Origin of the sequence: Mycobacterium sp. AZCC_0083 (assembly GCF_014202335.1) — a bacterium.
GTDB lineage: Bacteria > Actinomycetota > Actinomycetes > Mycobacteriales > Mycobacteriaceae > Mycobacterium.
On the sequence record NZ_JACHGP010000001.1, the window covers coordinates 47,804 to 162,716 of the forward strand.

109 protein-coding genes, 2 tRNA genes and 1 pseudogene (1 of these 112 only partly in view) are annotated in these 114,913 nt (G+C 67.3%); 45 read left to right on the forward strand and 67 right to left on the reverse strand.

Features of this window, described 5'->3' with window-relative positions:
* Positions 1-122: 122 nt before the first annotated feature.
* Complete coding sequence (locus tag HNP02_RS00225; protein WP_255506074.1) at positions 123-629, reverse strand: lipoprotein LpqH; 507 nt, start codon at positions 627-629, stop codon at positions 123-125.
* 215 nt (positions 630-844) lie between these two features.
* On the opposite strand from HNP02_RS00225, the gene HNP02_RS00230 reads away from it, so the two are divergent.
* Positions 845-1,114, forward strand: a complete 270-nt coding sequence (locus HNP02_RS00230; RefSeq protein ID WP_255506127.1) for a hypothetical protein — start codon at positions 845-847, stop codon at positions 1,112-1,114.
* Positions 1,115-1,117: 3 nt separating this feature from the next.
* Positions 1,118-2,284, forward strand: a complete 1,167-nt coding sequence (locus HNP02_RS00235) for a winged helix DNA-binding domain-containing protein (protein WP_184432817.1) — start codon at positions 1,118-1,120, stop codon at positions 2,282-2,284.
* A 1-nt stretch (position 2,285) separates the two neighbouring features.
* Here HNP02_RS00235 and uvrA read toward each other — a convergent pair whose 3' ends face one another.
* On the reverse strand, positions 2,286-5,180 hold the full coding sequence (gene uvrA, locus HNP02_RS00240) for an excinuclease ABC subunit UvrA (RefSeq protein WP_184432820.1): 2,895 nt from the start codon (positions 5,178-5,180) through the stop codon (positions 2,286-2,288).
* 110 nt (positions 5,181-5,290) lie between these two features.
* On the opposite strand from uvrA, the gene HNP02_RS00245 reads away from it, so the two are divergent.
* Positions 5,291-5,968, forward strand: coding sequence for an MBL fold metallo-hydrolase (locus HNP02_RS00245; protein WP_184432823.1), 678 nt, complete (start codon positions 5,291-5,293; stop codon positions 5,966-5,968).
* 13 nt (positions 5,969-5,981) lie between these two features.
* Here HNP02_RS00245 and HNP02_RS00250 read toward each other — a convergent pair whose 3' ends face one another.
* Positions 5,982-6,425, reverse strand: a complete 444-nt coding sequence (locus HNP02_RS00250) for a universal stress protein (protein WP_184432826.1) — start codon at positions 6,423-6,425, stop codon at positions 5,982-5,984.
* Between the two features lie 404 nt (positions 6,426-6,829).
* Between HNP02_RS00250 and HNP02_RS00255 the strand changes: the two genes are divergently transcribed.
* Positions 6,830-8,413 carry a glycosyltransferase family 39 protein gene (locus HNP02_RS00255; protein ID WP_184432829.1) on the forward strand — a complete coding sequence of 528 codons (1,584 nt, stop codon included), beginning with the start codon at positions 6,830-6,832 and terminating at the stop codon, positions 8,411-8,413.
* A 3-nt stretch (positions 8,414-8,416) separates the two neighbouring features.
* Here the strand turns inward: HNP02_RS00255 and HNP02_RS00260 are convergent, their stop codons facing one another.
* Positions 8,417-9,277 (reverse strand): acyl-CoA thioesterase domain-containing protein, encoded by an 861-nt coding sequence (locus HNP02_RS00260; protein WP_184432832.1) that lies wholly within the window; start codon positions 9,275-9,277, stop codon positions 8,417-8,419.
* Between the two features lie 60 nt (positions 9,278-9,337).
* Here HNP02_RS00260 and HNP02_RS00265 point away from each other — a divergent pair, with 60 nt between their 5' ends.
* Positions 9,338-9,832, forward strand: coding sequence for a hypothetical protein (locus tag HNP02_RS00265; protein ID WP_184432835.1), 495 nt, complete (start codon positions 9,338-9,340; stop codon positions 9,830-9,832).
* 4 nt (positions 9,833-9,836) lie between these two features.
* Here the strand turns inward: HNP02_RS00265 and HNP02_RS00270 are convergent, their stop codons facing one another.
* The gene (locus HNP02_RS00270; protein ID WP_184434780.1) at positions 9,837-10,874 is read right to left on the reverse strand and encodes a bifunctional 2-polyprenyl-6-hydroxyphenol methylase/3-demethylubiquinol 3-O-methyltransferase UbiG; all 1,038 of its coding nucleotides are present in this window, start codon (positions 10,872-10,874) and stop codon (positions 9,837-9,839) included.
* Between the two features lie 130 nt (positions 10,875-11,004).
* Here HNP02_RS00270 and HNP02_RS00275 point away from each other — a divergent pair, with 130 nt between their 5' ends.
* A complete protein-coding gene (locus HNP02_RS00275) occupies positions 11,005-11,904 on the forward strand; it encodes an LLM class flavin-dependent oxidoreductase (protein WP_184432838.1) in 900 nt (299 codons plus the stop codon).
* Between the two features lie 126 nt (positions 11,905-12,030).
* Here the strand turns inward: HNP02_RS00275 and HNP02_RS43530 are convergent, their stop codons facing one another.
* Positions 12,031-13,545, reverse strand: coding sequence for a PGRS repeat-containing protein (locus HNP02_RS43530; protein WP_184432842.1), 1,515 nt, complete (start codon positions 13,543-13,545; stop codon positions 12,031-12,033).
* A gap of 417 nt (positions 13,546-13,962) precedes the next feature.
* Here HNP02_RS43530 and HNP02_RS00285 point away from each other — a divergent pair, with 417 nt between their 5' ends.
* Together HNP02_RS00285 and HNP02_RS00290 are read left to right on the forward strand one after the other, a co-directional pair.
* Entirely contained in the window at positions 13,963-14,157 is a 195-nt protein-coding gene (locus tag HNP02_RS00285; RefSeq protein WP_184432844.1) for a DNA-directed RNA polymerase subunit alpha C-terminal domain-containing protein, read from the forward strand.
* A pseudogene (locus HNP02_RS00290) lies at positions 14,154-14,324 on the forward strand (recombinase family protein); the annotation flags it as partial. The gene HNP02_RS00285 and the pseudogene HNP02_RS00290, both read left to right, overlap by 4 nt.
* A gap of 42 nt (positions 14,325-14,366) precedes the next feature.
* Here HNP02_RS00290 and HNP02_RS00295 read toward each other — a convergent pair.
* Positions 14,367-14,440: transfer RNA gene (locus HNP02_RS00295), tRNA-Cys, on the reverse strand.
* Positions 14,441-14,500: 60 nt separating this feature from the next.
* Positions 14,501-15,241, reverse strand: coding sequence for a DUF899 family protein (locus HNP02_RS00300; protein ID WP_184432848.1), 741 nt, complete (start codon positions 15,239-15,241; stop codon positions 14,501-14,503).
* Positions 15,242-15,336: 95 nt separating this feature from the next.
* On the opposite strand from HNP02_RS00300, the gene HNP02_RS00305 reads away from it, so the two are divergent.
* On the forward strand, positions 15,337-16,071 hold the full coding sequence (locus HNP02_RS00305; protein ID WP_184432851.1) for an MgtC/SapB family protein: 735 nt from the start codon (positions 15,337-15,339) through the stop codon (positions 16,069-16,071).
* Here HNP02_RS00305 and HNP02_RS00310 read toward each other — a convergent pair whose 3' ends face one another.
* Both HNP02_RS00310 and uvrB read right to left on the reverse strand, forming a co-directional pair.
* Entirely contained in the window at positions 16,072-17,475 is a 1,404-nt protein-coding gene (locus tag HNP02_RS00310; protein ID WP_184432854.1) for an MFS transporter, read from the reverse strand.
* Positions 17,476-17,523: 48 nt separating this feature from the next.
* Entirely contained in the window at positions 17,524-19,686 is a 2,163-nt protein-coding gene (gene uvrB, locus HNP02_RS00315) for an excinuclease ABC subunit UvrB (protein WP_184432857.1), read from the reverse strand.
* Positions 19,687-19,783: 97 nt separating this feature from the next.
* On the opposite strand from uvrB, the gene HNP02_RS00320 reads away from it, so the two are divergent.
* Both HNP02_RS00320 and HNP02_RS00325 read left to right on the forward strand, forming a co-directional pair.
* Complete coding sequence (locus HNP02_RS00320) at positions 19,784-20,290, forward strand: DUF402 domain-containing protein (RefSeq protein ID WP_184434785.1); 507 nt, start codon at positions 19,784-19,786, stop codon at positions 20,288-20,290.
* An 11-nt stretch (positions 20,291-20,301) separates the two neighbouring features.
* A complete protein-coding gene (locus tag HNP02_RS00325; RefSeq protein WP_184432860.1) occupies positions 20,302-20,895 on the forward strand; it encodes a hypothetical protein in 594 nt (197 codons plus the stop codon).
* On the opposite strand, the gene coaE is transcribed toward HNP02_RS00325, so the two are convergent.
* Together coaE and rpsA are read right to left on the reverse strand one after the other, a co-directional pair.
* On the reverse strand, positions 20,892-22,070 hold the full coding sequence (coaE, locus tag HNP02_RS00330; RefSeq protein ID WP_184432863.1) for a dephospho-CoA kinase: 1,179 nt from the start codon (positions 22,068-22,070) through the stop codon (positions 20,892-20,894). The two genes, HNP02_RS00325 and coaE, sit on opposite strands and share 4 nt — an antisense overlap.
* An 82-nt stretch (positions 22,071-22,152) precedes the next feature.
* Positions 22,153-23,610 carry a 30S ribosomal protein S1 gene (gene rpsA / locus HNP02_RS00335; protein WP_184432866.1) on the reverse strand — a complete coding sequence of 486 codons (1,458 nt, stop codon included), beginning with the start codon at positions 23,608-23,610 and terminating at the stop codon, positions 22,153-22,155.
* 169 nt (positions 23,611-23,779) lie between these two features.
* Between rpsA and HNP02_RS00340 the strand changes: the two genes are divergently transcribed.
* Complete coding sequence (locus HNP02_RS00340) at positions 23,780-24,925, forward strand: PrsW family intramembrane metalloprotease (protein ID WP_309241343.1); 1,146 nt, start codon at positions 23,780-23,782, stop codon at positions 24,923-24,925.
* On the opposite strand, the gene HNP02_RS00345 is transcribed toward HNP02_RS00340, so the two are convergent.
* The 3 genes from HNP02_RS00345 to polA all read right to left on the reverse strand — a co-directional run bounded on the left by HNP02_RS00345 (position 24,922) and on the right by polA (position 28,652).
* Entirely contained in the window at positions 24,922-25,359 is a 438-nt protein-coding gene (locus tag HNP02_RS00345) for a hypothetical protein (protein ID WP_184435110.1), read from the reverse strand. The genes HNP02_RS00340 and HNP02_RS00345 overlap by 4 nt on opposite strands.
* Positions 25,356-25,928 carry a TetR/AcrR family transcriptional regulator gene (locus HNP02_RS00350; protein ID WP_184432869.1) on the reverse strand — a complete coding sequence of 191 codons (573 nt, stop codon included), beginning with the start codon at positions 25,926-25,928 and terminating at the stop codon, positions 25,356-25,358. Before HNP02_RS00350 ends, HNP02_RS00345 begins: the two co-directional genes overlap by 4 nt.
* Before the next feature lie 63 nt (positions 25,929-25,991).
* Complete coding sequence (polA, locus tag HNP02_RS00355; RefSeq protein WP_184434793.1) at positions 25,992-28,652, reverse strand: DNA polymerase I; 2,661 nt, start codon at positions 28,650-28,652, stop codon at positions 25,992-25,994.
* Between the two features lie 157 nt (positions 28,653-28,809).
* Here polA and HNP02_RS00360 point away from each other — a divergent pair, with 157 nt between their 5' ends.
* On the forward strand, positions 28,810-29,172 hold the full coding sequence (locus tag HNP02_RS00360) for a VOC family protein (protein ID WP_184432873.1): 363 nt from the start codon (positions 28,810-28,812) through the stop codon (positions 29,170-29,172).
* Positions 29,173-29,175: 3 nt separating this feature from the next.
* Here HNP02_RS00360 and HNP02_RS00365 read toward each other — a convergent pair whose 3' ends face one another.
* Positions 29,176-30,051, reverse strand: coding sequence for a LysR family transcriptional regulator (locus tag HNP02_RS00365; RefSeq protein ID WP_184434796.1), 876 nt, complete (start codon positions 30,049-30,051; stop codon positions 29,176-29,178).
* A 70-nt stretch (positions 30,052-30,121) separates the two neighbouring features.
* Here HNP02_RS00365 and HNP02_RS00370 point away from each other — a divergent pair, with 70 nt between their 5' ends.
* The 4 genes from HNP02_RS00370 to HNP02_RS00385 all read left to right on the forward strand — a co-directional run bounded on the left by HNP02_RS00370 (position 30,122) and on the right by HNP02_RS00385 (position 33,643).
* Positions 30,122-31,273 (forward strand): FAD-dependent monooxygenase, encoded by a 1,152-nt coding sequence (locus HNP02_RS00370; RefSeq protein WP_184432876.1) that lies wholly within the window; start codon positions 30,122-30,124, stop codon positions 31,271-31,273.
* Positions 31,270-31,944: an alpha/beta fold hydrolase gene (locus HNP02_RS00375; RefSeq protein ID WP_184432879.1), complete on the forward strand. Its 675-nt coding sequence runs from the start codon at positions 31,270-31,272 to the stop codon at positions 31,942-31,944. The genes HNP02_RS00370 and HNP02_RS00375 overlap by 4 nt, the downstream gene beginning before the upstream one ends.
* Before the next feature lie 62 nt (positions 31,945-32,006).
* Positions 32,007-32,447: an OB-fold domain-containing protein gene (locus HNP02_RS00380; RefSeq protein WP_184434813.1), complete on the forward strand. Its 441-nt coding sequence runs from the start codon at positions 32,007-32,009 to the stop codon at positions 32,445-32,447.
* Complete coding sequence (locus HNP02_RS00385; protein WP_184432882.1) at positions 32,444-33,643, forward strand: lipid-transfer protein; 1,200 nt, start codon at positions 32,444-32,446, stop codon at positions 33,641-33,643. The genes HNP02_RS00380 and HNP02_RS00385 overlap by 4 nt, the downstream gene beginning before the upstream one ends.
* Positions 33,644-33,817: 174 nt before the next feature.
* Here the strand turns inward: HNP02_RS00385 and HNP02_RS00390 are convergent, their stop codons facing one another.
* The 6 genes from HNP02_RS00390 to HNP02_RS00415 all read right to left on the reverse strand — a co-directional run bounded on the left by HNP02_RS00390 (position 33,818) and on the right by HNP02_RS00415 (position 39,756).
* On the reverse strand, positions 33,818-34,576 hold the full coding sequence (locus HNP02_RS00390; RefSeq protein WP_184432885.1) for an ABC transporter ATP-binding protein: 759 nt from the start codon (positions 34,574-34,576) through the stop codon (positions 33,818-33,820).
* On the reverse strand, positions 34,560-35,402 hold the full coding sequence (locus HNP02_RS00395) for an ABC transporter ATP-binding protein (RefSeq protein WP_221317024.1): 843 nt from the start codon (positions 35,400-35,402) through the stop codon (positions 34,560-34,562). The genes HNP02_RS00390 and HNP02_RS00395 overlap by 17 nt, the downstream gene beginning before the upstream one ends.
* Before the next feature lie 30 nt (positions 35,403-35,432).
* On the reverse strand, positions 35,433-36,641 hold the full coding sequence (locus HNP02_RS00400; RefSeq protein ID WP_184432891.1) for a branched-chain amino acid ABC transporter permease: 1,209 nt from the start codon (positions 36,639-36,641) through the stop codon (positions 35,433-35,435).
* Positions 36,638-37,675, reverse strand: coding sequence for a branched-chain amino acid ABC transporter permease (locus tag HNP02_RS00405; protein WP_184432896.1), 1,038 nt, complete (start codon positions 37,673-37,675; stop codon positions 36,638-36,640). The genes HNP02_RS00400 and HNP02_RS00405 overlap by 4 nt, the downstream gene beginning before the upstream one ends.
* 81 nt (positions 37,676-37,756) lie before the next feature.
* Positions 37,757-38,968 carry a branched-chain amino acid ABC transporter substrate-binding protein gene (locus tag HNP02_RS00410; protein ID WP_184432900.1) on the reverse strand — a complete coding sequence of 404 codons (1,212 nt, stop codon included), beginning with the start codon at positions 38,966-38,968 and terminating at the stop codon, positions 37,757-37,759.
* A gap of 176 nt (positions 38,969-39,144) precedes the next feature.
* Positions 39,145-39,756, reverse strand: a complete 612-nt coding sequence (locus tag HNP02_RS00415; RefSeq protein ID WP_184432907.1) for an ANTAR domain-containing response regulator — start codon at positions 39,754-39,756, stop codon at positions 39,145-39,147.
* 95 nt (positions 39,757-39,851) lie between these two features.
* On the opposite strand from HNP02_RS00415, the gene HNP02_RS00420 reads away from it, so the two are divergent.
* Positions 39,852-39,928, forward strand: a tRNA-Leu gene (locus HNP02_RS00420).
* A gap of 77 nt (positions 39,929-40,005) precedes the next feature.
* On the opposite strand, the gene HNP02_RS00425 is transcribed toward HNP02_RS00420, so the two are convergent.
* Positions 40,006-42,120: a cellulase family glycosylhydrolase gene (locus HNP02_RS00425; protein ID WP_184432913.1), complete on the reverse strand. Its 2,115-nt coding sequence runs from the start codon at positions 42,118-42,120 to the stop codon at positions 40,006-40,008.
* Positions 42,121-42,573: 453 nt separating this feature from the next.
* Here HNP02_RS00425 and HNP02_RS00430 point away from each other — a divergent pair, with 453 nt between their 5' ends.
* A complete protein-coding gene (locus tag HNP02_RS00430; RefSeq protein WP_375373628.1) occupies positions 42,574-43,884 on the forward strand; it encodes an adenylate/guanylate cyclase domain-containing protein in 1,311 nt (436 codons plus the stop codon).
* Here the strand turns inward: HNP02_RS00430 and HNP02_RS00435 are convergent.
* From HNP02_RS00435 to HNP02_RS00465, 7 genes are all read right to left on the reverse strand, one after another.
* Positions 43,881-44,372 (reverse strand): Dps family protein, encoded by a 492-nt coding sequence (locus tag HNP02_RS00435; RefSeq protein WP_184432918.1) that lies wholly within the window; start codon positions 44,370-44,372, stop codon positions 43,881-43,883. The two genes, HNP02_RS00430 and HNP02_RS00435, sit on opposite strands and share 4 nt — an antisense overlap.
* Positions 44,373-44,447: 75 nt before the next feature.
* Complete coding sequence (locus HNP02_RS00440; protein WP_184432923.1) at positions 44,448-46,295, reverse strand: DUF2339 domain-containing protein; 1,848 nt, start codon at positions 46,293-46,295, stop codon at positions 44,448-44,450.
* A 54-nt stretch (positions 46,296-46,349) separates the two neighbouring features.
* The gene (locus tag HNP02_RS00445) at positions 46,350-47,012 is read right to left on the reverse strand and encodes a response regulator transcription factor (RefSeq protein WP_255506079.1); all 663 of its coding nucleotides are present in this window, start codon (positions 47,010-47,012) and stop codon (positions 46,350-46,352) included.
* A complete protein-coding gene (macS, locus tag HNP02_RS00450; RefSeq protein WP_184434825.1) occupies positions 46,999-48,156 on the reverse strand; it encodes a MacS family sensor histidine kinase in 1,158 nt (385 codons plus the stop codon). The genes HNP02_RS00445 and macS overlap by 14 nt, the downstream gene beginning before the upstream one ends.
* 7 nt (positions 48,157-48,163) lie before the next feature.
* Entirely contained in the window at positions 48,164-48,925 is a 762-nt protein-coding gene (locus HNP02_RS00455) for an amino acid ABC transporter ATP-binding protein (protein ID WP_304610986.1), read from the reverse strand.
* Positions 48,922-49,839: an amino acid ABC transporter permease gene (locus tag HNP02_RS00460; protein WP_184432926.1), complete on the reverse strand. Its 918-nt coding sequence runs from the start codon at positions 49,837-49,839 to the stop codon at positions 48,922-48,924. Before HNP02_RS00460 ends, HNP02_RS00455 begins: the two co-directional genes overlap by 4 nt.
* Positions 49,840-49,845: 6 nt before the next feature.
* On the reverse strand, positions 49,846-50,730 hold the full coding sequence (locus HNP02_RS00465; RefSeq protein WP_184434831.1) for an ABC transporter substrate-binding protein: 885 nt from the start codon (positions 50,728-50,730) through the stop codon (positions 49,846-49,848).
* A 171-nt stretch (positions 50,731-50,901) separates the two neighbouring features.
* Here HNP02_RS00465 and HNP02_RS00470 point away from each other — a divergent pair, with 171 nt between their 5' ends.
* From HNP02_RS00470 to HNP02_RS00495, 6 genes are all read left to right on the forward strand, one after another.
* Positions 50,902-51,537 carry an HdeD family acid-resistance protein gene (locus tag HNP02_RS00470; protein WP_184432932.1) on the forward strand — a complete coding sequence of 212 codons (636 nt, stop codon included), beginning with the start codon at positions 50,902-50,904 and terminating at the stop codon, positions 51,535-51,537.
* Between the two features lie 89 nt (positions 51,538-51,626).
* Positions 51,627-53,090: a cytochrome ubiquinol oxidase subunit I gene (locus HNP02_RS00475; protein ID WP_184432937.1), complete on the forward strand. Its 1,464-nt coding sequence runs from the start codon at positions 51,627-51,629 to the stop codon at positions 53,088-53,090.
* Positions 53,091-53,101: 11 nt separating this feature from the next.
* The gene (gene cydB / locus HNP02_RS00480; protein WP_184432941.1) at positions 53,102-54,142 is read left to right on the forward strand and encodes a cytochrome d ubiquinol oxidase subunit II; all 1,041 of its coding nucleotides are present in this window, start codon (positions 53,102-53,104) and stop codon (positions 54,140-54,142) included.
* Between the two features lie 23 nt (positions 54,143-54,165).
* Positions 54,166-55,794 carry a thiol reductant ABC exporter subunit CydD gene (gene cydD / locus HNP02_RS00485; RefSeq protein WP_184434834.1) on the forward strand — a complete coding sequence of 543 codons (1,629 nt, stop codon included), beginning with the start codon at positions 54,166-54,168 and terminating at the stop codon, positions 55,792-55,794.
* The gene (locus HNP02_RS00490; protein WP_184432957.1) at positions 55,787-57,316 is read left to right on the forward strand and encodes an ATP-binding cassette domain-containing protein; all 1,530 of its coding nucleotides are present in this window, start codon (positions 55,787-55,789) and stop codon (positions 57,314-57,316) included. The genes cydD and HNP02_RS00490 overlap by 8 nt, the downstream gene beginning before the upstream one ends.
* A complete protein-coding gene (locus HNP02_RS00495; protein WP_184432961.1) occupies positions 57,313-57,783 on the forward strand; it encodes a DUF4190 domain-containing protein in 471 nt (156 codons plus the stop codon). The genes HNP02_RS00490 and HNP02_RS00495 overlap by 4 nt, the downstream gene beginning before the upstream one ends.
* 4 nt (positions 57,784-57,787) lie before the next feature.
* On the opposite strand, the gene HNP02_RS00500 is transcribed toward HNP02_RS00495, so the two are convergent.
* From HNP02_RS00500 to HNP02_RS00525, 6 genes are all read right to left on the reverse strand, one after another.
* Positions 57,788-58,696 carry an acyl-CoA thioesterase II gene (locus HNP02_RS00500; RefSeq protein ID WP_184432964.1) on the reverse strand — a complete coding sequence of 303 codons (909 nt, stop codon included), beginning with the start codon at positions 58,694-58,696 and terminating at the stop codon, positions 57,788-57,790.
* A gap of 10 nt (positions 58,697-58,706) precedes the next feature.
* Positions 58,707-60,125, reverse strand: a complete 1,419-nt coding sequence (gene pyk / locus HNP02_RS00505) for a pyruvate kinase (protein WP_184432966.1) — start codon at positions 60,123-60,125, stop codon at positions 58,707-58,709.
* Positions 60,126-60,163: 38 nt separating this feature from the next.
* Positions 60,164-61,666, reverse strand: coding sequence for a glutamate synthase subunit beta (locus tag HNP02_RS00510; protein ID WP_184432969.1), 1,503 nt, complete (start codon positions 61,664-61,666; stop codon positions 60,164-60,166).
* Positions 61,659-66,227 carry a glutamate synthase large subunit gene (gltB, locus tag HNP02_RS00515; protein WP_184432972.1) on the reverse strand — a complete coding sequence of 1,523 codons (4,569 nt, stop codon included), beginning with the start codon at positions 66,225-66,227 and terminating at the stop codon, positions 61,659-61,661. The genes HNP02_RS00510 and gltB overlap by 8 nt, the downstream gene beginning before the upstream one ends.
* 81 nt (positions 66,228-66,308) lie before the next feature.
* A complete protein-coding gene (locus HNP02_RS00520) occupies positions 66,309-66,722 on the reverse strand; it encodes a DUF2752 domain-containing protein (protein ID WP_184432974.1) in 414 nt (137 codons plus the stop codon).
* Entirely contained in the window at positions 66,712-67,137 is a 426-nt protein-coding gene (locus HNP02_RS00525; protein WP_184432977.1) for an NINE protein, read from the reverse strand. Before HNP02_RS00525 ends, HNP02_RS00520 begins: the two co-directional genes overlap by 11 nt.
* A gap of 334 nt (positions 67,138-67,471) precedes the next feature.
* Between HNP02_RS00525 and HNP02_RS00530 the strand changes: the two genes are divergently transcribed.
* On the forward strand, positions 67,472-67,894 hold the full coding sequence (locus HNP02_RS00530; protein ID WP_184432980.1) for an Ltp family lipoprotein: 423 nt from the start codon (positions 67,472-67,474) through the stop codon (positions 67,892-67,894).
* 178 nt (positions 67,895-68,072) lie between these two features.
* On the opposite strand, the gene lgt is transcribed toward HNP02_RS00530, so the two are convergent.
* The 6 genes from lgt to HNP02_RS00560 all read right to left on the reverse strand — a co-directional run bounded on the left by lgt (position 68,073) and on the right by HNP02_RS00560 (position 75,377).
* On the reverse strand, positions 68,073-70,286 hold the full coding sequence (gene lgt / locus HNP02_RS00535) for a prolipoprotein diacylglyceryl transferase (protein WP_184432983.1): 2,214 nt from the start codon (positions 70,284-70,286) through the stop codon (positions 68,073-68,075).
* Positions 70,283-71,077, reverse strand: a complete 795-nt coding sequence (trpA, locus tag HNP02_RS00540; RefSeq protein ID WP_184432986.1) for a tryptophan synthase subunit alpha — start codon at positions 71,075-71,077, stop codon at positions 70,283-70,285. The genes lgt and trpA overlap by 4 nt, the downstream gene beginning before the upstream one ends.
* On the reverse strand, positions 71,074-72,342 hold the full coding sequence (gene trpB, locus HNP02_RS00545; RefSeq protein WP_184432989.1) for a tryptophan synthase subunit beta: 1,269 nt from the start codon (positions 72,340-72,342) through the stop codon (positions 71,074-71,076). The genes trpA and trpB overlap by 4 nt, the downstream gene beginning before the upstream one ends.
* 4 nt (positions 72,343-72,346) lie before the next feature.
* Complete coding sequence (trpC, locus tag HNP02_RS00550; RefSeq protein WP_184432991.1) at positions 72,347-73,165, reverse strand: indole-3-glycerol phosphate synthase TrpC; 819 nt, start codon at positions 73,163-73,165, stop codon at positions 72,347-72,349.
* 92 nt (positions 73,166-73,257) lie between these two features.
* Positions 73,258-73,851 carry a TIGR02234 family membrane protein gene (locus HNP02_RS00555; protein ID WP_184432994.1) on the reverse strand — a complete coding sequence of 198 codons (594 nt, stop codon included), beginning with the start codon at positions 73,849-73,851 and terminating at the stop codon, positions 73,258-73,260.
* Positions 73,848-75,377, reverse strand: a complete 1,530-nt coding sequence (locus HNP02_RS00560; RefSeq protein ID WP_184432997.1) for an anthranilate synthase component I — start codon at positions 75,375-75,377, stop codon at positions 73,848-73,850. Before HNP02_RS00560 ends, HNP02_RS00555 begins: the two co-directional genes overlap by 4 nt.
* Positions 75,378-75,427: 50 nt before the next feature.
* Here HNP02_RS00560 and HNP02_RS00565 point away from each other — a divergent pair, with 50 nt between their 5' ends.
* The 3 genes from HNP02_RS00565 (at position 75,428) to HNP02_RS00575 (ending at position 77,187) form a co-directional block, all read left to right on the forward strand.
* Positions 75,428-75,892: a peroxiredoxin gene (locus HNP02_RS00565; protein WP_184433000.1), complete on the forward strand. Its 465-nt coding sequence runs from the start codon at positions 75,428-75,430 to the stop codon at positions 75,890-75,892.
* A gap of 8 nt (positions 75,893-75,900) precedes the next feature.
* Complete coding sequence (locus HNP02_RS00570; protein WP_184433003.1) at positions 75,901-76,698, forward strand: ABC transporter ATP-binding protein; 798 nt, start codon at positions 75,901-75,903, stop codon at positions 76,696-76,698.
* A 168-nt stretch (positions 76,699-76,866) separates the two neighbouring features.
* A complete protein-coding gene (locus tag HNP02_RS00575) occupies positions 76,867-77,187 on the forward strand; it encodes a hypothetical protein (RefSeq protein WP_184433006.1) in 321 nt (106 codons plus the stop codon).
* A gap of 18 nt (positions 77,188-77,205) precedes the next feature.
* Here HNP02_RS00575 and hisI read toward each other — a convergent pair whose 3' ends face one another.
* The 8 genes from hisI to hisD are packed head-to-tail and all read right to left on the reverse strand — an operon-like array spanning position 77,206 to position 83,603.
* Positions 77,206-77,553, reverse strand: a complete 348-nt coding sequence (hisI, locus tag HNP02_RS00580) for a phosphoribosyl-AMP cyclohydrolase (RefSeq protein WP_184433009.1) — start codon at positions 77,551-77,553, stop codon at positions 77,206-77,208.
* A gap of 28 nt (positions 77,554-77,581) precedes the next feature.
* The gene (gene hisF, locus HNP02_RS00585; protein WP_184433012.1) at positions 77,582-78,367 is read right to left on the reverse strand and encodes an imidazole glycerol phosphate synthase subunit HisF; all 786 of its coding nucleotides are present in this window, start codon (positions 78,365-78,367) and stop codon (positions 77,582-77,584) included.
* Positions 78,364-79,182, reverse strand: a complete 819-nt coding sequence (locus HNP02_RS00590) for an inositol monophosphatase (protein WP_184433016.1) — start codon at positions 79,180-79,182, stop codon at positions 78,364-78,366. The genes hisF and HNP02_RS00590 overlap by 4 nt, the downstream gene beginning before the upstream one ends.
* Positions 79,183-79,188: 6 nt before the next feature.
* A complete protein-coding gene (gene priA / locus HNP02_RS00595) occupies positions 79,189-79,932 on the reverse strand; it encodes a bifunctional 1-(5-phosphoribosyl)-5-((5-phosphoribosylamino)methylideneamino)imidazole-4-carboxamide isomerase/phosphoribosylanthranilate isomerase PriA (RefSeq protein ID WP_184433019.1) in 744 nt (247 codons plus the stop codon).
* Positions 79,932-80,552, reverse strand: coding sequence for an imidazole glycerol phosphate synthase subunit HisH (gene hisH, locus HNP02_RS00600; RefSeq protein ID WP_184433022.1), 621 nt, complete (start codon positions 80,550-80,552; stop codon positions 79,932-79,934). Before hisH ends, priA begins: the two co-directional genes overlap by 1 nt.
* Entirely contained in the window at positions 80,549-81,157 is a 609-nt protein-coding gene (gene hisB, locus HNP02_RS00605) for an imidazoleglycerol-phosphate dehydratase HisB (protein WP_375373624.1), read from the reverse strand. The genes hisH and hisB overlap by 4 nt, the downstream gene beginning before the upstream one ends.
* Entirely contained in the window at positions 81,154-82,293 is a 1,140-nt protein-coding gene (locus HNP02_RS00610) for a histidinol-phosphate transaminase (protein WP_375373625.1), read from the reverse strand. The genes hisB and HNP02_RS00610 overlap by 4 nt, the downstream gene beginning before the upstream one ends.
* The gene (gene hisD / locus HNP02_RS00615; protein WP_184434843.1) at positions 82,290-83,603 is read right to left on the reverse strand and encodes a histidinol dehydrogenase; all 1,314 of its coding nucleotides are present in this window, start codon (positions 83,601-83,603) and stop codon (positions 82,290-82,292) included. The genes HNP02_RS00610 and hisD overlap by 4 nt, the downstream gene beginning before the upstream one ends.
* A 96-nt stretch (positions 83,604-83,699) precedes the next feature.
* On the opposite strand from hisD, the gene HNP02_RS00620 reads away from it, so the two are divergent.
* Both HNP02_RS00620 and HNP02_RS00625 read left to right on the forward strand, forming a co-directional pair.
* On the forward strand, positions 83,700-84,125 hold the full coding sequence (locus HNP02_RS00620) for a nitroreductase family deazaflavin-dependent oxidoreductase (protein WP_184433037.1): 426 nt from the start codon (positions 83,700-83,702) through the stop codon (positions 84,123-84,125).
* Positions 84,126-84,173: 48 nt separating this feature from the next.
* Positions 84,174-84,809: a LysE family transporter gene (locus HNP02_RS00625; RefSeq protein WP_184433040.1), complete on the forward strand. Its 636-nt coding sequence runs from the start codon at positions 84,174-84,176 to the stop codon at positions 84,807-84,809.
* Here HNP02_RS00625 and HNP02_RS00630 read toward each other — a convergent pair.
* Together HNP02_RS00630 and HNP02_RS00635 are read right to left on the reverse strand one after the other, a co-directional pair.
* Entirely contained in the window at positions 84,806-84,958 is a 153-nt protein-coding gene (locus HNP02_RS00630; RefSeq protein ID WP_184435113.1) for a hypothetical protein, read from the reverse strand. The two genes, HNP02_RS00625 and HNP02_RS00630, sit on opposite strands and share 4 nt — an antisense overlap.
* Before the next feature lie 222 nt (positions 84,959-85,180).
* Positions 85,181-86,206 carry a zinc-binding dehydrogenase gene (locus HNP02_RS00635; RefSeq protein WP_184433043.1) on the reverse strand — a complete coding sequence of 342 codons (1,026 nt, stop codon included), beginning with the start codon at positions 86,204-86,206 and terminating at the stop codon, positions 85,181-85,183.
* Between the two features lie 65 nt (positions 86,207-86,271).
* On the opposite strand from HNP02_RS00635, the gene HNP02_RS00640 reads away from it, so the two are divergent.
* The gene (locus HNP02_RS00640) at positions 86,272-86,844 is read left to right on the forward strand and encodes a TetR/AcrR family transcriptional regulator (protein ID WP_184433046.1); all 573 of its coding nucleotides are present in this window, start codon (positions 86,272-86,274) and stop codon (positions 86,842-86,844) included.
* 5 nt (positions 86,845-86,849) lie between these two features.
* Here HNP02_RS00640 and HNP02_RS00645 read toward each other — a convergent pair whose 3' ends face one another.
* The 4 genes from HNP02_RS00645 to nadA all read right to left on the reverse strand — a co-directional run bounded on the left by HNP02_RS00645 (position 86,850) and on the right by nadA (position 90,970).
* The gene (locus tag HNP02_RS00645) at positions 86,850-87,365 is read right to left on the reverse strand and encodes a hypothetical protein (protein ID WP_184433049.1); all 516 of its coding nucleotides are present in this window, start codon (positions 87,363-87,365) and stop codon (positions 86,850-86,852) included.
* Positions 87,366-87,435: 70 nt separating this feature from the next.
* Positions 87,436-88,302: a carboxylating nicotinate-nucleotide diphosphorylase gene (gene nadC, locus HNP02_RS00650; RefSeq protein ID WP_184433051.1), complete on the reverse strand. Its 867-nt coding sequence runs from the start codon at positions 88,300-88,302 to the stop codon at positions 87,436-87,438.
* Positions 88,302-89,924 carry an L-aspartate oxidase gene (locus HNP02_RS00655; RefSeq protein ID WP_184433054.1) on the reverse strand — a complete coding sequence of 541 codons (1,623 nt, stop codon included), beginning with the start codon at positions 89,922-89,924 and terminating at the stop codon, positions 88,302-88,304. Before HNP02_RS00655 ends, nadC begins: the two co-directional genes overlap by 1 nt.
* Positions 89,921-90,970 carry a quinolinate synthase NadA gene (gene nadA / locus HNP02_RS00660; RefSeq protein WP_184433057.1) on the reverse strand — a complete coding sequence of 350 codons (1,050 nt, stop codon included), beginning with the start codon at positions 90,968-90,970 and terminating at the stop codon, positions 89,921-89,923. Before nadA ends, HNP02_RS00655 begins: the two co-directional genes overlap by 4 nt.
* A 48-nt stretch (positions 90,971-91,018) precedes the next feature.
* Between nadA and HNP02_RS00665 the strand changes: the two genes are divergently transcribed.
* Positions 91,019-91,711, forward strand: a complete 693-nt coding sequence (locus HNP02_RS00665) for an NUDIX domain-containing protein (RefSeq protein ID WP_184433060.1) — start codon at positions 91,019-91,021, stop codon at positions 91,709-91,711.
* A gap of 42 nt (positions 91,712-91,753) precedes the next feature.
* Entirely contained in the window at positions 91,754-93,106 is a 1,353-nt protein-coding gene (locus HNP02_RS00670; RefSeq protein WP_184433063.1) for a lipase family protein, read from the forward strand.
* Here the strand turns inward: HNP02_RS00670 and HNP02_RS00675 are convergent.
* Genes HNP02_RS00675 through bioB form a run of 3 tightly spaced genes read right to left on the reverse strand, consistent with a single transcriptional unit; the run spans position 93,042 to position 94,944 of the window.
* Entirely contained in the window at positions 93,042-93,749 is a 708-nt protein-coding gene (locus HNP02_RS00675) for a DUF2567 domain-containing protein (protein WP_255506083.1), read from the reverse strand. The two genes, HNP02_RS00670 and HNP02_RS00675, sit on opposite strands and share 65 nt — an antisense overlap.
* Positions 93,746-93,946, reverse strand: a complete 201-nt coding sequence (locus HNP02_RS00680; protein ID WP_184433066.1) for a hypothetical protein — start codon at positions 93,944-93,946, stop codon at positions 93,746-93,748. The genes HNP02_RS00675 and HNP02_RS00680 overlap by 4 nt, the downstream gene beginning before the upstream one ends.
* Positions 93,947-93,948: 2 nt before the next feature.
* Complete coding sequence (gene bioB, locus HNP02_RS00685) at positions 93,949-94,944, reverse strand: biotin synthase BioB (protein WP_184434849.1); 996 nt, start codon at positions 94,942-94,944, stop codon at positions 93,949-93,951.
* Between the two features lie 79 nt (positions 94,945-95,023).
* Between bioB and HNP02_RS00690 the strand changes: the two genes are divergently transcribed.
* Both HNP02_RS00690 and HNP02_RS00695 read left to right on the forward strand, forming a co-directional pair.
* A complete protein-coding gene (locus tag HNP02_RS00690; RefSeq protein ID WP_184433069.1) occupies positions 95,024-95,626 on the forward strand; it encodes a TetR family transcriptional regulator in 603 nt (200 codons plus the stop codon).
* Positions 95,627-95,691: 65 nt separating this feature from the next.
* Complete coding sequence (locus HNP02_RS00695) at positions 95,692-96,027, forward strand: MmcQ/YjbR family DNA-binding protein (RefSeq protein ID WP_184433072.1); 336 nt, start codon at positions 95,692-95,694, stop codon at positions 96,025-96,027.
* Here HNP02_RS00695 and HNP02_RS00700 read toward each other — a convergent pair.
* From HNP02_RS00700 to HNP02_RS00715, 4 genes are read right to left on the reverse strand one after another with little or no spacing between them, the layout of a single operon-like run.
* Complete coding sequence (locus HNP02_RS00700; protein ID WP_184433074.1) at positions 96,020-96,529, reverse strand: 2'-5' RNA ligase family protein; 510 nt, start codon at positions 96,527-96,529, stop codon at positions 96,020-96,022. The genes HNP02_RS00695 and HNP02_RS00700 overlap by 8 nt on opposite strands.
* A 1-nt stretch (position 96,530) precedes the next feature.
* Positions 96,531-97,211, reverse strand: coding sequence for a dethiobiotin synthase (gene bioD, locus HNP02_RS00705; RefSeq protein ID WP_184433076.1), 681 nt, complete (start codon positions 97,209-97,211; stop codon positions 96,531-96,533).
* A complete protein-coding gene (locus HNP02_RS00710) occupies positions 97,208-98,386 on the reverse strand; it encodes an 8-amino-7-oxononanoate synthase (protein WP_184433078.1) in 1,179 nt (392 codons plus the stop codon). Before HNP02_RS00710 ends, bioD begins: the two co-directional genes overlap by 4 nt.
* A 53-nt stretch (positions 98,387-98,439) precedes the next feature.
* The gene (locus HNP02_RS00715; protein WP_184433079.1) at positions 98,440-99,744 is read right to left on the reverse strand and encodes an adenosylmethionine--8-amino-7-oxononanoate transaminase; all 1,305 of its coding nucleotides are present in this window, start codon (positions 99,742-99,744) and stop codon (positions 98,440-98,442) included.
* A gap of 77 nt (positions 99,745-99,821) precedes the next feature.
* Here HNP02_RS00715 and HNP02_RS00720 point away from each other — a divergent pair, with 77 nt between their 5' ends.
* From HNP02_RS00720 to treZ, 4 genes are read left to right on the forward strand one after another with little or no spacing between them, the layout of a single operon-like run.
* Complete coding sequence (locus HNP02_RS00720; RefSeq protein ID WP_184433085.1) at positions 99,822-102,044, forward strand: acyltransferase family protein; 2,223 nt, start codon at positions 99,822-99,824, stop codon at positions 102,042-102,044.
* A 1-nt stretch (position 102,045) separates the two neighbouring features.
* A complete protein-coding gene (gene glgX / locus HNP02_RS00725) occupies positions 102,046-104,175 on the forward strand; it encodes a glycogen debranching protein GlgX (protein WP_184433090.1) in 2,130 nt (709 codons plus the stop codon).
* Positions 104,176-104,192: 17 nt separating this feature from the next.
* A complete protein-coding gene (treY, locus tag HNP02_RS00730) occupies positions 104,193-106,481 on the forward strand; it encodes a malto-oligosyltrehalose synthase (RefSeq protein ID WP_184434852.1) in 2,289 nt (762 codons plus the stop codon).
* The gene (treZ, locus tag HNP02_RS00735) at positions 106,474-108,240 is read left to right on the forward strand and encodes a malto-oligosyltrehalose trehalohydrolase (protein WP_184433111.1); all 1,767 of its coding nucleotides are present in this window, start codon (positions 106,474-106,476) and stop codon (positions 108,238-108,240) included. Before treY ends, treZ begins: the two co-directional genes overlap by 8 nt.
* A 12-nt stretch (positions 108,241-108,252) precedes the next feature.
* Here the strand turns inward: treZ and HNP02_RS00740 are convergent, their stop codons facing one another.
* Genes HNP02_RS00740 through HNP02_RS00750 form a run of 3 tightly spaced genes read right to left on the reverse strand, consistent with a single transcriptional unit; the run spans position 108,253 to position 110,935 of the window.
* Positions 108,253-109,167: a tetratricopeptide repeat protein gene (locus tag HNP02_RS00740; RefSeq protein ID WP_184433115.1), complete on the reverse strand. Its 915-nt coding sequence runs from the start codon at positions 109,165-109,167 to the stop codon at positions 108,253-108,255.
* Positions 109,168-109,171: 4 nt separating this feature from the next.
* Positions 109,172-110,455 (reverse strand): threonine ammonia-lyase IlvA, encoded by a 1,284-nt coding sequence (gene ilvA / locus HNP02_RS00745; RefSeq protein ID WP_184433118.1) that lies wholly within the window; start codon positions 110,453-110,455, stop codon positions 109,172-109,174.
* 42 nt (positions 110,456-110,497) lie between these two features.
* Entirely contained in the window at positions 110,498-110,935 is a 438-nt protein-coding gene (locus HNP02_RS00750) for a nitroreductase family deazaflavin-dependent oxidoreductase (RefSeq protein WP_184433121.1), read from the reverse strand.
* 90 nt (positions 110,936-111,025) lie between these two features.
* Between HNP02_RS00750 and HNP02_RS00755 the strand changes: the two genes are divergently transcribed.
* The gene (locus HNP02_RS00755) at positions 111,026-111,247 is read left to right on the forward strand and encodes a hypothetical protein (protein ID WP_184433124.1); all 222 of its coding nucleotides are present in this window, start codon (positions 111,026-111,028) and stop codon (positions 111,245-111,247) included.
* Here HNP02_RS00755 and HNP02_RS00760 read toward each other — a convergent pair.
* Entirely contained in the window at positions 111,244-111,636 is a 393-nt protein-coding gene (locus tag HNP02_RS00760; protein WP_309241346.1) for an SRPBCC family protein, read from the reverse strand. The genes HNP02_RS00755 and HNP02_RS00760 overlap by 4 nt on opposite strands.
* Positions 111,637-111,665: 29 nt before the next feature.
* On the opposite strand from HNP02_RS00760, the gene HNP02_RS00765 reads away from it, so the two are divergent.
* The 4 genes from HNP02_RS00765 to HNP02_RS00780 all read left to right on the forward strand — a co-directional run.
* Positions 111,666-112,409, forward strand: coding sequence for a hypothetical protein (locus HNP02_RS00765; RefSeq protein ID WP_255506084.1), 744 nt, complete (start codon positions 111,666-111,668; stop codon positions 112,407-112,409).
* A gap of 18 nt (positions 112,410-112,427) precedes the next feature.
* Complete coding sequence (locus HNP02_RS00770) at positions 112,428-113,213, forward strand: DUF6498-containing protein (protein ID WP_184433127.1); 786 nt, start codon at positions 112,428-112,430, stop codon at positions 113,211-113,213.
* A gap of 63 nt (positions 113,214-113,276) precedes the next feature.
* A complete protein-coding gene (locus tag HNP02_RS00775; RefSeq protein WP_184433130.1) occupies positions 113,277-114,110 on the forward strand; it encodes a class I SAM-dependent methyltransferase in 834 nt (277 codons plus the stop codon).
* A 239-nt stretch (positions 114,111-114,349) separates the two neighbouring features.
* On the forward strand, positions 114,350-114,913 hold the 5' end (the start) of the coding sequence (locus tag HNP02_RS00780; RefSeq protein WP_184433133.1) for an ABC transporter substrate-binding protein. 1,044 nt of this gene lie beyond the right edge of the window; only the first 564 of its 1,608 coding nucleotides appear in the window; its start codon is at positions 114,350-114,352; its stop codon lies off the right edge, out of view.

Below are 114,913 nucleotides of genomic sequence, written 5' to 3' on the forward strand. Positions count from 1 at the left end.
CGCCGCGGGGGGCCCCGCCCCCGCCCCCTCCGCTCCCCCCTCCGGTTCATACTAATCTGGCTCCCCCCCGCCGGGGGGGCCCCCCCCCCCCCCCCCCCCCCCCCCGCCCCGGGTCAGACCGGTCAGTTGCAAGTCACCTTGATCTCGAACTTCTTCGTGATCATCCCCGCCATCGGGTTCTTCATGTCGGCACCAGCCGCCTCACCCGTGATGGTGTAGGTGCTTCCGTCGACCTTGACGTCGGCGGATCCGGTGTTCATGCCACCCATCGACGAGACCGCCAGCGCGTTTCCGTCAACGGTCAGACCGAGCGACTCGACCTTGGGGGTCGCCTCGTCGGTCATCACGACGCCGAGTCCGCCGGTGGCGGATCCGCTCGCGACGTTGATCTTGCCTGCCTGCTTGACGCAGGTCACGGTGCTGGCGTCGAGGCCTGCCAGATCCTGGCCCTCCACCTTGACCTCGGTGTTGCCGCCCGTGCTCACCTGTGAGGTCCCGCCGCCACTTGCGGCCGGTTTGCTCGATGCCGCCGGGGTGGTGCCCTTGTCGTCGGAGCAGCCGACCAGTACGGCGGCGGCGGCAACGAGGCCGATCCCAGCAGCCAGAACCCGATTCCGTGAAGTTCCCATTGACATTTCCTTCGCTTCAACGCGTCGCCCCGATGGCGCCGTCGTGATACGAGTACAGACGGGCCGAATCGCTACCGATCCCAACTATTGAGCGGAGGTACGGTGAGCCTGTGTCCGATTCAACGCCCGACGACGGAGCGCCCGACGAGGTAGTCGGGGGCGACGACGTCGTCGACGTCGACGAAGTGCCGCCCGATCCGGCGCCCGTGGCTCCCCTGCCCGCCCCAGAGCCCGTGCCAGTGCCCCTGCCTCCCACGCAAACCCTCGATACCGGCTACACCGCGGCCGGTGTACCGACGTTCGACTCCGTGCGGGAGAAGATCGAGACCCGTTACGGCACCGCGATCGGTGCCACGGAACTCGCCGCCGAGACCCCGGAGGGCCGCACCGTCGAGGAGCAGTACGACGCCCGCCAGCGCGCGGCCGCCGAACGTCTCGAACAGATCCGCGCATCCATGCGCGACCCCGAGTCCGGCCAAACCTGAGCAGTGCGCTCCTTCACCGTCGACGAGCGGCGGGCCAGACTGGCGCGCCGCCACCTGCTGACCACCGAGCCCGGCGCCGGGTCCATCGCCGATGTCGCCTCCCAGCTGGTCGGCCTGCATGCCACCGACCCGACAACGCCCTACCTGTCGCTCTGGGCGCGAATGCCCGGCTTCGAGGTCGGTGATCTGGAAGCCGCGCTCTATCGGGACCGCTCGGTGCTCAAGCATCTCGCGATGCGGCGGACGCTGTGGGTGCTGACCGCAGGCGATCTCACCGCGGTGCAGGCCGCGGCCAGCGACCGCGTCGCCGCCAACGAGCGCAAACGCCTGATCGCCGACGTCCAGAAGTCCGGTATCGCCGACGACGGTGAGGAGTGGCTCGGCCGCGCGTCGAAGGCCGTCCTGGCCCACGTCCACGAGCACGGCCCCACCAGCGCCCGAGAACTGCGCACAGCCCTTCCGGAGCTGGCGGGCGACCACGATCCCGCACCCGGAAAGCGTTGGGGCGGAGCCACTCCCGTCGCGCCACGGGTCCTGACCGTGCTCGCGGTCGAAGGATTTCTCGTCCGCGGCCCCAACGATGGCACCTGGACCACGTCGCGCCCGCGGTGGGCCTCGGCGTCGGCCTGGCTGGGTGCGGCCGGGGATCCGACGGCGGCCGAAGCCGCTCGCGCGCTGGTGATCCGGGCGTGGCTGCATGCATTTGGGCCTGCCACGGTCAACGACGTGAAATGGTGGTTCGGCAACACCCTGACCTGGGCCAGGGACGGACTGCGCGACGTCGGCGCCGTCGAGGTGGATCTGCACGGCACGCCCGGCGTCGCACTGCCGGACGACCTCGAACCCGAACCCGACGTCGAGCCGTGGTGCGCGCTGCTCCCCTGCCTCGACGTCACCACGATGGGCTGGCAGGACCGCGACTGGTACCTCGGCGAGCACCGCGGCCAAGTGTTCGACACCAACGGCAACGCCGGACCGACCGGATGGTTCAACGGGCGCGTCGTCGGCGGGTGGCGTCAGGACGCCGACGGGCGCGTCGTCCTGCAACTGCTCGAGAACGTCGGCGCCAAGGCGTCGAAGGCATTGGCGCGCAAGGCCGACGAGCTGACCGACTGGCTGGGCGGCGTGCGGATCAACCCGCGCTTCCCGTCACCACTGTCGAAGGCCTAGATCAGGCGCTGACCTTGCGCCGCTTCCGCTTCGGTACGGGCGCGCCGAGCATCTCGGCGAGGAACTTCCCGGTGTAGCTGCTCGGGTCGTCGGCGACGTCTTCCGGCGTGCCTGCCGTGACGACCGTGCCACCACCGCCGCCGCCCTCCGGACCCATGTCGACGATCCAGTCGGACGTCTTGATCACGTCGAGGTTGTGCTCGATGACGATCACCGTGTTGCCCTTGTCCACCAGGCCGTTGATGACCTTGAGCAGCTTGCGGATGTCGTCGAAGTGCAGTCCCGTGGTCGGTTCGTCGAGGATGTAGACGGTGCGCCCGGTCGAGCGCTTCTGCAACTCCGAGGCCAGCTTGACGCGTTGCGCCTCGCCGCCGGAGAGCGTGGGCGCCGGCTGGCCGAGCCGCACGTAGCCGAGGCCGACCTCGACAAGGGTCTTGAGGTAGCGGTGGATCGACGTGATCGGCTCGAAGAACTCGGCTGCCTCCTCGATCGACAGGTCGAGCACCTCGGAGATGGTCTTGCCCTTGTAGTGCACTTCGAGGGTCTCCCGGTTGTACCGGGCGCCGTGACACACCTCGCAAGGCACGTAGACGTCGGGCAGGAAGTTCATCTCGATCTTGATGGTGCCGTCGCCGGAACAGGCTTCGCAGCGACCGCCCTTGACGTTGAACGAGAACCGCCCCGGCTGATAGCCCCGCACCTTGGCCTCGGTGGTGGCTGCGAACAACGTCCGGATCTTGTCGAACACCCCGGTGTAGGTGGCCGGATTGGAGCGCGGGGTGCGGCCGATCGGCGACTGGTCGACGCGGACCAACTTGTCCACCTGCTCGAGTCCGTTGATCCTGGTGTGCCTGCCCGGCACCTGGCGGGCGCCGTTGAGCTTGTTGGCCAGCACGGACGCCAGGATGTCGTTCACCAGCGTCGACTTGCCCGAACCCGAGACGCCCGTGACGGCGGTCAGGACGCCCAGCGGGAAGGCCACGTCGATCTCGCGCAGATTGTGCTCGCGGGCGCCGATGACGGTCAGCTGACGCTTGCGGTCGACGGGCCGCCTGATCGCAGGGACCTCGATGCTCTCCTTGCCGGAAAGGTAGGCGCCGGTGATGGATTCAGGATTGTTGAGCAGATCGGCGTAGGTGCCGCTGTGCACGATGCGGCCGCCGTGCTCACCGGCGGCCGGGCCGATGTCGACCACCCAATCGGCATGCGCGATGGTGTCGAGGTCGTGCTCGACGACGATGAGCGTATTGCCCAGGTCGCGGAGCCGGACCAAGGTCTCGATCAGCCTGCGGTTGTCGCGCTGATGCAGGCCGATCGACGGTTCGTCGAGCACGTACAACACGCCGACGAGACCCGACCCGATCTGGGTGGCGAGCCGAATGCGTTGCGCCTCACCGCCGGACAGCGTGCCTGCCGCCCTGGACAGGCTCAGGTAGTCGAGCCCGACGTCGAGCAGGAAGCCGAGCCGGGACTGCACCTCCTTGAGCACCTGACCGGCGATCGCCTGTTCGCGGTGGCCCAGGGTGAGCGCGTTGAGGAAGTCCGAGCAGTCGGCGATGGACAGCTCGCAGACCTGCGCGATGGACATGTCGCCGTATCTGCCTGCGGCCAGCGTGACGGCCAGGATCTCGGGCTTGAGCCGGGTGCCCTGGCAGACCGGGCACGGCACGTCGCGCATGAAGCCGTCGTAGCGTTCCTTCATCTGCTCGGACTCGGTCTGCTCCATTCGGCGCTGCAGGAACGCCATCACGCCCTCGAAGTCCGCGTAGTAGGACCGGGTACGGCCGTAGCGGTTCTTGTACTTGACGTGCACCTGCTCGTCGCAGCCCTCGAGGATCGACTTGCGGGCCTTGATCGGGAGCTTGCGCCACGGTGTGTCGACGTCGAAGCCCAACGCCTCGCCGAGGCCGGACAGCATGCGGGTGAAGTACTCGGCCGTGTGCCCCATCGCCCATGGCGCGATGGCGCCCTCGGCGAGCGTCAGGTCGGGGTCGGGCACGACCAGTTCGGGATCGACCTCCTTGCGGATGCCGAGGCCGGTGCACTCGGGGCACGCGCCGTAGGGCGAGTTGAACGAGAAGGATCGCGGCTCGAGGTCGTCCACCGCGAGTGCGTGGCCGTTGGGGCAGGCGAGCTTCTCGGAGAACCGCTGCTCACGATGTCCCGCACCCGCGACCTCGTCGACGAATTCGAGCACGACGATGCCGTCGGCCAGGCCGAGTGCCGTCTCCACCGAGTCGGTCAGGCGCTGCTTGGCGGTGGCCTTCACCGTAAGGCGGTCGACGACCACCTCGATGTCGTGCTTCTCCTGCTTCTTCAGCTTCGGCGGGTCGGTGAGCGGATGGACGACACCGTCCACCCGAACCCTGCTGTAGCCCTGCGAGTTCAGCTTGTCGAAGAGGTCGGCGAACTCGCCCTTGCGGGTCCGCACGACCGGAGCGAGCACCTGAAAACGGATGCCCTCGTCCATCGCGAGCACCTGATCGACGATCTGCTGCGGGGTCTGCTTGGCGATGCGCTCGCCGCAGACCGGGCAGTGCGCGGTGCCTGCCCGCGCGTAGAGCAGACGGAGGTAGTCGTAGACCTCGGTGATGGTGCCGACGGTGGAGCGGGGGTTGCGGTTGGTGGACTTCTGATCGATCGACACTGCGGGCGAAAGGCCCTCGATGAAGTCGACGTCGGGTTTGTCCATCTGGCCGAGGAACTGCCGGGCATAGGCCGACAGCGACTCCACGTAGCGGCGCTGCCCCTCGGCGAAGATGGTGTCGAATGCCAACGACGACTTGCCCGAGCCGGACAGGCCGGTGAAGACGATCAGCGCATCGCGCGGCAGATCAAGATCGATGCTCCTCAGATTGTGCTCGCGTGCACCCTTGATGATCAGGCGGTCTGCCAACTGATCCCTTTCCCGGTCCCATACGCTCTCCGACCCGCAGAAAGCCGTCCGTCGACCATGTTATGTCCACCCACCGACAAGTCCGAGCCGAGCCCGATACCGTGGCTGACATGACTACAGTCGCCGACGACTACACAGGCCACCTCGAACCAGGCGGCGCCGCACGCCGCACGCTGCCAGGAGCGTCGATCGTGAAGACATCCGTAGGCCCGATGAACAACAACGCCTACCTGATCACCTGTTCCCAAACCGGCGAGACCCTACTCATCGACGCGGCCAACGACGCGGCCGCCCTGCTCGACCTCATCGAGCGCAACGCGCCCAAACTGTCGCTGATCGTCACCAGCCACCAGCACCCCGATCATTGGCAGGCGCTGGCCGGGGTCGTCAAGGCCACCGGTGCACCGACCGCCGCGCACCGACTCGACGCCGAACCCCTTCCGGTCAAGCCGGATCGGATCCTCGCCAACGGCGACACCATTGAGATCGGCGAGCTGAGCTTCGACGTCATTCACCTGCAAGGGCATACCGAGGGATCCGTCGCTCTCGCTCTCAGCGGAGCTGCCGCGGGCGACGCGGTCCACCTGTTCACCGGCGACTGCCTGTTCACCGGCGGGGTCGGCAAGACCTGGAGGGACGGCGACTTCGAGCGGTTGTTGGGCGATGTGACCACCAAGGTGTTCGACGTCTTCCCGGATTCAACCGTGGTGTATCCCGGCCACGGCGACGACACCACGCTGGGTGCCGAGCGTCCGCATCTGCGCGAGTGGAGCGAGCGCGGCTGGTAGCCCCGCCCTTGCGTCAGGAGGTGTGGACGATCAGGACGTCGGTCTTGGAGCGACGCGCCACGTTTGCGGGCACCGAGCCGAGCAGGCGGCCGGCAATCGTGCTCAGGCCGACGTTTCCGACCACGAGCAGATCGGCATTGACCTCGCTGGCCAAGTCGACCAGGGCATCGACGGGAGCGCCGACGATGGCCTTCTCCTCGACGTCGCCTGCGCCTGCAGCCTTGGCACGATCCCTGGCCTCACGAAGGATCGCGTAGATCGGGGCATTGCCGGACATCTTGTAGCCCTCGTCCTTGAGGACGTCGGCCGCGCGCTGGTCCTCACTCTGAGGGAAGTACGCCGTCGCCACGATCACCTTGGCGCCCGACCCGGCGGCGATCGCGCCGGCCCGGTCGACCGCGCGCAGCGACGAATCCGAACCGTCCGTGCCTACCACCACGGTCTGATAGCCGCTCATGCATGCCCTCCCAGAGTCGTTTGCAACGCCATTCGAGACACTAACGTGTCACCCGCCGGACGGGGGGTCGATTCGTCGACACGCGTTCGCTCGGTTTGACCGGCCTCATGCCTTCTACCGGCAATGATGCTAGCCCGGCGGCCCACCAGCATCGCGACGTCGTGACGAAACCTACCCATGTCGCCAGGTGCCGACGGGGTCGCACCGCCGCAGCCGACGTGACCTGCGTCATGCCAACGGTTTACCCGCCTCGCGATCGCGTTCGAGGCTAGAGGGTTTCGCTCGCCTCGACGGCAAAGCCGCTGTCGGAGAACGAGTAGCGATGCCACAGCACGTCATCGACCAGCGCGTCCGCCGAGCGCTCGAGTTGCTGGACACCGTTCTTACCGGTATCAAACGGAGGGATGACAGTTCAGTCGGCTGATGACCCGACACAGGCAGCCGTGGAACTGTCCCTGAGACAGGACACCCTCGAAGGCCTTCAGCCGACCCGCAGGGCGACGGCAGGCGGGTTCGACCCCGTCGTGGTGGCGGTTTTCGCGATCGTGGTGAGTGCGGCGGGTGCGGCACGACCGTCGCTCTGGTTCGACGAGGCGGCAACGATCTCGGCAGGGACGCGCTCGATACCGGAGCTGTGGCGCATGCTTGGCAACGTCGACGCGGTGCACGGGCTGTACTACCTGTTCATGCACGGGTGGTTCACCGTCTTCCCCGCCACCGAGTTCTGGACGCGACTGCCCAGCTGCCTTGCGGTCGGCGTGGCTGCGGCCGGCGTCGTGGTGTTGGGGCGCCAGTTCTCCGGTCGCACCGTCGCGGTGGCTGCCGGCATCGTGTTCTCGATTCTGCCGAGGGTGACGTGGGCCGGCATCGAGGCCCGCCCCTACGCATTGGCGACGGCGTGCGCGGTCTGGCTGACCGTTCTTGCGGTCTCGAGCGCGCGGCGGGACCGAACCTGGACATGGGCGGGCTACGCGCTTGCGTTGATCGGCTCGACGGTGTTGAACGTCTTCGTCATCCTGATCGTGCTGCCTCACGCCGTTGCGGTGGCGAGAACTGCGCAGCGGCGCTCGACGGTCTACTGGTGGGCCGGCTGGTGTGCGGCGGCCATGGTCGCGTTGGCTCCGTTCGCGCTGTTCGGCCGCACCCAGATCGCCCAGGTCCGCTGGATTTCGGCGCTGTCGCCGGGAACGCTGCTGGAGATCGTCTACGAGCAGTACTTCGACCTGAGCGCCGCGTTCGCCCTTACCGCCTGCGTACTGCTGGTGTCGACCATCGCGCTGCGTCGGTTTACCTTGCTGGACAACGGAACCCGATGCCTCGCCGCGATCTGTGCCGCGTGGATGGTGCTGCCGACACTGGTGCTGGTGGTGTATTCGGCCGTCGCCGAGCCGATCTACCACCCGAGGTATCTGTGTTACACCTCCCCTGCCGCAGCACTGCTGTTGGCGGTCTGCATCACTGCGCTCTTCCGAAGCAGGGACCGGGTCACCGCGGTGATCGCCGTCCTGGCACTGGCCGCCACGCCCAACTATCTGTTCAAGCAGCGCGGCCCATATGCCAAGGAGGGCATGGACTTCAGCCAGATCGCGGATCTGATCACCGAACGGGCGGCGCCGGGCGACTGCCTCGTTCTGGACAACACCGTGACCTGGTTGCCCGGCCCGGTCCGGCCACTGACCGCGGCACGGCCTGGAGCATACGAGAAGCTGATCGATCCGGGTCGGGGCAAGCGCGCCGCGGACCGGAATCGACTGTGGGACGCGCACATTGCCATCTGGGCAGTGGCAGATCAGGTGCAGCGCTGCACGGTGCTGTGGACGGTCTCCGACCGCGACAAGACACTGCCCGACCACGAGGCGGCGCAGCCCCTCGATCCTGGTCCGCGGATGAGCCGAGCACCCGCGTACCAGGTGCCGCAGCGGCTCGGCTTCCACATCGTCGAGCGCTGGCAGTTCAGCTTCGCCCAGGTCACCCGATCGACGCGGTGACGCCTAGCCCGCCTGCGCGCGGCCGAAGTACAACTCCTGGGTGGCGATGCAGACCAGCTGGCCCGCGCGGTTGTGCATGGTGGCGCTCGCCAGTCCGCGGCCGTGGGCTCCGCTTGGCGACACCTGATCCGAGAGCACCCAGTCCGACAGGTCGACCGGCCGGTGAAACCACAGGGCATGGTCGATCAGCGCGTTGAAGGTCGTCACCGGCGTGGCCCGCCGCATGGCGATCGCCGTCTCCAGCATCGTGGTGCCCGTCAGATAAGTCAGCAGACAACTGTGCAACGCCCCGTCGTCGGGCACGGGTTCGGTTGGCCGCCACCACATCCGGATTCGCGGCGACGGCTCGGGCAGCTCAACGGCCAGCCGGGGCGGCGGGTCGACGTAGCACAGCTCGAACGGCTGCGGCCGGACCCAGTGGCCGTGAAGCTCGTCGGCGTATGCCGCGAGTTGGTCCTGCACGGGTGGCAACGACTCCGGTTGGGGCACATCGGCCATCGGCGTCTGGTGATCGAGGCCGTCGACGGGGGTGCTGAACGACGCCAGCGCCTCGAGCAGCACCTCGCCGTCCTGTCGGGCGGTGACCTGTCGGGTGGACAGCGTGCCGCCGTCGCGGGCCCGAGCGACGTGGAAGTCCACGGGACGCCGGGCGTCGCCTGCCCGCAGGTAGTACACGTGCACGCTGTGCGGTGTCCGCCCCGGCGCGGTGCGGCTCGCCGCCATCAGGGCCTGACCCGCGAGGTGGCCGCCGACGATGTGGTGCGCCGGGTTGTCCAGCTGGGTGGCCACGAAGCAGTCGTCGTCGATCTGGTCGACGTGCAACGTGGCGATGACGTCGGCCAGCGACGGCGATCCGGAAGTCACCCGGGCATCATGCCGCAGCGTTTTCGCACCCGGTGGTTAGGTCGTCTAAACTGGGCTGCCATGAGGTCCACGAAGGCAACGAAGGCAAGGGCGGTGGCTGCCGCGCTGACCGTCGCCGGCTTCTGGGCAGCCGGAGCCGCCCACGCCGATCCGGCTCCCGCGCCCGGACCCGCGCCTGGACCCGCAGCGAAGACCATGATCGACGCCAACGGCACGTTCAAGGTGGGCACCGACATCGCACCGGGCACCTACACCTCGGCCGGACCGGTCACGGATGCTGTCTGCTCCTGGAAGCGGTCCAACGGCGATGGCGTCGTCGACAACGCGATGACCAAGAAACCGCAGGTCGTGCAGATCGACCCGACCGACACCACCTTCACCACGAGGGATTGCCAACCGTGGCAGCTCACCGACTGCTCGCAGGGTTGTGAGCAGCCAACCACGTCTCCCGGCGCCCTCCTCGGTCAGCTCGGGACCTTCCTTGCGCCGCGTTTGGCTGGTCCTCCGCCCGCCGGCCCGCCACCGCCAAGTGCAGCGCCAAGCCCAAGCGGGTAGTCGGCTACCAGGTCGGTTTCTGGTACACCAGCCAGCGCATGTCGACGGGGCATTCCTCACGAGGCAGATCGAAGACGTCGAGGCCGCTGACCCAGTCGGCGTACCAGCTCGTCGGCGGCCACGCGCCCTGGGGCAGGTGAGCGTGCTCGTACTCGTAGACGGAATCGTCGGCGATCAGGCGTAGAGGCAATCCGGCTGCCGCAGCCGCCAGCTCATCTTGTGTGAAGATGCTCGTGTAGCACTGCTGTCCGAGTTCACGGGCCCCGGAATCGGGTAGATAGCCGGGGCGCGCCAGGAAGGCGTTGAACACCAAACGACCGCCTGCGGCCAGGCACTGGGTGGCGAGTTCGAAGATGCCGCGGAGCTGCTCGGAGTTCCGGAAGTCGGACACCACCTCGGAGAGCAGGATCAGCCGATAGTCGCGGCGCAGATCGTCGATGGTGGTGAAGACGTCACGCTGGATCACGCGCACGTCGAGCCCGTCGCGTTCGGCATCGGCGCGGATCATGTCGGCGAACTTCGGTGTCAGCTCCACCACGTCGACAGGGTGGCCGCGCCGGGCAAGGGCCAGGGCATTGCGCCCGGTTCCTCCGCCGATGTCGAGCACCCGATGCGTCGTGGGATCGGCTGCCTCGTTCGCCAACGCCCACACCCTGGCGTCTGGTTCGGTTCCGAACAGCGGTGGCTGACGCGAGCCGATCCAGTTCTCGTAGGCACCCTCGACCTTCAGCCATTCGGCTTTGACGTGGTAGTTGAGGACGGTGCCGATGGGAGCGTTGTACGAGAGGACGATGGTCGAACGCGGGGAGGCCGCGTACGCCTCGGCCAACTGGCCTTCCAGCACCGACCTGACATGAGCGAGCTGCTCGGTGGTGAAGCGTCGGCCCACGTCCGCAAAGATGTTCTCGCACATGGTCACGTACTCGTCGATCATGCCCGGCGCAGCGGGCAAGGTGATCTGCCCGGTGACCACCGATCGGCGATGCAACCGCCGGGTCAGGGATTCGCGCAACCGCGTCTGATCAACGGATCTGACGGGCATCGGTCCGGGTTCGGTCGTCACCCTGCAACGGTAGGCAACGTGGTGGCTCCTCGTGCAGGAACCCTCGTGCAAAGAACACCCTGCCCACGTGTTTTCGTCTCCTGCCAGGGTGCATCCCTACACTGGCGGCGTGCGATTCTCCGTATGGGCCTCTCACGCCCAGCCCTGGAACGATGTCCTCGAATTGACGCGGTACGCCGACGAGGACTTCTGGCACACCGCCTACATCGCCGACCACTTCATGGCGAACGGCGACGGTCCGCACGACGCGCTGGAGGGAACCGCGGCACTTGCCGCGTTGGCCGGCGCCACGTCCCGGATCCGGCTGGCCAACCTGGTCCTTTCGATGACCTACCGTCATCCCGCAGTACTGGCCAACTGGGCGTCCACCGTCGATCACGTCAGCGCGGGCCGGCTCACTCTGGGAATCGGCGCGGGCTGGCAGATCAACGAGCACGAGCAGTACGGCTTGGAGCTCGGGCCGCCGCGGGAGCGGGTCGACCGCTTCGCCGAGGGGCTCGCGGTGATCACGGGGCTGCTCAGCGCGCCGACGACGACCTTCGATGGGAAGTACTACCAGCTGACCGACGCCGTGTGCGAGCCGAAGCCCGTGCAGTCCCCCCTGCCGCTGTTGGTCGGCGCCTCCGGTCCACGGATGCTGCGGCTGGTGGCGCGCTACGCGCAGCAGTGGAATCACTGGTCGGCGCCTGTCGAATTCGGCAAGACGTCGGTCCTCCTCGATGCCGCATGCGAGAAGGAGGGGCGCGATCCTGCCACGGTGTGGCGTTCGACGCAGGCCGTCGTCATCGTCACCGATTCGCCCGAGGCCGAGTCGAAGGCGAAGTCGATTGCCGAGAGTTCGCCCCAGCCAACGGTGTACGGACCACCAGCGCGCATCGCCGAGGCCGCCGCGGTGTGGCGCGACGAGGGGGTGGACGAGGTCATCGTTCCTGACTTCGGCCTCGCCAAGGGCTCTGCGCGCCTCGACTCCTATCGCGCGCTGGCCGAGGCGTTCGCGCCCTTGACCTGAGCGGGATCGGTACGGCGCATTGTCGACCATGAAAGAGGTTCCCAGGCACCAGTTTTGAATCGTGACGGAAAGCAGAGGTCCCGGGAGCGTCGTTGTCGACGTTCCCGGGACCTCCGTTCGCAGCTGCTAGGGGGCGCCGCCGCCTGCGCCGCCGCTGCCTGCGGTACCGCCTCCGCCGCCGCTGGCGCCGGACGCTCCGCCGCCGGCGTCGCCTTTCTTGCCTGCATCGCCGGCCGTGCCCGCACCGCTGGTGCCGCCCTTACCGCCGGTGCCGCCGGTACCACCCTGGCCGCCGGCACCGTCGGCACCGCTCTTCTCCGGTGTCGGGCTGATGCCTCCGGTTCCGCCCGTGCCGCCGGTGCCACCCTTGCCCGCGTCACCGCCACTACCGCCTGCACCGACCGTGCCACTTCCCGAGCCGCCCGTACCCGCTGCGCCACCGTTACCGCCGCTGCCGCCAGGGCCGCCGGTTCCACCGAACGCACCGCTGCCGCCGGCACCACCGACCCCGTTGTCGACGTTGCTGCCGTCGCCATCGGAGTCATCGCCATCCTCGCTGCCCTGGCCACCCGCGCCGCCGCCGCCGCCATTGCCGCCGACCGCGCCGGTGCCGCCGGTGCCGCCCTTGCCGCCAGTTCCGCCGTTGCCGCCGGTGCCGCTGAGGAAGCCGCCGTTGCCGCCTGCACCGCCGTTGCCGCCTGCCGTACCGCCGTCACCGCCCACACCGGTAGCGCCGTTGCCGCCTAGGCCGCCGTCGTAGCCGTCGGCCGCGGGCACCTCGCTCAGGTCGTCTCCGCCCTGACCGCCGTTGCCGCCGTTGCCGCCTCCGGCAAGGGCATTGCCCCCGGCGCCCCCGTTGCTGGCACCGTCGATGTCCGTTCCCGCGAAGCCGGGTCCGCCGTCACCGGCGCTGCCGCCGCCGGGACCGCCGTTACCGCCGACACCACCGGGGACCGCGGAACTGGTGCCCTGCGCTCCTTGGCCGCCGTTTTGGAAGCCGGCGCCGTTGATCCCGTTGCCGGTGGTGGGATCGGTTCCTGCGGTGTCACCGGTGGTGGGGTTCTGGCCCGGATTGCCCGCACCACCAAGTCCGCCGTTGCCGCCGCTTCCGCCGTTGCCGATGAACGTCGCGCCGTTGCCGCCGCTACCACCATCACCGCCCGCATGGGTGGCATCACCATTGGCACCGGTGCCGCCACTGCCGCCATGTCCGATGAAGAAACCCGCGTTGCCGCCGTTGCCGCCGGCGGTCCCCGCCGTAGTGGGGCTGTAACCAGCGCCACCGCTACCAATCAGCAACCCACCGTTGCTGCCGTTGGGATTGAAGACCGTACCGTCAGCACCGTTGCCGATGAAGATGTTGAGGATCGGAATGCCACCGGCTAGATCAAGAAATGGATCCGCAGCATCGAACGCGGACCCGAAACTCGGTACGAGCGAAGCACTCTGGAGGCCAAGACCGATCACGAACGGCGCGCTCTCGGGCTCTGCATTGCAGCCACCGACCGGTGGGGCACCGACGGCACACCCAAATAACCCCCCCAACGGCGAGGCGTGCACCTCACCCGGATTGGCCAGCAACGCCGCGCCAGGCGCAGCCAGCACCATCCCCGCCCCACCGACAGCCGCCGCCGTCGCCAAGAAATGTGCCCCTCGTTTCTGCGCCTTACCTCGACAGATGCTGCGATTAGACATTTTTAGCCCCCTTCGGAATCGAGAATTTGTGTGTTCGCTGGCAAATATAATAAGTTTGCTTACAAGACACTGAGTTATTCTCGAATCCGTCCGACGACTTCTCGTGCAAGTGATTGCAGTCTTAGCCCGTGACGAGGGTGCTGGCCACGATGGACACCTACTGGCAGGCGTTCGCACCGGACATCGGCCCGGCATCGGGACAACCCGCCAGGTGGTGCGCCGAATGCCAGCCCATGAGGCGTGTGGTGAGCGTGACCGACCGGCTAATTGCAACCGAAGGGCGAACGAAGCGCGGTGCGGGCAAACCGCCGACACCCGTTGCAGTAAAACAGAATTCGATGAACTCGGGCGTACGATGGATGCATGAGTGAAGGTCAAGAGTTGCCCCCGATCCCAGCCGACTTCGAGCAGTTCACCCTCCGCACCGCCTGCGCGCTGGTCCGCGGGGGCTACCGCTGCCTCCGCGACGTGCAGGCGGCCAGTGACGCCGAACTCCTGGAGTTGCGAAACTTCGGGTATCGCAGCCTCGCCGAACTGCGGGCTGCGGGCCGCCGATGACCTCGACCACGTCGACCGCGGTCGGCCAGCTCCTCGGGTATGCCCGCGTCAGCACCGGCCACCAGTCGCTAGACCAACAGCCCGGCGCGCTGACCGGCGAAGGGATTGCAGCCGAACGCATTTACCGCGACAAACTCAGCGGCACGTCCACAGAGCGTCAATCGCCGCTGATTAGATCGACTGATTAACGATCCAATCAGAGGCGAAAGTGGAGCGAGTGACGGGAATCGAACCCGTGTAAACGGCTTTGCAGGCCGGTGCCTAGCCATTCAGCCACACCCGCGTTGCCCATGACATTGCCAGTGCGGCCCGCATCCGGCCAGGTTTTCACTCCACGTGATCGCTACTGCAGCGGAACTCCGGCGGCAACGCCGTCGCGTGGCCAGCCTTCCGGGGAGTCCTCCCAGCTCTCCTGCCTGCCGTACGGGGTGAGGTCCAGGAACGGATAGCCGACCGCGGAATGGTCCAGCCCGCGGGAGTACGCCGAGTAGGTGTGGAACACCTCGTCGTCGCGCCGCAGGAAGACACTGGCACCGGGCATGTCGCCCTTGAGGTCGTCGTCGGTCCAGCCGTCGGCACGTAGTTCGTCGAGTGCCTTGTAGTTGTATTCGACGGGGGCGCGGGCCGGATCGAGCGTGGCGTGGAAGTCGTAGGTGAAGTCGCCGTCGCGCGACGAGTACCACGGAAACGTCCAGCCGTGCTCGTCGCGGTACCGGGCAATGCTGGCGTATGGCGCGCGGGACACGCACGCCAACGTGACTCCCCTGGCGTTGAGCAGCGTCCGGTCCCCTTCGGTGAACGTCAGATCCGCGGCAGCGGTGCAACTGGGACACCCGCGGTCGCCGTCGTCGATCCACATGAAGTGGTGCACGTAGAGCTGCGGCCTGCCTTCGAACAGGTCGAGCAGCCGCACCTCACCGTCGGGGCCGTCGAACACGTAGTCCTTCACCTTCACCATCGGCAACCTGCGGCGCTCGGCGTTGACGGCGTCACGCAGATGGGTGACCTCGCGCTCGCGGGCCAGCAGTCTGCGGCGTTCGACCAGCCAGTCCTCACGGGTGGCGACGTCCGGGAATGCGGTCATGCGACTCTCCTCTCGAAAACTGTTCTCCCATGTGTTGACTCGCCGGACGCCGAACAGTCATCGCACGACGCGATATTCGCGATAACTTCTTACCCATGCATCAGTGGCTCGCCGATCCGGCGTTCTTCGGCGGCCCGGGTCAGGGCACCCGGCAGATCATCGAGTTGTTCATCGCCTTCGGGCTGACCGCGCTCATCGGGATCGAGCGCGAGATCCAGGGCAAGAGCGCAGGCCTGCGCACCCAGACCATCGTCGGCACGGCCTCGGCGTTGATCCTGTTGGTCAGCAAGTACGGGTTCGCCGACGTTTTGGTGCCGGGCCTGGTGATCGTCGACCCGTCCCGCGTCGCCGCCCAGATCGTCACGGGCATCGGCTTTCTCGGCGCAGGCATCATCATCTTCCGCCGCGGCTCGGTGCACGGCCTGACGACGGCGGCGTCGGTCTGGGAGTCGGCGGCGATCGGCATGGCCGCCGGGTCGGGACTGGTACTGCTCGCGTGCACGGTCACCGCGATGCACTTCCTCATCGTCCTTGGCTTCATGCCGATCGCCCGACGCCTGGCGTCCAGGCTGAGCGGTTCGGTCCGATTGCACGTCACCTACGCCGAGGGGCGCGGCGTGATGACCGCGCTGCTGCAGGCGTGCGAGCGTCGGCAGTGGATCCTCGCCGAGCTGGCCGCAGATCCGCCGGGCGAGCCGCTCGGCGCCGAGCCAGATCAGTCGGGTGTGCTGCTCACCTTGTCGGGCAGGGCGATTCTCAATGCACCCGCCGTACTTGCTGCGATCGACGGCATCACCTCGATCCGTCAACTCGACGAAGATCCCGACTGATCACGCCTGGGCTCGGGTGGCGCGGTAGGAGGCGAACGTGCCGAGCACCGCGAGCACGGCGAAGATCGCGAACAGCCACCGCGCCGCCGCCGCGTCGCCGTGGTCGTTCAGGTTGAACACCACGCCGGCCAACCCCGCACCGAAGGCGCCACAGATCAGCTGGACGGTGTTGATCGCCGCGGCAGCCGTGCCTCCCTCGGCGGGGTCGTCGACGCAGCCCATCGCCCACGCCGACAGGTGGGGCCACGCCATCCCGATGCCAATTCCCGTGGTCGACAACGCCAACGCCCATACGGCGACTACGCCAATCGGTGCGTCCTCGATCTGAGAGAGCGCCGCCAAACCGAGCCCGCAGGCCATCACGACGGGCGCCACCACGACCATGGCGACGACCACCCGCTGCTTGGTCACCGATGCACTCGCGATCTCACCCAGCGTCCACCCGACCGCCAGGGCCGCTCCGAGGAATCCCGCCGCCACCGGCACCAGGTGTGCCAGGCGCTGGCCGAACAGCGGCACGTACATGTCGGCCATCGTGGCGGCCATCAGCAACCCGAGGGTCACATAGATCCACTTCAGTGGTCCTGGCCGAAACGCGGTAGGCGGCAACACCGACGCCGACGTCCGGCGATCCACCACGAGGAAGGCCAGTACCAGGACGACGCCGGCGACCAGCAGGGCCACGGTGAAACCTAGATTGCGAAGGATGCCCGCCACGCTGATCGCCAGCGCCGCGGTGCCGAGCAGAAGCAATGACCAGACGGGGATTCGGCTTGGCGGTGGCGGCTCGGCGCCGGGCTGGCGTCCCGGCAGAGCGAACGGCACCAGGATCGCCATGGCCACGGTCAGAATGGCGAGAGCACCGAATGCCCAACGCCACGAACCGAATTGGGAGAACAAGCCGCCCGCGGCGGGACCGACGATGGTGCCGACGCCCCACATCGCCGAGACGAGGGCCGACGCCTTCGTCCACAACGATTGCGGCAGAGCGGAGTTGATCACCGCATAGCCCAACCCGGCGAGGACACCGCCGCCCGCACCCTGCACGGTGCGGCCGACCAACAGCAACTCCATGTTCGGGGCGAACGTGGCCAGCACGCTGCCCGCTCCGAACACACCAAGGCTTGCGAGGTACGACCACCGCGGACCCAGCCGGGCGAGCGTCGCGCTCACCGTCGTGGCCGCGACCACAGAGGCGACCAGGTAAACCGTGGTCACCCAGGCGTAGAGCCGCTGGCCACCGATCTCGGCGACCGCACTCGGCAGCAGACTGATGGTGAGGAACTCGTTGGTGGCATACAGCGCGACGCCACCCGCCAGCACGGTGCAGGCACCCAGATACTTCGGGCCGAGGAGGTCCCGCCACCCCGCGATCGGCACCGCATCAGTCTGAGTCACGCGCATCACCGTATGAGCTCAACGGCGGTTGAGGTCAAGTTCGGCCCACTCGAACTACTTGAGCCCTGCGGCATCCATGCCGCGGAGTTCCTTCTTGAGGTCGGCGATCTCGTCGCGGAATCGGGCCGCCAGCTCGAACTGCAAGTCCCGCGCCGCCGTCATCATCTGTGCGGTCAGGTCCTTGATCAGGTCGGCAAGCTCGGCGCGCGGCATGCTCTTGGTGTCGCGGCCCTCGAACACCCCGCCGCTGATCGCCCGGCCCGGCTCCCCCTGCGCGCGCCTGCCCCGCGAGGCGTTGCGACCCGAACCGCCGACCTCGATGGTCGCCTCGGTGTCGTCGGCCTCGCTGTAAACCTTGTCGAGGATGTCGGCGATCTTCTTCCGCAGCGGCTGCGGATCGACGCCGTGCGCCTCGTTGTAGGCCACCTGCTTGGCTCGACGACGGTCGGTCTCGTCGATGGCTTGACGCATCGAGTCGGTCATCCGGTCGGCGTACATGTGCACCTCGCCGGACACGTTGCGTGCCGCACGGCCGATGGTCTGGATCAGGCTGCGAGACGATCGCAGGAAGCCCTCCTTGTCGGCGTCGAGAATCGACACCAGCGACACCTCGGGCAGGTCGAGACCCTCGCGCAACAGGTTGATGCCGACCAGCACGTCGTACTCACCCAGCCGCAGCTGCCGCAGCAGCTCGACCCGGCGCAACGTGTCGACCTCTGAGTGCAGGTAGCGCACCCGGATGCCCGTCTCCAGCAGGTAGTCGGTGAGGTCCTCGGCCATCTTCTTGGTCAGGGTGGTCACCAGAACGCGCTCGTCGACCTCCGTGCGCTTGCGGATCTCCCCGATCAGGTCGTCGATCTGGCCCTTGGTGGGCTTGACCACCACCTTCGGATCGACCAGCCCGGTCGGCCGGATCACCTGTTCGACGAACTCACCGCTGGCCTGACTCAGCTCGAAGGAGCCGGGCGTGGCGGACAGATAGACGGTCTGACCGATTCGGTCGGCGAACTCCTCCCAGGTCAGCGGCCGGTTGTCGACGGCAGACGGCAGTCGGAACCCGAAGTCCACCAGATTGCGCTTACGCGACATGTCGCCCTCGTACATGCCGCCGATCTGCGGCACCGTCACGTGCGACTCGTCGATGACGAGCAGGAAGTCCTCGGGGAAGTAGTCCAGCAGCGTGGCGGGGGCCGTCCCAGCCGCTCTGCCGTCGATGTGCCGCGAGTAGTTCTCGATCCCGGAGCAGAACCCGACCTGCTTCATCATCTCGACGTCGTAATTGGTGCGCATCCGCAGACGCTGCGCCTCCAGCAGCTTTCCCTGCCCCTCGAGCTCGGCCAGTCGATCCTCCAGCTCCTGCTCGATCGACGAGATCGCGTGCGCCATACGCTCGGGACCGGCCACGTAGTGCGTGGCGGGGAAGACCCGCAACGAGTCGACCTTGCGCACCACGTCACCGGTCAGCGGATGCATGTAGTACAGCGCCTCGATCTCATCGCCGAAGTACTCGATGCGCACCGCGAGCTCCTCGTAGGACGGGATGATCTCGACCGTGTCACCACGCACCCGGAACGAACCCCTGGTGAACGCCATGTCGTTGCGGTTGTACTGCACGTCGACCAGCAGCCTCAGCAGCCCGTCTCGCGGCACCTCGTCGCCGACCTTGAGCTCAACCGACCGGTCCAGGTAGGACTGCGGCGTGCCGAGGCCGTAGATGCAGGACACCGACGCCACCACGACGACGTCGCGCCGCGACAGCAGACTCGACGTCGCGGAGTGCCGCAGCCGCTCCACGTCGTCGTTGATCGAGCTGTCCTTCTCGATGTAGGTGTCCGTCTGCGCGATGTACGCCTCGGGTTGGTAGTAGTCGTAGTAGGACACGAAGTATTCAACGGCGTTGTTGGGCAACATCTCCCGCAGCTCGTTGGCCAACTGCGCGGCGAGCGTCTTGTTGGGCGCCATGACCAGGGTGGGCCGCTGCAGACGTTCGATCAGCCATGCCGTGGTGGCCGACTTGCCAGTGCCGGTGGCACCGAGGAGTACGACGTCGCGCTCCCCCGCGGCAATGCGACGTTCCAGTTCCTCGATGGCAGCCGGCTGATCGCCGGCGGGCTGATGCGGGCTGACCACCTCGAACTCGCCGCCAACGCGCACGATGTCGTCGACGGCGCGGTACTCCGAGTGCGCCAGGACGGGGTATTCGGTAGCGAACGCCATGATCCCAGCCTAGAACGACCCACCGACATCAGCGATTCCCCGAGTCGCTCCGCTCCTGCCCGCCGTCCAACGATTCCCCGAGACCTATGCTGGCCACATCCACCCGCCCAAGCGAGAGAAGTTCGATCTCACCGCCCGCACCAACACCGACCCCAAGGGGATCGTGCGGGCGGTGGACGTCTACACCGTCGAGCCGTGGGGCCTGTACATGGCAAGGCCAACCCCGGGCCGCCCCCAGTTCCACTACCTCGAGTCGTGGCTTCTGCCGTCGATTGGCTTGCGGGCCAGCGTGTTTCACTTCAACGAAGGCCACGAACCGACTCAGGACGTCTACCTCGACGTCGGCAGTTATTCACCGGGGCCGACCGCCTGGCACGCCGAGGACCACTACCTGGACCTGCGCGTGCACACTGGCCGGAGTGTCGAACTGACCGACGTCGACGAACTGCTGACGGCAGTGCAGCACGGTCTGCTCACGCAGGACACCGCCGAACGGGCCATCATCACGGCGACCAGCGCGATCGAGGGCCTGGCCCGCCACGATTACGACCTGGGAAAGTGGCTAGCCGACCTCCATATGGTTCTGACCTGGCGAGGAGCGTAATGTCTGCTGTCATGAGCTCCACCAAGGCCGGGTGGATTGCGGCCGCAGCAGCCGCAATCTTGCTGTCCGGCGCACAGTTCAACCCGGGCGTTGCGCAGGCCGATCCCGGGGTCCCGCCGGGACCCGACGCCACCGAGCAGTCGTCCGATGCCCCTGCCCCGGGGACCGAAGGGCAAGTCCCGGATCTCGGGCCAGGGCCGTACAACGTGGTCTACCGGGCCCGTGTCGACGGTGTCTCGCGCGGTGCGACCGTGAACTACGCGTTCGCCGATGACCAGGTGAACACCGCGAACCCGACGATGGTACCCGGCCGGGTGTTCGAGGCGACGGGCGTGGTGTCCGCGGCGCAGAAGGCGGGCATGCAGGTGTCCATCCAGTGGCCGTACTCGGCCAGTCTGCACTGCGAGATCCTGGTCAACGATCAGATCATCGCGCAGGCCGACCAGTTCGTCGCACCGCGCCTGACGCCACAGCGCAACGACCCGGGGTACGGCGTCCTCAGCTGCGGGACCGTGACCAACTTCCCGACCGGAAACACGGCCCCGATCGACGAACCGGCACCGGTGGACGCTCCGCCGCCTGCCGCCCCACCGCCCGCGACCTAGGCCCGCCACTCGGTGGCGTCAGCCCACACCCAGGCGCGGTGATAGGCGTCGACGAACCACGGCTCCTTGGCCTCGGCGTAGTCGCCCATGGTCCGGTGACCGGCGGCGGCCACCTCGCGCTTCAGGGCCAGGTACTCGTCGCGCACGCGGGGCTCGGCCACCAGCCAGTCACGGAACAGCAGCGCGAACTGTTGATTCGGCCAGCCGTCGACCCGAACGTGCACATTCGTCGGTCGTCCTGGATCGGCTGATGCGTGAAAGCGCTTGTGCCACAGCGCCGGATCCGGGGTATGCGGGCTGTCGCCGGTGATGGCGTCGATCCGCGGATAGCCCGCCGCCAGCAGGCTGTCGACGAGTTCGTCGGCCACCGCGAGCGACGGCACGGTGACCTGTACGTCGATGACGTCCTTGGCGTCAAGGCCGGGCACCGCCGTCGACCCGATGTGGTCGATGCGCATCGCCCGATGTCCACACGCGGTGTTGAGGCGTGCCACGATGCGGCGTGCCTGGTCCGGCCACGTCGGATCGGACGGCACCAGCTGCAGCGTCACCCGCGCCGGTTCGCGGGCGGCGACGTTCTGCGCGAACGGCACGATCCGCTCTTGCCACAGCGTGCGGGCACGTTCGGCCAAGTCCTCCGCGGTGCCGGAGTTGTCCAGCCAGACGTCGGCCACCGCGCGGCGCTGCTCCTCGGTCGCCTGGGCGGCGATCCGATGGCGGGCATCGGGCTCGGGCATGCCCCGCTGCTCGACGAGACGCGTCACCCGGGTCTCCACGTCCGCATCGACGATCACGACCAGCGGAAACATCGGTGCCATCTGCGATTCCACCAGAAGCGGGATGTCCTCGATGATCACCGCGTCGTCGGGCGCCGCTTCGATGAGCTCGGCGCGCCGCTTGCCCACCAACGGGTGGACGATGCCGTTCAGCGTCGCGCGCTTTTCGTCGTCGGGGAACGCAATGGCCGCAAGGGCGGGCCGGTTGAGCGCCCCGTCGGGCAGCAGAATCTCCGCACCGAACGCCTCGACGAGCTTGGTCAGCCCTTCCGTGCCGGGCTGGACCACCTCCCTGGCGATGACGTCCCCATCGACGACGATGCCGCCGCATTTGGAGAACTCCGTGGACACCGTGGACTTGCCGGCGCCTATACCGCCGCTCAATCCGATTCTCAGCATGGTTTGCCCGTCTCAGAGAAGAGCGAAGCCACGCAGCAAAATTCTGCTGCGTGGCTTCATCACTCGGCGAATGAGTGGTCTCTTAGGCGCTACCGGCCAGCTTCTCCCGGAGTGCGGCCAGCTGGGCATCGCTCGCAAGCGTGCCGCCGCCGGAATCACCCGAGCTGGACGAGGAGGACGACGACGAGCCGTTGGCGGTCGCAGGCCTGCTGGCTGCCTCCGCATCGGCCGCGGCGAACTTCTCCATCTGGGCGGTGTGCATCTTGTGACGACGCTCGGCCTCGGCGTACCGGGCCTCCCACTCGTCACGCTGCTTCTCGAAGCCTTCCAACCATTCGTTGGTGTCGGCGTCGAAGCCCTCGGGGAAGATGTAGTTGCCCGCCTCGTCGTAGCTGTCGGCCATGCCGTACTTCGACGGGTCGAACTCCTCGGTGTAGTCCTCGTTGGCCTGCTTGAGGCTCAGCGAGATCCGGCGACGCTCCAGGTCGATGTCGATGACCTTGACCATCGCGTCGTCGCCGACCTGGACCACCTGGTCCGGGACCTCGACGTGGCGCTCGGACAGCTCCGAGATGTGCACCAGGCCCTCGATGCCCTCCTCGACGCGGACGAACGCACCGAACGGAACCAGCTTGGTGACCTTGCCTGGCACGATCTGGCCGATGGCGTGGGTGCGGGCGAAGTGGCGCCACGGGTCTTCCTGAGTCGCCTTGAGCGACAACGAAACCCGCTCGCGGTCCATGTCGACGTCGAGCACCTCGACGGTGACCTCGTCGCCAACGGTGACGACCTCGGACGGATGGTCGATGTGCTTCCAGGACAGCTCGGAGACGTGCACCAGGCCGTCGACGCCGCCAAGGTCGACGAACGCGCCGAAGTTGACGATCGAGGAGACGACACCCTTGCGGATGGCACCCTTCTGCAGCTGGTTGAGGAACTCGCTGCGCACCTCGGACTGAGTCTGCTCCAGCCACGCGCGGCGCGAGAGCACCACGTTGTTGCGGTTCTTGTCGAGCTCGATGATCTTGGCCTCGATCTCCTTGCCGATGTACGGCTGAAGATCGCGGACCCGGCGCATCTCCACCAGCGACGCGGGCAGGAAGCCGCGCAGACCGATGTCGAGGATCAGGCCGCCCTTGACGACCTCGATGACGGTGCCCTTGACGGCCTCGTCCTTCTCCTTGAGCTCCTCGATCGTGCCCCAGGCGCGCTCGTACTGCGCACGCTTCTTGGACAGGATCAGACGGCCTTCTTTGTCCTCCTTGGTGAGGACCAACGCTTCGACCTCGTCGCCGACGGACACAACCTCACTGGGGTCGACGTCATGCTTGATCGAAAGTTCGCGGGAAGGAATGACGCCTTCGGTCTTGTAACCGATGTCGAGCAAGACTTCGTCACGGTCAACCTTGACGATGGTGCCTTCAACGATGTCGCCATCGTTGAAGTACTTGATGGTCTTGTCGATGGCGGCCATGAAATCCTCGGCCGAGCCAATGTCGTTGATGGCTACTTGCGGCGAGGTGATGGAGGGACTTGGCATGTTGTTGGGTTGCTCCGGACAGGTTCAATCGTAGGGACAGGTGGTATTTGCGTGACTCGCGTTCAAGCACGTACGAGCACCTGGTCAGCCTACTCGACTGTGCACACGCTGGACAAACCCGGGTCAGGTTCGGCCGCCGGGACGAAACGACCATCGCTACCCTACGTTGGTGTCCTACCCCGCCACACCGCCTCGGCAGCGCCCGTTCATTCCGCCGCTGCCGAGGCGGATCCGCAAAGTCGGAGCGCCGCTCGGGGTGATCATCGCGCTCGGAACCGTCGTCGGGCTCATCGTGATCCTCGTCACCGCGGTCAATCCCGTCGGCACGACGATCGCGTTCACCCTGGCAACCCTGGCTTTGGCGATCGTTCTGCTGGCCTACCTGTGGCTGGATCGATGGGAGCCGGAGCCCCCGCGGCTGCTGCTGTTCTCATTCCTCTGGGGCGCGTCGGTGGCCGTCGTGCTGTCGGTGGCCTTGGAAGTCGCCCTCGAGCCGCTGTTCGGCACCGACGGAACCATCGCGTTGGGGGCGCCGCTGATCGAGGAGGCCGCCAAGGGCCTGTTCCTGCTGCTCATGATGACGGGCAGGCGCCGAAACGAACTCAATACGCTGACCGACTGCCTGGTCTACGCGGGCATCACGGCGGCGGGCTTCGCCTGGCTGGAGAACATCTTCTACATCTCCGACAGCGGAACGCTCGCGGAGTCGCTGGGCACGGCGGCGCTGAGGCTGGTGATGGGGCCATTCGCGCATCCGCTGTTCACCACGATGACCGGCATCGGGGTGTACTTCGCACTGCAGCAGCGCAGCGCCGTCGCCAAGGCCGGCTGCATCCTGCTCGGCTATGCGGGCGCGGTGCTGATGCATGCGCTGTGGAACGGCTCGTCGCTGATGAGCATCGAGGCCTACTTCCTGGTCTATCTGCTCTGGATGGTGCCGGTGTTCGGCCTGGCGATCGTTCTCGCCGTGCACAGTCGCCGCCGCGAACAGCGCATCGTCGCCGAGAAACTGCCAGGCATGGTGGCGGCAAGCCTCGTCACCGCGAACGAGGCGACCTGGCTCGGCTCGTTGCGCAACCGGAAGTCGGCGATCCGCGAGGCAAGCCGGGTCGGGGGAAAGTCCCAGGCCAAGGCCGTCAAGAACTTCGCCGCCCAGGTGGTCGAGCTGGCATACGTGCGGGACCGAATCGACCGTGGCTTCGGTGACCAGCGGGTCTTCGCGCTGCAGAACGAGGAGGCGTACTGGGTGCACATGGCACGCGCGGCCGCGCCGACGTTGCAGTCGCTGGCCGGGTACCGCGCACCAGGGAGCTAGTGGGCGGCCCGCAGGAACGGGGCCTTCCACAACAGCGCGAAGGTTTCCAGCAGCACCAGCGGAAGGTGAACCGTCAAGCCAACGATGTACGCCATTCGCTGGCTGCCGGTCGAAACGAAGACGTCATTGGCAACGACGATGATCAGCAACGGCGCGAGATGGGCGACGAGCAGCGCGCCGTTCCATAGTCGGCTCGGCCAGCGCGTCGCACCGATTAGGCACACCAACGCCAACAGAAACATGAGGAAGTACGCCTGAAAAAGGCCTACGTAGCCGTAGGGCTGACTGTGCAGCACATCCAGCGGGCCGCGGCCCTTCCAGCCCAGCGTGGACGCCACCGTGGATGCGATCGTGATCACGAATAGGCAGGTCGCGTGGAAGCGAGTCACGACGATGCGCAGGCGCGCACCCGGATCCGTGGTGATTGATGTCATGGCGTCTCCCCACTGATCGACAACAACTTTTCGAGCGCTTCCCGGGTCAGCTCGCCTGGGCTGCGATCCGCCAAGATCTCCGGCATCACCAGCGACGTGAACAACAGGCCGTTGTAGAAGACGATGAGCATCTGCACGTCCTTGGCTGAGACGTCCCGGTCGACGTCATGTGCCTGGTAGGTGCGCTCCATCGCGTCACCGGTCAGCCCAACGAACGCCAGCCGCGTGTCCGGATCACGCGTGCTTTTCAGCGCCAGTTCCAGCATCACGAGGTACCGGCCCGGATATTGCGTCAGCGCGTGCTCGAGGACGCCGCTGACAGAGTCGACGAGGCCATCCGATCGGGCCCGGAACTGTTCCATTAGATCGAAGTGCAGATCCATTAGGCGCCGCTGAGTCGCTTCGAGGAGCGAATCGCGCGACCGGAAGTAGTTCGACGTCGTGCCTCGCGGCACGCCTGCCGCCTCGTCTACCGCCCTGTGCGACAGGCCATGCAGTCCTTCGCGCACGGCGACTTCGATTGCCGCATCAGCTAATTCGCCACGTCGTCGCTCGTTCACAGGGCGCATGGATCACCTCCGTCAAACCACTATTCTGATAGTACTATCGGTGTAGTGGTTTGGGAAGGCCGTCTAGTGCGCTGCGGCGTCCCAGCTGCGGCCGTACCCGACCGACACCTCCAGTGGGACGTCAAGTGGGTAGGCAGAGCCCATCTTGTCCCGGACAAGGGCCTCCAGCGCCTCCCGCTCCCCCTCGACGACCTCGAACAACAGCTCGTCGTGCACCTGAAGCAGCATCCGTGACTTCAGCGCCGAGTCCTTCAGCGCGGAGTCGACGTTGATCATCGCCACCTTGATGATGTCGGCGGCACTGCCCTGGATCGGGGCGTTCAATGCGGCGCGTTCGGCGGCCTCGCGGACGTTGCGGTTGCTGCTGTCCAGTTCGGGAAGGTAGCGCCGCCTTCCAAGCACCGTGGAGGTATAGCCGTCCTTGCGGGCTTGGTCGACGACTTCGAGCAGATAGTCGCGCACCCCGCCGAATCGAGCGAAGTAGGCCTCCATCTGCACCTTGGCCTCCTCGGTGGAGATCTTCAACTGAGACGCCAGGCCGTATGCGCTCAGGCCGTACGCCAGCCCGTAGGACATCGCCTTGACGCGGCGCCGCAGCTCGGGGGTGACTTCGTCGATCGGCACGCCGAACGCTCTCGACGCGACGAACGAGTGCAGGTCCTCACCAGTGTTGAACGCCTCGATGAGGCCCTCGTCCTTCGACAGATGCGCCATGATCCGCATTTCGATCTGGCTGTAGTCGGCGGTCATCAGTTCGGCGTAGCCCGCACCGACCACGAACCCGTCACGGATCTGGCGGCCCGCCTCGGTGCGGATCGGGATGTTCTGCAGGTTCGGCTCGGTGGAGGAGAGCCTGCCGGTCGCCGCGATGGTCTGGTTGAACGTGGTGTGAATCCGGCCGTCCGAGCCGACCGCATTCAGGAGCCCGTCGACGGTGACCTTGAGCCGGGTGGCGTCGCGGTGCGCGAGCATGTGCTGAAGGAACGGGTGGCCGGTCTTGTCGAACAAGGACTGCAGCGCATCGGCGTCGGTGGTGTAGCCGGTCTTGGTGCGCTTGGTCTTCGGCATCTCGAGCTCGTCGAACAGCACCACCTGCAGTTGCTTGGGCGAACCCAGGTTGATCTGCTTGCCGATCACCGCGTAGGCCGCCTCGGCGGCATCGCGAATCTGATCGGCGAACTGGCTCTGCAGCTGGCCGAGCAGGTCGAGGTCGACGGCGATGCCTGCGGACTCCATGGCGGCGAGCGCGCGCTGGACCGGCAGCTCCATCTGGTCGAGCAGCGAGGACGAGTCGATGCGGGCCAGTTCCTCGTCGAGGGCGTTGGCAAGGTCGGCGACCGCGGACGCCCGCAGGATCAGCGTCTGCACCGCCTGGTCGTCGACGCCTTCCTCGTCATCGAGCAGCGAAAGCTGTTGCTGCTCAGGGTTGTCCGCGCGGAGCTCGCGGCGCAGATAGCGCACCGACAAGTCGTCGAGGGCGAAGCTGCGTTGCCCGGGGCGAACCAGGTAGGCCGCCAGCGCGGTGTCGGAGGTGACGCCTGCGAGATTCCAGCCGCGGCCCTCCAGGTCGTGCATCGCCAGCTTGGCTTCGTGCAGGGCCTTCGGCGGACCGGGATCGGCCAGCCAGGATGCCAGCGCGGCTTCATCCTCGGGAGTCAGGGTGGCCGTGTCGAGGTAGACGCCCTCGCCGTCCGCGCACACGATCGCAATGGCGGTGGCGTCGGCGTCGAATGCCAGGTGGGTGCCCACCACGGCCAATCCGAACCGGTTGCCGAGGCTGTGCTCGGTCAGCCACGCCGCGAGCGTGCCCGGCTCGAGGGCACCGCCGCGCACGTCGAAGCCCTCCTCGACTTCGGGATCGGACGATCCCAGCGTCTCGAACAGCCGGTCGCGAAGCACCCGGAACTCCAGGTCGTCGAACAGCCGGTGAATCTGGTCCCGGTCCCACGGCTGCATGCGCAAGGTGTCCGGGGTCTGGGCCAGCGGGACGTCCTTGACCAGCTCGGTGAGCTCGCGGTTCAGCACGACGCCTGCGACGTGGGCGCGCAGCGCGTCACCGACCTTGCCCTTGACCTGGTCGATGTTGTCGACCAACGATTGCAGCGACCCGTATTCGGAGATCCACTTGGTCGCCGTCTTCTCCCCAACGCCGGGAATTCCCGGCAGGTTGTCGCTGGGATCTCCACGCAGCGCTGCGAAGTCCGGGTACTGCGTGGGGGTGAGGCCGTACTTGTTCTGCACGGCCTCGGGCGTGAAGCGGGTGAGCTCGCTGACGCCCTTGATCGGATACAACACCGTCACGTCATCGCTGACGAGCTGAAGCGCGTCGCGGTCACCGGTGACCACCAGCACCCGGTAGCCCTCGTTCTCGGCCTGGGTGGCCAACGTCGCGATGAGGTCGTCGGCCTCGAAACCCGCCTCGGCGAGCACGGTGATGCCGAGCGCGACCAGCACTTCCTTGGTGATGTCGATCTGGCCCCGGAACTCGTCCGGCGTCGCCGACCGGCCGGCCTTGTACTCGGGGTACTTCTCCTTGCGGAACGTCTCCCGCGACACGTCGAACGCGGCGGCGATGTGGGTCGGCCCCTCGTCGCGAAGCAGGTTGATCAGCATGGCCGTGAACCCGTACACCGCGTTGGTGGTCAGGCCACCCTGGGTCTTGAAGTTCTCGGCGGGCAGCGCATAGAACGCGCGGAAGGCCAGCGAATTGCCGTCCAGCAGCATCAATGTGGGCTTCGATGTGGGCTTGGTATCGGCGGCGGGGGCTGGGCTCACGGGGCTCACTCTATTCACCGACCCCGACAGCCCGACACTGCGGAACGGACCTGTCCTATTCGGCCGCTATCGTCGGCCGCGCCGCATTCAACCGAAAGGAACCTCCGTGGACATGAAACTCGAGCTGGTCACCCTTCCCGTCAGCGACGTCGACCGGGCCAAGGCCTTCTATGTCAGGGCCGGTTTCAACGCCGACCACGATCACCAGGTCAATCCCGAACTCCGCTTCGTCCAGCTCACTCCGCCCGGTTCGGCGTGCTCGATCGCGATCGGCGAGGGTCTCACCGACGCCGCTCCTGGTTCGGTTCGTGGCATGCAGGTGGTGGTGGCCGACGCCGGCGCGACTCACGCCGATCTGTCGGCCCGCGGGATCGACGTCAGCCCGGTCGAGGACCTGCCATGGGGAAGGTTCGTGTACTTCGCCGATCCCGATGGCAACCAGTGGGCGGTTCAGCAACTGGTCGGCTGACGGTCATCGCAGCAGGCGTCTCGCCATCTCGACGAGGACGCGAGCGGCCGGACTCATCGGACCCGACGACCGCCACGCGAACACCAATCGGCCGCGCAGTTCTGGAGTGATGGCGATGGCCGCCAGTCCGGGATGCGTGCGGGACACCGACTGCGGCAGGATCGCGACCCCGAGCCCGTGTTCGGCCAGCTCGGCGAGTGCGACCGGCGTGCTGGCCTCGAACGCGACATGAGGCTTGAGTCCTGCTGTAGCGCAGGCCCTTTCGAACTGCGCCCGAATGCCCGCGCCGATCGGCAGAGCGATCAACTGACGCTCCACCAAGCGGGCCAGGCCGATCGAGGTTCGGCTCGCCCATGGATCGTCAAGGCATACCGCGGCATCGATCGCCTCGTCGGTCACCACCTCGACCGCCAGGCCCGACGGCACCTCGTCGGAGCCGACGGACACGATCGCCGCGTCGAGGGCACCCGACTGAACGTCGTCGATCAGCGCGTCCGAACTGTCCGTGGACAACGTGATCTCCACCGCGGGATGTGCGCGGTGGAAGTCGGCCAGCAGGGTCGGGATGTCGACGTTGTGCGAGGTGACGGTGCCGAGTGTGACGGTCCCCCTGACCAGCTGTGCCAACTCGTCGATGGCGAGGCGTGCGTTCGCGACGGCGCTCAGCGCCGCCCTTGCGTGCGGCAGCATCGCGTCACCCGCGGCGGTCAGACGCGTTTCGCGGCGACTTCGGTCCAGGAGCCGTTGGCCCACCTCGCGTTCCAGGCGCGCGATCTGTGCGCTGACCGCGGGCTGGGCGACGTGGACCCGCTCGGCGGCCCTGGTGAAGTTGCGCTCTTCGGCCACCGCGACGAAGTACTCGAGCTGCCTCAATTCCATAACCATTCACAATAGTTTGTGTAATAACTCTGTCTTGGACTTATGACTTGGGATTCGCCAGCCTGGAGACATGACCAAATCAACGGAAGTCCTCATCGCCGGTGCGGGCATCGGCGGACTCACCGCCGCGCTGACCCTGGACGCCAAGGGAGTCCGATCGACCGTCATCGAGAGCGCGCACCAGCTGAAGCCGCTCGGCGTCGGCATCAACCTGCTGCCGCACGCGGTCCGCGAGCTGCACGAACTGGGCCTGTCCGATGAACTTGCGCGGCTGGCGGCCGAGCCGGCGAAGATCTCGTTCTTCGACGAGGGCGGCCAGTTGCTGTTCAGCGAGCCGCGCGGCATCGCAGGTGGATACGGCTGGCCGCAGTACTCGGTGCATCGCGGTGAACTGCAGATGCTGCTGCTGTCCGCGGTCCGCGACCGGCTGGGAATCGATGCGGTACGGACGGGCATGGGCCTCACCGGTTTCGACGCACTCGACGGCCGCGTCACGGCACACACCGCGGCAGGTGACGTCGACGCCCGGATACTCGTCGGCGCCGACGGTCTGCATTCCGTCGTACGCTCCCGACTACATCCCGAACCCGACCCCCTGATGTGGTCCGGGATACGGATGTACCGCGGCGCGGCCGAGATGCCTGCCTTCCTGGACGGCCGCACCATGGCGATCGTCAAGGGCGCCGACGGCGTCGATCTGATCACCTATCCGATCGGCGGCGGACTCGTCAATTGGGTTGTGCAGGTGCCGGAATCGGCTCCGGGACCGTTACCCGGCGACGCCGGCTGGAACGCGCCCGTCGATCCCGAGACCGTGCACCGCCATCTCGCTGGCTGGCACCTCGAGTGGTTGGACGCAGCAGACATGGTCGGACGCACGGCCACCGTTCTGGAGTATCCGATGGTCGACCGGGACCCGCTGCCCTGGTGGGGCCGCGGCAACGTCACGCTGCTCGGCGACGCCGCTCATCCGATGTACCCCGTCGGAGCCAATGGCGGTTCGCAGGCGATCGTCGACGCGCGCGTGCTGGCCAACGAACTTCACCGCGATCCCGATGCCGGCCTGCGCGCGTACGAGAACGACCGAAGGGCAGCGACTGCCGACGTCATCGCCGCCAACCGGGAGATGCATCAGTCGGGCGCCACCCTGAGCCCGGAGGACCTCGCCGAGGTCACCGCGAAGTACCGCAGCGACACCGACGCAGACAGGACGACCGCATGACCAACTACGTTCTCATTCCCGGCGCCTGCCACGGCGCATGGTGCTTCGACGACCTCGCCACCGGACTGCGTGCAGCCGGCCACCGCGTCCTGGCGTACACACTGACCGGGATTTCCGAGCGGGCCCATCTGCTGCACGCGGGAGTCAACCTCGAAACACACGTGACCGACGTCCTGTCCGCCCTGTCCATCGAGCCCGACGCCGACGATCTCGTCCTCGTCGGCCACAGCTACGGCGGCATGGTCATCACCGCTGTCGCCGACCGCATCCCCGACCGGGTGGACGCGCTCGTCTACCTGGACGCCCTGGTGCCCAGAAACGGCGAATCCTGCTGGGACCTGGTCAACGACGAGCACCGGGAGTGGTACATCGGCGTCGACCACACGGGTTATGGCGTGCCGCCGCTGCCGTTCTTCGATGCGCGGGCGAGCGCCCATCCACTCGCGTCGTTCCTGCAGCCGATCGCGCTATCCGGCGACCTCAGCGCGTTCCGGCGCCGCGACTACGTCTATGCGCTGGGTTGGCCGGGTGATTCACCCCTCCGCCCGTCCTATGAACGCGTTCGCGACGACCCGACGTGGACCACGCACGAACTGGACGGCAAGCACAACCTGATGCGCGACAACCCCGACGATCTGCTGCGAATCCTGCTCGACGCCGGCGCGCGATAAAACTGCAACACGTTTCAGTTAGAGCGCTTTGATCGCGTAGTCTGAGCCCCGTGCCAGCAGCAATCGACGCCACCAATCAGCTACCCGCCATCGATGGATGGTTCGCTCACGACGACGCCGGAGTTCCACACCTGATCGCGGGCAAGTGCACGCAGTGCGGCACCTACGTCTTCCCGCCGCGGGCCAACAACTGCCCCAACCCGGCGTGCACCGGCGATGACTTGGAGCAGGTGCCGCTGTCCCGCCGCGGAAGGGTGTGGAGCTACACCGAGAATCGGTATCCCCCACCCGCGCCATACCCGGCTTCCGACCCGTTCGAGCCGTTCGCCATCGCCGCGGTGGAGCTCGTCGAAGAAGGACTGATCATCTTGGGCAAGGTCGTCGAGGGCACCCTGGCCGCCGACCTCAAGGTCGGCATGGAGATGGAGTTGACCACCATGCCGCTGTACACCGACGAGGACGGATTCGTCCGCAGCGTCTACGCCTGGAGGATCGCAGAATGAGCCCGGATCCGCTGTACATCCTTGGTGCCGGTATGCACCCGTGGGGCAAGTGGGGCCGCGACTTCACTGAGTACGGCGTCGTCGCCGCCCGCGCCGCGCTGGCCGAGGCCGGATTGGACTGGCGCCAGATCCAGCTGGTGGCTGGCGCCGACACCATCCGCAACGGCTACCCCGGCTTCATCGCCGGGTCGACGTTCGCGCAGAAGTTGGGCTGGAACGGCGTCCCGGTCAGCTCGAGCTACGCGGCGTGCGCCAGTGGCTCGCAGGCGTTGCAGAGCGCCCGCGCCCACATCCTGGCCGGGTTCTGCGACGTCGCTCTGGTGATCGGCGCCGACACGACCCCGAAGGGCGCGTTCGCACCCGTTGGCGGCGAGCGCAAGAACGATCCCGACTGGCAGCGGTTCCACCTGATCGGCGCGATGAACCCGGTGTACTTCGCGCTGCTTGCCCGCCGCAGGATGGATCTCTACGGTGCCACGTCCGAGGACTTCGCCCAGGTGAAGGTCAAGAACTCCCGCCACGGTCTGCAGAATCCGAATGCCCGCTACCGCAAGGAATCCGCGGTCGAGGACGTGCTGGCCAGTCCGGTCGTCTCCGATCCGCTGCGGCAGCTGGACATCTGCGCCACGTCGGACGGCGCCGCGGCGTTGGTGGTGGCGAGCAAGTCCTTCGCGGAGAAGCACCTTGGCTCGCTCGAGGGCGTGCCCTCGGTGCGCGCCGTGTCCACCGTGACCCCACGCTACCCTCAGCACTTGCCCGAATTGCCGGACATCGCAACGGATTCCACCGCCGTGGTGCCCGCACCGGAGCGGGTGTTCAAGGATCAGATCCTCGACGCCGCCTATGCGGAGGCGGGCATCGGACCCGACGACGTCAGCCTGGCCGAGGTCTACGACCTGTCCACCGCCCTCGAGCTGGACTGGTACGAGCACCTGGGCCTGTGCGCCAAGGGCGAGGCCGAGGCTCTGCTGCGCAGCGGCGCGACGACGATCGGCGGCCGGATCCCGGTCAACCCCTCCGGCGGCCTTGCGTGCTTCGGCGAGGCGATCCCGGCCCAGGCGATCGCGCAGGTCTGCGAGCTCACCTGGCAGTTGAAGGGTCAGGCCATTGGCAGGCAGGTCGAGGGCGCCACGGTGGGCGTCACGGCCAACCAGGGCCTGTTCGGCCACGGGTCGTCGGTCATCGTCGCCCGCTAGGTGGGTCCCCCCTTCCTCCGCGAGCGCGCGTGTCTGCGGGCGACACGCCGCGGGGAGCCCTGATTTTGCGCGCGCTCGGCGTCGGGGCGATCCATGCACCGTCCGCGAACGTGCACGTTCTGCTGGAGTTTTGCGGCGTGTCGGGCAGCAGACACGCGCGCTCGCGGGAGGAGGCTAGGCCACGCCGAGGTAGGCGGCGCGAATGCCGTCGTCGGCCAACAACTCCCGCGCCGGCCCGCTGCGCGTCACCTGGCCGGTCTCGAGGATGTAGGCGCGATCCGAGCGACTCAGTGCCTGCTGGGCGTTCTGCTCGACGAGCAGCACCGTGGTACCCGTCGAGTTGATCTCGGAGATGATCTTGAAGATCTGCGAGATCACCATGGGGGCAAGGCCCATCGACGGCTCGTCGAGCAGCAGCACCTTCGGCCTCGCCATCAGCGAGCGTCCGATCGCCAGCATCTGCTGCTCGCCGCCGGACAGCGTGCCCCCTACCTGGGTGCGCCGCTCCGCGAGCCGCGGAAACGTCTCCAGGATCCAGTCCAGCCGTTCGCGGTGTTCGGACCGGTTCGCAAACTTCCGCCCGTAACACCCCATTTCGAGGTTCTCGGTGACGGTCATGCCGGGGAAGACGCCGCGTCCCTCCGGCGCCTGGATCAGCCCGTCGGTGACGCGGCGGTGGGCCTTGACCTTCGAGACGTCCTTGCCGTCGAACCAGACCGAGCCCGACGAGAGTGGTCGCAGACCCGAGATGGCACGCATCATCGTGGTCTTGCCCGCACCGTTGGAGCCGAGCAGGGTGACGAGCTCACCTTCGCGCACGATCAGCGAAACACCGTGCAGCGCTTGAATGCGCCCGTAGTGCACGACGACGTCGCGGACTTCGAGCAGGACCGGTCGCGGATCGGCATCCGTCGTCTCAGCCGAGTTCGTCATCGGGCACCCCCAGATATGCGGCGATGACCGCCGGGTTGTCGCGGATCTCGGCAGGCAGCCCGTCGGCGATCTTGCGACCGAACTCGAGCACGACGATCCGGTCGGTGACACCCATGACCAGGCGCATGTCGTGTTCGATCAGCAGCACCGTGTAGCCGTCGTCACGAATCGCCCGGATCAGCTCGATGAGTGCGGACTTCTCGCTCGGATTGAACCCCGCCGCGGGCTCGTCGAGGCACAACAGCTTGGGCTCGGTGGCCAGTGCGCGGGCAATCTCCAGTCTGCGTTGGTCGCCGTACGGCAGGTTCTTGGCCTTTTCGTCGGCACGCTGTGAGATGCCGACGAATTGCAGCAGGGCGGCTGCCTTTTCGACCGCCGACTTCTCCTCACGCCGGTGCCGGGGGGTGCGGACCAGTGCCCCTGGCACGGACGTCTTGTGCCTGGCGTCGGTGCCGACCACGACATTCTCGAGCGCCGTCATCTCGCCCCACAGCCGAATGTTCTGGAACGTCCTGGCGATGCCGAGCCGCGTGATCTGGTGCCGCTTGATCTTCCCGAGCGGTGCGCCGTCGAACATCACCGTGCCCGAAGTGGGCCGGTAGACGCCGGTGATGGCGTTGAAGCAGGTGGTCTTTCCCGCGCCGTTGGGTCCGATCAATCCGAGGATCTCGCCCCGCTTGATGCTGAACGTCACCGCGTCGAGTGCGGTGAGTCCGCCGAACTTGACGGTGAGATCCTTTGTCTCCAGCAGCGGCTCGCCCTCTGCCACCTGGACCTCGCGGTGCAGTGCCGCGAGTTCTTCGTCGATCACGGGCTCTTCAGTCATGCGCGATCCCGCTTCGCTTCTCGCTCGTGGTCATGCCGCCGCCTTCGAATCATCCGCGCTGCCAAGCAGTTTGTGCGCGGACTTGCCGTATGCGAGCAATTGCTGGCGCACCGGGAACAGGCCCTGTGGCCGGAAGATCATCAACACCACCAGCGCCAGGCCGAAGAACAGGTACTTTAGGTCGCCGAGGTTGACGCCGAGCAGATGCACACCGAGTAATCGGTTGGGCAGGTAGACGATGATGAACGCGCCGAAGATGACGCCCAGCTTGTTGCCCTGACCGCCGAGCACCACGGCCACCAGGAACAGCATCGAGTTGATGATGTTGAAGTTGGTCGGCGCGACGTACTGCACCTGGCCGGCGTAGAGCGCCCCGGACAGGCCGCCGATCGCCGCACCGATCACGAAGGCCCACAGCTTGAACCGGAAGGTGTTGACGCCCATGACTTCCGCGGCGTCCTCATCCTCCCGGATGGCCACCCAGGCCCGGCCCACCCGGCTGCGCTCCAGGTTGCCGACCAACAGCAGGAGACCGACGATCAACAGCAGGCCGAGCCAGAACCACCAGGTGCCGTAGTTGGCGTGACCCATCGAGTTGCCGCTGGAGAACACGCCGTTGGGCAACTTCTCGGTCTCCCCCAGCCGCGGATAGGCGATCTCGTTCAGACCGCGCGACCCGTTGGTGATGTCGGAGAGGTTGTCGGCGAGCAGGCGGATGATCTCGCCGAAGCCGAGCGTCACGATGGCCAGGTAGTCACCGCGCAGGCGCAGCGTCGGGATGCCCAGGATCAGACCCGCCAGCGCGGTCACCGCCATCGCCAGTGGAACACAAGACAGCCAGGCCCAGTCCTTGCTGAAGAACCCGGTGGGACCCATCTTGTTCCATGGACTGTCGGGACTGGTGATCAGCGCAACCGTGTAGGCACCCACTGCGTAGAAGCCCACGTAGCCGAGGTCGAGCAGGCCGGCTTGACCGACCACCACGTTGAGCCCGATGGCGATGATCGCGACCATCACGAACGCCGCCATGGTGCCGCCGAAGCTGATGCCCGGGGTGTCGATGAAACCCGGTGTGTACAAGGGCAACAGCGCGAGCAGCGTGAAGCCGATGACACCGAAGATCCACTTCATCGGCCGGCTGAGGCCCGACCACCACTGCCGCAGACCGTCGCCGGGGGCCAGCAGTCGCTGACCGAGGGACGTGACCGAACCGCTCTCGGGCGCAGCCTTGTGACTCATGCGCGCGCCTTTCCGAGGCTTTCGCCGAGGATGCCGGTCGGCCGGATCAACAGGACGAGGACGAGCAGGACGAAGGCGACGACGTCACGCCACTGGGTGCCGAACACGGCCTGGCCGTAGTTCTCCATCACGCCGAGCAACAGACCGCCGAGGAGTGCACCGCGCAGGTTTCCGATGCCGCCGAGGACCGCGGCCGAGAAGGCCTTGATGCCCAGCAGGAATCCGCCGGAGTAGATGAGGCCTTGCGGCACCTTCAGCGTGTAGAGCAGCGCCGCGGCGCCCGCCAGCAGACCGCCGATCAGGAAGGTGGTGATGATGATGCGCTCACGCGACACACCCATGAGCGTGGCGGTGGTCGAATCCTGCGCGACGGCGCGGATGCCGCGGCCGAACTTGGTGCGGTTGATCGCGATGTCGGTCAGCAGGGCGAGTACCAACGCCGCGGCGAGCACGACCAGCGTGACGTTGGAGACCGATGCACCGAAGATCGTGAACTGAGTCTTGGGTTGTACCAGGATGATCGGCTGCTGGGCGTTGGACCCGCCGTACCCCTTGATGATGTGCGGCAGGATGAAGTGCACGAATTCCTGCAGCACGAAGGACATTCCGATGGCGGTGATCAGGAAGGTCAGCGACCGCGCGTTGCGGCGCCGCAGCGGGCGGTAGGCGATGAACTCGAGCCCCACCGCCGCCGTCCCCGACACCAGCATCGCGAACAGCATGGCAATCGCGAGGTACAGAATGGTGAGTGCGACGCCCTTGTTGTAGGCGTTACCGCTCGGCGAGAACCCCAGGATCATGTCCAGGCAGAAGTACGCGCCGAACATGCCGAGCATGAAGATCTCGGAATGGGCGAAGTTGATCAACCGGAGCACGCCGAACACCAGGGTGTAGCCGACGGCGACCAGCGCGTAGATGGCACCCCACGACAGCCCGTCGACGGTCAACTGCCAGAACCCATTCAACAGGCCATCGACGTTGAAGTTGATGTTGGCGGCCTGGCAGGCGAATTGTTCGACGCACTCTTGGATCATCCGGGGGCGGCTCCTGGTGGATTACGGATACGAGGCGCGCCCGAGAGCACTTCGGTCTCGGACGCGCCTCGTCTCGGACGGTTACTGAACCTTGTAGATCCAGATCAGCGTCGAGGTCAGCTCGCCCTTGTCCGTCCACTGGTACTTGCGTGCGACGCCCTGGCCGTCATAGGTGCGCACGAAGTCCAGCAGGTCGGGTCGGGTGATCTTCCCTGCGTCGATGCCCTTCACCAGGATGGTGCCCAGGTCGTAGCCCTCAGTGCTGTACGTGCTGGGCTCCACGCCGAATTTCTTGGTGTACTCGTCCACGAACGTTCCGGTGGCCGGGCCGCACGGGCAAGCAAGGACGGCGTCCTTGGACGCCTCGCCTGCCTGCTTGACGAACTCCGGATCCTTGGTGCCGTCGGCGCTGGAGAACGTCGCCGTCACGCCCGCGTCCCTCAGCTGCTGCACCAGGGGTGCGGCCTCCGAGTAGTACCCGCCGTAGAACACCGCGTCCGGGTTGGCGCCCTTGATCTGGGTCACCGCGGCCGAGAAGTCCTTGTCGCCCTTCTTCACCGAGATGTTGCACGACGATTCCGCCACCGGCCCGAGCGTCTCACGCACGGCGGTGGACAGGCCGAGGCCGTAGTCGGTGCTGTCATCCACGACGCAGATCTTTTTGAAGCCCTTCGTGTTCTTCAGGTAGTTGGCGACCGACGGGCCCTGTACGCCGTCGTTGGCCAATCCGCGGAAGAACGTCTTCCACCCGTTCTCGCTCAGCGTGACGTTGGTGGCCGACGCAGTGGTCGCGACCAAACCGGCTTGGTCGAACACCGTGCCGGTGGCCTTGGTCTCACCGGAGAACGCCGGGCCGACCAGACCGATGGTGTATTGGTCGTCGACGATCTGCGGGGCGATGGCGGTGGCCTTCTGCGGGTCGCCCTCGGTGTCGAACGGCTTCAGCTGTACCTGGCAGCCTGGGTTCGCGGCGTTGTGCTTGTCGATGGCCAACTGCACGCCATTCTTGATGTTGATGCCGAGTGCGGCGTCGGGACCCGTGAGGGCGCCCGCCATCGCGATCGACACCGGCGGGCACGTCGCCTTTCCGTCCCCAGCGGGATCGGCGGCTTTCACGCCTTCGGGCGCCTTCACCTCGGCGCCGTTCTCGTCGATCTGTACTTGCTCGACGATCTTCAAGTTGGCTTGCGCCTTGTTCTCTTCGGGGCTGGACTGATTGCAGCCGGCAATGCCAAGCACAACCAAGCCCGCGCTACCGAGAGCAAATGCACTCCGTGCCACGCGACCTCGCACGTTCTACCTCCGAGTCAGAGTTGTCATCGGCACCGAGGGTGCAGCGCACGTCGGCCGTCCCCCGATGCTTCGGGTAGAACATAGCCAACCCGTGGCCGTAGTGCGTGATGTTGGGAAATGCGGCCTGCGTATTCGCCGTGTCCGACCGTCAAAAGGCGGGTCAGGAAACGCATTTGTTACGCGTCGCCGGGCACGTCCAATGTTTCCAGCACCACCTCGGCAACTCGCTTCATGGTGGTTCTGCGGTCCATTGCGGCGCGCTGAATCCACTTGAATGCCTCGGGTTCGGTCATCGCCTGCTTCTGTTGGAGCAAACCCTTTGCACGCTCGACGAGCTTGCGCGTCTCGAGGCGATCGGTGAGCGTGGCGACTTCTGCTTCCAGCGCTGCGATCTCGCTGAAGCGGCTCAACGCAAGCTCGATGGCCGGGATCAGATCGGTGATGGAGAACGGCTTCACCAGATAGGCCATTGCACCGGCGTCCCTTGCCCTCTCGACGAGGTCACGCTGCGAGAAGGCAGTCAGCACCACGATCGGGGCGATGCGCTTGCCTGCGATCTCCGTGGCCGCGTCGATGCCGTCACGGCGAGGCATCTTCACGTCCATGATCACCAGATCCGGCATGAGCTTCTCGGCGAGCTCGACGGCCTCCTGCCCGTCGCCTGCCTCCCCGACTACGTCGTAGCCCTCCTCGCGAAGCATCTCGGCGAGGTCGAGACGAATGAGGGCCTCGTCCTCGGCGATCAGTACACGGCGCGGCTTGACGACGTCCGTCGTTGACTCGGTCATGTGCACATTGTCGCGTGACGGGCGCTGATCAGCGACCTCGGGGCATTTACGGGCCTGCCGAGCGATCCTCTATCGTGGGAGACCGCACGAGCTGAGCCCTCGTATCCCAACTGGCAGAGGAAACGGATTCAAAACCCGTGCAGTGTGAGTTCGAATCTCACCGAGGGCACCAGAAGCGCCGACGAACCAGAGGCCCCCAACTCCACGTTGAGGGCTCTGGTTCGTAGAGACGCAGGCGAAATCGCTCGCCTAGCTGGCCGCACCGCCTGCCGAATCGGAGGCGCCTTCGCCGCCTTCGGCGCCCGCCGCACCAACGCCCGCGGTGACGGCTACCGGCTTGGCCTTGACCTCACCCGAGCCACTGCCGTCCTTGCCCCGTGTGCGGCTGCCGGAACCCTCGTTGCCGTCCTTGCCCGACTTCGACTGCCCCTCGGACGCGCCGGACTTGGTCGATTCGCCCGACTTGCTGGAACCGGACTTGGTGGATTCACCGGACTTGTCCGAATCGCTTGGCTTGTCGGATTCGTCGGACTTGCTGCCCGTCGACGACTCGGGAGTCGTTGAACCCGTGGAGGTTCCGGTCGAACCGGTCTCCGTGGTGGTGCCGGTCGTTCCCGTTGGCTCGGTCTTGACGGGCTCAGTCTTGACGGGCTCGGTGACCGTGACGGGCTCGGTGACCTTGACGGGCACCGCCGTCTCCGTCGCCGTCGCTACCGCCGTCTCCGTCGCCGTGACAGCCGGCAGGGCAGCCGTCTCGGTGGACTCGGCCGGAGTTTCCGCCGTGGCGGTCTCCTCTGCTGCTGTCACTTCCGTGGCGGTTGTCTCCGTCGCAGTTTCTACCGTCGCGGTCTTCTCCGTCGCGTCGGCGCCCTTGCCGTCCGCTGCGGTTGCGTCCGATTCGGCGGCCAGGCCCTCCGTCTCCGCCGATACGACCGACGCCGACCGCAGTGCCAACGGTGCGGCTGCGGCTGCGGCAGGGCCGGACAGCACCCCGGCGATCCCGCTGAGGAAGTTCGTGATGGCGGTGACGACTGCTGTCACGAAGCCCTGCACCCCCGATACGAGCGCCTGGACCAGCGCCGCGATCGGATTCAGTATCGGGATGCCCGGGATGCCCGGGGTGGTCGGCATCGGATGTGCGGCGATCCAGTCCTTGAGCATCTCCGAGACGGTGTGGCTGACCCCGTTGCTATCCACGTAGACCTTCTCGCCACCGACCGACGTCCATATTCCCATGTTGGCCCCGGGGTCGGTGCTGCCCGCGGTGTCCCGGCCGGTGTAAAGGAAGATCGGCCCTATCTGCTCCGCGAACTGTTGGTTGTAAAAGGGGCTGTTCGGGTCCGCGTAAGCCTGCCAGGTGTCGAGGAGGTCCTTGATCCAGGCGGCCTGGGTCGCGGCGCTTGCGGCATCAGTGCTGGACACGCCGTACTCAGTGAGCCAGACCTGCTTGTCGGGAATCAGGTTCATGATGGCTTCGACCTGTTCGCGCGGCGTGAGGAAGGCGCCGCAGCTGGGGCAGGTCCCGGAGAACGGAATCTGATCGCCGTAAGGGTGCACTGACAACGCATCGAAATATTGCTCCGGGTTGGTGCCGAGGGCGGCAAGCATCCGCGTAACGAACGTGACCGGATCCATCGTGAACCCGCCGAAGGTCTGTGTGGCGCCCACGGCACCGGCAACGACCGTGGCAGTCGGGTCGCCTGTAACGACGTTATTGATCGCTGCGTACGCCGCCTTCAGCAGCGTCGCGTAGTCCTCGGGACTGATGGGGTTGGAGAACATGAACGAGTTGGGCTCGTTCCAGATCTCGTACGCCGAGACGATGGAGGCATAGGACACCGGGAGGACGGCACCAGGAACGGCGACTTGGTGCGCCATGAGTTTGTTCAGAAAGTCCGTGAACGCCGCGACGTTGGGCGTGTCACTGCCGGGCGGGAACCCTGGATTGCCTGGGTTTGGCCCGGCCCACGACGGGGTGCCGTTGATCTCGGCCATGACGCCCATGTTTCGGGCGGCCGCAGCGGACATGACCTTGTCGAGGAGAGAGAAGTCATAGGTGTTGTCCGTCTGCTCGATCAGCCCCCACGGCACGAACACGCGAATGTTCTGCACGCCGATCGACTGCAGTTGGTCCAGCGTTGCATCGATGTCAGCTTGCGACATGCCGTAGAGGGGTGACTCGGCCATGCCGATGGTGTTCGGCGTGTCGGTGATTTCCGCCACCTGGACGTACTCGTAGGCGGCCATCCTGGGTGGCGCCACGAAGATCCCGCTGGCGTACGCGCTCACCATCGCCGCTGGGATTACCGCTATGACAGCCCGAGTCGCGATCGCTCGAAACAGAGTGCCTCTGCACTTGTTCATGGGGGATCCTCTTTCGTTCAAGACCGAAGTTTTCGACATCACCGTCAACCGGTGGACTTAATTTACTCACTCGACAGCAAATATGCGTGGCTATTGACGTGAACTGCAAGTAACCGTTCCTAAGACAGTCTCAGCTCAGGGTGTCGGGGCCTGACTTCTTCGCTTGGATCGGCACGTTTGGCAAATAATCAGGGAAAGGGTATGCATTAGCGTCGTCCCATCACATGCAGATCTCTTTTCAATGAAAATGCCAGCTGAGAGGCATTGTTCCGCGACAAAGCATCGTGCGTTGGAAAATGGTGAAATAGCGGCACTCCGTGCCAGATTAGCTACAGCCAACAATCCCCTCTGCGCCGGGGGGCTCGACCCCCGCACGGCAAACAATTATTTACATTGTCGAAAATTTAGCCAGCAAGCACCTGATCTTGCGGGAGTTACCCTCTAGGCGTGACAATCGCGGACAACGGAGCGGCGCCGACGGGCGTGATCCCGTCGGCTCGACGCGGCCCATGCGTGCCGGCCGTAGCACTGGAGATCCGGGGCGCGGGCCGCACCCAACACCAGGCGCAGGGCACGTCCCGACAGATGCGCGTGCTGTCCGTGACGACCCGGATCGCCGCGGTCGTGAGCGCGTTCTTCGGCATCCAGCAGTTCGTCATCGCGAACGACGCGCTGTGGCTCGGTTACCTGAACCTCGGCAGCGCCGTCGTCTTCCTTCTCATCCCGCAGCTGTACCGATACGGCGATCTACTCCCACCGGTGGCGTTCCTTCTGGTGGCGTACACGGGAATGACGATCTCCTCTATTTACATCGGCAGCGGGATCGGCCTGCACTTCTACTTCGCCGTCGCTGCGGCGATCATGCTGCTGGTACTGGGCATCGAGCGCATCGTGCTGGCCTCGCTCCTCGCCGTGCTCGGAGCAGTCACGGTGGTCGCACTCGAGATGTGGGTGCCGCACAACACCGGCACCCAGCCCGACTGGGCATTCAAGATGGGCTTCATCGTCAACACCGCGGCCGCATGGCTGCTCGTGGTCGCGACGGTCTGGTACGCACTGCGCGAGACTGCCAGGGCCGAGCAGGCAATGGAAACCGAGTACCAGCGCTCGGAAACGCTGCTGGTCAACATCCTTCCCGCCTCGATCGCCGAACGCCTGAAGAACCCGGCGCACAACATCATTGCCGACAAGTACGACGATGCCTCGATCCTGTTCGCCGACATCGCCGGCTACACAAAACGGGCGAGCGACACCACACCGACCGAACTCGTCCGCTTCCTCGATGCCCTCTACACCGACCTCGACGCGCTCGTCGATCGCCACGGCCTCGAGAAGGTCAAGACGAGCGGCGACTCGTACATGGTGGTCAGTGGCGTACCCGAGTCGCGGCCCGACCACCTTCAGGCACTGGCCGGCCTGGCACTGGACATGGCCGACGCCGTGGCCGGCCTCAAGGATCTGCAGGGCCGTGAAGTCCCACTGCGGATCGGCCTCGCGGCTGGACCGGTGGTCGCAGGCGTGGTCGGCGCCCGCAAGTTCTTCTACGACGTCTGGGGTGACGCGGTCAACGTGGCATCACGCATGGAGGCGACGGACGTCGAGGGCCGCATCCAAGTGCCCCATGACGTCTATCAACGCCTCAACCCCGAGTTCAGCTTCGAAGACCGAGGCGAGATAGACGTCAAGGGCAAGGGCGTCATGCACACCTGGTATCTGACCGGGCGCCGGGCAGTGCCTGCCCCCATGCCCTCCGGCACGCTTTAGACCTTGCGGTTCTCTGATTTGATCAGCCAGGCGAGCTTCTCAAGACCGTCGATCAGCTGGTGCAGGATGTCGGCCGTGCTGGGGTCTTCGGCGTCGACGTCGTCGTGCACCGCACGCATCGTGTCGACCGCCGCGTACACCCGCGCGGTGGCCAGGTCGACCGCCTCGGCAGTGCCGACCTCGTAGACCGGGAACTGCGGCAACGTGGTGGTGGCCGCCACGGTGTCCGACCGGCCGTCCGGCACGGCGTCCAGAGCACGCAGCCGCTCGGCGATGGTGTCACTACCGGCACGCGCGAAGTCGACGAGCTCGTCCAGCTGCAGGTGCAGATCGCGGAAGTTGGTCCCCACCACGTTCCAATGCGCCTGCTTGCCCTGCAGGTGCAGTTCGATCAGATCCACCAGCACGCGCTGCAGGTTTCCTGCCAACTGCGGTGAGGCCTCGAATACGGTGATGTCGGCGTCGTTTCGACGAGTTGCACTAGTCATGATGAGCTCCCTTTCGTTCACTGGGTACAACCTCGCCACCACCGGGATGCATGGCATCCGCGCAGGTGAGTGCCCTCACACCGGCTGCTGCTCCTGCTGATCCTGTTGGGCGAGCAGTCGGGCGTAACCCGCTCCCATGCCAAGCAGCACGAGACCCACCACGATGAAGACGACGACCCGGAAGATGCCGTCCAACGTGCCGAGGTCGAACAGGAACAGCTTCGCCATCGCCGCCGCCACGAGCGCCATGCCCGCGCCGATCGGCACCGAGCGCTCCTCCCGCGACAGCTTTGCCGCATAACGAAACACGCCCGCCGCCAGACCGATCCAACAGATCGTGGCTGCCACGTGCCCGGCGAAGAAGCCGTAGACCTCGCCGCCGAACAGCACACCAGCCGTGACCGTGAACATCGTGATGGCATCCATGCCGATCAACGCGACAGCCGTCCACCCGAGTCGTATGACGTCGTCGGCCTTGCCAATCCATGACCACGTCATCGCCACCGCGCAGGCCACCAGCAGAAGACTGGCGATCAGTGTCGAGACGGCAACCGGCGTCGTCACCGAGGTCGCACTGGTCAGCATCTCGGGCGGGGCGTAGCCGAGGTAATAGCATGCTCCAGCGACGCCGAAGCCCATGGCGCACCAGCGGGCGACCGTGCTGCTTCGCCCCGCCACCGCAACCACCGCCGCCATCGCCAGCAGCAACGGCGCGGTCACCGGGCCGTCAAACGCGACTGCGACCGCGATGAGCGCGGCGGCCGCGGACAGGGCTGACCAAATCTGACGCACGGCACCCGTCACGTTTGGCAACCGACCACCCACCAGCACGATCGCGAGCAGAACCGCGGCAAGGACACCCGCAGACAATGCGGACGTCACCCGGCCCGCGACTGCCGAGACCGCAAGCACGGGCAGCGTTCCCGCGGCCGCCAGCAGCGCGGTCACGACCGGACGACTACTGCGGGGCAACAGGATCAAGGCACTGACGATGGCCAGCGCCACGGCGATGCCGCAGGCACCGGCGACCCAAGCTGCATGGCCCGAGCCTCGCGGGACCACGGCGAGCGCGACCAGCAGAGGCAGGGTCGCCGCAGCCACGCGGGCAGCGTGCAGGCCGGTCCAGTCCTTGCCGAGTTGCACCGGCAGGCTCGCAGCGGACAGCGCGAGCATGAACCCGACGAGGAGCAGGGTGATCCCGTCGGTCACCACGGGCCCGAGTCCGATCAGTGGCACCAGGACCAACAGTCCCAGATGCTCGGAGTCCCAGCGCCGCGCCAGCGTCAACCCACCGCCCGCGACGATGGCCGCCAACACGAGACCCACCGGCGCCGTCACCCAGCCGTAGATGGTGGTGACGGCGATGACGTCCATGTACGCGGCGGCGATACCGGTGGCGGTTAGCGCGATCGCCCCGACGCGGCCGCCCGGCCTGGTGTTGAGCCACCACCCGGCACCGACCAGCGCACCGGCCAGAACCGCACCCGCGGCTACACGAAACTCGGGACGCAGGATTCCCGCCTGGGCAGCCAGGACCAGGAGGAGGACCACGCCGACGAGCGTGACGGCCACACCCGCCACTGCGAGGACCTTGCCGATCCAGCCGTCTGAGTGGGGTGCGGGCTGCGGCCGAGGAGCCTGGACCGGACCGATGGGCTGTGCCAGGGCAGTGTGGGCCGGGGCGGGCGCGGCCTGCGCAGCAGGCTGCTGGTACGTCGCAGGCTGCGCGGCGTACTGCGGGTACTGAGGCGGGTATTGCGCCTGCGGGTAGTAGTACGGCGCCGGCGCAACGGGCTGTGGCGTCCGCTCGGCCATGATGCGCTCCAGTCCACGCAGATCGGTCGACGCGCGCGCCAGGTAACTCGCCATCGTCGCGAAATCCGCCGAGAGCCTGGAGATGACGGCCTGATCGGGTTCGGTCATGGCGCCATCGTGGCACCGTGAATCGCGCTGGTCTTGAGTAGTCCTACTCGAACATCACTCCTGGTCGAGGCCGTGCTCGATGGCGTACCGGGCCAGTTCGACGCGGTTGGCCACCTGCAGCTTCCGGAAGGTCGCCTGCACGTGGTTCTCGACGGTGCGGTGGCTCAACGACAGCCGTTCCGCGATCTGCCTGGCGGTCAGCCCCTTCGCCACGTGTCGCAGGACTTCGGTCTCGCGTTCGGTGAGGGTCGGCATCCCCGATCCCGCGTCGGGCGTCGAGGCCATCCGCCGGTACTCCCCCAGCACCAGACCGGCAAGGCCGGGAGTGAACACCGCCCGGCCCTCGCCGGTGGCGCTCACGGCCGCAGCGAGTTCGGCCTTCGACGCGCTCTTCACCAGATAGCCGGTGGCGCCGGCCTTTACCGCCTCGAGGACGTCGTCTCGCTCGTCGGAAGCCGACAGCACCAGGATCCTCGACGACGGGGACACCGCGAGCACCTCCGCCGTCGCCTGGGCACCCGTGCCGTCCGACAGGCGCATGTCCATCACCACGACGTCGGGTGTCACCACCGCGGCGCGACGGCGGGCGGACGCGACGCCGTCGGCCGTCGCGACCACGTCGAAGCCGTCCTCGGCCAAGTCGCGGGCGACCGCGTCCCGCCAGATCGGATGGTCGTCGACCACCATCACCCGGTACTCGCGCTTAGCGCCTGCCATTGCGCTCACCCCGTCTCGGGACCATGAGCTCCCATTCCGTTCCCGTGTCGGGCCCGGTGTTCAACCGCGCGCTGCCACCCAACCAGTTCATCCGTCCCACAATCGATTTCGCGACACCGACGCGTCCCTCGGCGACCGCCTGGTCGAGGCGTCCAGCGGGGATTCCCACCCCGTCGTCGCGGATGCTGACCACCACCGAGTCTCCCAGATCCTCGAGCAAGACGAAGGCACGTGCGTCCGGCCCGGCGTGCGCGACGACGTTGTCCAAGGCGTTGGCCACCGCGGCGTCCACCTCGGTGGCGACCGCCGTGTCCAACGGCACCGGGGTGGCGGGCAGGCTCACCGACACCCGATCGCTCGCGCGGACCCGAAGCAGCGTCACCAGGTCGGTCGAAGCCGAGGCCACGGCAGGCAGACCGGAGCTGCCCACGCTGACGAGTCGCCGCAACGCCCGTTCCTGTTCGCCCGCGAGTTCAGCCAATTCCGCTGTGGCTCCACCGATTTCACGTCCGCGACGCGCGACCAGGGCGAGTACCTGAATCGCACCGTCGTGAACCTCGCGGGACAACCGTTCGCGCTCCTCCAGCGATGCCGCGAGCCGAGCCGCGTCCTCCAGTTCGGCGTGGGCGCGTCGCGCCGTCTGGGCAGCCATGCCGATCGCCAGGCCCACCGCGAGCTCGATGACTATGGTGGCGTTGCGGCCCACGTCGATGCTGAAGTAACCCTTCGACGCCGCACTGGCCGCCATCACCACGACGCCGGCGACCATGCCGACGATCGGCCCGAGCAGGATCGCCGCGGAGATGGTCGCGTTGGTGGCCCATAGCGTGGTCGGCCACGATTGGTTGGCCGCCACCCACTGATCGGACGCGACGAACCCGGTGGACAGCACCAGCACCACCACCACGACGAGCTCGGCGATCACCCATGCCGGCCTGCGGCCGTAGCCCTGCAGGTACGCCGCCGCGCACGCCACGCTCCAGCCGATCAGCACCGCGAAGAGCGCCCATCCGATCGCGGGCCGGTCCAGGTCCTCGTTGATCGCGATCTGAAAATACAGCGCGTAGATGCAACTCAGGAGCCGGAACACCTGCGCCGCCCGCCACAGTGGGGCTGCGGGGTCCGGTCCGCGTGCCGCCGGCATCACCGCTCTACATCACCTTGGACAGGAATGCCTTCGTCCGCTCGTGCTGGGGATTGCTCAACACCTCGCGTGGCTTGCCGCTCTCCACGATCACCCCGCCGTCCATGAAGACGATCTGGTCGGCGACCTCGCGGGCGAAGCCCATCTCGTGGGTGACCACCACCATCGTCATGCCTTCGCTCGCCAGCTTCTTCATCACGGCGAGGACCTCGCCGACGAGCTCGGGGTCGAGTGCCGACGTCGGTTCGTCGAACAGCATCAGTTTGGGGTCCATCGCCAGTGCCCGCGCGATCGCCACGCGCTGCTGCTGACCACCGGACAACTGGGCCGGATAGGCGGTTGCCTTCTCCGACAGGCCGACCTGTTCCAGCAGATCCTTGCCGCGGGCGATCGCTGCGGCCTTCTTGACGCCCTTCACCTGGATCGGGGCCTCGATGATGTTGTCGAGCGCGGTGCGATGCGGGAACAGGTTGAAGTGCTGAAACACCATCCCGATGTTCCGGCGCTGCTTCGCGGCCTCGCGCGGCGGCATCTCGTGTAGTTTGTCGCCGCGCTCCCGGTAGCCGATCAGGTCACCGTCGACGTAGAGCCGACCGGCATTCACCTGCTCCAGATGGTTGATGCACCGCAGGAACGTCGACTTGCCAGACCCGGACGGACCGACAAGGACCAGCACCTGGCCCTTGTCGATCTCCAAGGTCACGCCCTTGAGCACCTTCAGCGCACCGAAGCTCTTGCACACGCTCTCGGCCTTCACCATCGGCGTCATGGGTGCCCCCCTATACCTATGGTTTGCGCGGCCGCCAGCGCTTCGAGCTGCTTGGTGGTCAGCTTGCGCGACGCGCCGCGGGAGAAGTACCGCTCCAAGTAGAACTGGCCGACCATCAGGACGCTGGTGATGGCCAGATACCAGGTCGCGGCGACCATGAGCAGCGGTATGGGCTCGAAGATCACGCCGGAGATGTCGCGGGCCCGCCCGTACAACTCGAGACTGAACGGCACCGCCGTCACCAACGACGTGGTCTTCAGCATGCTGATGAACTCGTTGCCGGTCGGCGGGATGATCACGCGCATGGCCTGTGGCAACACGGTGCGACGCATCGTCATCGACCACGACATGCCCAGCGCGGTCGACGCCTCGGACTGACCCTCGGGCACCGAGCTGATGCCTGCACGGATGATCTCCGCCATGTATGCGGCCTCGTTGAGGCCAAGGCCCACGAACGCCAGGGTGAAGTTGATCGACAGATCCTGCAGGTTCAGGTGGAACAGCGACGGCCCGAAGGGGACTCCGAGCTGGATGTTCTTGTACAGCGTGGGGACCAACCCCCAGAACACCAGCTGCACGTACACCGGAGTACCGCGGAAGATCCAGAGATACACCCAGGCAACCGATTTGAACACCGGGTTGGGCGAGAGCCGCATGACTGCCAGCAATACGCCCAGCGCCACTGCCAGCACCATCGACAGCACGGTCAGCTGGATGGTGTACCAGGCCCCCGCCGAAATCCGTTCGTCGAACAGATACTTGCGGTAGGTGGCCCAGCCGTACGCGTCATTGGTGGCTGCACCGTAGAGGAACAACACCACCAGGACGACGATGACGATCGCCGCCACCCACCGCCACGGGTGCCGCAACGGCACCGCGTCGATGGCGGATGGCGACGAAGCGTCAACTGTCATAAGCGGTTAGCTGGTCGCACCGTTGATGACGGGCTTGTCGATCAACCCCGCCTCGACGCCCCAGTTCGTCGCGATCGTCTTGTAGTCGCCCGTCTCGATCAGGTGCTCGAGCGCCTTCTGCAGGGATGCCGCCAGCGGCGAACCCTTGGCCACTGGCCAGCCGTATGGCGCCGAGTCGAAGGTCTCACCGGCGGTCTCGAGCTTGCCGTTGCTCTGCTTGATCGCGTAGAGCGTCACCGGGGAGTCCGCCGACATCGCATCCGCCTTGCCCAGCACGACGGCGCTGGTGGCGTCGTCCTGGCGGTCGAACTTGATGATCTCGATCGCAGGCTTGCCCTCGTCCGTGCACTTCTTGCTGCGCGCAGGCAATTCGTCGGTCTCTTGGACCGTGGTCGACTGGACCGCGACCTTCTTGCCGCACGCGTTCTCCGGATCGACCTGGGCTCCCTTGCCCTTCGCCCACAGGCTGCCCGCGGAGAAGTAGGTGACGAAGTCGACGGACGCCTCGCGCTCCTTGGTGTCGGTGAACGACGACATCCCGACGTTGTAGGTACCGCCCTGGATCGCCGGGATGATCTTGTCGAAATCGGATTCGCGGTACTCGGCGGTGAGGCCCAGGGTAGCCGCGACGGCGTTCATCAGGTCGACGTCGAAGCCGACGATCTTGCCGCTCGGATCCTTGAACTCATTCGGTGCGTATGGCGGGTTGGTCCCGACGACCAGCTTGCCGGAGGACTTGATGTTCTCGGGCACGGTGTTGGCAATCTCGTCGACCTTTGCCGCGGACGGTGCGGCCGCGGTGGTCGACGGGCCGTTACCTTCGGTGTTGCTCGCACACCCCGACATCACCAGTGCGCCCGTCGCGGCAAAAACCGCGGCCATGCGCCACATCTTCTTACCTGGCACGAGTTGCCTCTTCTTTCTGAATTGGGCCTCAGTGGTTGGCCGGTAACGGAACACTAGCGGGGTGTTGGCGCCGCGGTAGGTGAAACTTAACGCCGGTCGCCGATCGGCGCCGTGTGAATCCCCCGCGCAGGGTAAACGCTGTGGAACACTTTCCGCATGACAACTCCCGCTGTACCGAACCTGTTGCCGCACCTGTGGAAGTCTGCTCTGGTCTCCGGCGTGCTGGCCGTCGCACTCGGCGTTGCGGTCGTGGCGTGGCCGGGCATCTCAATCGCCGTCGCCGCCATCTTCTTCGGCGCCTACCTGCTGGTGACGGGTATCCAGCAGGTGATCTTTGCATTCAGCCTGCACGTCACCGCAGGCGGTCGCGTCCTGCTGTTCATCAGCGGCGCCGCCGCACTGATCCTCGCGGTACTGGCATTCCGGCACCTCTACGATGCGGTTTTGCTGATGGCCATCTGGATCGCCGTCGGCTTCGTCTTCCGCGGCGTGGCGACGACGGTTTCAGCGATCAGTGACCCGACGCTGCCCGGGCGCCTCTGGAACATCTTCGTCGGCCTCATCAGCCTCATCGCCGGTGTCGTGGTCCTGGCGTCGCCGTTCGAATCGATGGCCACCCTCGCGCTGGTGGTCGGCATCTGGCTGATCGTCATCGGCGTGATGGAGGTCGTCGCCGCGTTCGGCATCCGTGCCACCACCAAGAAGGTAGCGACCAAGCCCGCCGCCGACGTCGTGCCGGAGGTCACCTCGGAAGCCAAGGAGGCCACCGAGGCGAAGGAATCCACCAACTGAATGAGGGCGTGACCAGGGTCATGGCCCTTTGCGTTGTTGTCTACTACAATTCGTCGTAGACAAGAGCCGCAGCTCGGGAGATGGTGCACATGGACCCGCTCGACGTGTCACGGTGGCAGTTCGGCATCACCACCGTCTACCACTTCATATTCGTCCCGCTGACCATCGGCCTTGCACCGTTGATCGCCGTCATGCAGACCGTGTGGGTGATCACCGACAACCCCGCGTGGTACCGGCTCACCCGATTCTTCGGCAAGCTCTTCCTGATCAACTTCGCCCTCGGCGTGGCCACCGGCATCGTGCAGGAATTCCAGTTCGGCATGAACTGGAGCGAGTACTCGCGTTTCGTCGGCGACGTCTTCGGGGCTCCCCTCGCGATGGAGGGTCTGGTCGCGTTCTTCTTCGAGTCGACGTTCCTCGGGCTGTGGATCTTCGGGTGGACGCGCCTGCCCCGGCTGGTGCACCTGGCGTGCATCTGGGTCGTCGCCGTCGCGGTGAACATGTCGGCGTTCTTCATCATCGCCGCGAACTCGTGGATGCAGCACCCCGTCGGTGCCCGATACAACCCGGAAACCGGTCGCGCGGAACTGACTAGCATCGTGGCGTTGTTCACCAACAACACTGCGACGGCGGCCTTCTCGCACGCGGTGACGGGAGCCTTCCTGACCGCGGGCACGTTCGTCGCAGGGGTCTGCGCGTGGTGGCTGGTGCGAGCCCGCGACGGTGCCGGTACAAGCGACGATGAAGCACGCACGATGTACCGTCCCGCGACCATCTTGGGCTGCCTCGTCGCATTGGCGGCTGCCGCCGGCCTCGGGCTCACAGGCGACGCCCAGGGCAAGCTGATGTTCCAGCAGCAGCCGATGAAGATGGCCAGCGCGGAGTCGCTGTGCCACACCGAAACCGATCCCGACTTCTCGGTCCTGACCATCGGGACGCACAACAACTGCGACAGCGTCACCCACCTCATCGAAGTGCCCTACGTGCTTCCCTTCCTGGCCGAGGGAAGGTTCGACGGGGTCAAGCTCGACGGTGTCAAGGACCTTCAAGAGCAGTACCAGACCAAGTTCGGGCCCGGCGACTACCGACCCAACCTCTTCGTCACCTACTGGGCATTCCGCGCGATGATCGGATTCCTCGCCGTCCCAGGCTTGTTCGCGGTCGTCGCACTGTGGCTTACCCGGCGCGGCCGTATCCCCGACCAGCGTTGGTTCGCCTGGTTCGCCCTCCTCGTACTACCAACGCCGTTCCTGGCCAACAGCGCCGGATGGGTGTTCACCGAGATGGGCAGGCAGCCGTGGGTGGTGGTGCCAAACCCGACCGGGGATCAGATGATCCGACTGACCGTCGACCAGGGTGTGTCAGGACATTCGGCCGGTCTGGTGTTGACGTCGCTGATCACGTTCACCGCCCTCTATGCGGGTCTGGCGGTGGTCTGGTTCTGGCTGCTCCGCCGGTACGTGGTCGAGGGGCCACTGGAACACGACTCCGAACCCGCACCCCCGAAACCGCCGGGCGACGACGAAATCGCGCCCATGTCGTTCGCGTACTGAGGAGCAGTCCCATGGCACTGCACGACTTCTGGTTCATCGCCCTGGCGGGGCTGTTCGTCGGCTTCTTCGTGCTCGAGGGCTTCGACTTCGGCATCGGCATGTTGATGAAGCCCTTCGGCCGCGTCGCCACGGGTGACCGCGAACAGCACCAGCGCGCCGCCCTCAACACGATCGGCCCGGTGTGGGACGGCAACGAGGTATGGCTGATCACGGCGGCCGGTGCGATGTTCGCGGCGTTCCCAGGGATGTACGCCACCCTCTTATCTGGGTTGTACCTGCCGTTGCTGGCGATCCTGGTGTCGATGATCATGCGCATCTGCGCGATCGAATGGCGCGGCAAGATCGACGACCCACGCTGGCGGCAATGGGCCGACCTCGGCATCGCCATCGGCTCCTGGGTGCCCGCCGTGCTCTGGGGCGTCGTCTTCGCCGCGCTGGTGCGCGGCCTTCCGGTCAACGCAGACAAGCAGATTCATCTCTCCTTCACCGACGTGTTCAACCCGTACACGCTGCTCGGTGGATTGGCCACCGCGGGCCTCTTCGCGTTCCACGGGGCATTGTTCGCCCGGCTGAAGACCGAAGGCGCCGTGCGTGACGACGCGACCCGATTCGCCGCCAGGCTCGCCTTGCCGGTGACCGCGGCGGTAGCAGCGTTCGGGGTGTGGACCCAACTAGCTCACGGCAACGACTGGACCTGGCTGATCCTCGGCTTCGCGATCGTCTCCCAGCTGACGGCCGTCATGCTGGTGTTGAGCAAGGGCGGCGACGGCTGGGCGTTCACGTGCACGGCGTGGACGGTCGCGGCCGTGGTGATCCTGCTGTTCGCGGTGCTGTACCCGAATCTGGTTCCGTCCACGCTGAATCCGGACTGGAGCCTCACCGTCCAGAACGCGTCCTCGACGCCGTACACGCTGAAGATCATGAGCTGGGCGGCGCTGATCTTCGCCCCGCTCGTCATCATGTATCAGGCGTGGACGTATTGGGTGTTCCGGCAACGCATCTCGGCGGACCGGATTCCCGCCCCGATCGGGCTGTCGCGGCGACCGACGTGAACCGGCTGCACGCCTCGAGCGCGATGCGGCGGCATCTGGCCGCGTCGGTGTGCTGTGGCGTGGTGATCACCGGATGCGCCATCGCCTCCGCCGTGCTGCTGGCGCACGTGATCTCGGGCGTCATCACCGACCCCGCTTCGCGCACGGTGTCGCACTGGTCGGGTGCGCTGTGGATCCTGTTGACGCTCTGGCTCGTTCGCGCGGCTGCCCAGTGGTTGCAGGCCCGGCTGAGCCAGCGGGGCGCGACGGCCGTGATCGCCGAGTTCAACGAGCGGGTGCTGACCACTGTCTGCGCACTGCCCCCGCCCCAACTCGCCGCGTTTCGGGACCAGGCCGCCGTCCTTGCCACCCGTGGCCTCGACGGTCTGCGGCCGTACTTCACCCGCTATCTGCCCGCGGTGATCCTGGCCGGGCTCCTCACTCCTGCCGCGGTGGTGGTGATGGCCTGCTACGACCTGCGGTCGGCGGTGATCGTGTTGATCGCGCTGCCGCTGGTCCCACTCTTCATGGTGCTGATCGGCCTGGTCACCGCCGAACGGTCGGCGGCCTCGCTGGCGGCGATGACCACGCTGCAGTCCCGACTGCTCGACCTCATCGCAGGCATCCCGACCCTGCGGGCGCTCGGGCGGGCCGACGGACCCGCACACCGGATTGCCGAACTCGCTGCCGCACATCGCCGTTCCACGATGGCGACGCTACGGATCACCTTCCTCTCCGCACTAGTGCTGGAACTACTCGCCACCCTCGGCGTCGCCCTGGTCGCGGTCAGCGTCGGGCTCCGACTGGTGTTCGGCGAGGTGGAACTGTCCACCGCATTGACCGCGCTGCTACTGGCACCCGAGGTGTTCTGGCCGCTGCGACGCGTCGGTACGGAGTTCCACGCGGCGCAGGACGGGAAGACGGCCGCGGAGAAGGCATTCGGAATGCTCGACGTCGCACCCGGTCCGATCGGCGGGACGTTGCCGGTGGCCACCGAGGCGAGCGAAGCGACGGGAAGTAAAACAGCAGGTTCGTCGATCCGGCTCGAAGAAGTCACCGTCGACGGCCGCGACGGTGCTGCGCCGCATCGTTTGACCGCCGACGTCGAGCCCGGTTCGATTACCGTGCTGACCGGCCCAAACGGTGCGGGCAAGAGCACCACACTTCAGGTGATCCTCGGGTTGACCCGGCCGACGTCGGGGCGGGTACTGATCGCCGGAGTGGACGTCGCGGACCTCGACCTGCGGGCCTGGTGGGCGAAGGTGGCGTGGCTGACCCAACGTCCGGCCCTGGTGCCAGGCACACTGCGCGAGAACCTCGAGCTGTTCGGTGCGATCGACGATCTCGACGATGCTTGCCGCACAGCAGGTTTCGACGCCGTGCTGGCAACCCTCCCCTCCGGGTTGGACACCGTGATCGGCCGCGGTGGTGAAGGCCTGTCCCTCGGTCAGCGCCAACGACTCGGCATCGCGCGCGTCCTCGGCTCGCGGGCTCCCGTACTGCTCCTCGATGAACCGACGTCGCACCTGGACGCCGAGCTGGAGGATCGGGTACTGCGCGCCATCGTCGAACGGGCGCGAGCAGGAGCGACCGTGGTGCTCGTCGGCCACCGCGAGAGGGTGACCGCCATCGGTGACCGCGTGGTGCACGTCGGGGGTGAAGTCCTTGTCTAGCGATTCACCGCTTCTCGCCGCCATCGCCCTGCTCCGCCCGCGCTGGACGCGCCTCGCGCTGGCCGTCACGCTCGGGGCACTCGCGCTCGGCAGCGCGCTCGCACTGGCCGGGGTTTCTGCGTGGCTGATCACGCGGGCATGGCAGATGCCGCCCGTGCTCGACCTGACCGTCGCCGTGGTGGCGGTCCGCGCGCTCGGCATCTCGCGCGGCGTGCTCGGCTACTGCGAGCGGCTCGCGTCGCACGACACCGCACTGCGCGCCGCCGGCGCCGCGCGCACGCAGTTGTACCGCAGGCTGGTCGACGCTCCCGCGGAGACGGCGCCGCGCCTGCACAGCGGAGAACTGGTGTCACGGGTCGGTTCCTCGGTCGACGAACTGGCCGACGTGCTCGTCCGCGCGGTCCTGCCGATCGCCGTCGCCGCAGTGTTGTCGTCGGCCGCCGCCGCGGTCATCGCCGTCATCTCCCCCGCCGCGGCCGCCGTCCTCGCCGGATGCCTCCTTCTCGCGGCCGTCTTCGCGCCGTGGCTGGCTGCACGCGCGGCCAAGGCAACCGAAGTGGCTGCGGTCGAACATCATTCGGCACGAGACACCGCGGCGATGCTGGCCCTCGAGCACGCGCCGGAACTTCGGGTGGGCGGCCGCCTCGACGACGTAATCGCCGAGTCCACGCGGCAACAGCACGTGTGGGGTGGCGCCGCCGACCGGGCAGCGGCTCCCGCGGCGTTCGCCGCCGCGGTGCCGACGCTTGCGCTCGGCGCGAGCGTGCTCGGAGCGCTGATCGCGGGAATCTCGTTGGCCCCCTTGGTGGCCCCGACCACTCTGGCCATCCTGATGCTGCTTCCGCTGTCGGCGTTCGAGGCGACCACGGCGCTGCCCGCAGCGGCCACCCAACTGACCCGCGCCCGCATCGCCATCCGCCGCCTTGTCGAGATCACCGAGCCCGACCCGACTCGACGCCAACGACCGGTGGTATCGCCCGTCGAGGTCCGACCGGGTGACCGGCTGGCCGTGATCGGTCCCAGCGGCTGCGGAAAGACCACGCTGTTGATGGCGGTCGCCTCCGATCGGGGAGCCTCCGATCGGGAAGCGGGTTTCTTCGCCGAGGACGCGCACCTCTTCGACACCACGGTGCGCGACAACCTCCTGGTTGCGCGCGGTGACGCCACCGACGCCGAGCTGAGCTCTGCACTGGCGCGCGTCGGCCTCCAGCCGTGGCTGGACGGCCTGCCCAAGGGGCTGTCCACCGTCCTGCAAGGCGGCGCTGCGGCTGTGTCGGCAGGTCAGCGCAGGCGGCTGCTGCTGGCGCGGGCACTCGTCTCGTCGTTCGCGATCGTGCTGCTCGACGAGCCGACCGAACACCTCGACGCCTCCGACGGCGAGCGCATCCTGACCGACTTGCTCACGCCAGGCGCGCTGTTCCCTGCCGACCGTGCCGTCGTGGTCGCGACCCATCACCTGCCCGACGGCATTTCGTGCCAGGTCCTGTCATTGCGCCCCGACGAGTACTCTCGGCAGACATGACCGGGTATCCCGGCGGATATCCTCCTCCGCCGCAACAGCCGTACTCGCAACAGCCCTACTACGGCGGCTACCAACCGCCGCCCGTTGGGCCGAAGAACGGCCTCGGCATCTTCGCACTCGTCACCGCCATCATCGGCCTGGTGTTCTGCTGGACGGTGGTCGGCGGCGTCGTACTCGGCGTGCTCGCGGCGATCCTCGGGATCGTCGGCTACGGCAGGGCGAAGCGCGGGCAGGCCACCAACACGGGCGTCGCCATCGCCGGAATCGTCCTCGGCGCGCTCTCCGTGATCGTGTCGCTCGCGTTCATCCCGATCTGGATGGGCGTGTTCTCCGAAGTCGGCGGTACCGACTACATGGACTGCGTTGCCCACGCCGGCTCGGACCCGAAAGCCGTTGAGGGGTGCGTGAACCAGCTCCAAGATCGCATGGAGAACCAGTTCAGCATCACCGTCACGCCGACGCCCTAGCGCGTCAGGTGCCGGATCCAGATCCAGGGAAGTACTTGACGATTCCCTCCTGAACCACCGTGGCCAGCACGCGCCCGGATTCGTCGAAGAAGTGCCCGGTGCCGAGTCCCCGCGAGTCGGCGGCGACCGGCGACGACGTCGAGTAGAGCACCCACTCGTCGAACCGAATGGGCCGGTGGAACCACACCGAGTGGTTCATGCTGACCGCAAAGATGCGGTCGAAACCCCACGACAGACCGTGCGTGGTGATGATCGAGTCGAGCACGGTGGTATCCGACGAGTACACCAACGCCGCGGTGTGCATCAGCGGGTCGTCGGGCATCGGACCGTCGGCCTTCAGCCACACCCGGTTGTGGGGCAGCCGCTCCCCCTTGTCCCGCATGACCCAGGCCGGGTCGTTGGTGTAGCGCCATTCGATCGGTCGCAGCGCGCTGACGAAGTGCGGCACCGTCTCCTCGTAGCCACGCAGCAGCTCGTCGATCGTCGGCAAGCCGTGCGGGGCAGCGACATTCGGGGCATCGACGTCGTGCTCGAGACCGCGTCCACCCGACAAGTGCGAGACCAACGCCGAGCCCAACAACACGCCGTCCTGCGTCACGTCGACGCGCCGGTTGGCGAACCGACGTTCGTCGCGCAGCCGCACGACGTGAAACTCCAGGTCCTTGGCCGGATCACCGCCGGCGATGAAGTGCATCGACAGCGCGCTGGGTGGCAGGTCGTGCCGCAGTGTCCGGCTTGCCGCGACGAACGCCTGCGCCATCATCTGGCCACCGAACGTCCTTGGCGGGTTCCTGCTCGGATGGCCGCCGGTGAACGTGTCGTCGTCGACCCGGCGGAGGTCGAGTACTGCCAGCAACTCGTTGAGGTCTGCATTCGATGCTCTTCGCGCAAGCGGCTCATCGCCGGCAGACACAGGGGCTCTCCTAGTGGTCGTCCTCGCCGATCCGGTGCACGTGGATCATGTTGGTCGAGCCTACTGTGCCGGGAGGGGCGCCTGCGACGATGACCACCAGGTCACCGCGCTTGTAGCGGCCGAGCTCCAGCAGCGACACGTCAACCTGACGGATCATCCCGTCGGTGGTTTGGATGTGCGGCACGATGAACGTCTCGGTACCCCAGGTCAGCGCGAGCTGGCTGCGGACCTCGGGCAACGGCGTGAACGCCAGCAACGGCAGCGGGGTGTGCAGCCGGGCCAACCGGCGCAGCGTGTCGCCGGACTGCGTGAACGCCACCAGCGCCTTGGCATCCAGTCGTTCACCGATGTCGCGGGCGGCGTAGGAGATGACGCCCCGCTTGGTGCGCGGCACGTGGGTCAGCGGCGGCGCCGAAGTGGAGTTGTCCTCGACGGCGGTGATGATGCGGGCCATCGTGCTGACGGCCTCCAGCGGGTACTTGCCCACCGACGTCTCGCCGGAGAGCATTACCGCATCTGCGCCGTCGAGCACCGCATTGGCGACGTCGGATGCCTCGGCGCGGGTGGGCCGCGAATTCTCGATCATCGACTCGAGCATCTGGGTGGCCACGATGACGGGTTTGGCGTTCTCCCTTGCCATCTGGATGACCCGCTTCTGAACCAGCGGGACCTCCTCGAGTGGCAGTTCGACGCCAAGGTCACCGCGGGCGACCATGATGGCGTCGAATGCCAGCACGATGGCCTCGAGGTTGTCGATGGCCTCGGGCTTCTCCAGCTTGGCGATGACGGGCACCCGCCTGCCGACCCGGTCCATCACCTCGTGGACCAACTCCATGTCGGCCGGCGACCGCACGAACGACAGGGCGACCAGGTCGACGCCGAGGCGCAACGCGAACTCGAGGTCCTCGACGTCCTTCTCCGAAAGGGCGGGTGCCGACACGTTCATGCCGGGCAGCGACATGCCCTTGTTGTTGCTGACCTTGCCGCCCTCGGTGACCGAGCAGACGACGTCGTTGCCGTCGATGTGCTCGACGACGAGCCCGATGTTGCCGTCGTCGACGAGCACCCGGTCGCCGGGAGTGGCGTCCTGGGCCAACCGCTTGTACGTCGTCGACACGCGATCGTGCGTGCCCTCGCACTCCTCGACGGTGATCCGCACCGTCTCGCCGGCCGCCCAGACCGTCGGGCCGTCGGCGAAGCGGCCGAGTCGGATCTTCGGGCCCTGGAGGTCGGCCATGATGCCGACGGCGCGGCCGGTAACGTCCGATGCGGCACGCACCAGCTTGTAATTGGATTCGTGGTCGGCGTAGTCGCCATGGCTGAAGTTGAGTCTCGCGACGTCCATGCCCGCCTCGACCAGGGCCTTCACCATTTCATCGGTGGAGGTGGCGGGGCCAAGGGTACAGACGATCTTTCCGCGTCTAGTCACGGCAACTCAGCATAGTCGTAATCGATTCAGACGACGATTCAGACGACGGCCAGTGGGAGGGCGCCCGGCTTCACCGGCTCGGGCAGATCCGAGTCACCCATCAAGAAACTGTCGACGGCGTGGGCGGCGCTGCGACCCTCCGCGATGGCCCACACGATCAACGAAGCGCCCCTGTGCGCGTCACCGCAGACGAACACTCCAGGAGCGTCGGTCTGCCAGTCGGAACCGCACGCCAACGCTCCCCTTCCGTTGAGGGTCAGCCCGAGGCCGCCGAGCAGCGCCATGTGCTCGACGCCCTCGAAACCGATCGCTAGAAGTGCCAGTTCGCAGGGGATTTCGATGGTGTCGCCGACCGGTGTGATGTACCGACGGCCCTGTGCGTCGCGCTCCACCTTCACTTCGGCGATCTCCATCGCCAGCAGGTTGCCCTTCTCGTCGCCGCGGAACCGCTGAACCGCGACCTCGTAGCGGCGCGCGCCACCCTCGGCGTGGGCGGGTGAGGTCCGCAGCACCATCGGCCACGTCGGCCACGGCGAGCGGGTCTCGTCGCGCTGCCCGGGAGGCTCCGCGTTGTAGTCGAGTTGTGTGACCGACTTCGCACCCTGCCGGTGCGCGGTGCCGAGGCAATCGGCTCCCGTGTCCCCGCCGCCGATGATCACGACGTGCTTGTCCTTGGCCGATAGCGGGGAGGCGCCGTCCCCCTCGCACTCCTTGTTGGCGGCCACCAGGTGGTCCATCGCCAGGTGCACGCCTGCCAGGTCGCGCCCTTCGACGTCGTTGTCGCGGGCACGCAGCGCTCCGACGGCGAGCACCACCGCGTCGTGCTGTGCGTGTAGCGCCTCGATGCTCAGGTCCACGCCGACCTCGCAGTCGGTGACGAATCGCGTGCCCTCGGCGCGCATCTGGGCAAGGCGCTGGTTCAGGGTGGACTTCTCCAGCTTGTACTCGGGGATGCCGTAGCGCATCAGGCCGCCGAGGCGATCGTCGCGCTCGTAGACCGTGACGTCGTGGCCGGCGCGGGTGAGCTGCTGAGCGGCGGCAAGTCCCGCAGGCCCGGAGCCCACCACGGCGACGCTCTTGCCCGTGGAGATGGCGGCAGGCTGGGGTTCGATGATGCCGTACATCCAGCCATGGTCGACGATCGCCTGTTCGATTCGCTTGATCGTGACGGCGCCGCCGGTCTGCTCGTCGGCGATGGACAGCACGCACGCCGCCTCGCACGGCGCCGGACACAGCCGGCCGGTGAACTCGGGGAAGTTGTTGGTGGCGTGCAGCCGGTCGCTCGCGGCGTCCCACCGCCCGCGCCGCACCAGATCGTTCCACTCTGGGATGAGGTTCCCCAGCGGACAGCCTGCGGTTCCGGAGTGGCAGAAGGGGATTCCGCAGTCCATGCAGCGGCGTGCCTGCTGTGACACCTCGCCGGCTCGTTCGTTGGGATCCTGTCGTTCGTAGACCTCGCGCCAATCGCCGACGCGTTCGTCGACGGGACGCTTGGCCGCCTCGATCTTGGCGACCTTCAAGAATCCGGTCGGGTCAGCCACGGCTCGCCTCCATGATCGCGGTGTCCACGTCGCGCCCCTCGGCCTTCGCCATCCGGGTGGCCTGCAGTACCCGCTGATAGTCGGTGGGCATGATCTTGGTGAATTGCCCACTGCGCCTTGGCCAGTCGGACAACAACGATCTGGCCAACGTGCTGCCGGTAAGGTTGGAGTGCCTCGCGACGACCTCGTGCAGCCACACCAGATCCTCCGGTTCGAGCCGCTGCAGTTCGACCATCTCGGTGTTGACCATGGCCGGGTCGAGGCCGAGCACGAACGCGATGCCACCCGACATGCCCGCAGCCATGTTGCGGCCCGTCTTGCCGAGCACGACGACCCGCCCGCCGGTCATGTACTCACAGGCGTGGTCGCCGACGCCCTCGACGACGGCCAGCGCGCCGGAGTTGCGGGCGCAGAACCGTTCGCCGACCCGCCCCCGCAGGAACACCTCGCCGGAGGTGGCCCCGAAGACCAGGGTGTTGCCCGCGATCACGTTGTCCTCCGGAAGGAAGAGCACGTCGTCGTCCGGTCTGACGATCACCCGCCCTCCCGAGAGTCCCTTGCCGACATAGTCATTGGCGTCACCGATGAGGTCCAGCGTGATGCCGGGCGGCAGGAACGCGCCGAGCGACTGGCCCGCGGAGCCCGTCAGCGTGACGTGGATGGTGTCGTCGAGCAGGCCCTGACCCCCGTACCTGCGCGTGACCTCGGCGCCCAGCAGAGTTCCTACGGTGCGGTTGACGTTGCGTACCGGCAGTTCCAGCCGCACCGGACGGGCGTCCTCGAGGGCTCCCTCGGCCAGCGCAATGAGGGTCTGGTCGAGTGCGTGCTCGAGGGCGTGGTCCTGGTCGCGCAACTTCCGCCGCTGGGTGAGCGGCGCGCCGTGCGCGTCCCTGGGGATCGCGAAGATGGGCGTCAGGTCCAGCCCGCGGCTCTTCCAGTGCGCGACGCCTGGCGCGGTGTCGAGCACGTCGACGCGCCCGACGGCCTCATCGATGCTGCGGAAGCCCAACTCCGCCAAATACTTCCGGACGTCTTCGGCAATGAACCGGAAGAAGTTCTCGACGAACTCCGGCTTGCCGTTGAACCGCGCCCGCAGCTCGGGGTTCTGAGTCGCCACACCGACCGGGCAGGTGTCGAGGTGGCATACCCGCATCATGATGCAGCCGGCCACCACCAGCGGCGCCGTCGCGAAGCCGTACTCCTCGGCACCGAGCAATGCCGCGACGACGACGTCGCGCGCCGTGCGCATGCCGCCGTCGCACTGCACCGTGATCCGGTCCCGAAGACCGTTGAGCACCAACGTCTGCTGGGTGTCGGCGAGCCCGATCTCCCACGGCGCGCCCGCGTGCTTCAAGGACGTCAGAGGCGCCGCACCGGTTCCGCCGTCGTAACCCGAGATCAGCACCACGTCGGCGTGCGCCTTGGACACGCCCGCCGCGACGGTCCCGACTCCGACGGAGCTGACCAGCTTGACGTGGATCCGCGCCTCCGAGTTGGCGTTCTTGAGGTCGTGGATCAGCTGCGCCAAGTCCTCGATCGAGTAGATGTCGTGGTGCGGCGGCGGTGATATCAGCCCGACCCCAGGGGTGGAGTGCCGCGTCTTGGCGATGTTCGGGTACACCTTGTAGCCGGGCAGCTGGCCACCCTCGCCGGGCTTGGCGCCCTGGGCCATCTTGATCTGGATGTCGGTGGCGTTGACCAGGTAGTCGCTGGTGACGCCGAACCGTCCCGACGCCACCTGCTTGACCGCACTACGCCTGCGTGGGTCGTAGAGGCGGTCGACATCCTCGCCGCCCTCCCCCGAGTTCGAGCGGCCGCCGAGCGCGTTCATGGCGATCGCCATGGTCTCGTGCGCCTCGGCGGAGATCGAGCCGTAACTCATTGCGCCGGTGTTGAACCGGGTGAGGATGGCATCGACCGATTCCACCTCGTCCAACGAGACGGGCGGGCGCACACCGGTCTTCAATTCGAAGAGCCCCCGCAACGCACCGCCGTCGCGGGTCAGCCGGTTCACCTCGTCGGAGTACTGCTCGAAGACGTCGTGACGGCCGGTACGCGTCGAATGCTGCAGCAGGAAGACCACTTCCGGGGTGAACAGGTGAAGTTCGCCCTCCCGCCGGAAGGCGTACTCACCGCCGACCTCGAGCCTGCGGTGTACGCGCTCGGTCGGGTTCTCCGGATAGGCCCTGCGGTGCCGCAGCTTGACCTCCTCTGCAAGCACGTCGAGGCCGACACCGCCAAGTTGGGTTGGTGTGCCTGCGAAGTACTCGTCGACGACGTCACGGTCGATCCCGATGGCCTCGAATGCCTGGGCGCCGGTGTAGGAGGCGACGGTCGAGATGCCCATCTTGCTCATGACCTTCATCACGCCCTTGCCGAGCGCCTTGAGGTAGTTGCGCACGGCAGCGGACGGCTCGATACCGGTCAGCTCGCCCTCCCTGACCAGGTCCTCGATGGACTCGAAGGCCAGATAGGGGTTCACGGCGGCGGCTCCGAAGCCGATCAGCATCGCAATGTGGTGCACCTCGCGTGCGTCACCGCTCTCCACCACCAGCCCGACGGTGGTGCGCTCCTTGGTGCGGACCAGGTGGTGGTGCACCGCCGAGACCGCGAGCAGCGACGGGATCGGTGCCTTGGTGTGATCGGAGTCGCGGTCGGAGATGACCAGCGTCCGTGCGCCTTTCGCGATCGCCTCGCAGGCCCGGACACGCAGATCGTCCAATGCCTCGCCCAAGCCCTCGCCGCCCCGTTCGACGTCGTAGAGCGCGCGTAGCACCGTGGTCTTGAGCCCGGGCTGTTCGCCGTCGTCGTTGATGTGGACGATCTTGTTCAGTTCGTCGTTGTCGAGCACCGGCCACGCCAACTTGATCTGCCGACAGGACGCGGCGGACGGTTCGAGCAGGTTGTGCTCCGGCCCCATCACCCGGGCCATCGACGTCACGACCGCCTCGCGGATCGCGTCCAGGGGTGGGTTGGTGACCTGGGCGAAGAGCTCGACGAAGTAGTCGTAGAGCAGTCGCGACCGTTGCGAGAGCACGGCCGTCGGGGTGTCGGTTCCCATGGAGCCCAACGGCTCCGCGCCCGAGGCGGCCATGGGGGTGAGCAGGATGCGGAGCTCCTCCTCGGTGTAGCCGAAGGAAATCTGCCTGCGCACCACCGAGTCGTGGTTGGGCTGCACCCGAACCCGGTCGGGAAGCGTCTTGAGATCCAGAAGGCCCGAATGCAGCCATTCGTCGTAGGGCTCGGCCTCGGCCAGCTCGTCCTTGATCTCGTCGTCGGTCACGATCCGGCCCGCGGCAGTGTCGATGAGGAACATCTTTCCCGGCTCGAGGCGACCCTTCGCCACGATCTCGGCCGATGGCACGTCCAGCACGCCACTCTCGCTGGCGAGGATGATCCGGTCGTCGATGGTGCGCCACCAGCGTCCTGGCCGTAAACCGTTGCGATCCAGGACGGCTCCGACGACGGTACCGTCGGTGAAGGTGACGCAGGCAGGCCCGTCCCATGGCTCCATCAGGGAGGCGTGAAACTGCCAGAACGCGCGGCGCGCCGGGTCCATCGTGGCGTTGTTCTCCCACGCCTCGGGGATCATCATCAGCACTGCGTGGGGAAGGCTCCGGCCGCCGAGGTGCAACAGTTCGAGCACCTGGTCGAAGGCGGTGGAGTCCGACGACCCCGGCGGACAGACCGGTGACAGCCGGCTCAGGTCGCCAGGGATGCGGGTGCTGGCCAGCATCGCCTCGCGGGCGTGCATCCGGTTGCGGTTGCCGCGGACGGTGTTGATCTCGCCGTTGTGGGCGACGAAGCGGAACGGGTGGGCCAGCGGCCATGACGGAAAGGTGTTGGTGGAGAAGCGACTATGCACGATCGCGATGGCGCTCTTGCAGCGTTCGTCGCGAAGGTCCTGGAAGAAGCGCGGCAGTTGCATCGTCGTCAGCATGCCCTTGTAGGCCATGGTCCGGCTGGACAGTGACGGGAAGTACACCTGCGATTCCTCTGGGGCTGCCTCGGCGCGCTTGCGCAGCGGGTACACCCTGCGGTCGAGGTCGATGCCTGCCGGCCGGTGACCGTTGTGTTCCGGTGCGGCGACGAACAATTGGGTCATGTGAGGCATGCAGCCGAGTGCGGTCATCCCGATCTCGGCCCCGTCGGGGTCGATGGGCACCTCACGCCAGCCGAGCACCTCGAGGCCCTCCTCGGCGGCGATGCCCTCGACGCTCGCACGGGCCACGGCGCGTGCAACGGGATCGCTTGGAAAGAAACAGATTCCGGCCGCGAACGTGTTCTCGCCGTCGGGCGAGGGTTGAGGCAAGTCGAAGTCGACGACCTCGCGCAGCAGGTCGACGGGAAGCTGCAGCAGAATGCCAGCGCCGTCACCGCTATTGGGTTCGGCGCCCGCTGCCCCGCGATGTTCGAGGTGCTCCAGCGCCGTCAGTCCGTCGGCAACGATGGCGTGCGAACGGCGGCCCTGGATGTCGGTGATCATGGCGACGCCGCACGAGTCTGACTCGCGCTCGGGGTCGTATAGACCCTGCGCATCGGGCAATGCCGAGAACAGCATTGGTATACCTCCGCAGTCCGGAAACTTTCTTCCTGGGACTGCACCGGCCCGAAGTTCGAGTGTATCAGCGGAGTTGTGGCACTACCCGCCGATGAGCGTCGGGACCAGCGGGAACCCCGGCCAGTTGCGCACGACGGTCCAGGCCAGCGCCAACACGCCGATCGTCACCGTCGCGGGGATCGGCATCAGGCGTAGGCCGCGTCGCCACCGCAGCAGAAGCCAGATCGCCAGCAGCGGGAGTCCGATCGTGAGGAACACGTTGTCGACCACTGCGGCTCCGATGTCACCGTGGAGCAGGTCGTGCGTCATCCGAAGACCGCCGCACGCCGGGCAATTCCAGCCGGTCAGCAGTTTGAAGGGACATCCGGGGAACAGGAATCCGGCCCGGTGCGGATCGCTCAGGCCGACGTAGGCCAGCCCGCCGACGAACACCGCGCCGGTACCGAGTGTGCCCAGCAACGGACCGCGGGCGTTGCTGGTGGCGCTAGGTTCCATCGCGGAGCGGACGGTTCTGCGGATCCCGGACCTTGTCGCCGAGGATCATGACGGCGTCGATGATGCCCCAGATGATCGCACCGATCCCGCAGGTGAAGAGACCGACCAGTAGCTGGGCGACGCCGAGGCCGGTGTAGCCGAGGTAGATGCGCCCGATGCCCACCAGGCCGAACAGTCCGAGCAGCTGCAGCAGGCCCGCGACCACCTTGGACTTCTCCGACAGCGGCTCTCCCGTGAGGGGATGGCGACCGTACGGCGCCGACGGGTCGTAGTACGCCCCCACGGGTGGTGGCGGGTACTGCGGTTGATACTGCGGCGGGAACGGGGGCGGCGCATATCCCGGTGGTGGCTGCTGGGGTGGCGGGGGCGCAGACGGTGTCCAGTCTTCTCTGCCCCCGAACTGCGGTTCCGTCATGCCATTCAGCATGCCAGACCCTCCGGCTGGTCAGAAGGGTGGAGATTCATCGTACCGGGCGTGCACCGACCACGGGCGCAGTCTTTCGAGGGCGAGGCGTTCAGAGCATTGCGCCGACGTTCAGCGGCGGCGGCCCGCGGACGTTGCCGCCTCGGCATCGTCACGCTGCGCATCGGATGCGGCTCAGGTGGCCTGACGATCGCCGGGTCACCTCGCCGGACGTCGCTGGAACCTGCGGGCGTAGTCGGGGCGGAATCGCCAACTACCTCCCGCTGACAGCTACCTTTCAGATAACCCATCGACTGTTGCCAGCAAAGCGCTACATTCCTGAACCATGGACAAGAAACATGTCATTGCGCTCGCCACAACCGTGCTCCTGGCGATCAGCGTTGTCCCGGTGGGTGAAGCACGGGCAGATACGTTCCAACCCGGGCTATCTCTCAGCCCGCTGAGTCAGCTACCCCTCAGTCCGGTGAGTCAACAGAACGCCGTGCGCACCGCAGAGGACTACCTCGACGTTAGTGCCTTCTCCCGTCAGGGGCTCATCGACCAATTGGAATACAGCGACTTCTCAACGGAAGATGCAACATACGCCGTCGACCACATCACCGTTAACTGGAATGAGCAGGCGGCGAAGGCCGCAAAGGATTACCTCGACGTCTCAGGCTTCTCCCGTGGCGGACTCATCGACCAGCTCGTATATTCCGGATTCACCGCAGCGCAGGCGGAGTATGGAGTGGCCGCCACCGGGCTCTAGTCCGACGGTCAATCCGTGTTTTCGCTGCCAGCCAGCCATTGAACGGCCGTCGGGCGCAGCTGCAAGCTGGATGAGCGCCCTTGTGCGGGGCCCGACGTGATCGCCATGGCGACGGTGTCTCATCGGGACACGATGAACAGGTCGTCCATCACACCTATAAATGAAATTGCCGACGGCCTCAGCCGCGACGTCTCCACCATCGTCCACGCGGCGGTTCAGCGACGGGCTGAACGGCGGGCTCGGGCTCAGCGGCGATCTCTTCAGCCACGGCTTCGGCCGCCTCGGCACCCTCAACCGCAGCCTCGTGCACCTCAGGCGCGTCCTGCTCAGCAGCCACGACCTCATCACCCTCGACCGAGCTCAACCCCTCCTCGGGCTCAGCTGCGTCGGCAGGGTCAGATCCATCGGACTCGGGCTCGGCGGCGTCTGCAGGCTCCGACTCGGCGACCGCCGGATCGGGTTCGTCGGCTGGCTCTGGATCAGACTCAGCAGACTCGCTTTCGGCGGCAACGTCCGCAGCCACGGCTTCGGCCTCCTCGGCACCTTCAACCGCAGCCTCGTGCACCTCGGGCGCGTCCTGTTCTGCAGCCACGACCTCGTCACCCTCGACCGAGCCCAGCCCCTCCTCGGGCTCGGGCTCGCCGGCGGACTTGGCTTCGGTGAACTCGGCAGACTCTCCGTCCGCGGCAGACTCGGCCTCTGTGTCCTCAGAGACCTCCGCGGGCTCGGTTTCAGCGGGCTCAGCCTCGGCGGCGACCTCTTCAGCCACGGCCTCGGCCTGCTCTGCACCCTCAACCGCAGCCTCGTGCACCTCGGGCGCGTCCTGCTGCGCCTCAACCACCTCGTCACCTTCGACCGAACCCGAACCCTCTTCCGGTTCAGGCTCGGTGGCGACGGGCGCGGCCTCGGTGTCGGCAGCCTCGGTCACGGCGTCGGGCTCTGGCTCGGCGTCGGACTTCACCTCAGCGAGCTCGGGGGACTCGGCAGGCTCAGCGTCGGGTTCGGGTTCAGCCTCGACGGCCTCGGGCTCGTTTTCGGCTTCGTCGGGCTCGTCTTCGTCTTCGGCTTCGTCGGGCTCGCTGCCTTCGGACTCAATCGCTTCCTCAGCGGCCTCGACCGACTCCGCTTCGGCGTCCTCTCCCGCAGCGGCTGCTTCCGATTCGTCGCCTTCCTCGGGCTCGTCCTCTTGCTCGGCGGCGAGTTCCTCAGCCTGCTCGGACATCGGCCCCGACTCGGAGCCAATCGGCACGGCACCTTCGATGTCGACCTCGTCTTCGGCATCGTCGGCCTCGGGATCTTCATCCGCCTCCGCAAGCGCGTCGGAGTCCTCGGACTCAGACTCGTCCACGTCCTCGACCGCCGCCGCCACGGTGGCAGGCTCGGCGTCACCCCCGGCGGCCGACTCCGGCACCGCGTCCTCGCGCTTGTCCTCCGCACCCGCCACCGTCGCCGCGGCGACCACGCCACTGGTGGCAGCGACGGCGACCAACTCCTCGCCGATCTCGTCGAGCAGCGACTCCTCGTCGATGTCGTTGCCCTTGAGCGTCACGGGATCTTCTCGACCCTTTGGCGCCACCATGATGTAGACGACCGCCGCGATGAACACGAACGTCGAGGTGAACGTGTTGATCCGGATCCCGGCGATGTGGGTGGCCATGTCGCTACGCATCAACTCGACCCAGAACCTGCCGACGCAGTACCCCGCGACGTACAGCGCGAACAGCCGGCCGTGGCCGATCTTGAAGCGCCGGTCGACGTAGATCAGCACCGCGAAAATCAGCAGGTTCCACAGCAATTCGTACAGGAACGTCGGGTGGACCACTTCGACGAGCTGCCCTGTCGATACGCCGTTGAGCGAGTCGAGGACCCCGGCGGAGTTGCGCCGTTCGTAGATCTCCAGACCCCACGGCAGCGTCGTCGCACGCCCATAGAGTTCCTGGTTGAAGTAGTTGCCGAGGCGGCCGATCGCCTGCGCCAGCACGATTCCGGGAGCGATCGCGTCGCCGAAGGCGGGCAGCGGGATGCCGCGGCTACGGCATCCGATCCACGCGCCGACGCCACCGAGTGCCACCGCACCCCAGATGCCGAGGCCGCCGTCCCAGATCCGAAGGGCCGCGCCGAATCCCGCGCCGTCGTCGCCGAAGTACGTCCGCCAGTCGGTCATGACGTGGTAGAGCCGGCCGCCGATCAGGCCGAACGGAACGGCCCACAGCGCGATGTCGTAGATGACGCCGGCCTGACCGCCACGGGCGACCCAACGACGGTCGCCGACGATCAGTGCGGCGACGATGCCGACGATGATGCAGAGCGCATATGCCCGCAGCGGCACCGGACCGAGATGCCACACACCCTGGGCCGGGCTCGGGATGTAGGCGAGTACCGATGTCGTCACGCTGTAATCCTCTGTCGCACTCCGTCGGCCAGTTCTTCGGTCAATGCCCGCACGGCGGGGATGCCCTCACTCAACGCCGACACCAGCGCCGATCCGACGATGACTCCGTCGGCGTAGGCACCGATCTGCGCGGCCTGTGCACGCGAACGCACCCCAAGCCCGACTCCGACGGGAATGTCGGAGACCGCCTTGACCCGCGCAACCAGTTCGGGCGCGGCATCGGACACCGCATCGCGAGCACCCGTCACGCCCATCGTCGACGCGGCGTAGACGAACCCGCGCGATGCCGCCACCGTGGTGGCAAGCCGCTCTGGGGTGGACGACGGCGCAACCAGGAAGATCCGATCCAGGCCGTGGGCGTCGGATACCCGAATCCACTCGTCGGCCTCGTCGACGATCAGGTCGGGGGTGATCAGGCCGAGGCCGCCGGCAGCCGCCAGATCACGCGCGAACGCGTCGACACCCCACCGCAGGACGGGGTTCCAGTAGGTCATCACCACGGCACGACCACCGGCATTGCTGATCGCCTCGACCGCAGTCAACGCGTCGCGGACCCGCACACCACCCTGCAGTGCGACGTTCGTTGCCGCCGCGATGGTCGGCCCATCCATTCCGGGGTCTGAATAGGCGATGCCGACTTCGATGATGTCGCAACCGGATTCGACCATGGCCGTCATCGCCGAGATCGACGTCGGGACGTCCGGGTACCCCGTTGGCAGGTAGCCGATCAGCGCCGAACGGTTCTCTGCGCGGCACGTTTCGAAAAGTCCGGCCAACCGGCTGGTCGTCATTCTGGCGTCCCCTCGCCGTCGAACAGGCCGAACCACTTCGCCGCCGTCTCGACGTCCTTGTCACCGCGGCCCGACAGGTTCACCAGGATGATCGATCCCGGGCCGAGCTCGACACCGAGCTTGAGTGCGCCGGCCACCGCGTGCGCGGACTCGATGGCCGGGATGATGCCCTCGGTCCGAGACAGCAGCGACAACGCGTCCATCGCCTCGGTGTCGGTGATCGGCCGATAATCGGCGCGACCGATATCCTTCAGGTAGGCATGCTCGGGCCCGACACCTGGATAGTCCAAACCCGCTGAGATCGAATGCGATTCGATGGTCTGGCCGTCCTCGTCCTGCAGCAGGTAGGAGAACGAGCCCTGGAAGGCGCCTGGCGAACCACCGGTGAACGTCGCGGCGTGCCTGCCCGTCTCCACCCCGTCGCCCGCGGCCTCGTAGCCGATCAGCCGGACACCCGGGTCGTCGATGAAGGCATGGAACACGCCGATCGCGTTCGACCCCCCGCCGACGCAGGCGGTGACCGCATCGGGCAGGCGATGCGCCTGCTCTTGAATCTGCACCCGCGCCTCGAGGCCGATGACGCGTTGAAAGTCACGCACCATGGCCGGGAACGGATGCGGGCCTGCCGCGGTACCGAAGCAGTAGTAGGTGTCGTCCGCGTGGGCGACCCAGTCGCGGAAGGTCTCGTTGATGGCATCCTTGAGCGTCTTCGAGCCGGACTCGACGGACACCACCTCGGCGCCGAGCAGCCGCATCCTGGCCACGTTCAGCGCCTGCCGAGCGGTGTCGACGGCACCCATGTAGACCACGCACTCGATGCCGAGCAACGCGCAGGCGGTCGCCGTCGCCACCCCGTGCTGACCGGCACCGGTCTCGGCGATGATGCGAGTCTTGCCCATCTGCTGAGCGAGCAAGGCCTGCCCGAGGACGTTGTTGATCTTGTGGGAACCGGTGTGGTTCAGGTCTTCTCGCTTGAGGAACAGTCGCGCTCCCCCGGCATGCTCACTGAGCCGGGTGGCCTCGTAGAGCGGCGACGGCCTGCCGGTGTAGTGCCGCTGCAGGCGGTCCAGCTCATCGAGGAAGGTCTGGTCGGCCCGCGCCTTTTCGTAGGCGGCGGTGACTTCTTCGATCACCGCCATCAACGCCTCGGGGACCAGTCGTCCGCCGTAGGCGCCGAAGTAACCCTTGGCGTCCGGGTCGTGGGCAGTGGGTTCGGCGACGGCTGCGCTGGAACGCGGCAGCTCGGGACCGGCGAGATCGGCCACTATCTCAGCGGGAGGGTTTCGGGCAGGACGGATGCGTGCCTGCGGTGACCAGGTCGGCAACGGCACTGCGCGGATCGCCGCTGGTGACCAAGCCCTCACCGACGAGCACGGCGTCAGCACCCGCACCCGCGTAGGCGAGCAGATCGGCGGTGCCCCGGATACCGGACTCGGCAATCCGGATGACGTTGGACGGCAGCCCGGGAGCAATCCGTGCGAAGCAGTCGCGATCCACGTTCAAAGTCTTGAGATCCCTTGCGTTGACGCCGATCACACGCGCACCGGCCTGCAGGGCGCGGTCGGCCTCTTCCTCGGTGTGCACCTCGACGAGCGCGGTCATACCCAGCGACTCGGTGCGATCGATCATGGACACCAAAGCCGATTGCTCGAGTGCGGCGACGATGAGCAACAGCATGTCGGCGCCGTGCGCCCGCGCCTCGTGGATCTGGTAGGGCCCGACGATGAAGTCCTTGCGCAGCACCGGAATCGACACGGCGGCGCGGACGGCGTCGAGGTCGTCGAGCGATCCGTTGAAGCGGCGCTGTTCGGTGAGCACGCTGATCACCCGGGCGCCGCCGTCCTGGTAGGCACGGGCCAGCTTCGCCGGATCGGAGATCGTCGCCAGCTCACCCCGCGAAGGGCTGGCCCGCTTGACCTCAGCGATGACACCGATGCCGGGTTCCTTGAGCGCGGCAAGTACGTCCAGCGGCGCGGCTGCGTCCTTGGCCTTCGCCTTGACCTCGTCCAAGCTCACGGCAGCCTCGCGGACGGCGACGTCGGCACGGACTCCCTCGATGATGGAGTCGAGGACGGTGGCCGAACTCATGAGCCGTGGATGTCCTTCCGAGCCGTACCTGGGCGTCCGGGCGATCCCGGATTGTCTGCATCGAAGGGTAGTCGCGTGCACCGCACCCCTTGTCACCGACCCTCGTTGTCCGTGGACGTCGGGTCACGGCCCTCGTCGAGGGCATCCCAGATCATCCGTTCCGACATTCCGTCGCCGTTTTCGTCCCGCTGCGCCGCAGCACGCCTCGCCGCTGGTGCGACGTACTTCCCGGCGTCCGATTTCGGCGCCGCGGCCGCCCGCAACAGCAGCACCGCACCGGCCAACGTCAGCGCCGCGGCGACCAGGGTGAGCACGGCGCCCCAGTGCTGCCGCTGCGTGCCGACCAGCGCGACGACGGGCACCTGCGCCAGGTCGGCCGCACGCACCGCGACGTCGCGAATCACCCACAACCCGATGCCCAGGTACCCCATGCCTGCGCTGGCAGCGGCGACGAGCATCGCTAGCAGGCGCAGCGGCCAGCCGCGCACCGCCAGCGCGGCGATGGCGGCGGCCAGCACGAGCAGCGCCAGCGGCACCAGCGCCGTCGACCAGGCCGCACCCGACAACGTCGCGGTCTTCGGCTGACCAAGGCCGTCGGAGGACGACACCACGACCCACGTCATCCGCGAACCGACCCACAGCGCGAGCGCGGCGAGCACCAGCAGCAGCTGGGCGATGCGTGTCATGGCCCCTTCAGCGTTTCGGCGGCGGCGATGGCGTTGAGCACCGCGCGGGCCTTGTTGGCGGCCTCGTTGTACTCGTAGGGGCCATTGGAGTCGGCCACTACGCCGCCGCCGGCCTGCACGTAGGCCGTGCCGTTGCGCATCAGCGCGGTGCGGATTGCGATCGCGAAGTCGGCGTTGCCTGCGAAGTCGAGGTAGCCGAGTACCCCGCCGTAGAGGCCGCGCCGCGTCTTCTCGACTTCCTCGATGAGCTCCATCGCCCGCACCTTCGGCGCCCCCGAAAGGGTGCCCGCCGGGAAGCAGGCGGTGACGGCGTCGAGTGCCGTCATGCCCTCGGCCAGGTGCCCGGTCACCGTCGAGACCAGATGCATGACGTGGCTGTAGCGCTCGATGTGGCTGTAGTCCTCCACCCGCACCGTGCCGGGCACGCAGACCCGGCCAAGGTCGTTGCGGCCGAGGTCGACCAGCATCAGATGCTCGGCGCGTTCCTTGTCGTCGGACAGCAGCTCCTTTTCGAGCAGCACGTCCTCCTCCTCGGTTGCACCGCGCCAGCGCGTCCCGGCGATCGGATGCGTGGTGGCCTTGCCGTCCTGCACGGTCACCAACGCCTCCGGGCTGGACCCGACGATCGAGAAGTCAAGTTCGCCAGCGGCATTCGGCACGTTGAGCAGATACATGTAGGGGCTGGGATTGGTCACCCGCAGCATCCGATAGACATCAAGTGGATCAGCGGGGGTCGTCATTTCAAACCGCTGAGAAGGCACCACCTGGAACGCCTCCCCCGCCTCGATGTCGCCGACCAGCTTGTCGACGATCGCGGTGTACTCCTCGACGGTGCGCTGCTGCCGGTGCACCGGCTGGGGGCGGCCGAAGGTGGCGACCGTGGATCCGAGCGGTTCGCCGAGCGCGGCCGTCATGACGTCGAGGCGGCCGACGGCGTCGTCGTAGGCCCAGTCCACCCGCTCGTCGGTGCCGTTCCAGTTCACCGCGTTGGCGATCAGCGTGATGGTGCCCTCGTGATGGTCGACGGCAGCGACGTCGGTGGCCAACAGCAGCAGCATGTCGGGCAGTTGGAGGTCGTCGAGGGCCAGCTCGGGCAGCCGCTCCAGGCGCCGCACCATGTCGTAGGCGAAGAACCCGACCAGACCACTGGACAGCGGCGGCAGGCCGGGCAACGCCGCGGTCTCCAGCAGGTCCAGCGTGGCGCGCAGCGCCTGCAGCGGGTCCCCGCCGCTTGGCGCGTCCTGCGGCGTGACGCCCAACCAGACCGCCTCGCCGTCCCGAACCGTCAGCGCCGAGGGCGCCCCCGCCCCGATGAACGACCATCGCGACCACGACCGGCCGTTCTCCGCGGACTCCAGCAGGAACGTGCCGGGTCGGTTGGCGGCCAGCTTGCGGTAGGCCGACAGCGGTGTCTCGCTGTCGGCGAGCACCTTGCGAGTCACCGGCACCACGCGATGCTCGGCGGCCAGCGCCTGGAAGTCCTCACGCGAGGTGGTGATGGCGAGGTCGGCGGAACGTACTTGCACGGGGCAATCCTCCCAGACCGCTCTTTGGCTACCGGCGTAGCGTGACTCCAATGAAGCGTGGCGACCAGGTAGCCGAGTTCGAACTGCCCGACCAGACAGGCACCGTGCGGAGCCTGACGAGCCTTCTCGCAGACGGACCGATCGTGCTGTTCTTCTATCCGGCGGCCATGACTCCCGGATGCACCAAGGAGGCCTGCCACTTCCGCGACCTCGCCGGCGAGTTCGCCGCCGTCGGCACCGGCCGCGTCGGGATCAGCGCCGATGCCGTCGCCAAGCAGGCCAAGTTCGCCGACATGCAAAAGTTCGACTATCCGCTGCTGTCCGACACCGAGGGCGTCGTCGCGACCCAGTTCGGGGTCAAGCGTGGACTGCTCGGCAAGCTGATGCCCGTCAAGCGCACCACGTTCGTCATCGACACCGATCGCACGGTGCTCGAGGTCATCGCCAGCGAGTTCAGCATGGACACCCACGCCGACAAGGCGTTGGAGGTGCTGCGCCAACGTCAGTCGGCGTAGGAGGCATCGTGACCACCGTGCTGGAACTGGCGGACGTGACGTTCCGCAGGGACGGTAAGCAAATCATCGACGGCATCTCGCTGACCGTCAACGCGGGCGAACACTGGGCGCTGCTCGGCCCCAACGGGGCGGGCAAGAGCACCCTGCTGGGTTTCTGTGCCGCCGTGACCTTTCCGTCGTCGGGCACCGTCAGGGTGCTCGGCGAGCAGATGGGACGCGTCGACCTGGCCCGCCTGCGCCACTCCATCGGGCACGTGAATCCCCGCCACCGGCTTCAGTATTCGCTCACGGTGCGCGAGGTCGTACTGACCGGAATCACCGCGACGATCGACATCCCGATGCGCTGGACACCCAGCCAGGGCGAGCTGGACCGCGCCGACGCGATGATCGAGTCGGTCGGACTCCCGCACAAGGCCGACGCCCACTGGCCGACGCTGTCGCAGGGCGAACGCGGCCGCAGTCTCATTGCCAGAGCACTGGTTTCGGAGCCGCGGCTGCTGCTGCTCGACGAGCCGACCACCGGGCTGGACGTGGCAGCGCGCGAGCAGTTGCTCGAGACGATGGACTCGCTCGACGACACCCACCCCGACGTGGCATCGATTCTGGTCACCCATCACCTCGAGGAACTCCCGACCACCACGACGCATGCGCTCCTCATTGCCGAGGGTCGCACCGTCGCCTCCGGGCCTGCCCGTGAAGTCGTCACCACCGACAACGTCACGGCGGCGTTCGCCCACCCCGTTCAGGTCGGTTACGACGAGGGCCGGTGGACGGCGCGAGCCAAGGCGACCCGCATCGACGTCTAGTCCTACCGACGGTGCCCGCTGGTCGGACGGCGACCACCGCCACGAGTGCTGCAGGGCCGCCGCCCGCCCTGCAGCTCACAACACGGTCTGCAACCGAGTGAACTGAACGTGACAAGCCGGTGAATCCCGGGCAGCCTTGGCGCAATGTCGGCTGCCTAACGTGTGCGGATGCTGACGCCCCGCCACGTAGACGAGATCGACTGGGACTCCGAAGGCGTTCATGCTGATCTGCAGCAGGCCGAGTACTACCAGAGCATGCTCGATGACCTGCGAGCAAGAGCCGACGACGAGTTGGCCCACCACCGCGCTTCACTGGCAAAGCGCGAGCAGAAGGCCGATCTATACGGCATCAAGCGTCTGCACCGGATCATTCGGGCAAAGGAAACCGAACTCGCGACGATCGACGTGCTGACCGATGCGCTCAGCGCCAGATTTCCGACGTCGCAGACCTATCGACCGGACTGTGACAGTACGGGTACCAGAATTTAGCCACGGATGTGCGCAACACTAGCTTTCTGGCGCGAGCAACTGGTCCGCGTCGAAACAGGTGCGGTCGCCGGTGTGGCAGGCGGCTCCCACCTGGTCCACTTCGAGAAGCACGGTGTCGCCGTCGCAGTCGAGACGTACCGAGTGCACGTGCTGCGTGTGTCCCGACGTCTCGCCCTTGACCCAGTACTGGTTGCGGGAGCGCGAGAAGTAGGTGCCCTTGCGGGTTTCCAGCGTGCGGGCCAGCGCCTCGTCGTCCATCCACGCCACCATCAGCACCTGACCGCTGGTGCGGTCCTGTGCCACCGCGACGAACAAGCCGTTCGGATCGCGCTTCAGCCTGGCCGCGATGCTTGGGTCCAGAGTCACGATCGTTCGTTCTTCGCGGAAGCGCTCATCACCGCACCACGATCCCTTCCGCGGCCATCGCCGCCTTGACCTCGCCGATGGTGAGTTCGCCGAAGTGGAACACGCTGGCGGCCAGCACCGCATCGGCACCCGCCTCGACCGCTGGCGCGAAATGACCCACCACGCCTGCACCGCCGCTGGCGATGACGGGGACGGTGACCGCCGCGCGAACCGCCCGCAGCATGTCGAGGTCGAATCCCGCCTTGGTGCCGTCGGCGTCCATCGAGTTCAGCAGGATCTCGCCGACGCCCAATTCAGCTCCGCGGGTTGCCCATTCGACGGCGTCGATGCCCGTGCCGCGACGGCCGCCGTGGGTGGTGACCTCCCAGCCCGACGGCGTCGGCGCCGAGCCCGCGGGAACAGTCCTGGCGTCGACGGAGAGCACGATGCACTGCGAGCCGAACTGACGCGACAACTCGTCCAGCAGCTCCGGACGGGCGATGGCGGCGGTGTTCACCGACACCTTGTCCGCACCGGCCCGCAGCAGGGTGTCCACGTCGGCGATCGACCGCACGCCGCCACCGACGGTGAGCGGGATGAAGACCTGTTCGGCGGTGCGGCGCACCACGTCGAGCATGGTGGCCCGGCCCGACGACGATGCGGTGACGTCGAGGAACGTCAGCTCGTCGGCGCCCTCGGCGTCGTAGACCGCGGCGAGTTCGACCGGATCGCCTGCGTCACGCAGATTCTCGAAGTTGACCCCCTTGACCACCCGGCCGTCGTCGACGTCCAGGCAGGGAATCACGCGGACTGCGACACCCTCGTGGTGGTTCACCGGTAGTCCTCCGGCGCTCCGACCGCCGTGACGATCTCCAAGATCTCGGCGTGCACGTTCGGCACGCCCGCGAGCGCCGAGCGTGACGACGGGGTCCACGGCTCGCCTGCGAGGTCGGTCACGATGCCGCCTGCCGCCCTGACCAGTGCAACGCCTGCCGCGTGGTCCCAGATGTGGTGACCGAAGCTGATCGCGCCACCGAGCACTCCACCTGCGGCATAGGCCATGTCGACGCCGGTGGCACCGTGCATCCTCATACGAGAACACTTGCGGCTCAACCGTTCCAGCGTGGAGAGCCGGTAGCGGCCGGGGAACTCGCCGCGCGAGTCGATGTTGAACGTGCCGATGCCCACGATGGAGTCGCAGAGCTCGGCGTCCTTCAGGGGTGGCTGCTCCACGCCGTTGACGTAGAGCGGCCCTCCCATCGCCGCGGTGTATCGCTGATCGGTGAACGGCAGCCAGGTCAGGCCTGCCACCGGCTCGCCGTCGCGCAGCAGACCCAGCAGGATGGCCGCGGTCGGCAGCCCCGCGGCGTAGTTGAACGTGCCGTCGATCGGATCGAGCACCCACACCAGATGTGAGTCGATCGGGGCGCCGCCGAATTCCTCACCGTGCACGCCGATCCCGGTGGCCTCTTCGAGCGCGGCGACGACCTGCCGCTCGATCGCCAGGTCGACCTCGGTGGCGAAGTCGTTGCCCTTCTTGGCGACCGCCGACTCGGCGCGGTGTCCGGTAATGAACGGCTTGGCGGCCTCGTCGAGGATCGCCGAGGCGGTGGCGACCAGCGCGTCTAGGTCGGATTCGTCCAGCGCCATCGCGATCTACCGACTGACCGCTGCAAGCGCCTGCGGCAGCGTAAACCGACCGGCGTAGAGGGCCTTGCCCACGATCGCGCCCTCCACGCCATGCCCAGCAAGGGTGGCGATGGCCTGAAGGTCCTCGATGCTGGACACTCCGCCCGAGGCGATGATGGGAGCAGCGGTGTGTTCGGCGACGCGCGTGAGCAGCTCCAGATTGGGGCCGTTCAACGTGCCGTCCTTGGTCACGTCGGTGACGACGTAGCGCGAACACCCTTCGCCGTTGAGCCGGTCCAGCACGGGCCACAGGTCGCCACCATCGGTCTCCCAGCCGCGGCCGCGCAGCTGGTGCTCACCGTCAACGATCTTGACGTCGAGTCCCACGGCGACCTTCTCGCCGTGCTCGGCGATCACGCGGCGACACCACTGTGGATTCTCCAGCGCGGCCGTGCCCAGGTTGACCCGCGCGCAACCGGTGGCCAGCGCCGCCGACAGGGTGTTGTCGTCACGGATGCCGCCGGATAGTTCGACGCTGACGTCGAGCCTTCCGATCACCTCGGCCAGCAATTCGAGGTTGGTCCCGCGACCGAAGGCTGCGTCGAGGTCGACCAGGTGGATCCACTCGGCGCCGTCGGTCTGCCAGCCCAATGCGGCGTCCAACGCTGAGCCGTAGTCGGTTTCGCTGCCAGCCACACCCTGTACGAGGCGTACGGCCTTGCCTTCGACGACGTCGACGGCTGGCAGAAGTATCAGTGGAACGTTGGTCACTAGAGCCCCTCGACCCAATTGCTCAGCAGCGCCGCGCCGGCGTCACCGCTCTTCTCCGGATGAAACTGCGTGGCGGACAACGCACCGTCCTCGACGGCCGCCAGGAACGGTACGTGGTGCGTCGCCCAGGTGAGCAGGGCGTCGGGATCGCCCTCCCACTGCTGCGCGGCGTAGGAGTGCACGAAGTAGAACCGGGTGTCGGCGTCCAGCCCCTTGAACAGCGCACTCCCCGGTGCGGCGGCCACGACGTTCCAACCCATGTGCGGAATCACCGGCGCATCGAGTCGCACGACGGACCCGGGCCACTGCGCGCAACCCTGCGTCTCCACCCCGAACTCGACGCCGCGGGCGAACAGGATCTGCATGCCTACACAGATGCCGAGTACGGGCCTTCCCGCCGCCAGCCGGTCGGCGACGATCTTCTCACCGCCGACACCCCGCAGACCCTTCATGCACGCCTCGTAGGCGCCAACCCCTGGCACCACCAGACCATCGGCGTTCGCCGCCGCGGCGGGATCCGAGGTGACCTCGACCGTCGCCCCGACCCGTTCCAGCGCACGCTGCGCCGACCGTAGGTTGCCCGACCCGTAATCGAGGACCACCACGGACTTCACTGTCACAGCGTGCCTTTGGTGGACGGCACCCCGGTAACCCGGGGATCGGGCTCGACGGCCTGGCGCAGAGCGCGCGCGACCGCCTTGTACTGGGCCTCGGTGATGTGGTGTGGGTCGCGGCCGTACAGGGTGCGCACGTGCAGCCCGATCCGCGCGTTCATCGCAAGCGACTCGAAGACGTGCCTGTTGATCACGGTGTGGTACGGCACCGCGCTGCCCGCAATCGTGCTGTGCAGCATGTGATCCGGCTCGCCGGTATGCACACAGTAGGGCCGTCCCGACACGTCGACGGAGGCATGCGCCAACGTCTCGTCCATGGGGATGAACGCATCGCCGAAGCGGCGGATGCCCTTCTTGTCGCCGAGCGCCTGACCCAGCGCCTGGCCAAGCACGATCGCGGTGTCCTCCACGGTGTGGTGTGCCTCGATCTCGACGTCACCCTTGGCGTGCACGGTCAGGTCGAAGCTCGCGTGGCTGCCAAGCGCCGTCAGCATGTGGTCGAAGAACGGCACGCCGGTGCTGATGTCGACCTGGCCGGTGCCGTCCAGATCGAGTTCGACGACGATGTCGGATTCCTTGGTCTTGCGTTCGACGCGGGCGCGGCGGGTCACGATGCTCCTCTTGCACTACTTGGGACTGTGGCGAGTTCGGTGGCGGCGAGGCGAGCGCTGGCATCGAGCAGGACGTCGTTCTCGTCGGCCAGGCCCGTGGTGGCGCGCAGGTACCGAGGCACGCCGACGTCGCGGATCAGCACACCCGCTTCGAGGTAGCGCTGCCAGGTTGCGGGCGCGTCGGTGAACTCGCCGAACAGGATGAAGTTGGCGTCGCTGGGGATGACGCGAAACCCCATGCCCGCCAGCGCCTCCGACACCCGGTTGCGTTCGGCGATCAGCGTGGCGACGCTGCCGAGGGTGTCATCGGCATGGCGAAGGGCGGCCCGCGCCGCGGCCTGGGTGACCGAGGAGAGGTGGTAGGGCAACCGCACCAACAGCATCGCGTCGATGACGGCGGGGTCGGCGACGAGGTACCCGAGCCGGCCGCCCGCGAACGCGAAGGCCTTGCTCATGGTCCTCGTCACGATGAGCTTGGCGGGGTACTCGGCGAGCAGCCGCACCGCGCTGGGTTGTGACGAGAACTCGCCGTACGCCTCGTCGAGTATCACGATGCCCGGCGCGACGTCGAGCACCGCGCCCAGCTCCTCGAGCGAAACGCTCTGCCCCGACGGGTTGTTCGGGCTGGCGACGAACACCACGTCGGGCCTGCGCTCGGCGACCGCAGCCACGGCGGCGTCGACGTCGAGGCCGAAGTCGCTTGCGCGCTTGCCTTCCACCCACTCGGTCTGGGTGCCGTCGGAGATGATCGGGTGCATCGAATAGGACGGCACGAACCCGATGGCAGTGCGGCCGGGGCCGCCGAACGCCTGCAGCAACTGCTGCAGGATCTCGTTGGAACCGTTTGCCGCCCAGACGTTCTCGGTGCCAACCGGCACGCCGACCTGAACGCTCAGGTAGGCGGCGAGATCGGCCCGCAGTGCCACCGCGTCGCGGTCGGGGTAGCGGTGCAGATCGGATGCGGCGTCGCGGACCGACGCGGTGACGTCGTCGATGAGCGCCTGGGTCGGCGGGTGCGGATTCTCGTTCGTGTTGAGCCGCACCGGAACCGAGAGCTGGGGTGCACCGTAGGGCGACTTGCCGCGCAGGTTGTCCCGCAGTGGCAGGTCTTCCAGAGAGATCCTGCGAGCGGTCACGATTCGAACCTACGGCGGACCGCTTCACCGTGCGCAGGCAGGTTCTCCGCCTGCGCCAGGGTGATCACGTAGCCGGACACGTCCTTGAGTGCCGCCTCGGTGTAGTCCACGACGTGGATGCCGCGCAGGAACGTCTGCACCGACAACCCGCCGGAGTGGCGGGCACACCCGGCGGTGGGCAGCACGTGATTGCTGCCCGCGCAGTAGTCACCGAGGCTGACCGGGGACCAGGCCCCGACGAAGATCGCACCGGCCGAACGGATCCGATTCGCCACGGCAGGCGCGTCGACCGTCTGGATCTCGAGGTGTTCTGCGGCGTACGCGTTGACGGTCCTGACGCCGGCATCGACGTCGTCGACGAGCACGATCGCCGACTGGCGTCCGGTCAGCGCCGCAGTCACCCGCTCACGATGCACGGTGGTCAGCAGCTGCTTGGCGACCTCGGCGTCGGTGGCGTCGGCCACGCGCTCACTGGTGGTGACGAGCACGCTGGCGGCCATCTCGTCATGCTCGGCCTGACTGATCAGGTCGGCGGCGACGTGCGCCGGATCGGCGGAGTGGTCGGCCAGGATCGCGATCTCGGTGGGACCCGCCTCGGCGTCGATGCCCACCTGGGAACGGCAGATGCGCTTCGCGGCGGTGACGTAGATGTTGCCGGGTCCGGTGATCATGTCGACGGGAGCGAGCTCGGCTCCGTCGGTGTCGGTGCCGCCGTAGGCCAGCAGCGCCACACCCTGCGCGCCGCCGACGGCCCACACCTCGTCGACGCCCAACAGCGCCGCCGCGGCCAGGATGGTCGGGTGCGGCAGTCCAGCGAAGTCGGCCTGCGGCGGGCTGGCGATCACCAGCGACTCCACCCCTGCCGTCTGTGCGGGCACGACGTTCATCACGACGCTCGACGGGTAGACGGCGTTGCCGCCGGGCACGTAGAGACCCACGCGTTCGACGGGCACCCAGCGTTCGGTGACCGTGGCGCCGGGCGCCAGCGTGGTGGTGGTGTCGGTGCGCCGTTGGTCGGCGTGCACGGCGCGGCTGCGCTCGATCGCCACTTCGAGGGCCACCCGCACTGCGGGCTCGAGGTCGGCGAGCGCCTCGGCCAGGCGTTCGACGGGCACCCGCACGGTTTCGGGGCGCACCCGATCGAACGATTCGCCGTATTCGAGGGCCGCGACGGCGCCGCGCTCGACGACGGCGTCCACGATCGGCTTGACCTTCGGCAGGACGCTGTCGACGTCAACGCCACCACGCGGCAGGACCGCACGCAGCCGCGCCGCGGACAGCGCCTCGCCCCGCAGGTCGATGCGGGTCATCTTCGGAGCCGCCCCCGCGGTGACGTCCGAACCAGGCGACGAGGTAATCACAGGGCTATTGTCCCAGAGCAGCACAAATCGAATACGGGAGCCGTCATGTCACCGTCAACGTCACGAGAAGACCACCCCAACAACGCGCCCGGCGCGCCCATGCTGATGCCGGTGTGGCTCGAGCGTTTCCAGATCAAGTACGTCAACCCACTGCTGCGCCCGCTGTCGAAGCGGGCGCCAGGATTCGCCGTGATCAAGCACCGAGGCCGCACGTCGGGCAAGGAGTTCGAGACGATCGTCACCGCCTACCGCAAGGACGGCCTGGTGGCGATCGGGCTGATGCACGGCAAGACCAACTGGGTCAAGAACGTGCTGGCCGCCGGTGAGGCCGACATCCACGTGGCCCGCAAGGACCTCCACCTGGTGAATCCGCGTGTGCTGCCCGCAGGCACCGTCGACCCCACGTTGCCCCGGATTCCGCAGATGCTCGCCAAGCGGCAGGGCACGTTCGTCGCCGACATATCGAGCTGAGTCATATCCGGTTGAGCGCACGCGCCACCGCCTGCGACACTTCATGACGTGGAGTGGACCGTGTGGCTGGCGTTCGTCGGAGCGGCGATTCTGATCGCCCTATCCCCTGGTGCTGGTGCGATCCAGTCGATGGCGACCGGCCTGAGCCACGGCGTGCGCCGCGGCTATTGGAGCATCCTCGGCCTCGAGATCGGGCTGATGCTGCAGCTGACCCTCGTCGCCGTGGGATTGGGCGCCATCGTCACCGGTTCGATCGTCGTGTTCAACGTCATCAAGTGGGTCGGGGTGGCATACCTGCTGTATCTCGCGGTGCGGCAATGGCGGACGGCGACCAGGGACCTTCGCGAGCAAATGGACACCTCGACCAACGGTGGCCGCACCGCGTTGGTCGCTCGTGGATTCTTGGTCAACGCCACCAACCCGAAGGGTCTGGTGTTCTTCCTGGCGGTGTTGCCGCAGTTCGTGGTGCCGACCGCGCCGCTGCTCCCGCAGTATCTGGCGATCGGCGCGACGATGGTGGCCGTCGACATGGTGGTGATGGGGCTGTACACCGGGTTGTCCGTGCGACTGTTGCGCTGGATGCACACGCCGCGACGGCAGACGGTGGTCAACCGCGTCTTCTCCGGACTGTTCGGGACGGCCGCGTTGGTCCTGTCGCTGGTGCGTCGCGCCGCGACGGTCTAGGCCAGCGTCGGCAGGATCACCGCCGACGGGCGCGAGGCGTCGTGGTAGACCGTCTGATCGGCGGGGCGGAGAACGGTTGCCGTTGCGTGCGATTCGCCGGTGCCGGGGTTACGCGCGTAGCGCGGAAACGCGCCGCTGGAGACTTGCACCCTGATGCGCCGTACGGCGATCGATACAAGGCGGTGGGCAACGTGGTGGACGACGACGCGTCCCTGGCGCGCGGCGCCCACCTGTCGGCCAGCAGCACTGTCCCGTCCGGCATCGGTACCCGAAGATCGCGCTGGACGACGACGTCGCGGGTGATCGGCGGCGATGCCTCGAGTACGCGTTCGATGAGGTGGCTGATCGGGTTCACCGCACCACGCTACGTGTTAGTCGCGGGTGAACACCGTCTTGCTCGTCATGGTCGGCCAGACCTCGGCCGCGTCGTCCCACGGCACCACCCGGTCCACGGCAGGCGCGAGATCGCAACCCGCGCTGATTGATTCGAGGATGCCGGGAATGACGGTGCGGGCGTTCACCCTGCCGGTGACGAACCGCACTCCCCTGGTGTACATCGCGAGCAGCGGCAGCTCGACCGGTTGGACGAAGAGGCCGGTGTCGGTGCTGACGCCATCGGGCCAGGTGGCGCGCAGCGTCGCGGTCAGCAGCTCCGGCTCTGCCGAGGTGTGCACCGTGACGGGGTACGGCTCCCACGACCGATCGGGTTTCGGTCGGTCGTGGACGGTCGCCCCGAGTTTCTCGGCCGCGGCCAGGCGCTGTGAATCGGTGTCGACGTAGTCGACGCGCGCACCCATCGCCGAGGCGAATGCCGCAGCGTAGAGGCCGATCGAACGCCGCCCAACGATCAACACCCTTCGCTCGCCGGGATCGAGGCCCGCCAGCTCCGACTGGTACGGCCCGACGGTGCGCCAGCCGTCGGGAATGTTGTCGGACAGCGAAGCCACCGTCACGGGGTCGACGCCGCCGGGAAGCGGGATCAGCATCGAGTCGGCGTAGGGCACCGACACCAGATCGGCGAGGAAACCGCCGCCGTCGAGCCCGGCGATGGGCGCCATCCCGTACATCGCCATCAACGGCAGCGACGCGCAGGAGCCCGTCACGCCACGCCGACAGGCCGAGCATGTTCCGCAGTTGATCTGGAACGGCACGATGACCCGGTCCCCGACCTTCACCGACGTGACGTCGTCGCCAACGGCGACCACCTCGCCCACCCCCTCGTGCCCGACGGCGTGGCCGGGCGCCATCGGCAGTAGCCCCTCCGAGACCGCGACGTCGAGATCGCAGCAGGCCACCGCCACCGGTCGGACCAGCGCCTGCTTGGGCGTCGAGATCTCCAGGTCGGGTACCTCGCGCCACGCGTACTCGCCGGGAGCTTCGAACATCAACTGCCGCATGGTGGCGACCCTTCTTTAGAGAGCGTTCAAGTATTGTTGAGTGATCTTTCTAGTATTGTCAAGACGTGCCCCGCCCCGATCGCAGCCGCGTCGCGCTCATCGAGAGCGCGGCGACCCTGTTCCGCCGACAGGGCTACGCGGCGACCGGCATCAACCAGATCCTGGCGTCCGCCGACGTCAAGGCAGGCTCGCTCTACCACCACTTCCCGGACGGCAAGGCCGAACTCGCGGCGGCCGTGGTCGACCGTGCCGGCGGCGACATCACGCGACTGCTGCGCTCGGTCCTCGCCTCCGAACGTCCGGCCGCCGACATCGTCGCGTCGTGGATCGACATCCTGATCGCCGGCCTGGACGGCGACCCCCGTGACGGCTGCCCGATCGAACCCATCGCCACCGAATCCGTGCACGCCAGCGCGCCGGTGCGCGCCGCAGCGGCAGGGGCGTTCGCAGGCTGGTGCACCGCCGTCGCCGACCGGCTGATCAGGGACGGCTGGTCCGACGACGAAGCCGGGCAGACCGCACAGGCGGTGATCGCGCTCATCGAAGGGGCGCTGATCCTGTCGCGCATCGCGGGCGATCGGTCAGCGCTGGACGCCGCCAAGGTCGGCGCGCGCACTCTGCTGAACGCGCGAAACTAAGGTTGCTATTTGCAGGCTTCGGCGATCTTGACGTTGGCGGCGTCGGCTGCCTTCAGACGTGCCGCCTGGGCCGGATCGGAATTCTGCAAGCCCACGATCGAGCCGGCCCCGATGTCCAGCAGCTCGTTGGCGAACTCGCGGACCGGGTCAGCCAGGTCGGATGGGGTCGCCGGATCCAACCGGGCCAAGAGGTACTGCCCGCCGTTCGAAAGCGACAACCTGGCGTTGGCGGCCACCGCGAGAGACCCGGTGACGTCACCCTCGCCGCCAGGAATGGGCAGGTTGGTGTTGAGCGAAACACCCCTGCGCACCACGTCGGCTGCCGCGCAGATCTTCGCCTTGGCGTCGGATTGCTGAGCCGCCGTGTAGGTCGGCGCTGCTGGCTCCTTGGCGGGCCGGAACGCGGCCCACGCGGCAAGCCCGACTGCGACCAGAGCGAGGATCACGGCCACGATCGGCAGCAGGCTCGCCGCCCGCGAATCACCGGCATGACGGCTTGAAGAGGAATCGCTCGAAGACATGGGCTGATCCTGCCACCTCGCCTGCTGTGGCGGACGAGGAAATCGTTTGCTCGCGCTCGCGAGAATCGCCCTAGACGTCCAGGCCGACGTCGAGCACCCGCACCGAGTGGGTCAGCGCACCGACGGCCAGGAAGTCGACACCGGTGCCCGCGTACTCGGCGGCGGTGTCCAGCGACAGGCCACCAGAGGATTCCAGCAAGGCGTCCGGCGACCGCGAATCGCGGCGCTGCACCGCGATCTGGGTCTGCCACACCGGAAAGTTGTCCAGCAGAATGAGCGGCCGTTCGCCCAGGTTCTCGCCAAGGACCGCGTCGAGTTGCTCCAGCGAATCGACCTCGACCTCGCAGGGCAGGCCGGGCGCGGCGGCCCGCACCGCGCGCAGCGCCTCGAGCACTCCACCCGCTGCGGCGACGTGGTTGTCCTTGATCAACGCGGCATCACCGAGACCCATCCGGTGATTCACCCCGCCACCCACGCGTACCGCGTACTTCTGCAGCACCCGCAGACCGGGCAGCGTCTTGCGGGTGTCGCGGATCTTGGCATTGGTGCCCTCCACTGCGGCGACCCACGCGGCGGTGGCCGTCGCGATGCCACTCAGGTGACACACCAGGTTGAGCATCGTCCGCTCGGCCGTAAATAGCCCGCGGGTGTCGGCTTCCACCGTCAACAGGGCGTCGCCGGCATCGAGGCGGGCACCGTCCTCGACGCGTCCGATGACGCGGTAGCCGTCGGCGCCGAGGACCTCGTCGAGCACCAGCAATGCCACGTCCACCCCTGCGGCCACACCGGGCTCGCGGGTGACCATCGCCGCCGTCGTGGTCGCGTCGGCGGGCACGGTGGCCAGCGTGGTCACGTCGGGGCCGAACCGCAGGTCCTCGTCGAGCGCGCGTGCGATCGTCCCCTTGGCCTCGATCAGTACCTCGTCGGAAAGAGCCATCAGCCGCACACCACCGCGGGACGGGCGACGGTGCTGACCGCCATCGCAGGATCGGTGTCCGGGTAGTCGGACCGGTGATGGCAGCCGCGGGACTCGGTGCGCTCCAGCGCGGCGGCGACCACCGCTCCCGCCGTCGCCGTCAGTGCCGCGTCCTCAAGCGTCGTGCGGTTTCGCTGCGCCAGCACGGGCGCTTCGGCTAGCAGGTCGGCGAGGCTGCGGAGCCCGTCGGCATCGCGCACCACCGATGCGTGGCTACTCATCGCGCGTTGTAAGTCATTGCGGGCCAACGCAACCCGGTCGCAGGGATCGGGTTCACCTCCGTGCGACGGTCCCGCGGCCACGGCGTGCCCGGCTGCGGCCACACCCGCGCGGCGACCCACCACGAGGCCTTCGAGCAGGCTGTTGGACGCCAGGCGGTTGGCGCCATGCATGCCGGTGCGCGCCACCTCGCCTGCCGCGAACAGTCCGGACAACTCGGTCCGCCCGTGCACGTCGGTGACGACGCCACCGCAGCTGTAATGCGCACCGGGCACGACCGGAATCAGTTGCCGGGTCGGATCGATGCCCGCAGCCAGGCAGGCCGCGGTCACGGTCGGAAAGCGCTTGGTGAAGCCGGCGATGGCCCGCGCGTCGAGATAGACGCAGGGGTCGCCGGTTTGGGTCAGCCGTGCGTCGATCGCCGCGGCCACCACGTCGCGAGGCGCGAGGTCACCCATCGGGTGAACGCCCGCGGTAACCGAATCGCCGTGCGCGTCGACGAGGGTCGCGCCCTCGCCGCGGATCGCCTCGGTGATCAGCGGACGCCTTCCGCCTGCCTCCCCGTTGAAGAGCATCGTGGGGTGGAACTGGATGAACTCGACATCGCTCACCGCGACGCCTGCCCACAGCGCCAGCGCGATGCCGTCGCCGGTGGAGCCCTCCGGGTTGGTGGTCGCGGAGTACAGGTGGCCGAGGCCGCCGGTCGCCAGGATCACCGATGGGGCGTGCACGATGCCGAGTCCGTCGTCGTTGCGCACCAGCACCCCGGTCACCGCCCCGTCACGGTGCAGCACCTGCAGCGCAACGTGATTGCGCCGGATGTCCAGCGTCGCTGCGGCGCGGTCCAGCGCCCGCTGCACCTCCGCCCCGGTAGCGTCGCCGCCGGCGTGGATGATCCGGCGCCGGGAGTGGCCGCCCTCGCGGGTCAGTGACCACTCGCCGGGTGCCGATTCGTCGAAACGCGCTCCGTCACTGACCAGTTCGGCCACCGCGTCGTAACCGTCGGCGACGACCGACGTCACCGCCTCGGGGTCGCACAGCCCCGCGCCAGCGGCCAGGGTGTCGGCGACGTGCGCTTCGATGCTGTCGTCGGTGCGCGGCAGGACCACCGCGATCCCGCCCTGCGCGTAATAGGTAGTGGTCGCCCCTTCCTTTTCCGAGGCCTTGCTCAGCACGATGACCCGCCGGCCCCTGCGGTGTGCGGCGAGCGCAGCGACCAGACCCGCGACCCCCGTGCCGATCACGACGACGTCGGCGCGCAGTTGCCACGTCGTGTGCCGGCCGCAGGCGATGCCCGCCGAAGTAATTCCCCGGGTCGCTTCGCTCTCCCCCGCAAGCGGGGGGACCCCCAGCGCCGGAATCATTCTGCGCCGCCGGGCTGGCCGATCTCGATCATCCGCTGCACGCTAAGACGAGCCGCTGCTGCAACATCCAAGTCGACGTGCACTTCGTCGGCGCCTTCGACGAGGCAGCGCAGCAGTGCGGCGGGCGTGATCATCTTCATGAACTTGCACGACGCCCGGTCGTTGACGGCGCGGAAGTCGACTTCTGGTGCGGCACGGCGCAACTGGTGCAGCATGCCGATCTCGGTGGCAACCAGGACTTCGCGCGCCTTGGTCTGCCGTGCGGCGTCGAGCATGCCGCCCGTCGACAGAATCTTCACCCGGTCGTCGGGAACCGCGCCCTCGCCTGCCAGGTACAGAGCCGAAGTGGCGCAACCACATTCGGGATGCACGAAGAGCTCGGCGTCGGGGTGTGCGCGGGCCTGGTCGGCGAGTTCGTCGCCGTTGATCCCGGCGTGCACGTGGCATTCGCCGGCCCACACGTGGACGTTCTTGCGCCCGGTGACCCGGCGGACGTGCGCACCGAGGAACTGGTCGGGGCAGAACAGCACCTCGCGGTCCTCGGGGATGGAGGCCACGACCTCGACCGCGTTGGACGACGTGCAGCAGATGTCGGTGAGTGCCTTCACCGCTGCCGTGGTGTTGACGTAGGACACGACGACGGCGTCGGGGAACTCGTCCTTCCACGCCCGCAAGTCGTCGGCGGTGATCGAGTCGGCCAGCGAGCAGCCCGCTCGCTGGTCGGGGATCAGGACCGTCTTCTCGGGGCTCAGGATCTTGGCGGTCTCGGCCATGAAGTGCACGCCGCAGAACACGATGGTTTCCTCGGGCGCCTCGGCAGCTATCCGCGAGAGGGCGAGCGAGTCACCGACGTGATCGGCGATGTCCTGGATGGCCGGCAGCTGGTAGTTGTGCGCGAGCAACGTCGCATTGTGCTGCTTGGCGAGCTTGCGGACCTCGTCGGCCCACTCCTCGTCGGCAATGACGCCGCCGTATCCGCCGGGGCCGTTCGTGATCTGAGCGGTCCAGCCGCCCCGGGACTCCGCGGTGAGGTCCAATACCGTCATGGCCATCTCCTTTGATCCTGACGGGGTTTTCGACTTATGATCGAAAACATGCCCAATGGTAGCACTGCCCACGAAGTGCTCGCCGTCGTCTTCCAGGTTCGACACCTGGCGACGCGAAACCCGCAGCTCAGCGTGCTGCTGTGGGAACGAGCGATGGATCCACAGCGAGGCACGTGGTCGCTGCCCGGCGGCCAGCTGCGTCACGACGAGGACATGGTGAGTTCAGTCCGGCGTCAACTCGCCGAGAAGGTCGACCTGCGTGAGTTGACTCACCTCGAGCAGCTCGCGGTGTTCTCCGATCCCACTCGGGTGCCGGGCGTCCGCACCATCGCGTCGACATTCCTCGGCCTGGTGCCCTCTCCCGCCACCCCGGAACTGCCATCGGACACCCGCTGGCATCCGGTCAGCGCGCTGCCGCCCATGGCGTTCGACCACAAGACGATGATCACCAACGCCCATACCCGCCTGGTCGCCAAGCTGTCCTACACGAACATCGGATTCGCGCTGGCACCAAGGGAATTCGTGCTTTCCACCCTCCGCGACGTGTACGGAGCCGCGCTCGGCTACCAGGTCGACGCCACCAACCTGCAACGTGTGCTGGTCAGGCGCGGAGTGATCACCCCGACCGGAACGACGGCCAAGTCGGGTCGGGCCGGTGGCAGACCCGCCGCGCAGTACCGCTTCACCGAGTCGCAGTACCGGGTCACCGACGAGTTCGCCGCCCTGCGTCCGCCTGGGTGAGTCGGCTGGCTTCTTAATACGTCCTTAAGGAATACTGCGCGGATGGACTTGGGCAGCGCGGCTCCGGCAACTGGCGCCGAATGGATCGGGCAGCCACCACACGAAGACTTCCAACGTGGAGTCCGCCCGCAGCTACCAGCCGATGATCCGTTCTACGACCCGCCCGCCGGCTTTCAGCATGCCAGTCCCGGCACGGTCCTGCGCAGCCGCGACGTCGAGCTCGCCTTTCTCGGGTTGATCCCGCAACGCATCAAGGCCACCCAGTTGCTCTATCGGACCACCGACATGCACGGCCTGTCGGAAGCCGCGGCCACCACGGTCATCGTGCCTGCCGAGCGCGGCCCCGAGGCCGTGTGCCCCGTGATCTCGTATCAGTGCGCGATCGACGCCGTGACGTCGCGCTGCTTCCCGTCCTATGCGCTGCGGCGACGTGCGATGGCGCCCGGCGCCGTCGCACAGTTCGAGTTCCTGCTGATCGCGGCCGCCGTCGCCGAGGGCTGGGCGGTCTCCGTGCCCGACCACGAGGGTCGCCTCGGAATGTGGGGCGCCCCCTACGAACCCGGCTACCACGTGCTCGACGGACTGCGCGCCGCGCTGGGCTCCGAGCGCCTCGGACTGTCACCGAGCGCGCCGATTGGGCTCTGGGGCTACTCCGGCGGTGGGCTGGCCAGTGCCTGGGCCGCCGAGATGAGCGGCACCTACGCGCCGGAACTCAACATCGTCGGCGCGGTGCTCGGCTCCCCCGTCGGCGACCTCGGCCACACCTTCCGGCGACTCAACGGCACCCTCATGTCCGGTCTGCCCGCCCTGGTGGTCGCCGCACTGGCCGACATCTACCCCGAGCTCGACCGCGTCATCCAGGAGCACGCCACCGAAGAGGGCAAGGCCCTACTGAAGCGGCTGCACCAGATGACTACCGCCGAGGCGGTCATCAGGATGGCCGGGAAGAACATCGGCGACATGCTCGACCAGCCACTCGAGCAGATCCTCGATACCCCAGAAGTTCGGCACGTCTTCGAAGACATCAAGCTGGGCGCCGCGGTGCCCACCCCGCCGGTGCTGATCGTTCAGGCGGTGCACGACCAGCTGATCTCGGTCGAGGACATCGACGCCCTCGTCGACGCGTACTCGGCAGGCGGCGCGGACGTCACCTACCACCGCGACATGCTCAGCGAGCACCTGCTGCTGCATCCGCTGTCCGCCCCAATGACGTTGCGGTGGTTGCGGGATCGCTTTGCAGGCCGCCCGCTCTCCGAGCACCGCCTTCGGACCAAGTGGCCGACGCTGCTGAACCCCTCGACCTACGCGGGCATGCTGCGGTTGGGTCTGATCACCGCGAAGGTGCTGACGGGTCGACGGGTGGACCGTCAGCCGCTGTCGACACTGGACCAATAACCGGCGTCGGATCGACGAACTGCGCCGGATCAACGGCCCGCAACGACACGATGGGCGGCCAGGCGCCCAGATCGTCGCGCTTCGTGGCGAGGGCGCACAGCGCGAAGATGAGCGCTGCCACCCCGGCGGGCAGCAGGATCGTCATCGCGATCTCCAACGGCGTGTGCCCGAAGAACACCGCGGGCGCCTCGATGACGTAGTGCACGCGGTGCTCGGGTGTCACCGGAGCGGCAGCGAGGTCGATGACGCCATAACGCCACCGCACCAGCGCCGCGCCGACACCCGTCGCCGCGCCAGCCGCAGCCATCCCACCGACCGCAAGCGCGCCGACCATGCCTGGGCCACGGTGCGCCCGCCACTGCCACGCCAGCGTGGCCGCCACCACCGCGACCGCGCCGAGCATGGCCACCATCAGGAACGCACCGAGGAACAGGTGATCGGACTCATCACCTAGGTAGCCGCGGATCCGGTCACCGCTACGGGTCAACGCGACGACGGCCTGGATCGGCGGTGCCAGCCAGGCCCACACCGCACCGACGACGACACCCGCTACCAGCAGTCCGATGAACACGCGGATGACCGCGGTGCGGCGCGACACCCGCGACGGACTGACCTCGTCGAGCGGCATCTCCACCACGCTCATCGATACTCCTCGAGATCCTTCGAGTCCTGCACGCCGTGCCGCGAGCACTTCGCCTCCCAGCCGTCGGGCCGGACCTGAACGATCATCCTCCGACCACACTCCGCGCAGTACCGCGGCGGCTCGAGGCCGAGCTGGGCGGCCGCTGGAACGGGACCGCCGTCGGGTTCGCCGGTGTAGACGTTGAACTTCGGCGCCATCACTAGATCGTCGCGTTGAGCGCCTTGATCGGCATCTGCAGGTCGTCGAGCAGCTCGAGATCGGCCTCTGCTGGCCGTCCCAGCGTGGTCAGGTAATTGCCGACGATGACGGCGTTGATGCCGCCGAGGATGCCCTGCTTGGCGCCGAGGTCGCCGAGCGTGATCTCCCGGCCGCCCGCGAAGCGAAGCATGGTGCGGGGCAACGCCAGCCGGAAGGCGGCGACGGCCTTGAGCGCCTCGGCCGCGGGCAACACCTCGAGATCGCCGAACGGTGTGCCCGGCCGCGGGTTGAGGAAGTTCAGCGGCACCTCGTGCGGGTTCAGCTCGGCGAGGTTGGCCGCGAACTCGGCGCGCTGCTCCAGCGTCTCGCCCATGCCAAGGATGCCGCCGCAGCACACCTCCATGCCCGCGTCGCGGACCATGGCCAGCGTCTCCCAGCGCTCCTCCCACGTGTGGGTGGTCACCACGTTGGTGAAGAACGAACGCGCCGTCTCGAGATTGTGGTTGTAGCGGTGCACACCCATCCCGGCGAGCCGGTCTACCTGCTCTTGCGTCAGCATGCCCAGCGAGCAGGCGATCTGGATGTCGACCTCGTTGCGGATGGCCTCGATACCCGCCGCCACCTGCGCCAGCAGCCGCTCGTCGGGGCCACGCACCGCAGCCACGATGCAGAACTCGGTGGCGCCGGACTTCGCGGTCTGCTTGGCCGCCTCCACCAGGCTCGGGATGTCGAGCCATGCGCTGCGCACCGGTGAGGCGAAGAGACCCGACTGTGAACAGAAGTGGCAGTCCTCGGGGCACCCGCCCGTCTTCAGGCTGATGATGCCCTCGACCTCGACCTCGGGCCCGCACCACTTCATGCGCACCTCGTGGGCCAGCGCCAGCAGCTCATCGAGCTGGTCGTCGGGCAGTTGCAGCACCTGCAGGATCTGGTCCTGGGTGAGCCCTTCACCACGCTCGAGCACCTGTTCCCGCGCCTGACCCAACACATCGGTGATCCCGGTGTCATCGACAGTCGACTGCGTCACTGGGTACTCCTCCCGCGATAAGAACTTGAACGGTGTTTAGGATACAGGTGTGCAACTGCACCGACACGACGTGGTCGCCAAGGCGACCCAGCTCCTCGACGACTACGGCATCGCCGATCTGACCATGCGCAGGCTCGCCCGCGAGCTGAACGTCAGCCCAGGCGCGCTGTACTGGCACTTCGCCGACAAGCAGGAACTGCTCGGCGCCGTCGCCGACCGGATCCTCTTGCCGGCGTCGGCCGCCGTCGAGGACGCGTCGTGGTCACGACGCGTGGTCGGTCTCGGCACGGCCTTGCGCGATGCCCTGCTGTCATCGACCGATGGCGCCGAGCTGGTGTCCGCGAGCTTCGCCGCAGGCAAGTCCGTGCGGATGACCGAGATCCTGACCGAGCTGACCGACGCCGCGACCGAGGGCGGGATCGACGCGTCCCACGCCGATCTCGCCGCCCGCACGGTGCTGTACTACGTGCTCGGCTTCACCGCCGACGAGCAGTCCCGGCTGCAGTGGGACGCGGCAGGTGCCCTGGTCGACGGTCAGTCGGTGCTGACGGCAAACCCCAACGCGCGGTTCGCCTTCGGACTGAAACTCCTCGTCGACGGGATCGCGGCCCACACCAGCATCGAAGTGAACGCCTCGCAGAACGTCGAGTAGGCGCCTGCAAGAGGTGCGTTTCAGTGACGGCAGGTTTGTCGGAGACCTGGACTAGCGTCGCGAGGGTGATCACAGTCGACGACGTGCGGCGCATCACCACGTCACTGCCCCGGGCCTACGAGGTCGTGGTGCGCGACCAGATCAAGTTCCGCGTTGGCCAGATCGTCTTCGTCGCGTTCTCGCGCGACGAGACGGTGATGGGCGTCGGCTTCCCCAAGGAGGAACGGGAGGCGATGGTGGCCGCGGAGCCCGACAAGTTCATGCTCCCGCGCCCGTCGGACATGCGATACAACTGGATTCACGTGCGACTGGATGCCATCGACCTGGACGAACTGCGCGAGCTCGTCATCGACGGCTGGCGGATGTGCGTGCCGAAAAGCGTTGCCGCACAGATCAACTGATCGGATACTCCAGCTTTTCGTTGCCATCCCAGCGGCGCAGCCCGACGATACTGCCGACCAACTGCAATGGCTCCCCAACGATCCGAAGGGCCCGACCCACGTGGTCGGGATCGACGCGTCGTGCCATCGTCACGTGCGGGGTCCAACGATCGGGAAGGACGTTCGCCATCGGGCCCGGAAACAGGTGGGGCAGGCACAGCCGGTGCACCTCGGCGTGCAGGTCCATCAGCTCCGCCGACGGCACCACCAGCCGCGCGAGCACCGCCATGGACCGGCCGAACAGCAACGGCGCACCGATCCGGCACGGGAACGGGAACCGGCTCGAAAGCGCGGCCAACGAGGCGTCCACCTCGGCATCGATGCGCTCGGCGACGGTCAGCGTCGTATGCGGCCTGCTGGCAGGCGCCTGACTGCGGATTCCGACATCCGCCAGGTCGGCCCAGACGTGTCGGATCGCCGCCTCGGTGTCCTGGTCGAAGACCAGCTCGACGGAGTGGACCATCTCACCCGACCAGGGTCGCGACCCACTGCGAGTCGAACGCGGACCGGCTGATCGACTCGAACTCGGCCGCGCTGCGCGAACCCGCTCCGGCTGGCAGCGCCGCCCGCACGCTCGCAATCCGGTCCAGCGCCTCCCGGTTGGAGGTCTCGGCGACGCCAGGATCCGTCGGCCAGCTGCCGATGACCACACCGGCGCACCGAACATTCTGCGTGGCAAGCGATTCCACCGTCAGCGCGGTGTGGTTGAGCGTGCCGAGGCCCGGCGCGACGACGACGAGGACGGCCGCACCGAGATCCACGGCGAGTTCGCGCAACGTCGCCCCGTCCGCGCCGAGTTCCACCAGCAGACCGCCTGCGCCCTCGACCACGGTGAGCCTGCCCGGTGCATCCATCCCGCGGATGAGCGAGACGAGTTCGGCGCGCGTCGGCAGCGCCATTCCCGCTCGCTCCGCGGCAGCCAGTGGCGCCAGCGGCTCGGGGTAGCGCCACCCGGACACCAGCTCGCTCACGCCAGCGAGTCGCGCCACCTCGGCGAGGTCGTCGTCGCCGTCAATCTCGCCGGTCTGCACCGGCTTGCACACCGCGACGTCGAGGCCTGCCAACCGGGCATGGCAGGCCAGCGCGGCGGTGGCGACGGTCTTTCCGACGCCGGTGTCGGTGCCGGTGACGACGAGAACCGTCACTGGCGTGGTTCGATGTCGCCGCCGGGGCGGCTCCGGCCTACCGCGAGGACCTCGGTCAGCACCCGTCCCGCCAATGCCAGGTCGTCGTCGTCGAGGGAGGCACGGGCGGTCAGCCGCAGCCGCGACGTCCCGACGGGCACACTCGGCGGCCGGAAGCACCCGACCCGCACACCCCGATCGAGACAACCGGTCGCCGCGGCCAGGGCCACCTCCGGCGCGCCGAGGATCACCGAGACCACTGCCGAGTCGGGCACCTCGTCGACACCGCACACCCGCGCGAGCGTCGCCGCGTGCCGCAACACCTCGGCCGCCCGCTCTGGTTCGGCGATCAGTACGCCGAGTGCTGCCAGGGCCGCGCCGACGGCAGCAGGCGCAAGGCCGGTGTCGAAGATGAACGGGCGCGCCGCGTCGATCAGGTGATCGCGCACCGCCGCCGGGCCGAGCACCATGCCGCCCTGGCTGCCGAGGGCCTTCGACAGCGTCGTCGCCATCACCACGTCGGGCGCACCGGCCAGGCCGACCTCGTGCAGCAGGCCGCGGCCGCCGTCACCCCGCACCCCGAGGCCGTGCGCCTCGTCGACGATGAGCAGCGCGCCGTGCCGTCGGCACACGTCGTGCAGCGCCCGCAGCGGAGCCAGCACGCCGTCGGCGCTGAACACCGAGTCGGTGACGACGACCGCGCGGGCTTCGTCACGGGCGCTCAGTGCGGCGTCGACGGCATCGACGTCGCGGTGCGGTGTGACGACGACGCGGGCCCGCGACAACCGGCAGGCGTCGACCAGCGAGGCGTGCGTCAGCGCGTCCGACACCAGAAGTGAGCCCGCGCCGGACAACGCCACCACGGCGCCGAGGTTCGCGGTGTAGCCAGAGGAGAAGACCAGGCCGGACTCGGCGCCGACGAAGTCGGCAAGCGCCGACTCGAAGTTCTCGTGCAGTTCGGTGTTGCCGGTGACCAGGCGCGACCCCGTCGACCCCGCGCCCCAGGTGCGCAGTGCGTCGACGCCGCCCTCGATGACGGCGGGGTGCTGGGACAGGCCGAGATAGTCGTTGGACGCCAGGTCGAGTTCGGCGGCGACGGCGGGCCTGGTCCGCAGGGAACGCCGAAGACCGGCGGCGCGGCGCTGGCGCTCGACGTCGCCGAGCCAGGCCAACGGAGAAAGATCGACGCGTGTCACGGGTGCCCCCTCAGTGCATTGAACACGCCGGCGAGCCGGCAATTGAACACCGTTCAGGTTAGTGCACGCGCCACGCCGACCATCGCAGAGGTGATCCGACCGACCTCGTCGGGCGTACACACGTACGGCGGCATGGCGTAGACGAGGTTGCGGAACGGGCGCAGCCACACCCGGTGCTGCAGCGCCGTCGCCGTCGCCACGGCCATGTCGACGGGCCGTTCCATCTCGATGACCCCGATCCCGCCGAGCACGCGGACGTCGGCCACGCCGGGCATCGAGCGCGCAGGCGCCAGTCCGTCGGTGAGGCCCGCCTCGATCGTGCCGACCGTGGACCGCCAGTCCTGGCCGAGCAGCAGTTCGATCGATGCCACCGACACCGCACACGCCAACGCGTTGGCCATGAAGGTGGGTCCGTGCATCAGCGCACCCGATTCACCGGTGCTGATGGTGTTGGCGACCTCGGCGCTGCACAGCGTTGCCGCCAGCGTGACGTAACCGCCCGTCATCGCCTTGCCGACGCACATGATGTCCGGACTCACCCCGGCGTGGTCGGCGGCGAACAACGCACCGGTGCGGCCGAAGCCGGTGGCGATCTCGTCGAAGATCAGCAGTACGCCGTGCCGCGTGCAGGCGGCGCGCAGGTCCGACAGATAGCGCGGATCGTGGAAGCGCATGCCGCCCGCGCCTTGCACCACGGGCTCGACGATGACGGCCGCGAGTTCGTCGGCGCGTTCGGCGAGTTGGCGCTCGAACGCCGCGCTGTAGGCGGGGTCGTAGGCACTCGGCACCTGCGGCGCGAACACCTGGTGGGCCAGAACGTCGGTCCAGATGGAGTGCATTCCGCCGTCCGGGTCGCAGACGCTCATCGGGGTGAAGGTGTCGCCGTGGTATCCCCCGCGCCAGGTCATCAACCGGTGCTTGCCGTCGCGGCCTCGGCTGCGCTGGTACTGCAGCGCCATCTTGACGGCCACCTCGACCGACACCGAGCCGGAGTCGCTGAAGAACACGGTGTCCAGGCCGTCCGGGGTGATCTGCACCAGCAGCTGGGCCAGCCGCACCGCGGGCTCGTGGGTGAGCCCGCCGAACATGACGTGATTCATCCGGGCGAGCTGTCCGGTGAGCGCGGCGTCCAGCGTCGGGTTGCCGTGGCCGTGGATTGCCGTCCACCACGAACTCATCGCATCGATGACCTCGATGGGATGGTCGCCGTCACGGGCTGGGTCGATGACCGTCAGCCAGGCACCGCGCGCACCGACGGCCACCACCGGCGGCAGGGCATCGGCGCCGATCGCGCTGTAGGGATGCCACACGTGGGCGGCGTCGATCGCTCTGATCTCAGCGGGCGTCAACGCAGGCACGGGTTCATCCTCTCTTCGCGCAACCGCTCATTGCAAAACGCGGACGGTCCTCGCGTTAGGTAGATTGACCGTCGACCATGATGACCCTCGCCCCACCCCGGTCGGCGTCCTCCGCCGGTACGGGTCCACCGCCTAGCGCCGTCATGGGCACCCGCAAGTCGGGTTTCTACCGGCACGATCTCGACGGCCTCCGTGGCGTCGCGATCGCGCTCGTCGCCATGTTCCACATCTGGTTCGGTCGCGTCTCCGGTGGCGTCGACGTCTTCCTTGCCCTGTCCGGTTTCTTCTTCGGCGGACGCCTGTTGCGCGCGGCGCTGACACAGACCGCGTCGCTGGCCCCCTGGCCCGAGGTGATGCGGCTGGTCCGGCGGCTGCTGCCCGCCCTAGTGGTCGTGCTCGCGGCCGCCGCGGTGCTGACGATCATCGTGCAGCCCGAGACCCGCTGGGAAACGTTCGCCGACCAGAGCCTTGCCAGTCTCGGCTACTACCAGAACTGGGAATTGGCAAGCACTGCATCGGATTACCTGCGCGCCGGTGAGGCCGTCAGCCCGCTGCAGCACATCTGGTCGATGTCGGTGCAAGGTCAGTTCTACATCGCGTTCCTGGTGCTGGTCTTCGGTTTCGCCGTGCTGTTTCGCCGCCGTCTCGGCAGGTACACCAGGCCCGCGCTGATCGTGCTGCTGAGCGCGCTGACGATCGCATCGTTCTGGTACGCCATCATCGCCCACGGTGCCGATCAGGCCACCGCGTACTACAACAGCTTCGCCCGCGGCTGGGAATTGCTGCTCGGCGCTCTGGTCGGCGCGCTCGTCCCGTACGTGAAGTGGCCGATGTGGTTGCGGACGTCGGTGGCCTTCGTGGCGCTCGCCGCGATCCTGTCCTGCGGTGCGCTCATCGACGGCGTCAAGGAGTTCCCAGGGCCGTGGGCGCTCGTCCCCGTCGGCGCGACGATCCTGTTCATCCTCAGCGGCGCCAACCGGGTAGCCGACCCGCACCTCACAGGTCTTGACGGCCGGTTGCCCGCACCGAACCGACTGCTGGCCACCGCACCGTTCGTGTCGCTCGGCGCGATGGCGTATTCGCTGTACCTGTGGCACTGGCCGCTGCTCATCTTCTGGCTGGCCTACAGCGGCCACTCCGAGGCCAACTTCGCCGACGGCGCAGGCATCCTGCTCGTCTCCGGCGTACTGGCCTGGCTCACGACCCGCTATGTCGAGAACCCACTGCGCTACAAGGCCTCTGTTTCCCCCGTCGCTTCGCTCGCCCCAGCCTCCGCCGCACGTCCCGCCGCCCCGAAGCGGGCCGCCACCATCCCACTGCGGGTGCGGCTGCGACGCCCCACCATCGTCCTTGGTTCGATCGTCACACTCCTGGGCGTCGCGCTCACCGCGACGTCCTTCACCTGGCGGGAACACATGACGATTCAGCGGGCCAACGGCAAGGAGCTGGCCGGTCTTTCGTCGCGCGACTACCCCGGCGCACGCGCCCTGATCAACAACGCCAAGGTGCCGAAGCTGCCGATGCGCCCGACGGTGCTCGAGGCCAAGGACGACCTACCGGAGAGCACCACCGACGGCTGCATCGGCGACTTCGACGACGTCGACGTGATCAACTGCACCTACGGCGACAAGACGGCAACCCGCACCATCGCGCTGGCAGGCGGTTCGCACGCCGAGCACTGGATCACCGCGCTCGATCTGCTCGGCAGGATGCATCACTTCAAGGTCACCACGTACCTGAAGATGGGGTGCCCATTGACCACCGAGGAGAACCCTCTGGTGATGGGCGACAACCGCCCGTATCCCAACTGCCGCGAGTGGAACGGCAAGGTGATGCCCCGGCTGCTCTCCGACCACCCCGACTACGTCTTCACCACGTCGACCCGGCCGTGGAACATCAAGGACGGCGACGTGATGCCCGGCTTCTACATCGGTATCTGGCGAGAGTTCGCCGACGCCGGAATTCCGGTGCTGGCCATGCGGGACACGCCATGGCTGGTGCGCAACGGAAAGCCCTTCTTCCCGTCCGACTGCCTGGCCAGCGGCGGCGATGCCATCTCCTGCGGCATCAAGCGCTCTGAGGTACTGTCCGACCACAATCCGACCCTGGACTTCGTCGCGCAGTTCCCGATGCTGAAACCGCTCGACATGAGCAACGCGGTGTGCCGCGAGGACTACTGCCGCGCCGTGGAGGGAAATGTGTTGCTGTACCACGATTCTCACCACATCTCGACCACCTACATGCGCACCATGACCGCCGAACTTGGACGTCAGATCGCCGCCGCAACCGGCTGGTGGTGAGATGGTCACGACCGTCTGGCCGGGTACCCCGTATCCACTCGGAGCCACGTACGACGGTGCGGGCACCAACTTCTCGCTGTTCTCCGAGGCAGCCGAGAAGGTCGAGTTGTGCCTGATCGCCAAGGACGGCACCGAGGAACGCATCCCCCTCGACGAGGTCGACGGCTACGTGTGGCACAGCTACCTGCCTACCGTCACGCCAGGGCAGCGCTACGGTTTTCGGGTCCACGGGCCGTGGGACCCCTCTGCCGGTCACCGGTGCGATCCGAGCAAGCTGCTGCTCGATCCCTACGGCAAGTCCTTCCACGGCGCGTTCGAGTTCACCCAGGCGCTGTTCTCCTACGACCTGGAGGCCGACGACCTCGCCTCGGGCGGCACCCCGCCGATGGTGGACTCGCTCGGGCACACCATGACAAGCGTCGTCATCAACCCGTTCTTCAACTGGGCCTCCGACCGGTCGCCCAACACGCCGTACCACGAGACGGTGATCTACGAGGCGCACGTCAAGGGCTTGACCCAGACCCATCCTGGTATCCCCGAGGCGCAACGCGGAACCTACGCCGGACTGTCGCATCCCGTGATCATCGAGCACCTCAAGTCGCTCGGCGTGACGGCCATCGAGCTGATGCCGGTGCATCAGTTCCTGCACGATCACCGGCTGCTCGATCTGGGGCTGCGAAACTACTGGGGCTACAACACGTTCGGGTTCTTCGCGCCGCACTATCAATACGCCGCCAACCAGAGCGCCGGTGGCGCCGTCGCCGAGTTCAAGACCATGGTGCGGTCGTTCCACGAGGCGGGCATCGAGGTGATCCTCGACGTGGTCTACAACCACACCGCCGAGGGCAACCACCTGGGCCCCACCATCAACTTCCGCGGCATCGACAACGCCGCCTACTACCGCTTGCTCGACGGAGACGAGAAGCTCTACAAGGACTTCACCGGTACCGGCAACAGCCTCAACGCCCGGCATCCGCACACACTGCAGCTGATCATGGACTCGTTGCGGTACTGGGTGCTCGAGATGCACGTCGACGGGTTCCGCTTCGACCTGGCGTCCACGCTCGCCCGTGAGTTGCACGACGTCGACCGATTGAGTGCGTTCTTCGATCTGGTGCAGCAGGACCCGGTGGTCAGCCAGGTGAAGCTGATCGCCGAACCGTGGGACATCGGCGAGGGCGGATATCAGGTCGGCAACTTCCCCGGTTTGTGGACCGAGTGGAACGGGAAGTACCGAGACACCGTGCGCGACTACTGGCGGGGAGAACCCGCAACCCTAGGTGAATTCGCGTCCCGTCTCACCGGGTCGTCGGACCTCTACGAGGCGACGGGCCGTCGGCCGGGCGCCAGCATCAACTTCGTCACGTGCCACGACGGCTTCACGCTGAACGACCTGGTGTCCTACAACGAGAAGCACAACGACGCCAACGGCGAGGACAACCGCGACGGCGAGAGCCACAACCGGTCGTGGAACTGCGGGATCGAGGGGCCGACCGACGATCCGGAGATCCTTTCCCTGCGCGCACGCCAGATGCGCAACGTCTTGGCCACCCTGATGCTGTCGCAGGGCACCCCGATGATCAGCCACGGCGACGAGATCGGCCGCACCCAGGACGGCAACAACAACGTCTACTGTCAGGACTCCGAACTGTCCTGGATGGACTGGTCGTTGGCCGAGAAGAACGCCGACCTGGTCGAGTTCACTAGCAAGACCGTCGCCCTGCGCAAGAAACACCCCGTCTTCCGGAGACGCCGCTTCTTCGAGGGCAAGCCGATCCGCACCGGTGATCAAGTCCGCGACATCGCGTGGCTGACCCCGGCAGGCGAGGAGATGACACCGGAGGACTGGGGCCGGGCGCTGGACAAGTGCGTTGCGGTGTTCCTCAACGGCAAGGCCATCCCCGAGCCGGATGCGCGCGGTGAGCCGGTGGTCGACGACTCGTTCCTGCTGTGCTTCAACGCCCACGGCAAGACGATCGACTTCGTCACTCCCGCAGGCGATTACGCCAACGAATGGACCGCTGTGCTGGACACGTCGAACCCTGCTGGAGACACCGACCTGGTGATCAGCGCCGACGAGAAGATCACCGTGCAGCCCCGTTCGGTGCTCGTACTCAAGAAGTCGGCCTAGAGAGCGCCTGCATGCCCATGGCTCGCCCCGTCGTGTCCACGTACCGGTTGCAGATGCGCGGCGACCGGTTCACCTTCGCCGACGCCGAGAAAGTGCTGGACTACCTCGACGACCTCGGCGTCGGTCACCTGTACCTGTCGCCGATCCTGACCGCCGCCGAGGGTTCGACGCACGGTTACGACGTCGTCGATCCCACCACGGTGTCGGCCGCGCTCGGCGGTGCCGACGGCCTGGCCCGGCTGTCGCGCGCGGCGCGGGCGCGTGGCATGGGCCTGGTCGTGGACATCGTGCCCAACCACGTCGGCGTCGACGACCCGCGGCAGAACCCGTGGTGGTGGGACGTGCTCACCCACGGCGGCGAATCGTCGTTCGCCTCGTACTTCGACATCGACTGGACGCTCGACGCCGATGGCCGAATCGTGTTGCCCGTCCTCGGTTCCGACGACGACGTCGAGTCCCTCACCGTCAACGGTGACGTGCTGCGGCTCGGCTCCCGCGCGTGGCCCATCGCCCCTGGCACGGGTGCGGGTAGCGGCCCCGCCGTGCACGACCGCCAGCACTACCGGCTGGTCGGCTGGCGCCACAACGTGTGCGGCTACCGTCGGTTCTTCTCCATCACCTCGCTGGCCGCATTGCGCCAGGAAGACCGTGCCGTGTTCGACGCCACCCACGTCGAGGTGGCGCGCTGGTTCGCCGAGGACCTGGTCGACGGCGTCCGCATCGATCACCCCGACGGGCTGTCGAATCCGGCCGGCTATCTGGAGTGGCTGCGGGAGATCACCGGGCCCGACGCATGGATCGTGATCGAGAAGATCCTCGCCGTCGACGAACCGCTGGAGCCGACGTTGCCCGTCGCCGGGACCACCGGCTACGACGCGCTGCGCGAGATCGGCGGCCTGTTCGTCGATCCCACGGGTAAGACTGCGCTGACCGAGCTCGTCGACTCCTGGGGCACCGCTTACGCCGAGACGCCCGAGCTCGCCCACGAGCTCAAGGTCGACGCCGTGACCAACACACTGCACAGCGAGTTGGGCCGCCTGTGCAGGGCGATCGTCGCGGCCGCCGGTACTGATCACCCGGACCTCGCCGCGGCGGTCGCCGCGTTGATCAGTCACGTCGGCGTGTACCGCTCCGACTACCTGTCGTTGGCGTCGGTGCTGCCGGTGGCGCTGGCCGAGACCGCGGTCGAGACACCACGATTCGCCGAACCACTGGCCATCGTGGCCGCCGCGGTGTCGGTCGGCGAGGAGGCGGCGGTACGCCTGCAGCAGCTGTGCGGCGCGGCCACCGCAAAGTCCAAGGAGGACTGCCTCTTCTATCGCGATGCACGGCTGGTGTCGCTCAACGAGGTGGGCGGCGAGCCCGAGTGGTTCGGCGTCGGAGGCGCGGAGTTCCACGACCGCGCCGACGTCCGGGCACGGTTGTGGCCGTCGACGATGACGGCGCTGTCCACCCACGACACCAAGCGCGGCGAGGACGTCCGCGCCCGCGTCGGCGTGTTGTCGCAGGTGCCGTCGCTGTGGGGCGAGCTCATTGGAAAGTGGATGCGGCTGACGCCGCCACCCGACACCACCACGGCACTGTTTCTGTGGCAGAACGCGTTCGGCGTCTGGCCAGTCGACGGTGCGGTCACCGATGACCTTCGCGGCCGACTGCACGCCTACACCGAGAAGGCAATCCGCGAGGCCGCCGCCCACACCACGTGGAACGATCCGGACCACGATTTCGAGTCCGCCGTGCATACCTGGCTCGACGAGGTGATCGATGGGCCGGTGGCCGCGGAGCTGACCTCGTTGGTGGCCCGGCTCGACGCTCACGGGCACAGTGACGCCCTGGGTCAAAAGCTGGTGCAGCTCATCGCCCCTGGGGTGCCCGACGTCTACCAGGGCACCGAACTGTGGGACGACAGCCTCGTCGACCCCGACAACCGCAGGCCGATCGACTTCGGCGCACATCGCGAGGCGCTGCGCGCCATGACCGACCCCAAGATCCGGATCGTCGCCACGGCATTGCGGTTGCGCCGCGAGCGGCCCGATACGTTCGCCTCGGGTGGCCATCGGCCAGTACTGGCCAGCGGAGAGGCGCGCGAGCACGTGGTTGCGTTCCAGCGCGGGGACGACGTCGTGGTGGCGGTGAGCCGGTGGACGGTCCGGCTGGCCGACACCGGCTGGCGCGACACGTCTTTGGCGCTGCCTGCCGGCGACTGGACCGACCGGCTCACGGGACTGCGGTTCTCGGGGCGGGTCGAGCTGGCCGACCTGTGCGCGGACCTGCCGGTGGCCTTGCTGGAGAAGACACGTGCCTGATCACCTCCTTCCCCGTCGCTTCGCTCGCCCTGACCACGAATTCGCCGTCTGGGCCCCGCGACCCGACCGGGTGCGGCTCGACGTCGACGGCACACTGCACGCGATGACGCGATCGGACGACGGCTGGTGGCGCACGGTGGTCGATGTGCGTCCGGACGCGAGGTACGGCTTCGTCCTGGATGACGACCAAACGGTGATCCCCGATCCCCGCTCCCCCCGTCAGCCCGACGGCGTGCACGACCGCTCACAGCTGTGGGACGCGTCGACGGCGACGTGGACCGACGCCGGCTGGCGTGGCCGGTCCATCGAAGGTGCGGTGCTCTACGAGCTGCACATCGGGACCTTCACCGCGGCAGGCACGTTCGATGCCGCGATCGACAGGCTCGACTACCTTGCCGATCTCGGCGTTGACTTCGTCGAGCTCATGCCCGTCAACGCGTTCAGCGGCACACACGGCTGGGGTTACGACGGCGTGCTCTGGTACGCCGTGCACGAGCCCTACGGCGGCCCTGACGGCCTGGTGCGCTTCGTGGACGCCTGCCACGACCGCGGCCTCGGCGTGTTGATCGATGTGGTGTTCAACCACCTCGGCCCTTCCGGAAACTACCTCCCCCGGTTCGGGCCGTACCTGTCCACCGGCAGCAACCCGTGGGGCGAGTCGATCAACATCGCCGACGCCGGTTCCGACGAGGTGCGCAACTACATCATCGAATGCGCACTGCGCTGGATGCGCGACTTCCACGCCGACGGGCTGCGCCTCGACGCCACCCACGCGTTGGTCGACACCACGGCCGTGCACATCTTGGAGGAGCTGTCGGGCGAAACCGATTCTCTGGCGGACGAGTTGGGAAGGCCGCTGTCATTGATCGCCGAGAGCGACCGCAACGACCCGCGGCTGATCACGCCGCGCGATCACGGCGGATTGGGCATGACCGCGCAGTGGGACGACGACATCCACCACGCCATCCACACCGCCGTCTCCGGCGAGCGTCAGGGGTATTACTCGGATTTCGGCTCGCTGGAGGTACTCGCGACCACGCTGAAGCACGGGTACTTCCACGCAGGCAACTATTCCTCGTTCCGCCGTCGACGGCACGGCCGCCCACTCGACACCGCCACCATTCCCGCCACCCGGCTGCTCGCCTACACCCTGACCCACGATCAGGTGGGCAACCGCGCCGTCGGCGACCGGCCGTCGCAGAACCTGACCTTCGGACAGCTCGCGGTGAAGGCCGCGCTGGTTCTCGGATCTCCTTACACCGCAATGCTCTTCATGGGCGAGGAATGGGGCGCGTCGAGCCCGTTTCAGTTCTTCAGCAGCCACCCCGAGCCGGAGCTCGCCCGAGCCACCGCCGAGGGACGCAAGGCCGAATTCGCCGAGCACGGGTGGGACGCCGACGAGGTGCCCGACCCGCAGGACCCTCGGACCTTCGAGCACTCCAAGCTGGCGTGGGACGAGATCGGCGCAGGCGAGCACGCGCGGCTACACGACGTCTACCGCGGGCTGATCGCCCTTCGGCGCGAAGAACCGGACTTCGCCGACCCCTGGCTGGACCACCTCGGCGTGGACTACGACGAGGATCAGCGCTGGATCGTGTTGCGGCGCGGGTCTTTCGCCATCGCCTGCAATCTCGGCACGGAAGCGGTGTCGGTACCCGTCACCGGTGAGGTGGTGTCGGCTTCCGACGAGCCTGCCGTCGGCTCGGAAGGCACGCGCCTCGTGGGGCATTCGTTCGCGATCCTGCGCGTCGCAGACTGACCGCAGCCCCGGTCATTCCGACCCGTTCTCGCTCTCGCCATCCGATGTCGGATGCAGACGCCTGCGCGCCGCGTCCATCCGCCAGCGCACTAGGTTGATCTTCGCCCGGCGGTGGCCGCCGTCGGCGGCGCGCTCGTACCAGCGCCGTGCGGTGTCCAGATCCGGCGGGTCCATCTGCTCGTGGAGCAGCCATCCGAGGTTGTTCATGGCGTTGTAGTTCCCGGCCTCGGCCGCACGCTCGTACCAGTGCCGTGCCGCATCCAGGTCCGGCGGATCGGTCCAGTGCGAGTAGAGCAGACCGAGGCTGTTCATCGCCTTGCTCTCCCCCGCCTCGGCAGCACGCTCCCACCAATGCCGCGCCGCTTCGTCATCCGGCGGATCCATGAACGCGTGGTGCAGCACTCCAAGGTTGTGCATGGCGTCGCTGTGGCCGGCATCGGCGGCACGCTCCCACCAGCGCCGGGTGGCATCGGGATCGGCTGGGCTGATCAACTCCTGGTACAGGTACGCGAGCCTGAGCATGGCGTCGACGTTCCCCGTCTCGGCGGCACGTTCGTACCACTGGCACGCCTCATCGAGTTCCCGTGGCCTGGCGAGCTCTTCGTGAATCCAGCCGAGCCCGAGCATGGCTTCGCCGCGCCCAGCCTCGGCAGCGCGCTCATACCAACGGCGCCCCGCATCGAGATCGGGCGGATCCATTCGCTCCGCGCAGATGAGCCCGAGGTTGACCATCGCGTCGACGTTCCCCGCATTGGCGGCACGCTCGTACCAGCGGTACGCCGCATCCAGGTCCGGCGGATCCATCCACTGCGAGAACAGCACACCGAGGGCGAACTCGGCGTCGGTGTCGCCCTCGTCGGCCGCCTCCTCGTACTGGCGGCGCAGGTGTTCGAGATCGGGCGTCTCGGAATCCTCGAGATCGTCCATGAAATCAGGTCAGGTAGCGGTACGCCGGTGAACCCGGTTCCAGCGCCTCGACGTGGAGGTCGGACGCCCGCATGCGCTCCATCAGGCCGTCGAAGTCGGCGGCCGAGCCGAGTTCGACGCCGACGAGTGCCTCACCCGTCTCCCGGTTGTTGCGCTTGACGTACTCGAAGAGGGTGACGTCGTCGTTCGGGCCGAGCACCTCGTCGAGGAAGCGGCGCAAGGCGCCGGGCTCCTGCGGGAAGTCCACCAGGAAGTAGTGCTTGAGCCCGAGGTGCACCAGCGAGCGCTCGACCACCTCGTTGTAGCGCGATACGTCGTTGTTGCCGCCCGAGATCAGGCACACCACCGTCGATCCCGGAGCGACGTCGGCCTCGAGGAGCGCGGCGACCGAGAGCGCTCCCGCCGGCTCGGCGATGATGCCCTCGTTCTGGTACAGGTCGAGCATCGCCGAGCACACTGCGCCCTCGTCGACCGTGGTGATCGACACCATGTCACCGGCAGCGGCCAGGGCGGCGTAGGGCAGCACACCCGCCTTTGCGACCGCCGCGCCGTCGACGAACTGATCGACGTGGTCGAGTGTGACCGGCTCACCGTTGGCCAGCGCGGCGACCATCGCGGCCGCGCCAGCGGGTTCCACCCCGAGCACCGCGGTACTGGTGGTGCGTTCGGCGAGGTAGGTGGTGATGCCGCTGATGCATCCGCCGCCGCCGACCGGGACGATCACCAGGTCGGGTTCGACGTCGAGTTGATCCAGGATTTCCACGGCGATGGTGCCCTGCCCCGCCATGGTGCGCACGTCGTCGTACGGCGGTACCAGGGTGGCACCGGTGCGGGCGACGTCGTCGAGTGCCGCGGCGGCCGCGACGTCGTAGGTCCTGCCTCCGACGATGAGCTCGATGTACTCGCCGCCGTGGTAGCGGATGCGGTCACGCTTCTGCTTCGGCGTCTTGGCAGGTACGTAGACCCGACCATGGATGCCCATCGACCTGCACGCCAGGGCGAAACCCTGGGCGTGATTGCCCGCCGACGAGCACACCACGCCTGCGGCGATCTCGTCCGGCGTCAGCTGCATCAGCAGGTTGTAGGCACCGCGCAGCTTGTAGGAGCGTACCGCCTGCAGGTCTTCGCGCTTGAGGTAGACGCTGGCACCGGTGACCGCCGACAACCGATCGCTGAGCTGCAGGGGGCTGAGCGCGACGACGCTGGAAATTCGCTCAGCGGCCGCATCGATGTCGGCCGCGGTCAGCGGCGATGACGTGCGGGGGCTCTGGCTCAACTCAGCGGACACCGATCAATGGTGCCACCTCGTGGGCAGCGGGCGGAAACCGGTTTAGCTGACCGGGGTCAGCACGAAGACCGGGATCTGCCGGTCGGTCTTCTTTTGGTAGTCGGCGTAGTCGGGCCAGGCCTCGACCGCACGCTCCCACCACACCGTCTTGTCGTCACCGACGACTTCGCGGGCCTCGTAGTCCTTGGTGACCTCGCCGTCCTGAAGCTCGACCCGCGGGTTCTTCTTGATGTTCCAGTACCAGACGGGGTGCTTGGGCGCCCCGCCGAGCGACGCCACCACGGCGTACTCGCCGTCGTTCTCCACCCGCATGAGTGGCGTCTTGCGGATCTTTCCGGTCTTGGCGCCGACGGTGGTCAGCAGGATGACGCGTTTGCCCTTCAGCTCGGTGCCGTCGGTCCCGCCCGATTTCATGTACGTCTCCGCGTTCTCGCGGGCCCAATCCGACGTGCTTGGTTCGTATTCTCCGGTCAGTGGCATCCGGTCAGTTTATTTCCGGGGGGCACAGGGACGGACCTGATCCAGCGTTTCGGTTGCCCGAACTCTTGGATACGAGCTATCGTTAATCCCATGACGGCCCCCAGCGTCAAGCTAGCGACATCAGGCACCGAAGTGCGGATCGCCGGTGTCCCGTGGCCGGTGTACAAGCTGGTCGCGCTCGGTGTGGGCCTTCTGGTGCTGCTCGTCGTCGGCGTCGTCACCATGAACCCTGGCCCTGCCGTCGTCGCTGCCGCGGCCGCGGGCACCGTGGCCTGGCTGGGCCTTGGCGTGTTCCAGTCCTCGGACGATTAGTCCTCGAGCAGTCCCCGCAACGTCTCGAGGTCCGCTGCCACCGCTGCAGCGTCGGCCTCGAACTCCACGTCCGTGACCCCTGGTCGGCGGCGCAGCGTGAACACCACTTCGCAGCCGGTCTCCCCCGGTCCACCCGGGATCACTCGCATCGGGTTGTAGACCGCCTCACCGGACGGCAGCCGAACCACGTGGTCGAGCACGCCGAGATCGTTTTGCGGCGCAAAGTCGACGACCGCGTCGGACAACGAGGGATCGGCAAGACCCGCCGCCCAGCGCGGCAGCTCAGCCGGATCCGATGCGAGCGCGTACACCGCGTCGGGAGTGGCGTCGATCCAGACGCCGATGTGGCGGGACTTGCCCAGGAAACTGTCAGTCGTGTCGTCATCCACAGATCAATCGTCGCGCACACACTTGGCTGATGGACAACACGCCTGAACAACCCGCTACCGAGGAGTTCCTCAAGCGAGCGGAGCGGCTGGCCCACGAGGCGGAACACCACGTGCCGTCGTGGCTGCGGCCCGGCGCCCCGGAGAGCCGCCTGCCCGTGCTCGTCGCACTGGTCACCACCATGGCCCTACAACTGGCGATCTCGCACAGTTACATACTCGTTCCACGGTGGCCTCTGATCGCCATGGAACTGTTGTTGCTAGCCGTTCTGATCTGGCTGAACCCGATCCGGCTGACCCGGTCGACCACGCTCGGGAAGTACGCGAGTTGGATTCTGCTGGGGGCGATCACCGTCGACAACACGCTCTCGGCGATCGTGCTGGACACGCACATCTTGTCCGGCCAGGTCAGCAACGACGCCAGTCTTCTGCTGGGCAGCGGCGCGGCGATCTTCGTCACCAACATCATCGTGTTCGGCATCTGGTACTGGGAACTGGACCGTGGCGGCCCATTCGCGCGGCGGGCAGGCGTCACGCCCTACCCGGACTTCATGTTCCCGCAGATGGACCCGGACACCGCGAAGCTCGTGAAGCCGGGCTGGCGCCCGACGTTCATCGACTATTTCTATGTCAGCCTGACGAACTCGATGGCCTTCTCCCCCACCGACACCATGCCGCTGGCCCGCTGGGCCAAGGTGATGATGTCCGTGCAGAGCCTCGTCGCGGTTACCACCATTGCGCTCGTAATCGCAAGGGCCGTGAACGTTTTGGGCTAGCCGTGCGACGATGACGCGATGCCCCGAGCCGTTCATCTGCTAACGCTGCTGGCCGTGAACGCGATTCCTGCGGCCGGCTGGTTCGTCGGCGAATGGTCAGCAGGCACGACGCTGGTGGTCTACTGGTTCGAGAACGTGGCCGTGTGCCTGTTCGTGGCGGCACGGATCATCGTCAATCAGCGCACGAGCCCACGTCGTGGACACTTCAAGTACCAGACACCGAAATCGCCCACGCGCGGCTCGCAGACCTCATTCGTCAATGGATTCCTGGTGACGAGCCTGGCCTTCTCTGCGGCACACGGCGTGTTTCTCGGAGTCATCCTGTTCGTGCTCGACCACAACAACATGAAAAATGGCCAAGGGGGCTTCGCAGCTGTCGACTGGTACCAGGTCCGAAACGGGTGCATCGGCGTTTTCGTCGTCCTCGCCATCGAATTCGCGGTGGACCTGCCAGGGCTTCGCCGGTGGACGTTCTGGCAGATCGAGCAGACCGCGAATCGCAGCCTCGGTCGAATCGCCGTCGTGCACCTCACGCTCGTGCTCGGCATGTTCGGCGCCGTCATGACCGACGCGTCCGCGTTGTTCGGGGTCTTCATCGTCCTCAAGACCCTGAACGCGCTGAGCATGGCCCTGCCCCAGTGGGAGCCGACCTCGGCGCCCAAGTGGCTCAGCCGAGTGATGAACCGCCTACCCAACGCGCACCCTGGAGATGAGTTCGAGGACATGTGGGCCAAGGAGCGCGCCGACGAAGCTGAACGGCGGAGCAGAAACGAACAGCCGTGGACGGCCTCTCGCCGCTCGTAATCGCAAGGGCGGTGAACGTTTTGGGCAAAACGTTCAGCGGAGAAAATGGAGTATGTTGCCGTCATGGGCATCACGACGTCGACACTCACACCCATCGAACAGACCGCTTTCCTCACCGAGTACGCGCGGGCTCTGGACAGCCGTTCGCCGAGACCCATCCTCGGCGACACCTTGGCCGGCGAAGTGGTCGGCAAGATCGACTACGACTTCGTGGGGCTGGGCGTGCAGAACAGCGTGGTCCTGCAGACCGCCCTCCGGGCCAAGATGCTCGACGACCGGGTGCGCCGTTTCGTCGCCGCGCACCCAGATGCCGTGATGGTCGATCTGGGCGGCGGACTCGACAGCGGGCTCTACCGCGTCGGCCCCCCACCGTCGGTCGACTGGTACAACGTGGACCTGCCTGGCATCAGCGCATTGCGCGACGAGGTCCTGCCTGCCAACCCGCAGTCGCATTCGGTGCCGGTGTCACTGACCGACGGGCACTGGCCCGACGCCATCCCCGCCGACCGCCCGACCATGCTGATCGCCGACGGACTGTTCGCCTTCCTGACCGAGCCGGTGATCGCCGGCATCTTCCGGCGCATCACCGAGCACTTCGGATCCGGCGAGCTCGCCTTCAACGACTACGGCGGGATCGGGTGGTTCAGCCGCGCGGCGATCAAGGTCTTTCCGCAGAAGATGTTCAAGGACGTCGGAAGCCAGTGGGGTTATGCCGGCTTCAAGGACGCGCATCACCCGGAGACGTGGAATCCACGGATGGTCCTCGTCGAGGAGGCCAGCCTCACCGACGCGCCAGAGGTCGATCTCTTCCCACGCTGGATCCGGGTGCCCACCAAGCTGATGGGCAAGACCAAGTCCGGCGCCCGCAAGGCCCGGATCCTGCGGTACGCGTTCTAACCGCTGCCGAGATCCCGGACATCCCAGGGGAATTGGGTATCGAGTCGAGCCGAACGGTCGACAAGCACTAACGGCCGGACCTCAAGTCGCCGACCAATGAGAATCTCAAGAAGGCGGATGAATAAATTCCTCATTCGTCTTGCGAACCATGTGGGCGTCACGTATACATGATCCATACGCCAAGGATTCAACGACGATCCGAGGCCTCGACTAACGCCCGGTCACCACAGGGAGGTCCGGTGGGCGCTCTCAGTAGGCGGAGCTTCATAACCGCCAGTGCCGCAGTAGCAGGAGCTGCAGTCTCGTCGGCGATCCTCAGCGGATGCGGCAATCCAACTGCACTGCCCAACTCGGCAAACGAGGTTCGGCCGGGTGCGGCCGGGACACCGAGCCGCGGTGGAATCCTTTACTTCGGCTTGTCGACCGACCCCGCAAACTTCGATCCGCACGTCTCGACTGGCGCGGCGTCGGATTACCTGCGCCAGCTCGCCTACAACAGCCTGCTGCAGTTCGACTCGAACGGTGAAATCATCGGGGACCTCGCCGAGGAGTACGGGTTCACCGACCCCCGAACGTATGTCGTGCGCCTGCGCCAAGGTGTGACGTTCCACGACGGCTCTCCGCTGACCGCCGACGACGTCGTGTTCTCCATCCGGCGCATGCAGGACAAGGCAACGGCCGCCTCGTCGGCTCCCCTGCTCGCCGATATCGTCGAGGTGGTCGCCAGGGACCCGCGGACCGTCGAAATGCGCCTCGCCGAACCCGATGTGGCGTTGCCGTTCGCGCTCGCCCTGCCGCCGACG

Coding starts and splice junctions, on each gene's coding strand:
- HNP02_RS00225 (WP_255506074.1), bottom strand. CDS start 629: ATGGGAACTTCACGGAATCGGGTTCTGGCTGCTGGGATCGGCCTCGTT.
- HNP02_RS00245 (WP_184432823.1), top strand. CDS start 5,291: ATGACTACAGTCGCCGACGACTACACAGGCCACCTCGAACCAGGCGGC.
- HNP02_RS00250 (WP_184432826.1), bottom strand. CDS start 6,425: ATGAGCGGCTATCAGACCGTGGTGGTAGGCACGGACGGTTCGGATTCG.
- HNP02_RS00255 (WP_184432829.1), top strand. CDS start 6,830: ATGACAGTTCAGTCGGCTGATGACCCGACACAGGCAGCCGTGGAACTG.
- HNP02_RS00265 (WP_184432835.1), top strand. CDS start 9,338: ATGAGGTCCACGAAGGCAACGAAGGCAAGGGCGGTGGCTGCCGCGCTG.
- HNP02_RS00270 (WP_184434780.1), bottom strand. CDS start 10,874: ATGCCCGTCAGATCCGTTGATCAGACGCGGTTGCGCGAATCCCTGACC.
- HNP02_RS00285 (WP_184432844.1), top strand. CDS start 13,963: ATGAGTGAAGGTCAAGAGTTGCCCCCGATCCCAGCCGACTTCGAGCAG.
- HNP02_RS00300 (WP_184432848.1), bottom strand. CDS start 15,241: ATGACCGCATTCCCGGACGTCGCCACCCGTGAGGACTGGCTGGTCGAA.
- HNP02_RS00305 (WP_184432851.1), top strand. CDS start 15,337: ATGCATCAGTGGCTCGCCGATCCGGCGTTCTTCGGCGGCCCGGGTCAG.
- HNP02_RS00310 (WP_184432854.1), bottom strand. CDS start 17,475: ATGCGCGTGACTCAGACTGATGCGGTGCCGATCGCGGGGTGGCGGGAC.
- uvrB (WP_184432857.1), bottom strand. CDS start 19,686: ATGGCGTTCGCTACCGAATACCCCGTCCTGGCGCACTCGGAGTACCGC.
- HNP02_RS00325 (WP_184432860.1), top strand. CDS start 20,302: ATGAGCTCCACCAAGGCCGGGTGGATTGCGGCCGCAGCAGCCGCAATC.
- coaE (WP_184432863.1), bottom strand. CDS start 22,070: ATGCTGAGAATCGGATTGAGCGGCGGTATAGGCGCCGGCAAGTCCACG.
- rpsA (WP_184432866.1), bottom strand. CDS start 23,610: ATGCCAAGTCCCTCCATCACCTCGCCGCAAGTAGCCATCAACGACATT.
- HNP02_RS00345 (WP_184435110.1), bottom strand. CDS start 25,359: ATGACATCAATCACCACGGATCCGGGTGCGCGCCTGCGCATCGTCGTG.
- HNP02_RS00350 (WP_184432869.1), bottom strand. CDS start 25,928: ATGCGCCCTGTGAACGAGCGACGACGTGGCGAATTAGCTGATGCGGCA.
- polA (WP_184434793.1), bottom strand. CDS start 28,652: ATGCTGCTGGACGGCAATTCGCTGGCCTTCCGCGCGTTCTATGCGCTG.
- HNP02_RS00365 (WP_184434796.1), bottom strand. CDS start 30,051: ATGGAATTGAGGCAGCTCGAGTACTTCGTCGCGGTGGCCGAAGAGCGC.
- HNP02_RS00370 (WP_184432876.1), top strand. CDS start 30,122: ATGACCAAATCAACGGAAGTCCTCATCGCCGGTGCGGGCATCGGCGGA.
- HNP02_RS00375 (WP_184432879.1), top strand. CDS start 31,270: ATGACCAACTACGTTCTCATTCCCGGCGCCTGCCACGGCGCATGGTGC.
- HNP02_RS00385 (WP_184432882.1), top strand. CDS start 32,444: ATGAGCCCGGATCCGCTGTACATCCTTGGTGCCGGTATGCACCCGTGG.
- HNP02_RS00390 (WP_184432885.1), bottom strand. CDS start 34,576: ATGACGAACTCGGCTGAGACGACGGATGCCGATCCGCGACCGGTCCTG.
- HNP02_RS00395 (WP_221317024.1), bottom strand. CDS start 35,402: ATGACTGAAGAGCCCGTGATCGACGAAGAACTCGCGGCACTGCACCGC.
- HNP02_RS00400 (WP_184432891.1), bottom strand. CDS start 36,641: ATGAGTCACAAGGCTGCGCCCGAGAGCGGTTCGGTCACGTCCCTCGGT.
- HNP02_RS00405 (WP_184432896.1), bottom strand. CDS start 37,675: ATGATCCAAGAGTGCGTCGAACAATTCGCCTGCCAGGCCGCCAACATC.
- HNP02_RS00415 (WP_184432907.1), bottom strand. CDS start 39,756: ATGACCGAGTCAACGACGGACGTCGTCAAGCCGCGCCGTGTACTGATC.
- HNP02_RS00425 (WP_184432913.1), bottom strand. CDS start 42,120: ATGAACAAGTGCAGAGGCACTCTGTTTCGAGCGATCGCGACTCGGGCT.
- HNP02_RS00435 (WP_184432918.1), bottom strand. CDS start 44,372: ATGACTAGTGCAACTCGTCGAAACGACGCCGACATCACCGTATTCGAG.
- HNP02_RS00440 (WP_184432923.1), bottom strand. CDS start 46,295: ATGACCGAACCCGATCAGGCCGTCATCTCCAGGCTCTCGGCGGATTTC.
- HNP02_RS00445 (WP_255506079.1), bottom strand. CDS start 47,012: ATGGCAGGCGCTAAGCGCGAGTACCGGGTGATGGTGGTCGACGACCAT.
- macS (WP_184434825.1), bottom strand. CDS start 48,156: ATGCCGGCGGCACGCGGACCGGACCCCGCAGCCCCACTGTGGCGGGCG.
- HNP02_RS00455 (WP_304610986.1), bottom strand. CDS start 48,925: ATGACGCCGATGGTGAAGGCCGAGAGCGTGTGCAAGAGCTTCGGTGCG.
- HNP02_RS00460 (WP_184432926.1), bottom strand. CDS start 49,839: ATGACAGTTGACGCTTCGTCGCCATCCGCCATCGACGCGGTGCCGTTG.
- HNP02_RS00465 (WP_184434831.1), bottom strand. CDS start 50,730: ATGTGGCGCATGGCCGCGGTTTTTGCCGCGACGGGCGCACTGGTGATG.
- HNP02_RS00470 (WP_184432932.1), top strand. CDS start 50,902: ATGACAACTCCCGCTGTACCGAACCTGTTGCCGCACCTGTGGAAGTCT.
- HNP02_RS00475 (WP_184432937.1), top strand. CDS start 51,627: ATGGACCCGCTCGACGTGTCACGGTGGCAGTTCGGCATCACCACCGTC.
- cydB (WP_184432941.1), top strand. CDS start 53,102: ATGGCACTGCACGACTTCTGGTTCATCGCCCTGGCGGGGCTGTTCGTC.
- cydD (WP_184434834.1), top strand. CDS start 54,166: ATGCGGCGGCATCTGGCCGCGTCGGTGTGCTGTGGCGTGGTGATCACC.
- HNP02_RS00495 (WP_184432961.1), top strand. CDS start 57,313: ATGACCGGGTATCCCGGCGGATATCCTCCTCCGCCGCAACAGCCGTAC.
- gltB (WP_184432972.1), bottom strand. CDS start 66,227: ATGCTGTTCTCGGCATTGCCCGATGCGCAGGGTCTATACGACCCCGAG.
- HNP02_RS00520 (WP_184432974.1), bottom strand. CDS start 66,722: ATGGAACCTAGCGCCACCAGCAACGCCCGCGGTCCGTTGCTGGGCACA.
- HNP02_RS00525 (WP_184432977.1), bottom strand. CDS start 67,137: ATGACGGAACCGCAGTTCGGGGGCAGAGAAGACTGGACACCGTCTGCG.
- HNP02_RS00530 (WP_184432980.1), top strand. CDS start 67,472: ATGGACAAGAAACATGTCATTGCGCTCGCCACAACCGTGCTCCTGGCG.
- trpA (WP_184432986.1), bottom strand. CDS start 71,077: ATGACGACCAGCCGGTTGGCCGGACTTTTCGAAACGTGCCGCGCAGAG.
- trpC (WP_184432991.1), bottom strand. CDS start 73,165: ATGAGTTCGGCCACCGTCCTCGACTCCATCATCGAGGGAGTCCGTGCC.
- HNP02_RS00555 (WP_184432994.1), bottom strand. CDS start 73,851: ATGACACGCATCGCCCAGCTGCTGCTGGTGCTCGCCGCGCTCGCGCTG.
- HNP02_RS00565 (WP_184433000.1), top strand. CDS start 75,428: ATGAAGCGTGGCGACCAGGTAGCCGAGTTCGAACTGCCCGACCAGACA.
- HNP02_RS00575 (WP_184433006.1), top strand. CDS start 76,867: ATGCTGACGCCCCGCCACGTAGACGAGATCGACTGGGACTCCGAAGGC.
- HNP02_RS00590 (WP_184433016.1), bottom strand. CDS start 79,182: ATGGCGCTGGACGAATCCGACCTAGACGCGCTGGTCGCCACCGCCTCG.
- hisD (WP_184434843.1), bottom strand. CDS start 83,603: ATGACCCGCATCGACCTGCGGGGCGAGGCGCTGTCCGCGGCGCGGCTG.
- HNP02_RS00620 (WP_184433037.1), top strand. CDS start 83,700: ATGTCACCGTCAACGTCACGAGAAGACCACCCCAACAACGCGCCCGGC.
- HNP02_RS00635 (WP_184433043.1), bottom strand. CDS start 86,206: ATGCGGCAGTTGATGTTCGAAGCTCCCGGCGAGTACGCGTGGCGCGAG.
- HNP02_RS00645 (WP_184433049.1), bottom strand. CDS start 87,365: ATGTCTTCGAGCGATTCCTCTTCAAGCCGTCATGCCGGTGATTCGCGG.
- nadC (WP_184433051.1), bottom strand. CDS start 88,302: ATGGCTCTTTCCGACGAGGTACTGATCGAGGCCAAGGGGACGATCGCA.
- HNP02_RS00655 (WP_184433054.1), bottom strand. CDS start 89,924: ATGATTCCGGCGCTGGGGGTCCCCCCGCTTGCGGGGGAGAGCGAAGCG.
- nadA (WP_184433057.1), bottom strand. CDS start 90,970: ATGACGGTATTGGACCTCACCGCGGAGTCCCGGGGCGGCTGGACCGCT.
- HNP02_RS00665 (WP_184433060.1), top strand. CDS start 91,019: ATGCCCAATGGTAGCACTGCCCACGAAGTGCTCGCCGTCGTCTTCCAG.
- HNP02_RS00670 (WP_184433063.1), top strand. CDS start 91,754: ATGGACTTGGGCAGCGCGGCTCCGGCAACTGGCGCCGAATGGATCGGG.
- HNP02_RS00675 (WP_255506083.1), bottom strand. CDS start 93,749: ATGAGCGTGGTGGAGATGCCGCTCGACGAGGTCAGTCCGTCGCGGGTG.
- HNP02_RS00680 (WP_184433066.1), bottom strand. CDS start 93,946: ATGGCGCCGAAGTTCAACGTCTACACCGGCGAACCCGACGGCGGTCCC.
- HNP02_RS00700 (WP_184433074.1), bottom strand. CDS start 96,529: ATGGTCCACTCCGTCGAGCTGGTCTTCGACCAGGACACCGAGGCGGCG.
- HNP02_RS00720 (WP_184433085.1), top strand. CDS start 99,822: ATGATGACCCTCGCCCCACCCCGGTCGGCGTCCTCCGCCGGTACGGGT.
- glgX (WP_184433090.1), top strand. CDS start 102,046: ATGGTCACGACCGTCTGGCCGGGTACCCCGTATCCACTCGGAGCCACG.
- treY (WP_184434852.1), top strand. CDS start 104,193: ATGGCTCGCCCCGTCGTGTCCACGTACCGGTTGCAGATGCGCGGCGAC.
- HNP02_RS00740 (WP_184433115.1), bottom strand. CDS start 109,167: ATGGACGATCTCGAGGATTCCGAGACGCCCGATCTCGAACACCTGCGC.
- HNP02_RS00750 (WP_184433121.1), bottom strand. CDS start 110,935: ATGCCACTGACCGGAGAATACGAACCAAGCACGTCGGATTGGGCCCGC.
- HNP02_RS00755 (WP_184433124.1), top strand. CDS start 111,026: ATGACGGCCCCCAGCGTCAAGCTAGCGACATCAGGCACCGAAGTGCGG.
- HNP02_RS00765 (WP_255506084.1), top strand. CDS start 111,666: ATGGACAACACGCCTGAACAACCCGCTACCGAGGAGTTCCTCAAGCGA.
- HNP02_RS00770 (WP_184433127.1), top strand. CDS start 112,428: ATGCCCCGAGCCGTTCATCTGCTAACGCTGCTGGCCGTGAACGCGATT.
- HNP02_RS00775 (WP_184433130.1), top strand. CDS start 113,277: ATGGGCATCACGACGTCGACACTCACACCCATCGAACAGACCGCTTTC.